Genomic DNA, 115,343 nt, shown 5'->3' with positions numbered 1-115,343 from the left:
TCAGACCGGTGTTGTCACCGATATTGCCGGAGGAGTCAGCCAAAAAGCAGCAGAAGAAACCGGACTTAAAGAGGGAACACCTGTCATTATCGGGACCGGTGATTCAACGGCAGAATCTGTGGCCTCCGGTTTGCTAGAAGAAGATATCCTTTTTGTCCAGGTTGGTTCAACCCTCTTCTATATATTTTCAACGAATCACAAGATTCCCTCTTGTGATTTGGATAATTTCCCGGGAAGTGAGATTTTTACCGTCCCCGGTGTCTATGCAGTAATGGGAGGGACGAATGCAGCAGGCTCCCTAACCGGATGGATTAGGGATGAATTTTATTTTCCTGAGAAAGACCGGGAAAAAGAAGGTGGCCAAAACGCCTTTGAGATCATGGCTGAAGAGGCAGCAGAGATCCCGGCTGGTAGTAAGGGGCTAGTCATCCTACCTTATATTCATGGAGAAAGAAGCCCTATCCATGATCCGAAAGCCAGAGGGGTGATTTTTGGCCTAAGAGGACAGCATGATCGGAAGTCAATTACTCGCGCTTCTTTAGAAGCCGTTGCTTATTCTATCGGTTCCCATTTAAGATTATTTAAAAAACATAATCTTATTCCAAAAAAATAATTTTAGCTGGAGGTGGTACAAAAAACAAAGTGTGGATGCAGATCATGGCTGATGTTCTTCAAAGTGAAATCTGTATTGCCGAAGATTGGCAAACCGCTAGCTTTGGAGACGCATGTATGGCAGCAGTAGGAAGTGGTGAGCTGGCTGACTTTAAAGAATTGGCAGACGCTTTACTTCATGGAAGTACCATTCGTCCCAATCCGGATAATTTTGAGATCTATCAAAATTATTTGGATATCTATGAGGAGTTGTATCGCCGAAATAAGGATCTAATGCACGCATTATCCTAAAACATCTTTAAATCACTCACCGGAATAAAGCGGATGATGAAGATCTCATCAATTGAAAAAGGAGAAGCTATGAAAAACCGTAAATTTACTGTGTTAGCACTAGTCCTATCTTTTGCTTTCATCTTGGTTGCTTGTGGCAACAATAAACCTAGCGATACAAATTCATCTGAGGATCCCAATGTATCATCTCAAGCTTCGGAATCTCAGGAAGCATCAAATACTGAAGAAAAATATCCTGCTGGTTATACCCTTCGTGTTGGGATGAACTGCGGTGCCGCTCCTTTCAACTGGACTCAGGATGATGACTCTTATAATGGTTATCCCATTGATGGAACGAAGCAGTTTGTTGCTGGATACGATGTAGAGATGGCCCGCCGGATCTGTGATGCCAACGGTTGGAAATTACAGGTCATTAAAACGGATTGGGATGGTATGATTCCAGGAGTGGTTTCAGGAAAGCTTGATTGCTGTATCTCTACTCTCGGCGTAACCAAGGAACGTCTGCAATCAGTTGACTTTTCCCACTATTATTGGAATAACGGGTGCGTTATGGTCGTTCGCAAAGATAGCAAATACGTCAATGCCACCTCTCTTGAGGATTTCGATGGTGCGAAGGTAACCACTGAACTTGTTTCAATTTGGATGCCCCTGGTTGATCAGATTCCAAATGTTGATAAGCAACCAGGACTTTCCGATATGTCCCAGCTCCTTGTTGGTGTAAGTTCCGGTAAGCTGGATGCTATTATTACCGGTCTAACTGAGGCTCAGTCCGGATGTATGTCCAATCCTGACCTTACATATGTTACTTTTGAGGAAGGCAAAGGATTTGATGTTGAGCTGTCCGCTCTGTGTGCAGCAATTCCTATTCAAAAGGGAAATACCGAGTTGATTGAAAAATGCAATAAGGTCATCGATACCCTGTCTGATCAAGATAGGTTGGATATTATGACTAAAGCTTTGAACTCCCAGCCCTTGAGTGACGGATCTGATGCAGAAGCGATCCAAGCAAGTGAGACTGAAAGCTATAATGACGATCATTAATCATTATTAGTTACTACAGTTTTCATTTCATATCCCACATCCTTACAAGGAAATGCTTGATAAAATGTGGGAAACCCTCCAAAAGAAAGGACCTGGCCAAACCAGCCGGGTTCTTTCTTTTTTATTTTAATGGTTGAGAAGAATAGTCAATTTGGATATAGATTTTCAGCAGTGAACGTTCAAAAAAGTAAAAGGTATGATAAAACTTCTACCTTATATTATGAAATCGTCTCCTGTATACTACATAGCAAGGAGGAGGTTATTATGAAAAAAAGCAAATCTTTATGGTCAAAAGTTCCCAATACGGTTTGGGTTTTTGGTTCCATTGCGGTAGCTATCATCATTTGGTTAGTGGCTTCGCAGAAGTGGCCCATTGTTTTTGCCAGTCCGGAACAGGTCTGGGCGGCTTTTTTAGATAAGGGAGTACATAGCGGAATTCTTTGGGAGCACGTTTGGGCATCTCTATCTCGTGTCCTCAGCGGATTCTTTATCGCCTTTGTGCTGGCCATTCCTGTGGCCTTCTGTATGGCTTGGTATGAGCCCTTTCAGCATATTGTAGAGCCTTGGATCCAGTTTATTCGTAATATTCCGCCCCTTGCCTATGTTTTCCTGATCACGGCGGCTCTCGGAATTGGAAATGCCGGAAAAATTACCGTTATCGTGATTGCCTCTTTTTTAGTGCAGGTTGTTACGGTTTATCAAGGTGTGCGAAGCGTGGATGTTACGTTAATTAAGGCAGCCAGGGTGCTGGGTGCTAAACAGAGGGATATCTTCTTCAAGGTGACCATTCCGGCTTCCACCCCTTACATTCTGGTTGCTGCTCGCTTGGGTTTATCGACATCCTTAACCACTTTGATGGCTTCGGAAATCGTTGGCGGCGACCGTGGACTAGGAATGATGATTCAGAAGGCTAGTGGATATTACCAAATGGACGTTGTTCTTTTGGGGATTATCATTTTGGGCATCATCGGAATTGCCTTTGAAAAAATTGTCAAATTGCTGGAGAGGAGGTTCACAGGATGGCAGGAAACAGTCCAATAAAAGTAAAGATCGACCATGTAATCAAGAAATTCCAGGGAAGAAATGGCGAGATTACTGCCCTAAACGGGGTTGATCTTGACATTAAAGAGAATGAATTCGTTTGCGTTGTTGGCCCTTCGGGGTGCGGAAAGTCCACCTTGCTGAACATCATTGGCGGATTGGATAAACCGACCGAGGGAAAGGTGACGATTGACGGAGAGGAAGTGGATGGCCCTAGTCCTGAACACGGAATTGTCTTCCAGCAATATGCCTTGTTTCCCTGGCTCACCGTGGAGAAGAATATCCAGTTTGGCCTAAAATTGCAAGGGAAAACGCCGGAAGAACGGGAAGCCATTACCCAAAAGTATCTTAAAGTGGTGGGATTGGAGAAGTTTGCCAAATCCTATCCTAAGGAGTTATCCGGCGGGATGAAGCAGAGAGTGGCCATCGCTCGTGCCTATGCGGTCAATCCAAAGGTGTTGTTGATGGATGAGCCCTTTGGCGCTCTGGATGCCCAGACTCGCGTCCAGCTTCAGACCGAGCTTTTGAAGACCTGGGAGGAAGAACAGAAAACCTGCTTCTTCATTACCCATGATGTTGAAGAAGCGATCGTCCTTGCACAGCGCGTGATTATCATGTCGGCCCGTCCTTCTCGGGTCAAGGATATTGTAGAAATTGACATCCCCTATCCGAGAGACCAGGCGACAAAGATGAGTCCCCGCTTTTTGGAATTAAAGAATCGTATTTGGAGTCAGGTTTATGAAGAATACCTGGCCGTCAGAAAATAAAAATTGGCAGACTGTTACTGAGAAGAAAGAAAAGGAGAGAACAATGAAAAAAAGAATGTTATCCATGGTCCTGGCTCTCGCTATGATGCTGACTTTAGTGGCTTGTGGCGGAGATAAGGGCAAGACGGAGAGTTCATCCGGAGAGATGAGCTCAGCCAGTGAAAGCGTTCAGGCGGGAGAATCGTCATCAGAGAAAGAACCGGCAAAAGAACAAAAAACAGTTCGCGTGGCCTATATGCCGAATATGGGATCGGCTTCCTCTCTCTTCACCGCCATTGACCAGGGCTACTTTGATGAAGTGGGCCTGAAAGTGGAAGTGGCAGAATTTGAAGGCGGGCCGGCCGAAATCACGGCAATGGCTTCCGGCGATATTGATATTGCCCAAATCGGTCACGGTGCCCACGCCCTTTGCATTGAAGGACAGGCTTGCATCTTCCAGATGGATTCGACCAACAGCCTTGCTGATGAAGTGGTCGCCAACAAAGAAAAAGGAATCACCAAGGCAGAAGACCTGAAAGGAAAGACAGTTGCTGTTGCTTCCGGTACTTCCTCTGAAGTGATTCTGAAGCAGATCCTGGCCAAGGCCAATATGACCGAAGATGATATTAAAGTTGTGGAGATGGCGGTTGATGGGATGACAACAGCTCTGGTTGCCGGTCAGATTGATGCCGCAGCTACCTGGAGCCCCAATACGGTTACCCTGAAGAAGTCCTTGGGCGACAACTATGTTTCCCTGGGATCCAATGCCGACTTTGCCGATAAGGCAACCTTCCCCGCCAGCTTCATTACGACGAAGGAATATGCGGAAAAGAATAAGGATGTCCTGGTTCGTTTCTCTGCGGCAATCAACAAGGCACACGTGTATAGAGAAGCCAACATCGAAGAAGTTGCCAAGTCTCTGGCCAAGCACCTGGATGCTCCGGAAGAAACCATGGTCGCCAGCGTTGGCGAAGGTGACTGGGCAACCATCAATAAGATTTGTGGAGATATGGAAGCGGTCAAGAAAGTCTATGAGATCCAACAGAATGTCTTCATGGATAGCGGCAGAATCAAGGAGAAGGTGGATCCGAATTCCTACGTCCTCTTTGATGTGATGGAAGAAGGGTATAAAACTTTTAATGAAAATAAATAAAGGTTTTTGATCGATCGCCCTTGATGGGAAGAGAAGGGAAGAATCTATGCTTTTAGTTGTTGTGTTCATCTGTACAGTCATTGTACTTTTCACTTCAATCCTCCGGCATAGATCCTTCCCTCTTTCTTTTTCCTTCATGAACCTTGCCAACTTAGTTTTTCTTTCTGGCATTGTCATCTATATTGCGATCATGGGCGGCATCGCCGCACAGAAATCTGAACTTCTCTTTCTTAGCGCCGACATCCAGCGTTGGATTCATATCCAGCCCATTAATCTAAAGACCTTGGGCTATGTCGTTGCGATTGGTCGTATGCTCACCCCCTGGTTTCTCTTTCAAACGGCAGTGGCATTGAGCATGAAGCAATGGATTCGGAGAAATACACGAAAACTGATCATCGGGACGGGCTTGCCCACCTTCTTCTTTCTCTTGATCTATTTTCCGACTCTTTTTCGAAAACTGGTCAACCTCCATCCCATTTTTCTCACCCTTCTTGTGCGACTCTCCTTCTTTTGGATCATCGCCTTAGTTCTTGCTTCCTTGATGATCTTGTTTTTGGAATGGCATGAGATTTCCATTCCTATGTTTAAGAGAAACTTCTCAAGAATTGTCCTGGCCATCTTTTGTCAGACCCTGGTGTATATGATCTACGCCAGCAAGGATCCTGCCCAAATTTATAACCTCTTTATTTCGGAATATATTGACTTGGGCGTCAGCAATTATATCAGTCCTTCCCTGGAGGGAGACAGCTGGAACTGGCTGATCGGCATTGATGTCGTCTGCACCCTGATCGGTTGTTGGGGGATTTTCAGTTACGATGAGCTTCGGTACTCGGAAGATAAAGAAGATGAGATTTTACAAAAAAAATTCAACAGTGCGGAAATGGGCTTGTCTATTTTTGCCCACAGCATAAAAAATCAGGTGCTTTCTCTGCAGGTTTTGGAGAAACGAATGGACCGGGAACTCTCCAAAGAGGAGCCGAATTGGGACCGCCTGAAAGAATCCGAAGAACAGATTAAGAGCATCACTCTCGCCATGAAAAGCCGTATCGACGAGTATTATAAAAGTGTCAATACCCAGCAGATCGAACTTCGTCCCCATGATGTGGCGGAAATCATCCGCTTTGCCGAAGATCGTTTTTTGTTCAAGCACCCCGAAGGAAAAATCGATCTTGCCATCGACAGCGATCGGAAGATTTTAGCGGATCCCACCACTCTGGGAGAGGCCCTTGCCAATATCATGAACAACGGATATGAGGCAGCTAAGGAATTCAGGGAGGAACCATGCGTGAGCGTTCGGGTACATCCGGAACGTCTATGGATGGTGATTGTCATCAAGGACAATGGACCCGGCCTTTCCAAGGACCAGAGGAAGAAGGTCTTTCAGCCCTTCTATACGACAAAGAGCAAGAATGAAAGCTGGGGCATGGGCCTTTTTTTCACCAAGAAAGTGGTACGGCAGCACTTCGGCCATATCAAGGTGGAAAGTACCCCCGGAGAAGGAATATCTTTTTCCATTATGCTTCCTTCCTATGATCAAAGAGTGAGGTGATGAGAGTTGTCGGACAAGGATCGAATTCAGATAATGGTGGCAGAGGATATTGAGCTTCTGCGTGAGGATTTTTGCGAAACCATCAATATGGAAGAGGATATGGAGGTCGTGGGGTCCGCCGGACGCGGAGATGAGATCGTTGCCTTGGTCGACGGGGCAGATCCAAAGCCGGACGTGATTCTCATGGATGTGGAGATGGAGGAGTTGGACTCCGGCATCAAAGCCGCTCAGATTATTTCGGAAAACCATCCTTCTGTAAAAGTGGTTTTTATGACGGCCCATGAAACGGATGAAATGATTCAGGCGGGGATGTCGACCGGGGCAGTGGACTATGTGGTAAAGGGTTGTGAGAGTGAAGTTCTCCTCTCCCACATTCGCCGGGCCTACCGGGATGAGACCATCCTCCAAAGTCAGGTCCAGCGGTCGGTCATGCGAGAGTTCTCCCGCCTCCAAGACAGTGAGCGGTCCTTGCTTTTCTTTATTCATAACGTATCAAAGCTGACGAATGCGGAGAGGGAGATTATCCGCCTCCTTCTTCAAAAAAAGAAAGTGCGGGAGATTGCAGAGATTCGCGGGGTGGAAATCGTCACGGTGAAAACGCAAATATCCGGTTTGCTCTATAAGTTCGGCTGCCGGCGGACTAAAGAAATTGTGGCATTAATTCAAAAGATGAGACTAGAGCAGCTCTTTTTGGAAGAATAGCGGCATATAGATAGGAGATAAAGCATGGATAAAAGAATGTATCATATTGAAGGGGAAAAGCTTCATGAGGATGGGAAAATCCCGGTAAAAACCCTGGGCGACTCGGGTGAGGTCTTCTATGAGCTCGCTCTGGAAATGGTTCGGACCATTACCAAGAATAATCGTGAGAATAAACCAACCGTCCTCATCTGTCCGGTGGGGCCGGTCGGTCACTATCCGATTTTTGTTCGCCTGGTCAATGAGGGCGGGATTTCATTAAAGAATTGCTATTTCTTTAATATGGATGAATATTTGAATGATGATGGTTCATACATCGATAAGTCGGACCCTCTGTCCTTCCGGGGATTTATGGACCGGGAGGTCTACGGTCGGATTGATCCGGATCTTTTGATGCCGGAAGAGAACCGCTTCTTTCCCAACCCTGAGGATCCGGAGGCCCTCGATCGGAAAATGGAAGAATTGGGCGGGGCCGATTTATGTATCGGAGGTATCGGTATCAACGGTCATGTGGCTTTTAATGAGCCGGAAGAGGACCTGTCAGCGGAAGAATTCGTCCAGCTGCCGACGCGGGTTATCAACATCAGCCGGGAGACGCTAGTTGCTAATGCGATTGGGGATCTGAGCGGCGCGATCGATGCCATGCCCAAGAAAGCGGTAACCTTGGGGATGAAATCCATCTATGCGGCTCGAAGCATCCGGCTGGGGGTCTTCAGGGATTGGCATCGGTCGGTCCTGCGTCGAGCAATCTATGAGGAGCCCACCAGTGCTTATCCGGTCACCCTTCTCCAAAACCACAAAGATTGTCAGATTATCGCCAACTCCAATGCTTCACAAAAAGCCTTTTAGACGAACTTGGGGATCCCGATCATGAAGATTACCAATGTCAATGCCTATATTGATGGGGCCTTCCATTCTGCCACCCTTTGGGTCGAGGACGGAAGGTTTCAAAGAATTGTGACCTCCGGCGATAAGACCGTGGCCGCGGGGGATTCGGGTCAAGCCGTCCTGGATGGTCAGGGCTTGCGTCTGGTCCCCGGTTTTATTGATATTCACACCCATGGAGCAGTGGGCGTGGATGTGAATGCAGCGGATTCGGAGGGGCTGGATAGGATTTCTCACTTCTTCGCTTCCAAGGGGGTTACGGCCTGGAATGCCAGCATCGTAACCGATACGGAAGAAAACACCATCCGTTGTCTACGAGACGTTGCAAAAAAGACTAAGTCGGGAACGATGGGCGCCCGTTTGTTAGGCTCCCATTTGGAGGGACCTTTTATTTCTCAGGAGTATCGAGGATCCATGCCAGCACATCTCCTGATCGAAGGGGACGCTTCTCTGCTTGAGCGCTATATTGAAGCCTCGGATCATACGGTTACCTATATCACGGTTGCTCCTGAAGTTCCCGGTGTCCCGGACCTTATCCGCCGTTTCGGAAAGGACATTCCTTTTTCCCTGGGCCACTCCTCGGCGACCTATGAGACCAGCCGGGAGGCAATCGATGATGGGGCCGTATCCATGACTCACCTTTTTAATGCCATGCGGCTCTTTCACCAACATGAGCCGGCCATTATGGGGGCTGCCCTGGAAAGCGACTGTTTCTGTGAAATCATCTGCGACGGACGCCACCTGGTTCCCTCCACCATCCGGATGGTGGTGAAATGCAAGTCCTATGACCGCCTGGTGGCGATAACGGATAGCATGATGGCGACAGGGTTCCCGGACGGGCATTACCGGCTGGGCGTAAATGACATTGTCGTTGAGGACGGGGATGCCAAGCTGGCCTCAAATGGCGTCCGAGCAGGGAGCACGCTCACCTTGGATCGGGCCTTGAAAAACATGGTGTCTTTTACCCATGATCCCATCGAGAAGATCCTTCCCATTTTTTCAACCAATCCGGCACGTGTCCTCCGTCTAGACCACGAAATGGGTCAACTGTCGGAAGGGTATTTGGCCGATTGCCTCCTCATTGATGAGGATTTGAACGTGGTTTGGACCATGGTGGGAGGGAAGATCGTATACCGGAAAGCGGACCTAGCATAGAGAATGAGGAAAATATGTTGAAGAAATTATTGATTGTACATGGGGGAGGGCCGACAGCGGTTCTCAACGCTTCCCTATATGGTGCCATCCAGTATGCCAAATCCCAAGGGATTGACGAAATTCTAGGCGCAAGAAATGGATGTGCAGGCTTGATGAATCAGGATTTCATCCATCTTGAAGGTCTACCTGATGAAAAATTGAATCTCCTTCTCCACACTCCGGGTACTGCGCTTGGTAGCTCGAGATACCCTTTGGAGGAGTCAGATTATCAAAGGATTGTGGAGATTCTTGAGGAACAAGGGATAGGTTTTGTTCTCATGAATGGGGGAAACGGGACCATGGACACCTGCGGAAAACTCCATAAGATGTGCCTGTCCATGGGAAAGAAAATCAAGATTATGGGGATCCCGAAAACCATGGATAATGATATTGCCGTTACCGACCACAGCCCCGGATTCGGTTCTGCGGCCAGATACATGGCCCAGAGCGTCCAGGAACTTGCGGCGGATGTCAAAAGCCTTCCTATCCATGTGGTTGTCCTCGAGGCATCGGGAAGAAATGCCGGTTGGATCACGGCTTCCTCAGCTCTGGCAGAGGATCAAGGGATGGGACCGGATCTCATTTATCTCCCGGAACTTGCTTTTAATCAGGATCAATTTCTTCAAGATGTGTCAGATCAACTAAAAATAAAATCAGGAATAGTCGTGGTTGCAAGTGAAGGACTTCATGACCAAGAGGGCAATCCTATTGTCAAACCTATTTTCAAGACTGACCGAGCTACGTATTTTGGGGACGTTAGTTCTCACCTAGCTCATCTGATTATTAAAGAACTTGGCTATAAGGCGCGGGGTGAGAAACCGGGCTTATTGGGCAGAGCTTCTATCCTTATGCAAAGCTCGGTTGACCGGCGTGAAGCGGAGGATGTGGGCAGAATCGCCTGTCAGGCGGTGCTGGATGGGGAGACCGGAAAGATGGTTTCCATCCGTCGCCTTTCCACATCTCCCTACCAAGTGGAGTACGAACTTCTTGATATCGAAGAGGTTATGCTTTATGAACGAAAAATACCAAAAGAATTTATCAATGAAACAGGAAATGGGATGACAGAGGCTTTTAAGGAATGGTGTCGACCATTGATAGGGATTGATTTACCGGAGATGATCTCTTTCAATTAATTTATCTTCTGATAGAGATGATGGTTTCTTTGTTTATTTGTTTCTATTTGAAAAGAAAGAAGGAAAAGTATGTTAGTACCAATGAGGGTAATTCTGGAGGCTGCAGATCAGTTTTCTTATGGACAGCCGGCTTTCAATGTCAACTCCGTCGCTCAAATCAAGGCAGCCATCGAAGTTCATGAGCAATTTCGTTCACCGGCGATTTTACAGGGTGCTGATCTTGCCAATGGCTTTATGGGAGGTCGGGTTGACTTTGCCAATAGCAGCCTAGAGGATAAAAAGCGGGGAGCAAAGAATATTGTAAGAGGAGTTCAGCAGTATGGTGCAGACTCTGACATTCCTATTGCTGTTCATTTAGACCATGGAAAAAACTTTGATTCCGTTGTTGCGGCTATCGAAGGCGGTTACACAAGTGTCATGATCGATGGTAGCTCCCTACCCTTTGAGGAGAATGTGGAGCTTACTCGAGAAGTTGTTAAATATGCCCATGAGCGAGGAGTCACGGTTGAAGGGGAGTTAGGCATTTTGGCCGGAGTTGAAGATGATGTCGCTTCTGTCAGCTCAACATATACACACCCACTTGCTGCCATTGACTTCTTTAAAAAAACAAGGGTAGATGCTTTAGCCATTTCCTATGGAACCAAACATGGTGCCAATAAAGGTAAGGATACGGTTATCCGGAAGCAGATCCCTATAGCAATTAAAGAATGCATGGTGCATGAAGGCATTGAAGGCTTTTTAGTCAGTCACGGTTCTTCAACCGTTCCCCAGTATATCGTCAAGGAACTGCTGGACTTGGGTAGTCAGTTGAAAGACATGCACGGGATTGAGGTGGATCAGTTAGTGGAAGTCATTCAATTCGGTATCAATAAAATCAATGTGGATACGGATATTCGATTGGCGGTGACCAGAAATCTAAAGGAATTATTCCAAAAGAAGAAAGCCCTTCAAGCGAGTCAATCAATAGGCGAAATTTATCGAAGCCTGGAAGACAATAAGGAGGCTTTTGATCCACGTATTTTTGTTGGATCAATCATGGATGTTATCATGCACGGAGGCCCGGCAGAAGGAGATCTATTCGAGGTGATTTCGGCTATTGAGGCAGGTACTAAGGAAGCGGTCGGTCCATTGCTCATTGACTTTGGGACTCTGGGTAAAGCCCCCTTGGTCGAGAAAATCAGCTTGGATGAAATGGCGGAAAGATACCGGAAGCAAGGTATCTAGCTTATTTACGGATAGGAGGAAGCAATGAAACATTTTGAGTTTGAATATGGACACGGTACTTTAGGTGCAAATTTACCGGATAGTACGGATGTTTTTATTCCGGGTGAAACCGTCAAAGATCCTGATCACATTCCCGAGGATAAGCTGGAAGCCGCCTACAAAGAAAGCCTTGCTCATCCTATGGGCATGCCTAGGCTATCGGAACTTGCCCATAAAGGGTCCACCGTTGCCTTTGTTGTTCCTGACCGGGTCAAGGGGGGTGAGCAAGCCACCAGCCACCGGAAGCTTTCGATTAAATATATCTTAGAGGAACTCCATCAGGCGGGCGTGGAAGATAAGGACATTCTCTTTATCATTTCCAATGGCCTTCATCCGCGGTCGAAGATGGAGGATGCCCGGGCGATTTTTGGGGATGAACTTTTCCAACAATTCTGGCCCACCGGACAGATTATTAGCCATGACTCAGAAGATCATGAGCATATGGTTGATTTGGGTTGCACGAAGAGAGGAGACCCTGTATTCATCAACAAGTATGTATATGAAGCAGATATCCCCATCTTGATTGGCCACGTTCAGGGGAACCCCTATGGTGGTTATTCCGGCGGCTATAAACATAGTGCTACCGGCATTACGAACTGGAAGAGCATTGGAAGCCACCACGTTCCTTCGGTTATGCACCGTCCTGATTTCACCCCGGTAAATGGGGGAAGTCTGATGCGCCATAAATTCGATGAGATTTCCATGCATATGGAAGAGAAGATGGGTCACCCCTTCTTCTGCTGTGATGCTGTCCTGGACACCTACTCCCGCCAGATTGCCATCTACTCCGGCTACGCCAAGATCATGATGCCGGAAAGTTGGAAAATTGCTGACCAACGCACTTATGTCCATTGGGCAGATAAGAAATATGACGTTCTGGTATTTGGGATGCCTCAGAAATTCCATTATGGCGACGGCATGGGGACGAACCCTATCATGATGATGCAGGCTCTCTCCGCCCAGGTTCTTCGCTTTAAGCGGATCATGAGTGATCATTGTGTGATTATTTGCTCTTCAACCTGTAATGGCTACTTCCATGATGAACTATGGCCTTACATGAGAGACCTCTATGATCTTTTCCAGAAAGACTATATGAATGTTTTGCCGGATATGAACCGCTATGGAGAGTACTTTGCAACCAATGAAGAGTACATTCGCAAGTACCGCTTCACCAATGCCTTCCATCCATTCCACGGTTTTTCCATGATGTCATGTGGTCATATTGCCGAAATGAATACCTCAGCTATCTATATCGTAGGTGCTCAGGAACCGGGCTATGCTCGTGGCATGGGATTAAAAACTCGTGCGACCTTTGAAGAAGCTTTAGAAGATGCGAAAAAGAAATTCGTAGGCCAAGATCCTAATATTTTAGCCCTTCCCCTCACCTTTAAGAGGGCATCTGTCCACCTCTGTATGAAGGATCCGGCCCAGGATGAGATGGATGCGTATGGTCACAGGAATGGGGATAAGTAATGAAGCATATTTATCTGAACTTAAAACGCTTTGATGTAGAAACTGAATATGGGGGGGTTAACCACTTAGCCCCCCTCAATCAGTGGGCTGAAACGATTGTTCAGTCCGTTGAGGATGGTCTGGAAGAGTATAGAGGGAAGAATGTCGAGTTTGTTCAATTCTATCCGGAGCTCCATCTCTTACAAGCCATTCAGGCTCGTCAATCTGGCTCGCTCCTTCAAGTTGGCTCCCAGGGGGTTTTCAGAGAGGATGTAGAAAAAGGAAAAAACTTTGGGGCATTTACCACAAATCTTCCTGCTGCAGTTGTGGCTGATATTGGATGTTCTCATGTTTTGATCGGACATTGCGAAGAAAGAAAAGATTTACGAGGGATCCTGAAAACAGCCGGGGCTGAGGATGAAGAGGCCATCTCTAAAATACTGAATAAGGAAATTTTAGCGGCCCAAAATCGTGGCCTTAATGTTGTCTACTGCATTGGGGAGGATATTGAGGAGCAAGCCAGATGGGAAGAAGTTCTTGGCAATCAGATTCGAGTTGGGTTAGAAGGTGTAGATACTTCAAAGGTTGTCATCGCTTATGAGCCTATTTGGAGCATTGGACCCGGTAGGGAGCCGGCCGGGAAAGAGTATATTACTAAAATCGCCAGATTTATAAAGAAGGAATTTGGGGATATTGATGTGGTGTATGGTGGAGGCCTTAAAGCCGATAATGCAGCCATGCTCGCGTCTATTGAAGAGATTTCTGGAGGCCTCATTGCTTTGACACGTTTTCAAGGCGATATTGGATTTTACCCGGAGGAATATTTGGAGATCATCCGGTTATATTTGCAAGGGTGATACTCATGATGGGTGGTAATGATGCTTAAGATTACAGTTGAGAATGCAATTCAATATAAAGATAAATTTGATTCCTTGCTTGATGAAGCAAATCATCATCTGGCTGATCTGTTTCAATCAACGGATTCCTATACAGATAGTAAAGGTTGGGTTAATCTGAATGAACATGCGAGCCAAGAAAAACTTGACCGTATAATATCGAAAGCACAGGAAATTCGTGAACAAGCAGATGCTTTTGTTCTTATAGGAGTTGGCGGATCAAATAATGCAGCGCGCTCGGTCATTGAATCAATTGGGGATAAAAGTGGCACTCAGATCATCTATGCCGGGGATACCCTTCATCCTCAAAAAATTCAGGAAACAATAAATAAGCTTGAGGATAAGAGTTTTTATATTGACTGCATTGCAAAAAACTTTGAAACCTTGGAGCCGGGATCCGGCTTCAGGGTTTTGAGAAAACTTTGTGAACGTACCTATGGAGATGAATATGCTCGTCGTGTAATTACAACCGGTACTGTAGATAGTTTATTGCATAAAATAAGCCGCCAAGAAGGATTTGATTTTTTTGATTTTCCGCTCAATGTGGGTGGACGGTTTACAGCGATGACAAACGTCGGTTTATTACCCATGGCAGTAGCAAATGTAGATATCAAAGCATTGGTTAAGGGTGCGGAGGAAATGAAAAGATCCCTAATCGAGTCTCCTCCGTCCGAGAATCCGGCTTTAATTTATTCTATTCATAGAAACATATTCTACGGATTGAATAGAAAATTAGAAATCCTGTCCTCATTTGACTACCGATTTAATTTCTTCTTCAAGTGGTGGCGTCAATTATTTGCTGAGAGCGAAGGTAAGGACGGGAAGGGGATCTTCCCTGTCACCGGTGAATTTAGCGAGGAACTCCATTCAATTGGTCAATTTTTACAAGACGGGGAACCCATTATATTTGAGACTTTCCTGGAAGTGATCAATAAGAATGAGTCATATAAGGTTCCTAAAGATCATATTCATGACCAGTTCGATTACCTTGATGGAAAAGACTTTTCCGAAATCAATCGAATGGCTTACGAAGCGACAGTTGAAGCACATAAGCTTAGCATGCCTGTTATGAACATCCAAATCGATAGCTTAGATGCCTATCATTTTGGCCAACTTTTTTATTTCTTTCAAGTGGCCTGCTATGTTTCTTGCAAGCTAATGGGAGTAAATCCTTTTAATCAGCCCGGTGTTGAGTCCTATAAGAAGGAGATGTTCCGTAAACTTGGGAAATTATAAGTCCTATAAGAATTAGGGGCATAAAGAACATAAACACTTAGTATTGGAGAAGTAATGCCTAGAAAATATCAAATTGATACTGCTGAAAATATTGCTTTTCTGGAAAAAATAAGAGAAGATCTCCTATACTTTGGACAAAATTTCCCTTCGCCGGATGGTACAGCCTATTTTCTGAAAGATGATGGGCAGCCGGATATCTCTAAGCCAAGAAAGACCTTTGAGACGGCCAGGATGTGCCATGTCTATGCCATTGCCCAAAAACTCTATGGAGAACATTGGGGCAAATTAACTGAGCAGTCAAAAGCCGGATTGATGAAGACGCTTTATGATCGTGAGTTCGGTGGTTGGTTTGATGAATATCATTCAAATGGTCAAACCGAATCAATAAAGTCAAGTTATACTCATGCCTTTGTTATCCTGGCTGCTGGTGACCTGTTGATGATTGATGATCCGGATAGCAGAAGCTTCTTGGATAAATCATTGCAATGTTTTAGTGATTTCTTTTGGATAGAAAGTGATCAGAAGGCTTGTGATGCATGGGATCGAGATTTTACTGAGCGATCTACCTATCGAGGACTTAATGCGAATATGCATACTGTAGAGGCTCTTCTAAATGTGGCTGATGCAACCGGAGAAGCATCCTACAGGGATAAAGCGGGATTAATCATTCGATTTGTAGTTGACCAGGCGAAAGCAACCAATTGGAGGATTCCCGAACACTATACCGAGAACTGGGTAGTGGATTTTGACTATAATAAATTAAAGCCAAATGATCCATTTAAGCCATATGGAGTTACTCCGGGCCATGGATTTGAATGGTCTCGACTTATCTTACAGTGGGCATCATCTGAGTATCATAGAGAAAGTTGTGATTTTGCCTATTATTTAGAGGTCTGTCAATCTCTTTTTAAGCGTGCCCTAGAAGATTCTTGGTTTGTTGATGGTGCTCCTGGGTTCCTATATACGACCGATTGGGAAGGGAAGCCGCTAGTGCGTGAGCGCCGGCATTGGGTGCTTGCGGAAGCAATCAACACGTCTGCAGTCCTTTATAGAGTGACGAAATCTAAGGAATATTCGACCTATTATTCTTGGTTTATGCAATATTTGGATGATAAAGTCCTTGATCATGAAAATGGGTCTTGGTTCCATCGGCTTAATTCGATGAATCAACCATTATTCTCAGGAAAACCGGACCTATATCATGCATTTCAAGCCACTTTGCTTCCCTACTGCGATGTCAGGTATTCGCTTTGTAAGGCTGTGGTAGAAAAGAAATTTGTTGGTTTGTATAATGAAGCAAGGAAATAGTCCTGCATTGCCAACCTCAAGTTGACAATGGCGAACGCAGATGATATTCTTTTCCTATAAAAGCCTGTGCAGAAGCAAGGCTTTTGCACAGAAGTGTTGAGTTTCTAGGATATATTTTTCAAGTGTACTAAGAAGGTACCCATTTCTCAGATGAGAAAGGTGTACCTTTTTTTATTGCCAGATGATGTTGAAGAAGGGAAGAGGTGGAGTTTTGGATCTGAGAGGATTTTTTTCAAAATACCCAAAAGTGGCCTTGGCTTTTTCCGGAGGAGTGGACTCGGCTTATCTATTAAGTGAAGCTGTGGACCATGCCAAGGAAGTACGAGCCTATTATGTGAAAACTATTTTTCAACCGGATTTTGAATTGGAGGATGCCCAAAGGCTGGCCGGAGACCTCAAGGCGGACCTTAAGGTTATTTCGCTCGATCTTACAGGAGAAGAAGAAATATTATCGAATCCTTCTAATCGCTGCTATTATTGTAAGAAAAAAATTTTTTCGACGATTCAAAAGGAAGCGGCATTGGATGGGTTTTCTGTTTTGCTCGATGGAACCAATGCTTCAGACCGGGTAGACGATCGGCCAGGAATGAAGGTCTTAAATGAGCTCCATGTTCTCTCTCCCCTTCGCCTTTGTGGCTTAACAAAGGAGGACATTCGTCATCGTTCAAAAGAAAAAGGACTATTTACCTGGAACAAGCCGGCATATGCCTGTTTAGCCACAAGAATTTCTCCCGGACAGAGAATTCAGGCGGAAGATTTAAGACAAACGGAAATAGCAGAAGACTATTTATTTCAACTGGGCTTCTCTGACTTTCGGGTGAGAAATTTGGATGGCAAGGCAAAATTAGAGCTGAGGGAAGAGGACCTCCCCAGACTACTTGCTCATCGGGAAGACATTATAGAGGAGCTTGAAAAAAGCTATCAGGCGGTCTATCTGGATTTGGAGGTACGAAAATGAAGGAGAACATACGTCAGATTTTAGAAGGAGTAAAGGAGGGAACTTGTTCGGTGGATGAGGCCCTTCTTCAAATCAAGGAGGCTCCTTTTAAGGATATCGGTTATGCCAAGCTTGATCTTCATCGAAAGATTCGTCAGGGAGCAGCGGAAGTGATCTATGGCGAGGGAAAGACGCCAGAGCGAGTAGTCGGGATTCTTAAGGCCATGTCAGAGGCCGGGGAGGACCGCATCCTCATTACTCGCCTAAACCAGGAATCGGCGGAAGAAATTGGTCGCTTGGTCCCGATTACCTATCATAAGGAAGCCCGGGTAGGGATAATGGGGCAGTTTCCCGAGCCGGATGGCTTAGGAAAAATTGTGATTGCCACCGGAGGAACCAGTGACATCCCCGTTGCAGAAGAAGCGGCCATAACCGCTTCGATTCTTGGGAATGAGGTCGTTCGTTTGTATGACGTGGGCGTGGCCGGCCTTCATCGACTTTTGGATCATTTGGATGACCTCATGGATGCTTCCGTCATCATTGCGATTGCAGGCATGGAAGGGGCTTTGGCCAGCGTCATCGGCGGTCTGGTGGACTGCCCGGTTATTGCAGTTCCAACAAGCGTGGGTTACGGGACATCATTGGGCGGAGTGACGGCTCTCCTTTCCATGTTAAATTCCTGTGCCAGCGGAGTTTCTGTTGTGAATATTGACAATGGGTTTGGAGCGGCTTATTTAGCCAATCGAATTAACCACATGGAGGAGAAAGCATGAAAACACTATATTTTGAATGCAAAATGGGTGCTGCAGGAGATATGTTAGCAGCCTCCCTCTATGAGCTTTTGGATGATGAAAAAAGAGAAAAATTCCACGAATCGATGGTGACCTTGGAAAGTCTAGGCATCAAAACGTCGATACAATCTTCCATAAAGTGTGGAATTACGGGATCATCTTTTGAGGTTCTTATTCATGGTCATAAGGAAGAAGGTCAGGATTGGGATGGTCACCATCATCACCACGACCACAAAGACGAGCATCAACATGATCACCATCACGATCAAGCGCACCACCACCATATGTCCATGGGAACTTTAACAGAAATGATTCAGGCCATCCCCCTGGCAGAGACGATCAAAAGCGATGCGGTCTCGATTTACCAAATCATTGCTCAAGCAGAAAGCCAGGTCCATGGATTACCGGTATCGGAGGTCCACTTTCATGAAGTGGGTCAGCTGGATGCCCTGGCGGATATTCTTGCCGTCTGTGTCTTGATTGACTTGATCCGGCCGGATCAAATCCTGGCCTCACCAATTCATGTTGGAAGCGGTCATGTCCACTGCGCCCACGGCATTCTCCCTGTTCCAGCCCCAGCGACAGCTCTAATCCTGGAGGACATACCGATTTACAGTAAAGAACTGGAAGGCGAATTATGTACGCCCACAGGAGCAGCGTTACTCAAGCATTTTGTTTCCCGCTTTACGCCCATGCCGACCATGTCCATCGAGAAGATTGGCTACGGTATGGGGACAAAGGATTTCGAAGTCGCTAACTGTCTTCGCACTTTTATAGGGGAAACGAAAGAAGAGTTACCGGATGATACTGTTTTTGAACTCCGGTGCAATCTGGATGACATGACCGGAGAAGACCTAGCCTTTGCTAAGGAAGAGCTGTTGAAGGCGGGGGCTTTGGATGTATACACTATCGCTATTGGGATGAAAAAATCCAGACCTGGAGTACTTTTGTCTGTCTTATGTCGGGAAGATCAAAGACAAGAAATGGCAGAGTTGATATTCCGGCATACGACAAGCTTGGGTATCCGGGAGCATAAAGAAAGTCGATACCTATTAAGAAGAGAGGTTGAAAAATACGGAAGCTCAATGGGGCCGGTCTCTGTAAAAAAATCATTAGGATACGGATGCCAAAAAGAAAAGTATGAGTATGAGGACATTGCTCGTCTGGCTCGCAAAGAGAAAGAGCCTTTAGAGAAAATTCGCAGGATCCTGGACCAGGAAAGAAAAATGAATTCTTACAAGAATGAGGAGGAAATATGAAAAAAATTCTAGCCATCTTTTTAGCATTTGTCTGTGTTTTATCTTTAGCAGCTTGCGGGAATAAAGAGCCAATGGAAGAAAAGAAAAATGAGGACTCATCTTCTCCTGAGATTCATCAAGAGAGTACTGAAAAGAATGAAGAAGCGCGCGTCATTGTTGATGGCAGTGGGAGAAAAGTCGAGCTGCCTGAAAAAATTGATGGCGCCGTGTGCGTTGGTGTGGGTGCACTCCGTTATGCTTCGTACGTTGGAGCAGCCGATCGAATGGTTGGTGTGGAGGACTATGAGAAAGAACAATCTCTTTCTCGACTTTATAATTTTGTAAATTATGATTCTTTTAAAGATCTTCCGGCGATCGGAACAAATGGAGAGCCATTTGTCGAAGAGATTATTAAGGCTAAGCCACAAGTGATTATTTTAAGTGCATTTGCGAAGCAGGATCCGGATGATCTGGCAAAAAAGACCAATATCCCTGTGGTCCAAGTGCCCGGTTCCGATACAACCTTAGATGAAAAAGCCTATGAGACCATTCGTATTTTAGGCCAGGTTTTTGCCCAGGAAAAGCGTGCTGATGAATTAACTGAGTATTTGAAGGGAATCCAGAAGGATTTAGACCAAAGAACAGGGGCTATTCCGGAAGAGAAAAAACCCTCTTGTTATGTTGGCGGAGTCTCATTTAAGGGACAGCATGGATTTGAAGGGACAGAGGCGAAGTATGGCCCATTTGAACTCATCCATGCCAAAAACCTAGCCAACCAAAGCAAGGAAGAAGGTGCTTTTAATATCGATGTAGAGCAGGTTTTGACCTGGGATCCCGATTTCATTTTCTTGGATTTCAATGGCAAGGACCTGATTACAAAGAATTATGAGAGCCAACCGGACTTTTATCAAGCTTTCACTGCGGTCAAGGAGGGAAGAATTTTCTCACAGATATCCTTTAGATCCTATGCCTCCAACTTAGAAACCGCTTTAGCGGATGCTTATTTTGGAGGAAAAATGATGTTCCCGGAGGAATTCAAAGATATTGATGTCGAAGAAAAGACCGGAGAAATTTTCACCCAATTATTGGGCTCCAATCCCTATCCTAACCTGAAAGAGGCGGGTTATGAGTTTAGACCGATCCAATTGGGAAAATAGAGCGGAAGGAAATGAATACAGAAAAATCCAATGGAAAAGCCTAGCTTTTCTCCTTTTTCTGATTATTTTGCTTCTGGTTTCCATCCTCCTTTCTCTTCGGATCGGATCTTATGACACACCAATGATTGAACTGGTAAAAGGGTTATTTGGGCAAGCAGAAGATCCCAATATTAACTTGATTATCTCAAATAACCGCCTTCCTCGGTTAGCAGCGGCAATAATCACCGGAGCCGGACTGGGCTTAGCCGGTTGTGTTCTACAGGTCATTCTCAACAACCCTCTAGCATCCGCTTCCACCCTTGGTGTGACACAGGGGGCCACCTTTGGAGCAGCTCTGGCAATCATCTTCTTTAATCTCACCAGCCCTCTCTCCATCTACTCCTTTTCCTTTCTGGGGTCTGTATTCGTTGCTATAGCCATCCTTATTCTCTCCCGGATACGCAAGCTATCTGCGGAAGCTACGGTTTTAGCCGGTGTCGCCATAAGTTCGATGTTAACGGGGGGAACGACCCTACTCCAGTATTTTGCCGATGAGGTTCAACTGGGCAACCTCATCTTCTGGACTTTTGGGGATCTGGGAAATGTCGCTTGGAAAGATTTGGGCGTTATGGCCTTGATGGTTGTCCTCCTCCTCATTTTCTGCTGGTTTAGCCGGTGGGATTATAACGTGCTTCAGCAGGGTGAAGAAATAGCGATTAGTTTAGGGGTTAATGTTCAGAAGACAAGAGTGATCAATATGGTCTTTTGCTGTTTGACTTGCTCCATCTTGGTATCGCGCGTGGGCTTGATCAACTTCATTGGTTTAGTTGCTCCTCATATCGTTCGATTAGTGGTAGGAAACAACCATATCTACCTCGTTCCCGGATCGCTTCTAGCGGGCGCCGGTCTTTTAGTCCTGAGCGATCTTGCAGCCCGGTCAATCCTTATGCCGATCATTCTCCCCATTGGTGCGATCACTTCCTTCTTAGGGGGACCGCTCTTTCTCTATATCTTGTTCCGTGAAGGGAGGAAGCATGGTTAAGGTGGAAGGACTCACTTTTCATTATGCAAGAAAAGAAAATATTCTAGAAGATATTCACTTTACGCTTGGTCGGGGGAGTTTTTTAGCCATCCTGGGCAACAATGGGGTAGGGAAATCTACCCTTCTTAAATGCCTAAATGGGATCCTTAAGCCCACTCAAGGTCAGTTTCATATCGAAGGTCGCAGTGTTTACTCCTTAACCTATCGAGAACGAGCCCGGCTCATGGCCTTTGTCTCACAAAATTTACCGGAGACAAAAATGACGGTTCATGATGTGGTTATGATGGGACGCCGGCCTTATATGAAATGGCATTTTACAGATCAGGACCACGAAATTATCCATCAGTCTCTCCGACGGCTTCAAATAGAGAATCTAAAAGGGCGATATCTCAACCAGTTATCCGGAGGAGAACGGCAGAAGGTCATGCTTGCCCGAGCCCTGGCCCAAGAACCTCAGGTCCTTCTCTTGGACGAGCCAACCTCCAGCTTGGATATTCGAAACCAGTATGAAGTATTGAGCCTGGTCCAGAATTTCTGTAAAACGGATGGCCTGACAGCGATCATGGTCATTCATGACATTAACTTGGCTCTTCGCTTCTGTGATCACTTTCTTCTCCTACAAGAAGGAAGAGTTTATGATTTTGGAGACCATCATATTATTACAAGTAAGGTTTTAGGGGATATCTATGGGATTCAGGCCAGCCTGAATGAAGTGGGAGGGAAGCGTTTTGTTTTAGTCGAATCCTCCCCCTCCTCGCCAAGAGCTTGATGCTCTGTAAAGAAAGGAAGGAATTCATTGAAAGACAATAATCAACTTTGGGAATCTTGTGTACATTTCCACGGACATGCTTGCGGAGGCCTTATGATCGGCTATAAGGCGAGCCTATACGCATTGGATTATTTTGGTCTGGAGTTAGGTCCGGAAGAGACTTCACTTCGTCAAGACGAGGAACTGGTATGTATTGCAGAAAATGATGCCTGTGGTTGCGATGCGATTCAATCCATTCTTTCCTGCACAATAGGGAAAGGGAACTTCCTTTTTCATCTTTGCGGAAAACAGGCATTCTCCTTTTACCGTCGATCGACCGGGCAATCCGTTCGCTTGGTCCTCAAGCCAGGTTTATCCAAGACGACCAGGGACAAGTCTTTAGAATATTTTGGGAAACTGACTCCTCAAGAAATGTTTGATGCCGGAGAAACCCGGATTTTACTTCCGGAACGAGCAAAACTCTTTTCTTCGAAAGCTTGCTCTTCTTGTGGAGAAATGACAGGGGAAGCTTGGATGAGAATAAGAGATGGAGAACAAGTATGCTCAGATTGTTTTTCAGAGTATGACCGCTTTCATGTTTAAGACCAGGCAAGAATTGCATACCGGATAGGCAGAATTAATCTCTCTTTCCAGAAAGATAAAGACAATCCGCTGAGAAGGTCTTAAATTGTAGATGATGAGAAATTCAGCTACAATACACTTATGAAAACCTTCAAAAGGAGTAGGATATGTCAGAAAAAACGTTGGAAATTGTAGTGATTGATTCGCAAGGCGGGGGGATGGGCCGATTACTCGTTCAATCCATTAAAAAGATGAACCTGGATGTTCCTTTTGAGTTAATCGCTGTGGGCACAAATAGTATAGCAACCAGTGCCATGCTTAAAGCGGGAGCCGATCATGGAACGACCGGTGAAAATTCTGTTGTTGTCTGTGCAAAAAGAGCTGACGTGATCATCGCACCGATGGCCATATTACTCGTGGACTCCTTGTATGGAGAAATTACAGAGAAAATGGTCGCCGCTGTGGGACGGTCCAATGCAAAAAAGATTTTTATCCCATTCACCCATAATCAGGACGTGATTGTTGGAGTCAAAGATTATACGATGACGACTTTAATTGACCTGGCTTTACAGGAGATTGAAAGGGGAAAAGATTTTTTACTGGAATCGAAAAATGATCAGAACCGATGGAAATAAGGGGATCAGTCAATGAAAAAAACACAATCCTTAGAACGAGCATTTTCGATTTTGGATTTATTTGTCAGCGAGCAGGTTTCAGAGCTCAGCATGACAGAAATCGCCTCTCTCGCCCAGTTAAACAAAAGCACCGCTTTTGGCCTCATGGCTACCCTAAGGGAATTGGGCGTTTTAAAACAGAACCCGGATAATCAAAAATATTCCTTAGGATATAAGCTCCTTACCTATTCAAATTTTATTAATATTCAAGATGAGATGATGCGAATCATCCACCCCCAATTAGTGGACTTATCCAGGAAATATAAGGAAACCACCCACTTAGGGACCTTGATGGGAAATCAATTTATCTATATTGATAAAGTTGCTGCGCTGGATTCCATTAGTATTAATACGGCGGTCGGGGTTCATGGTTTGCTCCACTGCACAGCGATGGGGAAGTGCCTTCTTGCCTTTTGTCCGGAGCTCGCATTGGAGGATGCTTTTTCAAAACCATTGAAAAAGATGACTGCGAATACAATAACGACAAGGGAAGAACTTGAAAAAGAAATTGAAGCGATTAGACAGGAAGGTGTTTCCTATGATAGAGAGGAAACAACAGATGGACTTTTTTGTGTCTCTGTCCCTATTTTTTCCGGAGACAACAGGGCAAATTATGCCATATCCGCCGCAGGAATTACAGAACACATTAAAAGATCTTTCTCAGAGGGACTGATCGAGGACATGAAGGATCTTTCCAAAAGTGCTTCGAAGCAGATTTATTCATATGAAATATAATTCTTATAGAAATATATCATTCATCAAATCTTTCCAATTAAATAGTCTCTAACTAATGTGTAATGGGCTCCATGCAAATAGTGGTGGTTGGGCGTTTTTCTGCCAACCACCACTCCTCCTTTCCCCAATCCAACCCCCTCCCCGTGTCCTACCGAAAAAGCGGGGTATATATGATCAGATGAAGATAAGGCAGGACCGGGAAGGAGGGGACATGGACCAGGATTTTTCAAAATGGCTACTATCGCAGATTAAGGACCCGGTCCTGGTCGACCGAATGAAGGCCCGGATGGAGGAGAAGGAAATTCTCGAGGTATCCGGGGTCGCCGGATCGGACATCCGAGCATCCGGAATGAAGGAGGGGGCCCGTCTCCAAGAGCGGGAGTCTCGGATGAGGCAAATCCGCCGGGGTCATGAATACCAGCCGGATGGTTTTTGGCTCAACCGCCTGTATAGCGGGCCGCCAATGGATGAGGCCCGGGCCCGGTGGATTTTTCAGGAGATGGGTCCGGAGCCGGATCTCTGGATCCAGGGCAAGCGGTTAGAGGAAGAGGAGAGGGAGGTCCGGATGGCCAGGGAGGGTGGCGAGGCCATGAGGACCTGGGCCGAGGGCCTCTATGAGCACCTGGCCAACTTTGCCAATGGCCTGGCTTTCACCTGGTCACCTCGATTTGCCGGCCAGTCCGGAGAGGAAGAAGCCCGCTTTCAAGGGGTCTTCCTTTCCTCTGCCCTCCTACGTCGGCTGGCCACCTATGCCCGGGACCGGGTGGAGGCCCACTTTTCGCCTGACCGAGAGGAGGACGATTCTTTGTCCCTCCCCAAGGACCTCCGGAGCCTCCAGGGGGCTTTTGGACACCAGGGGCTGGAGGACCTGGTCCTCTTGGCGGATGCCCTGGTCGAGGAGATTCCTCCGGCCGGGCCCCGGGAATACCTGGCCATGGGCTATACGGAAACGGGGATCCGGAAGACCTGGTGGGACCCGGAGGGGAAGATCCAGGCCCAGGGGAACTATAGCCCCCTCCAAATTCGTCGCTTTGACCATGAGCCCCTGAAAAAGACCTTCGTCTGGACAGCCCCGCCTCTGGCGGAGCGGATCCTGGCCCTCTATGACCGGGTCTGCGACGTCCTCCGGGAGGCCCTGGAAGACGATAGCATCCGCTGGCGGTCCCTGGCCATGAAGACCTACCTTTATAGCTCGGTCACGGGCAAGAAGGTAGACAATCCCAACAACTACACCCTCCTCTCCAACATCTTCCGCCTGTCTGAGGACCGGGTCCGGGCCCTGATCCCCGGCCTCCCGGCCCTGGCCATCGGGGAAGATCTGCAGAATCTGGAGAGGCGTCTGCCTTTGACTGTCCGAAAGGCTGTCCTGGCCACCATCGAGACCTACCAAATCCCTCCCTTATCCGGGGAGGAGATGGCCGGGATGATCCACCTCTCCCGCTACGGGGTCAAGATGGCGGAAGTCTGGGGCCAAGAGGGGGCGGACCCCCTGGTCCGGAAGCGGGAGATCATCAACAAGCTGAGCCCGGAGGATGCCTTCACCCTCCTCCAGCGCTGGTCGACCGACGACCTCGACCTGGAAAGCCTCCGCTTGATCCTCATGGCGGTCAAGCGGGAAGGGGAGGGGAAGGAGCCCAGCCCTGCCCAGGCCAGGAAGAGGGCCCGGCTCATGGACCCCTCCTGGGAGGGGACCTATCTTGAGATGGTCCGGACTCTGTCCCAAGCCGGCCTGCTCAGCACCAAAAAAGAGGGCCCACCTCGCTCCACGGACCTCCAGACCCTCTATGACCGCCTCATGGAGGACCCGGGCCTGGCTCAGGGGCTAGGACCGGAGGAAGAGGAGATCCGGGCCGGCCTGGTCCGCCAAGGGGCCTGGGCCGACCTCCTGATGGCCATCCTGGCCGGCTTCCGGACGCCCAAGGCCAGGACCCTCACCCTCAATCGGTCGGCCATCCGAGCTTCCCGGGAGAAACTGGCCGATACGGTGGACTTCCTGGGCCGCTTCCTCGATGAGGAGGATCAGGATGCTGAAGGCCCGCCGGAAGGGGAGGAAGTTTCGGAGGCGGAAGAGGCGGAGGAAGCCCCTCCCACCCCCAAAGAAGCCTTCGGCCGTCCCCTGGATACCTGGGCGGAAGCCCTCCTGGAAGCTTTGGTGGAGAATGAGGACTTTGCCCTCCCCATGGACCGGGCCCAGGCCCTGGTGGGGGGACCGGATGAGCCCCTGGCTCCGGTCCTCGGTACCATCAACGATGCATTCTATGACGATATTGGAGCCCAGCTGGTCGAAGTCGATGGGGACCGGGTGGTCATGGACCCCTATGACGGCGAATGGCTCCGGTCCCTGAGAAAGGAAGATGCCCATGAGTAGCAGACGCCCCATACGAAAAAGAGAAGCCCAGCAGATCATCCAGGCCCTGGAAGGGGGGATTGTCCCCCGGATGGGCCTCCGCCACCTCCTGGTGGGTCGTCAGGCCCAGGTCCGGGAAGTGGCGGACCGGCTGAGCCGGGTGGAGGAGGGGGGAAGTGACCTCATGATCTGGGTGGGGGATTTCGGGTCCGGCAAGTCCTTCATGCTGGGGGCCATCCAGCAGCTGGCCCTCCAGAAGAATTTCGTGGCCTCGACCGTGGACCTCTCGCCCTCCCGCCGCTTCCAGGCCAGCGACGGCAAGGGCCTTGCCCTCTATCAGGAAGTCATCCGGCGGATCCAGTCCAGGACCTCGGGGGAGGGGAATGCTCTGGCCCATATCCTGGATGCCTGGATGGCGGGTCTGGGGGAGGACGTCGAGGTCGTCCGGGAAAAGATCTTTGCCACCGTCGAGGACTTCCAGACGGGGGGCCTCCGCTATGAGCTGGGCCAGGCCCTAGTGGCCTATGCCTCCGGGATGATGGAGGGGAACCGGGACCGGAAGCTCCAGGCCCTCCGCTGGCTGGGAGGGCAGATCCCCACCAAGACCGAGGCCAAGCAGGTCCTGGGAATCAGCCAGATCATCCGGGACGACAACTGGACTCTCTTTCTCCAAAACCTGGCCGAGCTCTTCCAGGTCATGGGTTTTGCTGGCTTTGTGGTGAATTTCGACGAGCTGGTCAACCTTTACAAGCTCCCTCGGACCCAGTCCCGGGACCAGAACTATGAGCGCATCCTCAACCTCTACAACGACCTCAAGTCGGGGGCGGTCCCCGGCCTCTATGTCAATTTGGCGGCCACCCGGAAGACCGTTTTCGATGAGCGCCGGGGAATGGCTTCCTATGGGGCGCTCAAGAGCCGGATCGGGACGGAGGACCCCGGCCTTCGGGACTTGGTGGACACCTCATCCACCCTCCAGATCCTCCACCCCCTGACTCCGGAGGAGATTTTCACCCTCCTGGAAAAGCTCCAGGATGTATTCCTGACCCTCTATCCGGAGGGGCGGGCCCTGTCGGATGGGGACATTGCCTGCTATATGCAGGCCCAGCTCAACCGACCGGGGGCGGATGAGTTCCTGACCCCTCGGGCCGTGATCAAGGACTTCCTCCTCCTTCTCCAGCTGGCCCGCCAGAACCCGGAGGTCTCAGCGGGGGACATCCTGGCCAAGCAGTTCGGCCGGATGGGCCGGGTGGTCCGAGATCAGGACGACCATGATGATGACGTCATTGAACTCCTTTGACCGCCTGGACCCGGCCATCCGCCACTATATCTATGACCAGGGCTGGCAGGCCCTCCGTCCCATCCAGGAGACCGCCATCCGGATGGTCATGGAGACCGACCAGAACCTGGTCCTGGCTTCCCCCACCGCTTCCGGCAAGACCGAGGCGGCTTACCTCCCCGCCATCTCCACCATGGACTGGGGGGAGGGGTCGGTCCGGATCCTGACCCTTTCCCCCTTGATCGCCCTCATCAACGACCAGTTCAAGCGGATCCAAGACCTCTGCCGTTACCTGGACATCCCGGTGGTGGCTTGGCATGGGGAGGCCTCATCGGCCAAAAAGAAGAAGATCATGGAAAAGCCTGCCGGGATCGTCATCATGACCCCCGAATCCCTGGAGGCCATGCTGGACCTCCACCCCGAGCGGGCCGACCGGCTTTTCTTCGGCCTGGAGTGGGTCCTGGTGGATGAGGTCCATAGCTTTTTGGGCACGGCCCGGGGTGTCCAGGTCCGCTCCCTCCTGGCCCGGCTCATGAGGCGGATCTCGGCCCGGCCCCGCTTCATCGGAATGTCGGCCACCCTGGCCCGGGACAACATTGGCGAGGTCAAGGCCTTCTTCCCCTCGGATGTCCCCACCCGGATCCTCATGGACAGCCGGCAAAGGGAAATTGAGGCAGACCTCTTTTTGTACCGCGAGGAGGAAGACCTTGTCGACGGGACGGGTGGGGGTTTCCATGAGGATGCCGGAAATCGACTCCTGGACGGGGTCTTCGACGGCCTGAAACAAGAGAACCTCCTCATCTTCCCTAATTCCCGGAAGAAGGTGGAGGAGACGGCCGACGGGCTCAAGCGACGGGCCCGGAGGGAGGGGATGGATGTGGCCATTTTCGCCCACCATTCTTCGGTGGAGAGGGCCCTCCGGGAGGAGGTGGAAGCCTTCGTTAAGCACCCCAACCGGCCCTTTGCCATCTGCGCCACCTCCACCCTGGAGCTGGGGATCGACATCGGGTCCGTGGATGCCGTGGTCCAGGTGGAAGCGCCCCCCTCAGCCATCTCCCTCTCCCAACGCTTAGGCCGGTCGGGCCGGGGGGAGGTCTTCGACCCCATCTCGGGCAAAATGAAGCCCCAGCCTGCCCGCCTCCACTTTTTCGCCAGCCGGGATGAGGCCTTCCTTCAGGGGGTGGCGGCTCTGGACATGGTCCGGGCCGGCGACCTGGACGGGATCGCCCCCCTGGCCAAGCCCTATGACGTCCTGGCCCACCAGGTCCTGGCCCTCATTTTAGAAGGGTCCGGAATGGCCCTCTCCGAGATTTTTGCCCTGCCCGACCGGATCCCGGCCCTCTCCTTCGCCAGCCGGGCCGACTTGGAGGACCTCCTGGATTTCTTCCTGGACAAGGACTACATCGAAATCCTCCCGGGCCAAGAGGAAGAGGCCATCATTGGCTTGGCCGGGGAAAAAATAGTCGGCAGCCGTGACTTCTACGCCCTCTTTCAGGCGGAAAATGACTACGAAGTGGTCCATGGCAAGGACCGAGTCGGTCGCCTCCCCCTCTCGCCGGACCTCCAAGTCGGCTCCCGTTTCCTCCTGACCGCCCGAGTCTGGGAGGTGACCGAGATCCTGGACCGGACCCGGAAGATCCTGGTCAAGCCCGCATCCCAAGGCAAGGGCCCCACCTTCGGCGGCCAGGGGATGGAAGTTTCCGGCCACCTCCGCCGGCGGATGGTCCAGATCCTCCGCAATCCCCCCGAGGACATCCTGTCTCGGCCCGATTTTCATGAGGCCTTCAGTCGCATGGCCGAAAAATACCCCGACCCCACCTACATCCAAGCCCACGAGACCGGAGAAGGCGGGGTCAAGCTGGCCCTCTTTATTGGAACCGCCATGGAAAGGACCCTCTATCTCCAGCTCCTGGCCAGGGTTCCGGACAGCCCCAACGGCATCCTTTGGAATGCCGGCCAGGGGACTATGGAGGGCCCCGCCCTGGGCCAAGCCTTGTCCCTCCTCCGCCGGGACCTCATGGACCGGGGGACCCTGGACCGGACCGGAGTCCGGGACCTACTGCAGCGAAATGAGCCCCTCCGCAACCGCCTCCTCACCGGCATCAAGTACGCATTCCTCCTCCCCGTCCGCCTCCAGGTCGACTTTATCCTGGACAACCTCTGCGAGGATGGCCTGGAAGACCTCCTTGTGGACTTCTGGGGGGAGGGTGGCCCTGGGAGCTGTTGATGAGGAGGGTTGGCTAGGGCAGCCTCGCCCTGGCTGGGGATCGATTTCGCCGTCAGCCAGGGTCGCCACCCTTGACGGCAGGACAAAATTCGCTTTTCTGGCTTCGCCGACGGCGACGAACTCAACAATTCCTTGTTCCTTCCGTCGGCTTTTTTATTTTAGCGAATTTTATCCTTATGCCCTCAAGGGCAAGCCGCCTTCGGCGGTGGCTCCTGCCTCCGGCTCTGAACTCATCAATTTGTTTAGCTCCAGGGATGCTTTGACCCTGATAATTGCTAGATCCGGGTAATTATCAGGGCTCTCAACCCCTGATAATCTCGAGTACAAGCGATTTATCAGGGTGTTTTTTAGCCCTGCTTTTCTTGGGATTCTTCATATTGACAGGGTTTTTACCCTGATAATCTTATAATCTGGTCATTTAACAGGGCTATTTTGGCCCTGATTTTATTGAGATTCTGCGAATTGTCAGGGTTCTGGATCCCTGATATTCTCATGATTTTCTTAATTGTCAGGGTTTCAGCCCCTGACTTTTTTTCGGTCCGCCAAATAGTCAGGGGTCGCCACCTTTGATAGCAGGACAAAAAGACAAGAGAGCGGGAGCTTTGTCAATGGACATACGCCGGGCGGAGCCCGGGCAGCCATTGACAAAGCGACACGGATGACCCTAAGGGAAGGGGAAGTTGGACACAACTTCCCCTGCTCCCGGCGAGGGCAGGTTTGGGCGGAGCCCAAAAGGGTGCCCCATTACCCCTCCAAATGTCGATAATGGCGGGATGAGGGGTATCCTCATGCCCCTCCAAATGGCGAAAATGTCGGGAAGGAGGGGTATCCCCATGCCCCTCCAAATGACGAAAACAGCGGGAAGGAGGGGTATCCCTATACCCCTCCAAATGGCGAAAACGTGGGGAAGGAGGGGTATCCCCATACCCCTCCAAATGGCGAGAACGGCAGGAAGGAGGGGAAACCTCATACTCCTCCGAATGACGAAAACGGCGGGTGGGAGGGGAATCCCGGCCATCTGGTCCCGGGCTCTTGTTTTTTTTGCCCCCCTTTGCTACACTAGTTTCATCTTTAATGGAAGGCCAGCGATGAGCGTTCTTACAAAACGGGAGCGGGCCAGGGTGATGCCTTTATCCATCATGAGGCTTCGGCAAAGAAAGGTGGTACCGCGAATGCGCCCTTTCAGTGTCGGAGCATTTTTTATGAAGGGACAGGCTCATGGCCCGGCTGAACCCAAGCCGGCCTATGGCAGCCGTCGCATGATCGGAGGATTCTATGGTGATGAAGTATGAGATGGAACATGAGAATATCGTCGATGAATTGAAGGAGAGGGGATATTTTGACAATACGACGGATGAGGCGGGCCTTCGGGAATATTTGTCCCAGCCGGGGAGGAAGTTCTACATCGGCTTTGATGCGACGGCGGATTCCCTGACCATCGGCCATTTCATCCAGATTATGGTCATGATGCGGATGCAGGCTCATGGGATGGTGCCGATTGCCTTGCTTGGGGGTGGGACGACCATGATCGGGGACCCCTCCGGGCGGTCGGATATGCGGACCCTCATGACCAAGGAAACCATCCAGCATAATGCGGACCGGTTTGCGGAGCAGATGGGACGTTTCCTGGATTTTGAGGACGGCAAGGGCTACATCCGAAACAATAAGGACTGGCTCCTCCAGCTCAACTACCTGGAATTTATGCGGGATGTGGGGGTTCATTTCAACGTCGGTGAGATGGTCAAAAAGGATGCCTACAAGAACCGCCTGGCGGAGGGGGGTCTGACCTTCTTCGAGTTTTCCTACATGCTCCTCCAGTCCTATGACTTCCTGGTCCTCTTCCGGGAGGAAGGCTGCCGGCTCCAGCTGGGCGGATCGGACCAGTGGGCCAACATCATCGGCGGGGCCGACCTCATCCGTAAGGCGGAGAACGAGCAGGCTTTCGGCTTGACCTTCAAGCTCCTGACCACGGCGGACGGGGTCAAGATGGGCAAGTCCATGAAGGGGGCTGTATGGCTGGATGAGGAGAAGACCTCGGCCTACGACCTCTTCCAATACATGCGCAATGTCGACGACCGGGATGTGGAGAAGTTCCTCCTCCAGCTGACCTTCCTCCCCACGGCCAAGTGCAAGGAGCTGGGGGCCTACCGGGATGAGCGGATCAACCAGTCCAAGGAAACCCTGGCCTATGAGGTGACCAAGCTGGTCCATGGTCAGGAAGCGGCCGACCGGGCCCTGGAAACCTCCCACTCCCTCTTTTCCTCCGGCATGGACCATGAGGATATGCCCAGCCAGGAGATTGAGGTGGAAGGGGAGAGCCTGGGCCTTCTGAATCTCCTGACCCAGGCCGGATTGACCAAGTCCAACGGGGAAGCCCGCCGCCTGGTCCAGCAGGGAGGGATCACCATCGACGATGAGAAGGTGACCGATCCCGGGGTGGAGATTGCCAAGGCCCGTCTCCAGGAAGGAATCACCGTAAAAAAGGGAAAGAAAGTTTACCTCCGGGTGGTTGCCCGCTAGTCGAGGGATTCATCGGCCGGCGGTTTCCGGCCCCTCGCTCTATATATAAGGAAGAAAATGGAGATTAGGATGGCAGACGCCGCACAAGATCGAAAGCTCAACATACAAGCAATGGCCATGAACTTCCTCTTTTTCATGGCCTATTGTGCCGTGATCATGTTCGCGGCCCTCTACATGTCCTCCAAGGGCTTCGCCCCCCTGACCATCGGGATTATGTTGGGCCTGGGCAACCTGTCCGCGGCCTTTCTTCAGGACCTCCTGGCCCGGTGGGCGGACCGGCCCGATGGCCCGGCTCTCAAGAGTTTAGCCCTGGGACAGATTGCCCTATCGGCCATCACCATGGCCCCCCTTCTGGTTGCCAACCTGCCCAAGGCCTATATCTTTTTTGCCTTTCTGGTCCAAGCCGTCAACCTCATCTCCGTTCAAACCGTTCTTAATACCATGACCATGACCTATGAGGAAATGGGCCACCGCCTTCACTTCTCCATCATTCGGGGGGTGGGGTCCATCGGCTTTGCCATCACCTCCCTCCTCTTGGGCTTTTATGTCAAGACGGCCCCCATCGACCACCTCCTCTGGGTGGAGGTCTTCGCCCTCCTGGCTACCGGCCTCATCATCCTCACCCTCCCGGCCATCCCCAAGAGGAGAGGAAGGAAGACCCTGCCGGGTTCGGAGGGGGGCTCATCGGAGGAGTCCCCCTCCCTCCTCCACCAATATCCCGTTTTTCTGGGTATCCTGGTGGGTTTCTCCCTGATCTTCATCGGCCACACCATGATCAATAATTACATGGCCTTCGTCATCGACCGGGTCCATGGGGACCCCGGACACCTGGGCATTGCCATGATGCTCTCCGCCCTGTCCGAGATGCCGGCTATGATCTTCTATTCCAGGATTCGGGAGAAGAGGGGGGACGCCTTCTGGATCAAGACGGCCGCCCTGGCCTTCACCATCAAGCACTTTATCCTGGCCCTGGCCACCTCCATGGCCATGGTCTACTTCTCCCAGGCCATCCAATTCTTTTCCTTTGGCCTATTCACCCCGGCCTTGGCCTATTTCGCTGCCGGGACCGTCACGGTTCGGGAGAAGACCCGGGCCCAGGGGATCGGGATCGCCGTCCAGTCTATCGGCGGGGCCATGGGGGCCCTCTTTGGTGGGGCGACCATCCAGTTCCTGGGGGTCTCATCCACCCTCTATCTCATGACGGCCCTTTCTGTCCTGGGAACTGCCATTGTTCTCCGGGCTTTCCAAAAGGCAAAAGGGGTCCGGACCTGAAAGCCAGTGAATAGGCGAGATTCTTCGCCATGAGGCCCGGTTTTTTGCCGGGCTTTTTTCTTGTCTTTTTTTTGTAACTTTCTCTTGACCTTTTTGTAACTTTTCTGCTATCATAGTTCGCAGAGAACATGCAAAGGGGTCAATTTCTGTGACCTCCGGAAAACATGAGGAGTGAAAATGGATAAAAAGAAGCTGGGATCCTTAGTCGGATTGGTGGGAACATGCGGGATTTTGACCGTGGCCGGGCTAGGCTATTTTGGTCAGGATCAAACCAATGACGCTCGCGCCAACTACGCCCTGGAATCCTCTTTTATTCGTCAGGTCGATGGTCAGCAAGATCTTCAGGAAAAAGATCAAGCGATGACCCTTCTCGACCAAGCCCCGGTCACCGTAGAGGTGAAGAAGGCGGGCGAGACCAAGAAAATCGAAGCGGCGGAAGAAGCCGTGAAAGTCGCAAAAAAAGTCGATAAAGACAAGGAAGTCAAAGAAGAAGCTCTTCCCCAAGCGGAGTCGGTTTCGATGGAGACCAAGGCTGAGGAAGCCCCGGCTCCTGTAGAAAAGAAGGTTGATCCTTCGGCTAATGACAAGAAGGCCGCTGAAGAAGCCGCCAAGAAGGAAGCCGAGAAGAAGGCTGCCGAAGAAAAAGCGGCCCAGGAAGCGGCCGAGAAGAAAGCCGCCGAAGAGTCCGCCAAGAAGGAAGCCGAGAAGAAGGCTGCCCAGGAAAAAGCGGCAAAGGAAGCAGCGGAGAAGAAAGCTGCCGAAGAGGCCGCCAAGAAGGAAGCGGAAAAGAAGGCTGCCGAAGAAAAAGCGGCAAAGGAAGCGGCGGAGAAGAAAGCCGCCGAAGAAGCGGCCAAGAAGGAAGATGAAGAAAAGGCTGCTGAAGAAAAGGCCGCCAAAGAAGCGGCTGAAAAGAAGGCTGCCGAAGAAAAAGCCGCCAAAGAAGCCGCTGAAAAGAAGGCTGCCGAAGAAAAAGCGGCTAAAGAAGCTGCCCAGAAAGAAAACCAGGCTCCACGCCTGTATTCCTTACGGAATCTGACTTTCCACGGTGTCATCCGCTGGAATGGCTATAAATTTACTTACTACTCCCAACGGGTCCTGCCCGGTCGTGGTCTCCGGATCCCCGGACGTCACGTCAACGCTGACGGTTTTGTTGCGGATAAGGATGGCTACATCGTACTCGCCAACTCCGCCCCCAAGGGCACCGTCATCCCCACCCCCTTCGGTTACTGGGGCAAGGTCTATGACCGGGGAACCACCGGCAACCACTTTGATGTCTACACTCGGTAAGAGATAAATTGAAAATGGTCTGGTCCATTGGGCCGGACCATTTTTTTATCGAAGAATCCCACCACTAGCCTTTGCGTAGGTGTGGTAAACTATTAGTATCATTCAGTTTTTTACATTTTATTTCAAGGAGGAGATCATGAAAGGAAGAGGAGGCTGGGGGAGAATCGTCTGCTTTATGTTGGTTTTCGCCATCATCGCAGGATTGGCTCCCATAAGCCTGGCAGAGAAGATTCCTGATCCGGAAGGTGTCGAGTATGATGCAAATGGATACCTCACCGTGGACAATCAAGGCTCTTTAGAGAAGAAGATAAAAGAAGCCAAGGACCTTGGTGTTGAAGTGACTTTACGTGAAGTTAAGGAAGCTCCGGTCCATGTGAGAGATGCTGAAGCGAATGGCTTGATGAACAAGCTAGCGGACCACAATACGGAAGAAATTGCTAAGCTGGATAAGGCCATTGAGGAGCAGATAAAGCATAATGCGGCCTATGAGGGAGCACTGAAAGACTCTATTACAGATGCTGGGTGACCATTGGGATTATGAAGCGGTAAAAAAGTTCATTCTCACCAAAGAAGAGCAGGAAATGAATGAGACCGTCCAGCTTGCCAAGATGGTGGAAAAAATGACAACGGCCTCTGTGATCACCGCAAGTCCCGAAACGAAGTATATTGAGGAAAAAAGTCAGATCACGGAGAAGGATTGGTTTGCCGCCGGTGACCATCTCTATTATGAAAAATTGTTCAAGGATGGGAAAACCGGTAATTGGGTGGATGTCGATATCACTTTCGAGTCTTTTAAGGACCCCAATGGGAATCCAAAAGAGAAGATTCAGTGGTATAACTATACGATTTATGGATTTTTGAAGGATAAGCCTTGGTTTTGCTATCGACTTAACGATGCAAGGCTCCGGGTAGATTTTAAGGATCATGCGACTGGGGATCCGGTTGAAGTTCGTCCGATTATTGCCGTTGTTGATATTGATGGTACTCAGGGAGTGGGCTTGGATAACCCCGGCAATTACCGTGTTTTATATGGGAAGAATATCTCGCCTGATGAGAAAAATCCAAAAATCTATCGATCCAACAATGAAGAGGATCCAAAGCAGGGGATTTACAAAGAACATTGGGTTCTCTTTACTAGTGAACCGACAGCCAGCTTCACCTATACCTTCTATCACCAAACCACAAAGTATGCCGATGTCATCCAAGGCATCGGAGGGGATGCGGTAAAGTATACGCCCCCGGAAAATGAGCTCCAAAAAGAGAAGGTGGAGATCACCCTGAAGAACCAGCCCATTTACCACAAGGTGACTTATGAATTTGTGGGGGATAGTCCTAACAGCGTGAAAGCCCCTGTTGATGAGACAAAGTATTTGCTCAACCAAGGGCTCAAGCCCCTCTATCCCGAGAGTCCAGTGAAGGATTCTCGGGGGACCTGGACCTTCAAGGGTTGGTTTGAGGACAAGGAACTCACCAAACCCCTCTTTGCGGAAAAGTCTTCAGAGGAGCCGGCCAATACCACAAGAATGGCCCTCTTTGCTAGAGCTACCAATGATCCGGCCAAACCGGGTCATCCGGTAAATCTGGATGAGAAGATTTACGGCAGCTGGGAGCTGTCGCCCAATAGACCTCCGGCGCCCTCTATTCCGGATACGCCTGAGGTCCCGGAAGATCCGGCGCCCCCGGTAGAGCCCGGACAGGTAGAAGAGACGAAAGAAGAACCGACCAAGCCCGCCGAAAAACCGAAAGAGGGCAAGAAGGAAGTCGAAAAGAAGCCGGAGAAGAAGCCCCTATCACCCAACACGGGAGACCGGACGGACCTGGTGGTCTGGGCTCTTATCCTCATTGGAACAATGGCTGGACTGGTCTATGTCCAGGTGAAAAGAAGAAAGGAAACCCGGTAATAGGGAGGACGGGTCGGTGGGCTCGGAGGGTATCCTTCGAGCCACCGGCAGAGGAAAACGGCAAACACTTAAGAAAGTAAGTGGAGCAAAAGGAGGCAAAATGAGTTCGCAAAAATGTCGTCGATTTGTATCGTGGCTATTTATTGTCGCAATGGTCTTAGGCTTGGTCTTTCCGGGTCAGCAGCCTGTCCTTGCTGAAGGAACGGAAGAGGAAGTTACCTTTCCTGTCGAATATACTTTTGTTTATACCAATGATAAGGGAAAACAGGTAAAGACAACGGTTAGTTTTCCATCTTCAGATGCGGAAGTAGGTTTGAACGGAGCCATTCCGAAATCAGGAAGCAGTATCACCAAAAACTATTTTATTGGCTGGTCCGATAACAAGGATTATATTGAGGATGGTCAGGGTCATCTCTTTTTTAACAGGGATACTGTTTCTGACTTGATTCATGCCGGGATAAAGCCCGGATCTGAATTGTATGAGATGAGGGCAAATGCTCTCAACTTATTGACCGGCTATAAATCGGATTTAAATAAAATTGCCATCAATGACCAGGTTTCCGGGTCGGACTTTGTGAGCCCGAGTAACCCGGAGAAGGTCTATGATGAGGGGAAGAAGGCTTATCAGGATAAAACGGTGGCGGATTACCTTCCCGGTGTGAATTACAAAATCAACCGTTTAGATGCTGTTTTTTCCATGAATCCTTTTTTACAAGCAGCAATTTATAAAAACGCTTGGGTTGGAGCCTTTGATAACAAATCAGAATGGGGGGAGATGAATAAGGTGGACGGAAAAATCTCCGTCGTTGACCTCCACGTCTCCTTTGATAAAAGGTTGGAACTCCCGGATGAGTTTGATATTGCCTTTACCAGCTATTCTTTTTATCCCATCAAGATCTATTCGGCAAGAGATTCGGAAGGGAACCTATTAGGTTTCCAGGATGACTACATCGACGTTGGTGCAGATCCTGCAAATCTCTATGAAAAAGTCCAAGACAATAATCCGACTACGACCTTCCGAACCAAGTCTTATATGGTAGATGGTGACGGTAATAAGGTTCGGGTATATGACTATGTCATCCGTACCCGCATGAGAAATGGCCATACCTCCAGTCAGGCCAAGAAAATCGTCCCGGCAACCATGGAACAAATTCAATCCGATATGGTTCTTTCTTTAGCCGGCGGAAGCTTCACGGTAAAGAATGAGGTTGCCAAGGAAATTGCCCAGGGTGGAGAGCCCATTAAAATCTCCGGCTCCATTACGGCTCAACAGCCTTTATTTGAGACGGACTATAAAAACACTGGGGTAAGTGCGTACAAGATCCCCATTACCGAGTCAGAAGTGGAAGAGCTTGATTTCAAGGAAAAAACGCCTGATCCTCAGCCTCAACCCCAACCCCAACCCCAACCCCAACCCAAGCCTGAAGAAAAGCCGGAAATCGAACGGATCGGCGGCAAGGACCGGGACGATACCAGCCGGAAGATCGCTGACCGCTTCTTCGGTCACTCCAAGTTTGTCATCGTGGCTCGCAATGATGACTACCCGGATGCCTTGACTGCCTCTCTCTTGGCGAGAATCCTGGATTGCCCCATCCTCCTCAACAATCCCAAGTATTTGGAGAAGGAGACTAAGGAGGAAATCATCCGCCTGGGCGCCAAGGACATCATCCTGGTCGGTCAGGAAAATGCCCTTTCCAAAGAGGTGAAGATGGAATTGGATAAACTGGACCAGGACAAGGCCGAACGGATTGGCGGCAAGGACCGGTATGAGACCTCTGCCCTCCTGGCAAAGCGGGTTGCCGGCCTGGTTGGCAGCGTTGATCAGGCCATCATGGCATCCGGAGAAGACTTCCCCGATGCCCTGGCCTCTGCGCCCCTGTCCGGAAAGAAAGTGGCCCCCATCCTCTTGACCCGGAAGGAATCCTTGCCCAAGAGTGTGGATGACATGATCAAGGCACTCAAGATCAAGACCGTGGACATTGCCGGCGGAAATAAGGCCGTCGCCGCTTCCCTTGCAAAGGTCCTGCCCAAACTGACCAAGCGCTATGACGGCGATAACCGCTACGATACCGCCGCCCTCATCGCCAATGACGTGCGGACCAGCCCCCGTCAGGTCTACCTGGCTTCCGGAGAGGTCTTTCCGGATGCCCTGACCATCGGGCCTGTCGCTGCTAAGACCGAGGATCCTATCCTTCTTTCCAGAAAGTCCTTCCTGCCTAAGGAAATTCAGGACTACATGAAGAAGCATAAGTTATCCAAGGTCTACATCATCGGTGGAACAGACCGCTTGGAAGTTTCTCTGGAAAAAGACATTCTGGACATTTTAAAGTAAGAGCAAGCATAGAAAAGGCTGTGTCGAACGAGCGAATCGTTCGACACAGCCTTTTTGTTGTGGCTAGGGAGGGGGTGGTAGCCCAGAAGCTTCCTGACGGCCGCCTTGTTCGGCCGATTTCGTCATTTGGGGCGGTATGGGAATACCGCTCCTTCCTCATGTTTTCGCCATTTGGAGGGGTATGGGAATACCGCCCCTTCCCCATGTTTTCGCCATTTGGAGGGGTATGGGAATACCGCTCCTTCCCCATGTTTTCGCCATTTGGAGGGGTATGGGAATACCGCTCCTTCCTCATGTTTTCGCCATTTGGAGGGGTATGAGGATACTGCCCTTTCCGGCGATTTGGCCGTTTGAGGGGGTATGGCGGCCCTGCCGGACCCCACCTGGCTCTTTGAGAGGAAGGAATGGGGTCCAAAAAAATCCGGATTTTGGGGGAAGGGTTGGCCCCTCTTTTCTCCTCATGCTATAATTTAGCTATGTTTACGGGCCATACAGGCATTGACCACGAGATCCTCGGACCCGGTGTCCGACGAAAGGAAGGAGATCACCATGTGCAAGAACCATAAGGGGGAGCCCTTTTATATCACTGCCCCCATTTACTATCCCTCAGCCAACCTCCACCTGGGGAATACTTATACCTCCATCATCTGCGATGCGGTCCGCCGGTATGCGGATGAGCTGGGCTATGACACCTACTATGTGACCGGATCGGATGAGCACGGGGAAAAGTTGGAGCGGGCTGCGGCGGCCAAGGGCAAGAAGCCCCTGGAATACATCGACCCCATCGTCGATTCCATCAAAGATTTGTGGAAGCTCCTGGATGTGGAGCCGGATAACTTCGTCCGTTCCTCATCAAAACAGCACGAAAAGGACGTCCAGGCCCTCTTCCAGAAGCTCTATGACAAGGGGGATATTTATAAGGGCGAATACAAGGGCTACTACTGCACCCCCTGTGAAGAGTTTTGGACTGAGGCCCAGCTGGAGGATGGGAATTGTCCCTCCTGCGGACGGCCTGTGGAATACCGGGAAGAGGCCTCCTACTTCTTCCGCCTGTCCAAGTACCAGGACAAGCTCCTGAAATATTATGAGGACCATCCCAACTTCATCATGCCGGAGAACCGGAAGAAGGAGATGATCGGGTCCTTCTTCAAAGACGGCCTGGATGACCTCTCCGTCACCCGCCAGCGGCTCAAGTGGGGGGTTCCCGTCCCCTTCGACCCCGACCACGTCATCTACGTCTGGATCGACGCCCTCATCTGCTACCTGACCGGGGTGGGGATTGGCGACAAGCCGGAAGATTTCGACCGCTATTGGCCTGCCCGGGTCCACTTCATCGGCCGGGATATCGCCCGCTTCCATACCATCATCTGGCCGGCCGTCCTCATGGCCCTGGACCTCCCCCTGCCGGACCAGGTCTTCGCCCATGGCTGGATCCTCTTTGATGAGGACAAGATGTCCAAGTCCAAGGGAAATGTCATTTATCCGGAACCCCTGGTCGAACTCTATGGCCGGGATCCCCTGAAATACTTCGTTCTCCGGGAGTTCAACTTCGGGTCAGACGGGAACTTCTCTACGAAGAAGTTCATTGAGCGGACTAACTCCGACTTAGCCAACGACCTGGGTAACCTCCTCTCCCGGACCCTGGCCATGGTGGACAAATACCGGGACGGCATCGTACCTGAACCGGCCCAGGCCAGCGAATTTGATGAGGACCTGAAGAAGATCCAAGCGGAGACCCTGGGCCTGGTCCAGAAACACATGGAGCATTTCGACTTCCAGAAGACCTTCGAGGCCATCTGGACCCTGGTCCGTCGGTCCAACAAGTATATCGACGAGACCCAGCCTTGGATCCTGGCCAAGGAAGAGGGCTCCCCCATTTTGGACACGGTCCTCTACCGCCTGGTCGATGCCCTTCGGACCATCGCCAACCTCCTGGCGCCCTTCACGCCGGAGACGTCCAAGGAGATGCTCCGCCAGCTGGCCGTTGAAAAAGAAGACTACCTCCTCGCCTCCGAAGTTGGCCGCTATCCCGCCGGGACCAAGGTCCAGCGGGGCCAAGCTCTCTTCCCCCGGATGGATGTCGAGGAAGAGATGGGGAAGATCTATGCCAAGAACAACGCCCTCATGGCCCAGCGCCAGGGGATTTCTTTGGAGGAGCTTTTAGCCCGGCAGAATGAGGCGAAACAGACCCCCCATCAGGAGAAGGAAAAAGAAGAAGCCAAGGAGGAAGCCGTGGACTATATGACTTTCGATGACTTTGAAAAAGTGGAGATGAAGGTGGGCCAGGTAGTCAAGTGCGAGGTCCATCCTGACGCCGATAAGCTTTTGATTGAGACGGTGGACTTCGGGGAGGAGACCCGGACCGTGGTTTCCGGCATCCGTGAATGGATGAGCCCGGAGGAGATGGAGGGGAAGAAGTTCGTCTTCGTGACCAACCTCCCGCCCCGGAAGATCCGCGGGATTGAATCCCAGGCCATGATCCTGACCGCTGAGGCGGAGGAAGCCGGCGTGGTTTGTCCCCTGACCCCGGTGAAAGATGTGCCGAACGGAAGTTTGATCGGATGAGCTTCCTGGTTGATGCCCACTGCCATCTCAATGAAGAGGACTATGCGGACGCAGGGGAAGGCCTAATTCAGGCCTTCCCCTCTTTTGGGCTCTTGGGGGCCGTGGTTCCGGGCTGGGACCTGGCCTCATCGGAGAAGGCCCTGGACCTGGCCCACCGCCACGACCGGATTTTCGCCTGCTGCGGGACCCACCCCCACGACAGCGACTCCTACAGCCCGGAGGTGGAATCCCGCTACCGGGCCATGGCGGAGGATCCCAAAGTGGTGGCCATGGGGGAGTTCGGCCTGGACTACCACTACATGACCCGGCCCAAGGCGGTCCAGCAGGCGGTCTTCGAGGCCCAGCTCCAGCTGGCTTCGGACCTGGGATTGCCGGCGGTCGTCCACTGCCGGGAGGCGGCGGAGGATGCCTTGGCCATCGTCCGGAACTTCCCGGATCTCAAGATCCTCATGCATTCCTTTACGGATGGTCCGGAGGCCTTTGCCCCCTTCCGGGACCTGGGCTGCTATGTGTCCTATGGGGGGATCCTGACCTTTAAGAATGGGGAGGAGGTTCGGGCCCAGGCCAGGATCTCGGATCCGGACCGGATCCTCATGGAGACGGATGGCCCCTACCTATCCCCGGTTCCCCGCCGGGGGAAGCTGACCAAGCCCTGGTGGGCCTGGTACACCCTCCAGGTCCTGGCCCGGACGTTGGACCGGGACCCCTGTGACCTGGCTGACCGGGTCCTGGCCAACACCTTGGATTTTTACGACCTGGAAGGGGCCATAGCTCCCTTGAAAGAGGCCACCCAGCCGGTGGACCCCTGTTTGGAATTGGACTTTTGATATGGATAAGACATGGGATAAGTGGATGGTCAGCGAGGTCATCGTCGTGGAGGGGAAGGACGACGTGGCCCAGGTCAAGGCGGCCGTGGACTGCGAGTGCATCATCACCCACGGGTCGGGCTTCGGCCAGGACCTCCTGGACCTCCTGGAGGTGGTCCAGGAGAGGCGGGGGATTATCGTCCTTACGGACCCGGACTATGCGGGCAAGAAGATCCGGTCCCGGATCCGGGAGAGGATCCCCAATGCGAAAATGGCCTACATCCCCCGGGAGATGGCCCTTCGCGGGGACGATATCGGGGTGGAGAATGCGCCCCCGGAGGCCATCCGACAGGCCCTGATCCAGGCTCATGCGGGCCTGACCCAAAGGCGGCGGGAGTTCACCATGGAGGACCTGGTCCGCCACGGTCTGGAGGGGAGGGCCGGGGCCAAGGACCGGCGGATCCTCCTGGGCCAGGCCCTGGGGATCGGTTATGGGAATGGGAAACAGATTTTAGCCCGCCTCAATGAGTATGACATCCAAAGGGAGGAGTTTGAATCGTGCATGGAGGACATTCATGACCAAAGAGGGGAGACTCTACCAACCGAAGATCATTAAAGAGGTCATGGACCAGGCCGGCCTCCACTTCACCAAGTCCCTGGGCCAGAACTTTCTGATCGACGGAAACATCGTTCGCCAGATCGCCCATGCGGCCCGGCTGGGGGAGGAGGACCGGGTTCTGGAAATCGGCCCGGGGATCGGGACCTTGACCGAGGAGCTCCTCCTCCATGCGGGGAAGGTCTTGTCTGTGGAGATCGACCGGACCTTTATCGACGTCCTCCAAGACCGTTTTGGGGACCGGGACAATTTCCTCCTCATGGAGGGAGACGCCCTCAAGCTGGACCTGGCCCCGGTCCTGGCCCAGGCGGCCCCGGGCCGGTCCTGGAAGCTGGTGGCCAACCTTCCCTACTATATTACGGCTCCCCTCCTGGAACGCTTCCTCCGGACCGACCTCCCCATCGAGAGCCTGACCGTCATGGTCCAAAAGGAGGTGGCGGACCGGATCATGGCTCGGCCATCGACCCCGGACTATGGGTCCCTGACCCTGTTTGTGGCCCTCTATGCGGATCCCATCCGGGCTTTCGAAGTGCCCCGGACCGCATTCATGCCGGCCCCCAAGGTGGACTCCACGGTCTTGGTCCTTAAGCGGCGGCCGGCCGGAGGGGGAGAGCTTTCCCCTGAAGACCGGGACCGGGTCAACGGGATCATCCGCCTGGCCTTCCAGCAGCGACGGAAGATGGTCATCAAGGCCATTCAGCGGGGGACAGGCATGGACCGGAGACAGGTGGAAGAGGCCTTCGAGGCCCGGGGCCTGTCGACAAAAGCCCGGGCGGAAAACCTCCAGCTGGAAGATTTTCAGCATATTCTGCAAAGTCTTGGGTATATAAAAACCACAAGCAAGATGTAAAAATTGAGAGAAGGAGATCAATGATGGCACAAGTTACGGTTTTCACCTCACCCACCTGCACCTACTGCAAGGCAGCAAAGAAGTATTTGAAGGACAATGAGATTCCTTTTGATGAAAGAGACATCTCTGTGGACAAAGAAGCCCGCAAGGAACTCCTGGCCAAGGGATACACCGGCGTCCCCATCATCCGCGTAGACGGGGAAGACATTGTCGGCTTCGACCAACAGAAACTCAACGAGCTGCTGGGCCTGTAAGAAGATCACTAAGAGAAGGGCGGTATCCGGTCGGATACCGCCTCTTTTGTTTTGGGGGTGTGGGGGGTGTGGTATAATGAGCCATAGTTGTGAGCCTCATGGCCCGGACCATAATCGCTCTGCTCTCCGTGGGCATGAGCCGACCACTGATGAAGTAAGGGAAATGTATGAAGAAGACCGCAAAACAAGCACCACCCGTATTCGATGACCAAAGGAGATCGACTTTTCGGGCCATCTCCTCGACTTTAATCGTGATCCTGACCACCCTGCCCTTTATGTGGATCTGGTTTCAATTTGTTTCCGAGAACAATATCACCGGCCACCTCCTGGGTAAGGGGAACCTCTTCATGGCGATTGGAATTTATGCCATCCTTATTATCGCTTTCTTCCATTTCTTCGGGGCCTTCCGGATTGGGACCAACCGGGCCTCCGAAGTTTTTGCCTCGCAAATCCTAGGGGTATTCCTCGTCAACCTGACCGAGATCCTCATCTCCATGGCCATCACCGGCCAGGTCCGCTTTTGGGACAACTTCCTGGCCCTCTATTTTATGCTGACCATTTTCCAGGTCATCCTCCTCCTCATCTATACCAAGCTGGCTGTCACCTATTATGTCGACAAATTCCCGCCCATGGAGGTCTTGGAAATCTATGGCAGCTATGTCAACCACCTGGCGGAAAAGATCAACGACCGCTCCTACCTCTACCGGGTTAAGAGCCGGATGTCCGCCGACTCCTCCATGAGCCAGATCGAAAGCGTCATCCCTGGCTATGATGCGGTCCTCATCAACGACGTGGAGTCGGAGAAGAAGAACGACATCATCAAGTTCTGCTACGGCATCGACAAGCGGGTATACTTCACCCCCAAAATCTCAGACATCCTCACCCGGTCCGCCTCTGTCCTCAACCTCTTCGACACCCCCATTTATGTCTTGACCAACGGGAGGCGCTGGGTCATCCAGTCCGCCATCAAGCGGGCCTTTGACTTCCTCCTCTCCCTCTTTGCCCTGGTGATCCTGAGCCCCCTCCTTCTTTTCGTGGCCATCGCCATCAAAGTCAACGACGGCGGCCCCGTCTTTTATAAGCAGAAGCGGGCCACTCTGGGCGGAAAGACCTTCGAGATCCTCAAGTTCCGGTCCATGATTGTGGATGCGGAAAAGGACGGTAAATCCCGCCCGGCTAAGGACGGCGATGACCGCATCACCAAGGTCGGCCGCTGGATCCGCCCCACCCGGATGGACGAACTGCCCCAGCTCATCAATATCCTGAAAGGCGACATGTCCTTGGTCGGCCCCCGGCCCGAGCGTCTGGAACACGTGGAAAAATACTCCGAAGAAATCCCTGAATTCATCTTCCGGAATAAGGTCCGCGGAGGCCTGACCGGCTACGCCCAGGTCTATGGCAAATACAACACCACCCCCCTGGACAAACTCAAACTGGACCTCATGTACATCCAATCCTGGTCCCTCCTCCTGGACTTCCAGCTCATCGTGGAAACCGTGAAAGTCATCTTCAAACCCGAATCCACCGAGGGCTTCAGCGAAGAGGATAGCCAAAAGATCCACGACCTGACCGGGAAGTAGGGGACGCCGGGTCCGGGGGGCTCATGAAGGCCCCCTTTGGAGGCCTCGCAGAGGCCCGGTAGCCGTGGGAAGCCCCCTTTTTGGCAGAATCAGGGGAAAAGAGGGCTCCCATCAAACTTGACCCCATCTCCCTAGGACGATATAATTAATCCCAGTAAAATCCAGCTTATTTTCTTGGAGACGTATCGAAGTGGTCATAACGGGGCTGACTCGAAATCAGTTTGGCGGTCTCCGCCACGTGGGTTCGAATCCCACCGTCTCCGTGCAAAGAAAAAGCCCAATCCCTGAATCCGGGGATTGGGCTTTTTTATATTCTGGTTGAAGAGAAGGAATCCCCTTATTCCAAGGGCTCCCGAATGACCTCATATTCTCGTCCGGCCAGCAGATCGCTCAGAAGGGAGGAGACCATCTCCTCCATGATCCGCTTGTCGCCTGAGGTGTAGAAGGTATAGGAGGGGGCGGATTCCCGGGGCTCCTTGGGCGAGAGGGCGGAGAGGGAGCGGGCCAGGTCATCCACCATGCCCGTGGCCGGGTCGATGAGGCGGATGTCTTTGCCGACATGGGCCTGGATTTCCCGGCGGACAAGGGGAAAGTGGGTGCAGCCCAGGATGACGATGGGGGGGACCATGCCCTGCCAGGGGGCCAGGTCTTTTTCCACGGCGGCCCGGTAGAGGTCGTGGTTGAAGCTACCTTCTTCGATGACCGGGACGATGGAGGGGCAGGGGAGGCCCAGGACGTGGAGGAGGCGGTCCCTTTCGAAGAGGGCCTTCTGGAAGGAACCGGATTCCACGGTGTTGATGGTCCCGATGACTCCGATGTCGGGGGTCTCATGGTCCAGGGTCCAGGGGTGGTCGGATTCTTGGTAGGCCTTGAGGGCTTCCCGGGCACCGGCTTCGATGGTTCCGATGACGGGGATGTGGTGGCGGTCCCGGAATTCATAGGGCATCCAGGATGACATGGTATTGCAGGCCAGGACCAGGGCATCCAGGTGGAATTGGGCCAAGAAGTCCACCATGCGGTGGCCTAGGGCCTTCATCTCGGGAACCGGCCGGCCGCCATAGGGGGCGTGGCCGCTGTCGCCAAAGTAAAAGTAGTGGTTATCCGGGAAGGCCTCCAGGAGGCTTTTCATGACGGTCAGGCCGCCGACCCCGGAATCCACCACGCCAATTTTATAGTTATTTAAATGAGACATATGTCCTCCTTGCTTGATATCTTACTTTACCACATGAGAGGGTGGCCGTCTTTTCTCAGGGGAAAAAAATGAAATGCTTTTGTACAAAATAAAAACATAGGCTTTGTTATAATGGAAGCATGAAGAAATCTTCCTCTTACGGTGGCCCGCCACCCTGTTTGCTTTGGAAGAGAGGAAAAGACGCACGCATGATATGAAAGGAGTTCATATGGAAATGCGCAAAACTTATGCAAGGATGATGGCCTTGGTTCTGGCCTTTGCCTTGGTCTTAACCGGTATCGGGATGCCCAAGGTCCATGCGGAAGAGCCGGCCAAGCCGGAAGAAGATGGATTTACCCTTGTTCTTGAAGTGAAGGACGATAAGGTCAAGGTCACCGCCACCGTCACCGGCGAACTTGACGCGGGTGTGAAAAACATGAACCTAAAAGAGGGCGACAGATCTTTCTCCCTGACTCGTAAAGAGGGAGAGAAGGTTCTTTCCGGAGAATTCGATTTAGGAAAGTTCAGGGGCATCTTCTCCGGCACCGAGGACCAGAAGGTTACCCTCGAATCGGGCGATGTCAAGTTAAACGGCAAGGTGAAGAAGGATGAAGCGGAGGCAGTCAATAAAGCAGTCGCGGAAGCCGATAAGAAGTCTGCAGGGGATATTTACAAGAACCTGGTGGATGAAATTGAAAAGGACAAGAAGGACGCCAAGTATAAGGATGCCAAGGCTAAGTACACAAAGACCTCATGGGATGCCTTTACTGCAGCCCAGACGGTCTCAAAGGAAGCCGAGACCGATTTAGCCAAGGCTCAAGCCGCCGCCAAGGCTTATAAAGATGCTAAAGACGGCCTGGTCAATGTTGAGAAACTCAACAAGGCGATGGATGACTTCAAGAAAGCCAAAAAATATAAGGACAAGTACTATACCGAAGATTCCTTAAAGGCTTATAAGGCCCTGGCCGATAAGATGGATGACTACAAGAAGCTCCTCGAGAACGGGACCAAGGAAGAAGTGAAGGCGGCTACCGAAGCCCTCAACGGCCTCAAGCTCGTCTTAATGGACGTTGAATTTATCGACTTCATCTCCCGCGTTTCCGGTGAGGACCGGATTGCCACTTCCGTTGAAATCTCAAAGAAATATTATGAGAAAGGAAAGGTGGACGCTGTTGTGGTCGCCCGCTATGATGAATTCCCCGATGCCTTAGCCGCATCTTCTCTGGCCAAGACCTACAATGGTCCCATCCTCCTGACCAAGTCCAACCAGCTGGATGAAGAGGTCTTCAAGGAAATCAAGCGCCTGGCTCCCGAGCGTGTGTTTGTCGTTGGTGGGGATAAGGCAGTAAGTAACGGTGTGGTTGCCCAGCTCCGCAAAGCTTCTGTATTCGGTGTTGACCGGATCGCCGGGGAGACCCGGTATGAGACCTCTGCTGCGGTTGCCCGCCAGGTGGTCAAGAAGCAGGGATATACCATGAAGGCCGTCATTGCTACCGGTGAAAATTGGCCGGATGCCCTGACCGCCTCCACCTTGGCTGTGGCCAAGAATAGCCCTGTTCTCTTAGTTCGTTCAGACCGTGTGGATTCCGCAGTCAAAGAAGCGATCAAAGATCTCAAGATTACCGGAGTTTACATCATTGGTGGAACCGGTGCCATTTCCAAATCAGTGGAAAAGGCCCTGCCTACAGTGATTGAACGTCTGGAAGGGGAAGACCGCTATGGTACGGCAAAAGCCGTTGCCGAATATGCCTTCCCGGAAAGTGACCATGCCTTCCTGGCTTCCGGCGAATCTTTTGCCGATGCCATGACCATTGGGCCTGTAGCAGGTAGCCAAGAGTCCCCCATCCTTCTGTCCACCGTTAAGCTCCACAAGACAACGGAGAAGGTCCTGAAGAATGGGGCCATTGACCACTTCACCATCATCGGCGGGACCGTCCGGATCGCCACGATGGATTTGGAAGCCGAAGAGAACATCCGCGATGCGAGAAGCAAGGCCGGTCTTTCCATTACGAAGAGATACGATGGAAAAGTTCCGACACTGAAGGAAGCGCTGGAAGGTGCTGAGAATAGAAGCAAATAAGGAAATTTTTTCCGGAACACGACGTTAAGCAAAAAGGCCGTGGGTGCAAAAATGCACCCGCGGCTTTTTTTTCCTTTTTCCCTCCTAATGCCAAGACCTGCGCTTTCTGTTATACTAAAAGCAGTTGGCAAGAATAGACCTAAGCCGGTAGACGGCGGTGAATCTATAGAAATTGAGGGACTATGAAAGCTATTGTTTTTGATATGGACGGAACCCTGTTAGATTCCATGCCGGGATGGAATGCGGTGAACGCCCAGCTAATTGAGGAGTTTGATATTCCCATGGCCGAGGTGGATTATGATGTGATCATCACCCAGGGCTTTGAGGACTTGGTCCGGATGCTCAAGGAAAACTTCGACTTCGAGACCGATGTCAATGTCCTTTATAAAAGGGCCAACAGCATTATGTCCAGGTGGTACAAGGAGCACTCGGTCACCCGGGAGGGGGTCCTGGAAACCCTGAACTGCTTTAAGGAAGCGGGCATCCCCATGGGGGTGGCGACGGCCACCAGCTATGAGCTGGCGGTTCCTGCCCTGGAAAAGGCAGGGATCCTGGAGTATTTCGACTTGGTCTACTCCTCGTCCACGGACGGACTGCCCAAGAACGACAAGCGCTATTGGGAGGCGGTGGCCAAGGCTATGGGCCAGGCCCCGGAGGATATGGCCCTCTTTGACGATGCCCTCTATGCCCTGATTACGGCTAAGGCCGCCGGCTATACGGTGGTGGCCCTGGAAGATGAGGCTTATGGACAAGATATTGACCAGATGAAGCGGCGGGCAGATGATTACCTGGTCGGCTTCGAGCATTTTAACCCCAGTGAATGGTTGAAAAAAGAAGATACAAGGAGGGTCCAATGAAAGAATTTGTCGGGGGATCCTGTTATGTGGCCAATGAAGTCATTGACACGGTGATTGCCCAGGCGGCCGCCAAGGTCGAAGGGGTCAGCCAGGTCCGTGGCTATGATGCGAAAAACGGCCGTTTGAAGTCCCATTATGACAAACTGATCCAAACGGAAAGTAAGGACGGCCACTTGATTACGGCCCTGACCCTGTCTGTCAGCCGGGATGCGGTCATCAAAGATGTGGTCTACCAGGCCCAGGTCGCCATCAAGGAAGAGGTCGAGTCCATGTTCGGCCTGGTTTGTGACCGGGTAGATGTGGTCGTCATCTGATGCAGAACACAAAAGATCTCTTAACGGAGCCGATTCCGCAGACCCTCCTGCGGTTTTCGGCTCCCTTTGTCTTGACGGCTTTCGCCCAGATGGCCTATGGCCTGGTGGATATGATGTGGATCGGTCGAATCAATGCCGAGGCTGTGGCGGCAGTGGGCCTGGTCGGCCTCCTGATCTGGTTCGGGGACGCCCTCTCCTTGATCGGGAAAAACGGAATGGGCGTCCTGGTAGCCCGCTACTTCGGCCAGGCCCGGTCCAGAGGGAAGGAGGGACAGGCCCTCCGGGAGGGTCTCCTCCGCCGCCTGAGTCAGGGCTTCCAGCTCTCCCTCCTGGTAGCCCTGGTCTATTGCCTCCTGGGCCAGGCCTTGTTGGCCCCCTTCGCCGGCCTCTACCGGCTGGGAGAGACGGTCTACATTTACCTCATCCAATATGCCCGGGTGGTCTTCATCGGCATGATTTTCAAGCTCATGTCGGTTTCCTATTCCCAGTCCTATTTCAGCCTGGGCAATTCCATGGTCCCCTTTTCCATCAACCTGGTGGGCCTGGTCCTCAACATGGTCCTGGACCCCCTTCTGATCTTCGGGGCCGGTCCCATCCCGGCCATGGGGGTCCTGGGCGCCGGCCTGGCCACCTCCCTTTCCCAGGCCCTGGTCCTCATCCTCCTCATCGCCTACTCCCGCCGGAGGGACCCCATCGACCCCCTGGGCCTGGTGGGACGGGCCTCCCTCATGGTTCGCCCGGATTGGGGCCTCTACCGGGAGATGGTCCGGATCGGCTTCCCCATGGCCCTCATGTCCCTCATCCTCTGCATCATCTCCATGATCACCAACCAAATCCTCTCCGGCTTCGGGGCTATTGCCGTGGCCGTGGGGGCCCTGGGTACCCAGATCGAGTCCATCTGCTGGATGACCACCGAGGGCCTGGGGTCAGCCCTGACCTCCATGGTGGCCCAAAATATCGGTGCGGGCCAGAGGAAGCGGGTCCGGGACACGGTCCTGGTCGGCTGCGGGATTTCCCTGGCCATCGGCTGCTTCGCCTCCTTCCTCTTTATTTTATTTGGCCAAAACATCTTCTCCATCTTCATGCGGGAGAGGGAGGCCATCCTCATGGGGGGAACCTACCTCCTCATCTTCGCCATCCAGGAGCCTTTCATGGGCCTGGAGTCGGCGACTTCAGCCATCTACGCCGCCCTGGGGGATACGGTCTTTCCTTCTGTGGCCTCCCTGGTCACCAACGTTGCCCGGGTTCCCCTGGCCCTTCTCCTCATCCCCCTGATCGGGGCACCGGGGGTCTGGCTGGCCATGTCCCTGATGGGCGTCCTCCGGTCGTCCCTCATGGGCCTGGGCCTGTGGAAAAAGATGAGGGCTTATCTCAAGACAGGACATCTCAAGGGTCGGACCCTGTAAAGGGGTTCGACTTCGGAATCATAAGGACAGAAAAGAAAGGATATTTACCATGAGAAAATTTAAGGCGGAATCGCAGAAGCTCCTGGATATGATGATCCATTCTATCTACACCAATAAAGACGTCTTCCTTCGGGAGTTGATTTCCAACGCTTCGGATGCTTTGGATAAGCGGTATATTTTGGACCTGGAAGAGAAGCCCTCGGACTTCGACCGGTCAAGCTACAAGATTGAACTCATCCCTAATGAGGAGGACCGGACCCTGACCGTTCGGGACTACGGGATTGGGATGACGGAAGAAGAGATGGACAAGAACCTGGGGACTATCGCCCATTCGGGAACCCAGGAATTCAAGCAGTCCGAATCCAAGGAGGATGTGGCCTCCATCATCGGCCAGTTTGGGGTCGGCTTCTATGCCTCCTTCATGGTGGCGGAAAAGGTGGAGGTGGTGTCTAAGTCCTTGAAAGACGGGAGCTCCCACCGCTGGGTCAGTGAGGGGGCGGACGGCTATAAGATTGAAGAGGCCGACCGGGAGGAGGTGGGCACTGACGTCATCCTCCACCTCCGCAAGGATAAGGAGGATGAGGACTATTCCCGCTACCTGAGCGAATACACCCTCCGGTCCCTGGTCGAGAAGTATTCCAACTACATCCGCTACTCTATCGAGATGGAGGTCAGCCGGCAAAAGCGGGTTCCCCTCCGGGAGGATGCGACGGAAGAGGAAAAGAAAGCCTGGGAGGACAATCCGGAATATGAGGAGACCCGGGAAACCCTCACCCTCAATTCCAAGACCCCCATCTGGAAGCAGCCCAAAAAAGACCTGAAGGATGAGGACTATATCAATTTTTACCAGCAGGAGGGCCTGGGCTTCGGCAAGCCCCTCCGCTGGATCCACCTGGTGGCCGACGGGACCCTGTCCTACCGGGCCATCCTCTACATCCCCTCCCAGGTCCCCTGGGACTTCTACACCCGGGAATTCAAGAAGGGGCTCAGCCTCTATTCCGCCGGGGTCAAGATTATGGACCATGCGGACTCCCTCCTCCCGGACTATCTTTCCTTTGTCCAGGGGGTGGTATCCAGCGAGGACTTCAAACTCAACCTTTCCCGGGAGACCCTCCAGGAAGACCGGCAGATGATGGCCATGGCCCGGAGGATTGAAAAGCGGGTCCTGGATGAGCTCAAGAAGATGATGGAGGAGGATGAGGAGGCCTACAAGACCTTCTTCGCCCTCTTCGGAACCACCCTCAAGGCGGGCATTTACCAGTCCTATGGGGCGAAAAAAGATGACCTGGCCCCCCTCCTCCTCTTCGATACTTCCCTGGGCCAGGGCCGGTCCTTGGACCAAATTATCGGCGAGGAGGGGGAAGAAGATGAGGCAGAAGAAAAAGAAAAGGCCAAAATCCTCTATGCCACCGGAGAATCCCTGGAGGGGATCCGCCAGCTGCCCACGGTCCAGGCCCTCATGGAAAAGGAAGAGGAAGTGGTCTTCCTGACGGACACCATCGATGAATTCACCATCAAGGCGATGGTGGACTACAAGGGCCATGCCTTCCAGTCCGTCCTTTCCGACGACTTTGCCTTGGAGGGGGAGGAGAAGGAAGACCTCAGCCCGGAAGCCGAGGAGCTCTTCTCGGCCATGAAGGAGCTCTTGGATGGGGAAGTGGTGGATGTGAAAGCAAGCCAGGGACTGACCCACGATGCAGCCATCCTGACGGCCCAGGGGGATATCTCCATCGAGATGGAAAAGACCCTGGCCGGCCAGCCGGGCGACATGCCGAAAGTCCAGGCCCAGAAGGTCCTCCAAGTCAACCCCGACCACCCCGTTGTCAAGAAGCTCCTGGCCTTCCGGGACCAGGGGAAGGAAGATGACTTCCAGGCCTATACCCAGCTCCTCTATGACCAGGCCCGGATCATTGCCGGACTGGGCGTGGCGGATCCGGTGACCTTCACCCGCCGGATTCAGGAGCTCATGTAGGGGTTCCAAACTGTTCGTTCAGCCCTTTCTTTGAACCAAAAAGGAGTAAAAAATGAAAAAATTTATTGTTGATCCCTCATTCTGGGCCCTCTTTCCGGAGGCTAAGATCGGTGTCCTCCTCATCAAAGACATGGAAGGCGGGGAGGAGTCACCGGAGGCTCTTCAGTCCCTCCTGGCCGAGTCCAATGAGAAGGCCAAGTCCTATTTGACGGCCGGCGTCTTCAGCGAGAACCCGGTCATCGCTGTCTACCGAGAGGCCTTCAAAAAGTTCAAGACCAAGAAGGGGGCCCGGTCCTCCATCGAAGCCCTCCTCAAGCGGGCCTCCAAGGACAACCCCGTCCCCTCCATCAACCCCCTGGTCGATATTTACAATGCGGCCAGCCTCCGCTTTGCCCTCCCCTTTGGGGCAGAGGATATGGATACCTTTGAAGGCGACCTCCGCCTGACCATCACGGAGGGCGATGATGCCTTCTATCCCATCGGAGATGGGGAAAACCAGCCCACCCTGCCGGGCGAACTCTGCTATAAGGATGATGCCGGGGCCGTCTGCCGCTGCTTCAATTGGAGGGACGGTCAGCGGACCATGATTACCGAAGGCACAAAGAATGCCTTCCTGATCAGCGAGTTGGTGGACCCCTCCCGGGAAGACGCCTTGGAAGAAGCCCTCCAATTTGTGGAAGACCAGGTAGGGGCCTACCTGTCCGGAAAGGTGGAGAAGGTCATTTTGGATAAGGAGAACCCCAGCTTGGTCCTGGAGGACTAGGGAAGGGGTCAGCCCTGGCTGTGGCTCATACTTACCTCAAGCCAGGGTCGCCACCCTTGATGGCAGGGCAAAATTCGCCTTTCTGTCCTTGCCGACGGCGACGAACTCAAGAACTTCCCTTCCCTCTCCGTCGGCTATTTTATTCTAGCGAATTTTGTCCTTATGCCCTCAAGGGCAAGCCGCCTGCGGTGGTGGCTCCTGCCTCCGGCTCTGAACTCATCCATTTGCTCGGCTCCAAGGGGCCCTCGGCCCTGACAATCTTGGGATTAAGAATTTATCAGGGTTTCAGACCCTGATATTTTTTCAATTCGCCAAATTGTCAGGGGCTTTTTTTGCCCTGACATTCTTGAGATTTTTCCAATTGACGGGGCTTCTCCCCCTGACATACTTGAGATTAGCCCATTTGACAGGGATTTTTCGACCCTGATTTCCTTACAATTGGGCGAATTGTCAGGGTGCTCAACCCTGACAATCTTAGAATTCAGAAATTTATCAGGGTTTTGGATCCTGTTTTTTGAGATTCGGCAAATTAGTGGGACCGCCAGCTTTGCAATCTCAGCAAATGCAGGATTTCAAACCAAAATGCAGGATTTCAAACCAAGGGAGCGGGAGTTTTGTCAATGGAGATACGCCGGGCGAAGCCCGGGCAGCCATTGACAAAGCGACACGGAAGACCCTTGGGCATGGGGAAGTTGGACACAACTTCCCCTGCTCCCGGCGAGGGCGGGTTTGGGTGGAGCCCAAAAACAAGCCAAAAAGAGACGGTGTCCAGCAAACTTTCCGCTTGACACCGCCTTTTTTTGTAGCCGTCACCTCATGCGAGGCTCCGGCCATTAGTATTCATTAAGCTTTTGAACCAGGACGTCGGGGTCGATCCCGTGGGTCATGGCGCCTTGTTCGATGGACTCCATCATGGAGGCCGGGCAGCCGATGCAACCCAAGCCGACCATCATGAGGAGCTCGATGGTCCGGGGTTTGCGTTGAATCACTTCGGAAATCAGCATATCCTTTGTGATGACGAATTCCTTTTTCTTATTTTCGTTGCTTCCTTGTTCTGTATGGAGATCCTGGTCTTGCAGGCTTTCTTTGTTCAACATATTTCCTCCTTGCTTTCTATCCCTGGATTTTATCACCAATGTAGGTTTATGATACCCAAAATGGGCAAAAGTATCTTTGATTGAGATCAATAAAAGAAGGGAGGGCTTATTGTAAAATCTCATACAGGTGTATACTATGAGAGTAAATTGAATGGTCAGAAGGAGGCAATATGACATTGAAGAAGCAAAAAGTATTCGAAGTGATCTCCGACCGGGAGAGGGAGTTACTGGAAGACTATTCCCGGGACTATATGGAATTTCTTTCCACGGCTAAGACCGAGCGGATGGCTGTGGACATCATCGTCAGAGAGGCGGAGGAAGCCGGTTTCCGTGAGCTCACTGAGGCCATGGAGGAAGGGATTGAGCCGGGGGATAAGATCTACCGGGTCAACAAAAACAAGATGGTGGTCCTCTTTGTCGTGGGTCAGGACCTGACCCTGGGCATGGACATCGTGGGCTCCCACATCGATGTGCCCCGCCTGGACCTCAAGCCCATTCCCCTGGCGGAAGATGGGCAGGCCAACATGGCCTACCTGAAAACCCACTACTACGGCGGGGTCAAGAAGTACCACTGGACCAACCTCCCCCTGGCCCTCCATGGTGTGGTTTTCACCAAGGATGGGAAAAAGGTAGACCTCCACATCGGTGAGAAAGTAGATGACCCGGTCTTTTACATCAACGACCTCCTCATCCACCTCTCCCGGAAGCAGCTGGAGAAGAAGGCTGACACCGTCATCGAAGGTGAGCAGCTCCAGGTGGTTATCGGGTCGGACTCCTCCGGCCAGGACGACAAGGTGGATGAGCCCATCAAGGTCAACATCCTGGCCTATTTGAAAAAGGAATATGGGATTGAAGAAGACGACTTCCAGTGCGCGGAAATCGAGGTCGTTCCTGCCGGTCCGGCCCGGGAAGTGGGATTCGACCGGTCCCTTATCGCCGGCCATGGCCACGATGACCGGATCTGCTCCTATGCCAACCTCCGGGGCCTCCTGGACCGGAAAGAAGGAGTGCCTGACCGGACCAAGGTCGCCCTCTTCGTGGATAAGGAAGAAATCGGGTCGGTCGGATCCACCGGCATGACCTCCAACTTCTTTGAATATGCGGTTGCTGACATCCTCTCCACCATGAAGGACAGTTACTCGGAGCTGGATCTCAAGCGGGCCATGGGCCGGTCCCGGGTTCTTTCTGCCGACGTCACCGCTGCCTATGATCCCCAATTCCCCGAGGTCTTCGACTACTCCAATTCCTCCCTTTTGGGCTGCGGGATTACCATCTCCAAGTACACCGGATCCGGCGGAAAAGGCGGGTCCAACGATGCCAATGCCGAATACCTGGCGGAGATCCGCAAGATCTTTGACGAAGATGGCGTCATCTGGCAGACCGGGGAACTTGGCAAGGTGGATGCCGGCGGCGGCGGGACCATCGCCTACATCCTGGCTAAATACAACATGGATGTAGTCGACTGCGGAACCGGTATGCTCTCCATGCATGCCCCCATCGAACTCGCCTCCAAAGCCGATGCCTATGAGACTTACCGGGCCTACCGGGCCTTCTTCAACGCCTAGTTGGACCGACTCGTAGGAACAATTTGAAACGATAGGAAGAGCCTGCCCGGGGAAATTTGATTTTCCCGGGCAGGCTCTTTTTGGTCAGGAATAGGCTTGCGACGGGGTCTTTCGATGTGCTATAATATTTTATCATGTTCCTTTATATTGGGATAAGTCTAGTCTTTTTTTCATACGAAGCCATATCGCTTAGCGAAGTGCGGAAAGTTGGTGTGCCTTGATCGAGAATAAAACGATGAATTCCATCAAAAAAGAAGTGGAAGAGGCCTTGGGGAGAAATGTTGTCGTCAAGGCGGATAAGGGTCGCAAGCGGATTGTGACCAAAGAGGGAGTCCTGGAAGGGGCTTTTGAAGATGTGTTTACGGTTCGGGTAACGAATAATTTCGATGTGGAATCGACGGTGTCCTATACCTACACCGATGTCTTGACCGGAACCGTGAAAATGACGATCTATTAGATCAGAAGTCCAGGGAAGGTGACCACCTTCCCTATTTTTTTGGGAAAAAGGATGGGAGTTGGCCATGGAAGTGGAAATGCGGGCGAATGCAAAGATTAATTTGGCGCTGGATGTTCTGGATGACCGGGAGGACGGGTTCCATGAGGTGGATATGATCCTCCAGGAGATTGACCTGGGGGACAATCTGACCATTGAAGAGGGACGGGGGGGCTTCGTTCTTACCTGTGATGACCCTGACCTGGCCCTGGACCGGAACAACCTGATTTTCAAGGCCTGGGAGGCCATGAAGGACCGGGTGGAGGAGAACGCCGTGGTCATTGAGCTGGAAAAGCGGATCCCCATCCAGGCCGGCCTGGGGGGCGGGTCTTCGGATGCTGCGGCCACCCTCAAGGGGCTGAATAAGCTCTGGGACCTGGACCTCAGCGATGAGGAGCTGGAAGAGATCGGGGCCGGCCTGGGTTCGGATGTCCCCTTCTTTATCCGGGGCGGGACCCAGCGGGGTCAGGGGAGGGGAGAAATCCTGACCCCCTTGAGGAATTGGTATGGCCACCGGGTCCTCCTGGTCAATCCCGGAGAGGGCCTGTCCACGGCCTTTGTCTATGGTCAGGTGGGAAATTATGGGAAGATTCGGGTGGCGGAGCTGGCTCATGCTATCGATAGCAATACGGCCCAGCTGACGGACCTCATGCAAAACCAGCTGGAAACGGTTACTTTGTCCCTCCAGCCCAAGCTCCGGCAAATCAAAAAAGAGCTCAAGGATTTGGGAGCCCAGGCGGCCATGGTGTCGGGGTCCGGCCCTACGGTTTTTGGAATTTTTGATGACCCGGGGAGCCTGGAAAAAGCCCGGCGGATCATGGAGTCGGCCTACCCCTTTGTTTTTTCGGCCACCACCCTGTAAATTTTGTGGATAAAATGGTGGAAAAAAGGCAACATATGGGGGATAAAGCCGATTCCTGACCTTGAAAGCACAAGCTTCCTCATGTATAATCAATCTATAGATAGGAGTGATTTTCTCCTCTGATAATGATTTTTTCATCCGAATTTTCGGATTTACGATATTAAGGACCCCAGTATGGCCAAAAAAACAATTCCCAACAATTCATTCGACCGTCGGGCAAAGAGAGTTGAGCGGAGGAGACTCCGCCGTAAGCGCAACCAACGCCGGAACATTTTGGCTCTTGCGTTAGCTGCTGGTCTTATCTTCTTTTCCGGACGGTTTATTATTTCCCACCTGTCCAACAATTCTTCGGCCCAGTCCTCCCTTCCGGAGTCCCAAATCACCATTGTTCAGGGTGCGGACGACCCGGCGGCTAAGGAAGAGAAGGGGACCGGCAAGGACCGGGAGATCAAGTACATGACCTCCAAGGAAGCCCAGTCCAAGCGCCTCCTTCCCCGGACGGAGAAGAAACAGGCGGATAGCTACCAGAGCCAACTTGACACCTTCCTGGTCACCAACCAGGACGTGATTTTGTATAACCGGGATTCCATCAAATCCACAGAAGTCGCTGCCCTGCCCAAGAACACCGTGGTAGAGACCTATGGCCACCAGGACGGCTGGACCAAGGTGACCTCTGTGGGACGGGAAGGCTACATCCGGGATGAGTATTTGGATGTCATCTCCGATGCCTCCCAGTTTGTGGTCGTCGATGGCCATCTGATTGTCAATGCCTCCTACGGCATATCCACCGATTACGAAACCGTCTTCCATGAGGATGCGGCGGCGGCCCTCCGGGTCATGACCGAAGCTATGGAGAGGGACGGGGTTAAGGTGGAAGTGGCCACGACCTATCGGTCGGCTGCTGATGAGGCCAAGGAATTGGTCCTGGAAGGCAACCCGGATCATGCGCCCCAACCCGGACATGCCGTCTTCCAGACGGGCCTGGGCGTCAAGTTCTATGTCGAGGGGACAGACCCCCGAATGGACAATGCCTTTGAAAAAACTGCAGCCTTCAAGTGGCTCAAGGACCATGCTCATGAATATGGCTTCGTCCTCCGCTATCCCCAAGGCTCGGAGACCATCACCGGCTACCGTGCCGACCCGACCATCTTCGTCTACGTCGGCATTGAAGATGCCTCCATTATTTCCAACGAAGGCCTCACCCTCGAGGTTTTCTATGGTGTCCAATAGGATGCCGGGAAAGTAAATCATTAACGTCATCATAGGTGTCGGGCAACCGACACCTATCGATTTGTTAGGACAAGGTAAACACATTTTTTCTTCGGGCGGCCTTACCGACTCGTGAGGCGGTCAATGCTTACAAAGCTAGAAAGGGCAATGATGAAGGTATTGGTAACAGGAGGCCTGGGCTATATCGGCTCCCACACTTGCGTGGAACTCCTCCACAATGACCACGACCTGGTGGTCGTCGACAACCTCTATAACGCCAAGGAAGAAGTCAAAGGAAAGATCGAAAAGCTGGGCCAAAGGACCATTGAATTTTATAAGGTGGACTGTCAGGACGAGGAGGCCATGGACCGGATTTTCCGGGACCATGACTTCGACTGCGTCATGCACTTTGCCGGCCTGAAGGCCGTTGGGGAATCGGTCAAGAAGCCCCTGGCCTACTATGAGGTCAACCTCAACGCCAGTTTGGTGGTCCTTAAGATGATGGAAAAATATGGGGTCAAGACCATGATCTTCTCTTCGTCGGCTACCGTCTATTCGCCCAAGAATGAGAGCCCCATGGTCGAAGGGATGCCGGAAGAGGCCACCAACCCCTATGGACAGACCAAGCGGATGATCGAGCAGATGATCCGGGACCTCTGCGTGGCCGACCCGGACTTCACCGGGATCCTCCTCCGCTATTTCAACCCCATCGGGGCCCACGAATCCGGCCTGATCGGGGAATCCCCGGTGGGGATCCCCAACAACCTCATGCCCTACATCTGCCAGGTGGCGGACGGCCGTCTGGACTACCTCCACGTCTTCGGGGACGACTACGATACGGTGGACGGAACCGGGGTCCGGGACTACATCCATGTGGTGGACCTGGCCCGGGGCCATGTTGCCGCCCTGGAAAACACGGTGGGAAAGAAGGGCGTCCTGACCTACAATCTGGGAACCGGCAAGGGAACCTCCGTTCTGGAGCTGGTCCATGCCTTCGAGAAGGCCAACGGCCTCAAGATCTCCTATGAGATCGAGGGCCGCCGGGCGGGCGATGTGGCCACGACCTATGCCGACTCCTCCAAGGCCCAAAGGGAACTGGACTGGAAGCCGGTCCACTCCATCGAAGAAGCTTGCAAGTCCTCCTGGGAATTCCAGAAGCAGTCCCGGGACTAAAAAAAGAAGCCCCCTCCGAGGGAGGGGGCTGGAGAGGCCGGCCGGGTTTTCCCGGTCGGCCTCTTTTTTTGTCGAGACTCATTTTTCAGGGAAGCGGGCTTCCAGGCGCTCGATGGCCCGGAGGGCCAGGTGTTGGGCTTCCGGGATCCGGAGGGCGATAACGACGACCAGGTAAGTCAGGATGGCGACCAGGAGGGCCAGGAAGAAGCGGAGGTTATCCGAGGCCAGGGGGAGGAAGTAGTAGACCGACCAGGAGGCCAGGCCCATGACCAGGGTTGCCAGGAGGATCTTGGCCAGGGACTTCCCCATCCGGCTCAGGCCCAGGGGACCGATCTTCTTTCGGAGGAGGGTCATGAGGAGGAGGGAACCCGCGATGGCCCCGATGGTGGTGGAGGCGGCCAGACCGCTCAGGCCGAAGAAGTAGGAGAGGACGAAGTTGAGGACGATGTCCACGCCCACTTGGATGGCCCCGGCAATCAGGGGGGTCCGGGTGTCTTTAAGGGAGTAGAAGGCCCGGGTGTAGACCTGGGAGAAAAGGATGAAGAGGAGGGAGGGAGCATACCAGAAAAGGATGGTGGAAACCATGGCCGTGGACTCCGGGGTGAAGGCCCCCCGCTCAAAGAAGATCCGGGTGATGGGAGTGGCGAAGAGCATGAGGCCGACCACCGAGGGGATGACCAGGAGGGCGCCGGAGGAGACGGCCCGCTGGGTCAGTCGCTTGAAACGGGGACGCATGGACCGGTTCTGGCCCAGACGGGACATCCGGGGGTAGGAGGCGGTGACGATGGAGACCACCACGATCCCCTGGACGAAGTCAATGAGCTTGGCGGCGTAGTCCATGGCGGAGACCCCGCCTTCGGAGACGATGGCTGAGGCAATGGACTTGTCGATGATGACCGAGAGGTCGTTGACCAGGATGGAGAAGATGGCCGGGAGGGCGATCAGAAGGGCTTCACGAATGAAGGGGTCCTTGGGGTTAAGGACCCAGGCGTGGCGGTAGCCGGTCTTCCGCATGGCCCGGGGGAAGAAAATATATTGGAGGCCCTTGGCAGCCACAGCACCCACGGCCAGGAGAACCATGGACTCCTGCTTGGCCGCGACGAAGGCAAAGGCCACCAGGATGATGTTCATGAGGATCCCGGTGGTGGCCGGGGTGGCAAAGTTGTCATAGATGTTCAGGTAGGAGATGGGGGCGGCATTGATGGCAGAGAAGAGGATGCCGACCACGACAATCCGGAGGAAGTCGGCCGTCTTGGCGATGTTTTCCGGGGAGAAGCCGGGGGCAATGATCCGGGCCAGGGGGTCAGCAAAAATCCAGGTCAGGAGGATGACCAGGCCGGCCAGGAGGACCAGGGTATTGGTCAGGTTGGCGGTGAAGTGGTCGGCGGCCTTCCGGTCCTTCTTGGACAGGACGTTGTTATACATGGGGATGAAGGTGGTTTGGGTAGAGACAAAGAGGTAGGAAAAGAGGATGGCGGTCAAGGAGTTGGTGATGACGTAAATATCCTTGATGATGGAGGTCCCGAAGACCGCGCCAAAAAAGACCTCCCGGAAGAGGCCGGTGAATTTGGAGATGATGGTGATGACCATCAATTGAAATGCTATGGAACCCATAAATCCTCCTTTTCTGATTCATTGAGTGTATCACAAGTTGAAGGCTTTCGGAACAAGTCTTGCCCGGTCGGTTATAATAGAAAGTGGGTTTTCCTTTTTTCATGAAAGGAGGGCCACCTTGGATTTTTTAAATGAGGAAGCGAGTCACTATGCATATTGAAAATAAAGAACAAATGAAGGCGTGGACCCTGGCCTTCCTGGAGGGCCTGGAGCCGGGCGCCGTGGTGGCCCTTGACGGGGACCTGGGGGCCGGGAAGACCCAGATGGTCCGGTGGATTGCCCGGGCCCTGGGAGTGGAGGGTCGGATCACCTCCCCCACCTTTGACCTCATCCATGCCTACGAGACCGACCGGGGCCCCCTTTACCATATGGACCTTTACCGGTTGGAGGAAGCTGAGGAAATCGAGGACCTCAACTATGAGGAGGCCTTTTATTCGGACCATGGGCTGACTTTTGTGGAATGGCCCGACCGGGCCGGGGACTATCTTCCCCCCCATACCATCTGGGTTTCCATTATCAAGGGGGAGGGAGAAGAAAGGGAGGTGGACATCCGATGAGACTGCTTGCCATTGATACGACGACCTCATCGACCGGGGCCGCCATCTACACCTGGAATCCGGACTCTCCCCGGGGATCCCGGGAGGGAACCTTTGAGGCGGTGACCATCCTGGAAGAAGACCAACGCCAGGCCGAGGCCCTCATCCCGATTCTCGATGATATGGTTAAGGAGGCAGGACTGGCCCCCAAAGACATCGACGCCTTTGCTTGCGCCAAGGGACCGGGCTCCTTTACCGGCCTCCGGATCGGAGTGACCATGGCCAAGACCATGGCCCAGTTTTCCGGCAAGCCCGTGGTGGGGATCTCCTCCCTGGCCGCCTTGGCCATGGAGGCTGAGGGGGCCGAGGACTTCCTCCGGGTTCCCGTCATCGATGCCCGGGCCAACCGGATTTTTGCCGCCGCTTATTCCACCCCAATGGAAGAGGGCTTCGTTTCGGAAGCCCTCCTCCCGGAAGCCCTCTACTACCAGGAGGACTTCCTGGATAAACTGACTAGGCTGGTGGAGGAGGGGGCCTATTCCGGCGTGGTCTTCACCGGCAAGGGGATGGCCGCCCACCCCTATTTGGTGGACCAAGCCAACTTCCCCACAGTTGTTTATCAGGGGGAGGGTCGCCTGTCCCCCATCCGGGCCTTAGCCCGGCTGGCGGCTGCCCGCCTGGATTTGGGTCAGTCGGATTCCATCCTGGACCTGGCCCCCAACTACCTCCGCAAGTCCCAGGCGGAATTGGACCGGAGTCGGCATGATAACCGGGGATAGGGCCATACCGGGTCCCATCCTGGTCCAAACCCGGATCCGGCCCATGGTCCGGGAGGACCTGGACCGGGTCCTGGCCATTGAAAGACAGTCCTTTCCCTACCCCTGGAACCGGGCCTTTTTTGAAGAGGAACTGGTGGAAAACGGCCGGACCACCTGCCTGGTGTCTGTTTATCAGGGAAAGGTGGTGGGCTATTACACCGCCTGGCATGTGGCCGGGGAATCCTCCCTCAACAAGATCGGGGTGGACCCGGACTTCCGCGGCCAGGGGATCGGTAGCCGTCTGGTGGAGGACTTTTTGGCCTCTTCTTTCGGAAGGGGGTCGGAGGACTGCTTCCTGGAAGTGGCGGTCAACAACGGCCCGGCCCTGGCTCTTTATGAGAAATTCGGCTTTGAGAAGGTGGGCGTCCGCCGGAACTACTATGCCCAGACCGGCATGGATGCTTATGTGATGCGAAAAAAGAGGAAGGAGGAGGCATGATTTCACTGGCTATCGAATCGTCTTGCGATGAGACTTCGGTGGCCATCCTGGAGGATGGCCGTAAGGTTCTCTGTAACTTGATCTCTACACAAATCGCCACCCATGCCCTCTACGGAGGAGTGGTTCCGGAAATCGCCTCCCGGAAGCACCTGGAGGCGGTCAACCGGATCCTGGCCATGGCTTTTGAAGAAACGGGCCTGACCCCTAAAAACATCGACCTGGTCTCCGTCACCCGGGGGCCCGGCCTGATCGGGGCCCTCCTCGTGGGCATTTCCGCCGCCAAGGCCATGTCCTTTGTTTTGGATGTCCCCATTGTGGGCGTCAACCACATGGAAGGCCACATCTGTGCCAACTATTTGGCCCACCCCGACCTGGAGCCTCCCTTCATTGCCCTGGTGGTCTCCGGAGGCCACACCTACCTCTGTCGGGTGGATGGGTATACGAATTATGAGGTCCTGGGATCCACCCGGGATGACGCCGCCGGGGAGAGTTTTGACAAGGTCTCCCGGGTCCTGGGCATGGGCTATCCCGGCGGGCCTAAGGTCCAGAAGCTGGCCATGGAGGGCCGGCCGGGTGCAGTCGACTTCCCCCGGGCCATGATGAAGAAGGAGGACGGTTATGACTTCTCCTTCTCCGGCCTCAAGACGGCAGTGATCAACTACTGCCACCACCAGGACCAGAAGGGCCTCCCCATCAACAAGGCCGACGTGGCCAGGGGCTTCCAGGATGCGGTCATCGACGTTTTGACCCAAAAGTCCATCCATCTTTTGGAGGACACCGGTCTGAAGACCCTTTGCCTATCCGGCGGTGTGGCGGCCAACGGTCCCCTCCGGGAGAGCCTGGAGAGGGCCTGCCAAAGCATGGGGGTGGATTTCTATGTGCCCCCCTTGGACCTTTGTACAGACAATGCGGCCATGATCGGATCGGCCGGTTACTACCACTATATCAACCGAGGCCCTTCGGACCCGGCCTTCACCGCCGACCCTAACCTGGGCCTCTAGTAAGGAGACAATATGAATCGAAACTTCATCATGGACCTCCACACCCACTCCCTGGCTTCCGTCCACGCCTACTCCACCATCACGGAAAACGCCCGGGTCGCCAAGGAAGCGGGCCTGGAGATCATGGGGATCAGCGACCATGCCTACGGAATGCCCAACACCACCAACCGGGACTACTGGCTCAATATTGACGCCCTCCCCGACTACCTGGAAGGCGTCCGTCTCCTGAAGGGGGTGGAGCTCAATATCAAGAACCACCAGGGGGACCTCATCGAACCCGACCTCTTGGACCGGGTGGACTATTCCATCGCCAGCCTTCATGGCCATATTTTCGATATGGATTCCGGCAGCCGGACGGATTTTACCGATGCCTACATCCACTGTCTGGAAAAGCACCCTGAGGTGAAGATTCTGGGTCATGTGGATGATGGCCAGTACCCCTCGGATTATGTGGCTTTGGTTGATGCGGTCAAGGACATGGGCCGGGCCCTGGAGATCAACAACTCCTCCCTGGGCCCCGGAAGCTACCGGGTCAATTCCCAGGAAAACATCCGGTTCATCCTGGAGACCTGCCTGGACAAGGAGGTCCCGGTCATCCTCAACACCGATGCCCACGTCGCCCCGGCTGTGGGGGACTTCTCCGCCATCCGGCCCATCCTGGAAGACCTGGATTTCCCGGATGATCTCATTATCAACACCTCATGGAAGAAGTTGGAAGAACTCTTAGGACGGAGCCTGTAACTTGCTATGGACCTACAAGGACTAAACGACCAACAAAAACAAGCGGTTCTTTCTGAAGCCCCTTCCCTCCTGGTCTTGGCCGGGGCGGGGTCGGGGAAGACCCGGGTCCTGACCCAGCGGATTGCCTATTTGATCCAGGAAAAGGGGGTGGCCCCCTGGCAGGTCCTGGCCTTTACCTTTACCAACAAGGCGGCAGGAGAGATGAAGGACCGGGTGGCCCGGGCCCTGGGCCGGCCGGTGGATTCCCTTTGGATTGGGACCTTCCACTCCATCTGTTCCCGCCTTCTTCGCCGGGAGATCGTCCACCTGGGCTATGCCTCCAACTTCACCATCTACGACGCCGGGGACCAGGCCTCCCTGGTCAAGCAGATTCTCAAGCAAGGCCACATGGAGGACCAGGGGATGAGCCCCCGGGCCATCCTCTCCGCCATCTCTCTCTTGAAAAACCGGGGGATTCCTGTGGAGGAGGCCCTGGACCGGGCGGAGAACCCGGTGGACCTCCTGGTGGCCCGGGTCTACCGGGCCTATGAGGGGGCCAAGAAAAAAACAATGCCCTGGACTTCGACGACCTGATTTTATTCATGCTGACCCTCATGACCAAGTATCCGGAAGTCCGGGACCGCTACCGGGACCAATTCCGCTATGTCTTCGTGGATGAATACCAGGATACCAACCACGCCCAATACGACCTCATCCGGTCCTTTGTCGGTCCGGATAGCCGGGTCTTCCTGGTGGGGGATGCCGACCAGTCCATTTATGGCTGGCGGGGGGCGGACATTTCCAACATCCTTCACTTCGACCGGGACTTCCGGTCCCCCAAGACCCTTCTTTTGGAACAGAACTACCGGTCGACCAAGCGGATCCTGGAGGCCGCCAATGCCCTGATCCGCCACAATGAGGAAAGAAAAGAGAAGAATCTTTGGACGGAAAACGGGGAGGGGGCCCCCATCCAATACCGGCTCTTCCAGTCGGAGGCCGAGGAGGCGGTGGGCCTGGTGGAAAAAATCCGGGGGGAGTCCAATGTGACCCCCTACAAGGGCCAGGCCATCCTCTACCGGACCAACGCCCAGTCCCGGCCCCTGGAAGAGGCCCTGATCCGGGAGGGAATCCCCTACCGGGTGGTGGGTGGACTCAAGTTCTACGACTGGGCGGAAATCAAGGACCTGGTCGCCTACATGACCCTCATCATCAACCCGACGGACGATGTGGCCTTCCGCCGGATCATCAACCAGCCCAAGCGGGGCCTGGGGGAGAAGAGCCTGGATAGCCTCCAAAAACTGGCTGCGGAGAACGGTCTCTCCCTCATGGACACCCTTTTAGACGGAGACCTTTTTGCCGGCCTGACTCCGGCCATCCAAAAGAAGTTCCGTCCCTTCCTGGACCTCTTCTGCTCTCTGGCCGGCCAGGTCCATGGGCCCATGACGGATTTCTTCCAAGCCGTCTACCGGGAGTCGGGCTATGAGGCCATGCTGGAGAAGTCACAAGCGGTGGAGGACCGGTCCCGGATGGACAACATCGCCGCCTTCTACGATGCCATCGTCCAGTACCAGGATGAGGAGGCGGAAGGGACCATCGTGGACTACCTCCAAAACCTGGCCCTCATGTCCGACCTGGACAAGACCGAGGAAGGGAAGTCGGGGGTCACCCTCATGACCATGCATTCAGCCAAGGGCCTGGAATTTCCCATCGTCTATGTGGCGGGTTTAGAGGACGGCCTGGCCCCCTCTGAGCGGGCCATGGAGGAGGGGCATTTGGAGGAGGAACGCCGGCTCATGTATGTAGCCATCACCCGGGCGGAGAAGAAGCTCTACCTGTCCGGGGCCCAAGTCCGTCGGGTCTTCGGATCCCCCATGCCCAAGCGGCCTTCCCGTTTCATCGATGAGCTGGAGGGCCACCTGGAGAAGGTCGGGGAGGATCTTGATGAGCCTGCTTCCTATGGTGGAAGCTTTGCCTCCTCACCGGGAAGGCGGAAACCCGTGAGCAGCAGCGAGAGCTTCGGGGATGCCCGGATCCGGGGGGCTTACGACCGTCAGAGGGAGCGGATCCGGGAATTGGTCCGCCAGAAGCAAAAGAGGTTGGATGAGACCCTCCACACCCCCTACCGGGTGGGGGATAAGGTCCGCCACCGGAAGTTCGGCCTGGGGACGGTGGTTTCCGTCGTGGCCAGGGAGGACGGGGACGAGCTGACCGTGACCTTCGATAAAAAGGGAATCAAGCGGCTCAATGCCGCCCTGGCCCCCCTGACCAAGGAATCCTAAGGCGGAGCTGAGATGAGATGGGAGGATAACATGGACCCCGTAAAGCGGATGAAGGACTTGGTGGAAACCCTGAATCGTTGGAATGTGGAATACTATACCCTGGACAACCCCTCGGTCTCCGACGAGGAGTGGGACCGGGCCTACCGGGAGCTCCTGGACCTGGAGAAGGAAACGGGACAGGTCCTGGCCGACTCACCCAGCCAGCGGGTGGGTGGGGAGGTCCTGGAGGAGTTTGAAAAGCACACCCACCTGGGTCCTCTCTATTCCTTAAACAAGGTACGGTCTCGTGAAGAGGTGGAGGCCTGGGTGGACCGCTGCCAAAGGCAGATTTCGTCCTATAACCTGGCCCACCCGGAAGATCCTCTCCCGGACCTGGCCTTTGTCTGCGAGTTTAAGTTTGATGGACTGACCATCAACCTGACCTATGACGAAGGCAAGCTGGTCATGGCGGCCACCCGGGGCAACGGACGGGTGGGGGAGGAGGTCCTGGCCCAGATCCGGACCATTCAAACCGTCCCCCTATCCATCCCCTACCAAGGGAAGATTGAAGTCCAGGGGGAGGGGGTCATGCCCCTTTCGGCCTTAGAAAAATACAATGAGCGGGCCGAAGTTCCCTTGAAGAACGCCCGGAACGGGGCGGCCGGGGCCATTCGGAACCTGGATCCGGCGGTGACCCGGTCCCGGATGCTGGCGGTTTATGCCTATAACGTGGGTTATGATGAGGAGGATCTCTTCGACAGCCAGGAGGCCATCTTCAGCTTTCTCCGGGAGAATGGCTTCCAGGTCCACCCCTTCTCCCGCTTCTGCCGGACGATTGATGAGGTGGAGGGGGCGATCGATGAGGTGGAGGAGCTACGCCACAGCTTGGACGTCTTGACCGATGGGGTGGTCATCAAGATCAACGACCTCCGGACCCGGGAGGTCCTGGGCTTCACGGCCAAGTTTCCCCGCTGGGCCATGGCCTATAAGTTTGAGGCCGAGGAGGTCACCACCATCCTCCGGTCGGTGGAATGGAATGTGGGCCGGACGGGGAAGGTCACTCCGATCGCCCTCCTGGACCCTGTGGAGATCGGCGGGGCCACCGTCTCCCGGGCCACCCTCAACAACTACGATGACATCGTCCGCAAGGGGGTGACCCTGGGGGCCCGGGTCCTCATTCGCCGGTCTAACGAGGTGATCCCGGAAATCCTGGGGGCCATGCCGGATGAGGGTCTGGTCACCCGGCCTATCGACAAGCCCACCCACTGCCCGGCCTGCGGGACCGACCTGGTCTATGACAAGGTCCATATCTACTGCCCCAACTCCCTTTCCTGCAAGCCCCAGCTGGTCCGCCGGCTCAACCACTTTTGCTCCCGGGAGGCTATGGATATCGAGGGCCTATCCGTCAAAACCCTGGACAAGCTGGTGGACCGGGAGGTGGACCAGATGGCCGACCTCTACCGACTGACCAGGGAGGACCTCCTGGAATTGGAGGGCTTCGGGGAGAAGAAGGCCCAAAATCTCTTGGATGCCATCCAAGGATCCAAGCATCCCGCCCTCTCCGCCTTTATCAACGCCCTGGGGATTCCGGGGGTCGGCGTGACGGCTTCCCGGGACCTGGCCGACCACTTCGGCAGCCTGGATGAGCTCCGCCGGGCGGGCCATGAGGAACTGGCCCAGGTGGAGGATATCGGCCCCATCACCGCTCAAAATATGGTGGACTTTTTCCGGGATCCCCACATCAAGCAGGCCCTGGATGACCTCCTAGCCCAGGGGATTGAAGTCCAGGCTTCCGCGGCCCAAGGAAGGGCGGAGGATGAGGAGGGCTCTCTTCCCTTCGAGGGGATGACCCTGGTGGTCACCGGGACCATGGAAGGCCTGACCCGAAAAGACATGGAGGAAAGGATCCGGGCCCTGGGGGGGAAAGCCACAGGGTCGGTTTCCCAAAAGACCGACCTGGTCCTGGCCGGAGAGTCGGCCGGGTCCAAGAGGCAGAAGGCCCTGGACAATGGGGTCAAGGTCCTGGAGGGGGAAGAATTGGACCAAATCCTGGACCAATATTTTCGCTAAGTAGAAAGAAGGCAGACCATGCAGAAAATTGCCCTATCCACAGGAAATAAAGATAAGATCAGGGAGCTGACCCGCCTGGTCGATCCAGCCCGCTTTGAGCTTTTCTCCAAGGACGACCTGGGCCTGGCCGACTTTGATGTGGAGGAGACGGGGGAGACCCTCCGGGAAAATGCCGACCTTAAGGTGGAGGGCCTGGTTCAGGCACTCAAGGAGGTCGGGAAGGATCCCGATGACTACTGGATCCTCGCTGATGACACCGGCCTCTTTGTCGATGCCCTGGACGGGGCCCCCGGGGTCTACTCAGCCCGCTACGCCGGGGACCACGTCACCTATGACGACAATGTGGACAAGCTCCTCCATGCCATGGAGGGGGTGGAGGAAACTTGCCGGGGGGCCCATTTCTCCACCGTCATCGCCTTCTGGGCCCACGGGACCATCCATGAATATGAGGGCCGGCTGGAGGGCCATATCCTGACCGCCCGCCAAGGCAAGGGGGGCTTCGGCTATGACCCCATCTTCTTTGTCGATGAGCTGGGTAAGTCCCTGGCCGAGCTCAGCCCCGAGGAGAAGAACAAGATTTCCCACCGGGGCAGGGCCTACCGGGCTTTCTTGGAGGACCTCCATGCCTGATAAGATCTTGGTCTGCTCCGACACCCATGGGCATATCGACACCATCGCTGCGGAAATTATGACAACCCCGGGCCTGACCCGGATCATCCACCTGGGCGACCACGCCCGGGATGCCGAGGAACTAGAGGCCATCGTCGGCCGGACCATCCTCAAGGTCAAGGGGAACAACGACTTTATTTCTTATCATATCCCCTACGACGGTGTCCTTCCTCTTTCCGGGGGTCATAAGGCCTACCTCACCCATGGACACCTCTTTGGTGTCTATTATGGCCTGGACAAACTCGCGGCTTATGCCAAATCCCTGGATTGCGACCTGGTCCTCTTCGGCCACACTCATGCCTTCGACGACCAGGTTGTGGACGGGATCCGCCTGATCAACCCCGGATCCTGTGCCTGGCCCCGGGGCGGGGATGGACAGAAGTCCTATATTATCCTGACCCTGGATGACGATGGTCAGATAGATGTGGACCGGGTGATTTTGTAGGGGGAAGCGTGGTGGCAAGAGATATTCCGTCCAATAGTGTTGGTTTTGACGAAAACGGGAAACCACCACTCGTAATTTCATCTTAGAATAGTGTTGATTTGGAGAAATTTGGAAATCAACACTATTTTTTTGTGGTCAATAATAGTGTTGGTTTGAGAAAATCGCAAAACCACCACTATTGGGGGCGGAAAAATATAGTGGTGATTCCCCGAAAACAGCAAAACCACCACGAATGAGGCAGAAAAAACGTAGTGGTGGTTCGCTAGTAATAGCAAACCACCACTACGGAAGCAGGAGTCTTCTTTACATTATTGATGTTGACTGGCTTATGGAGGTCGGTGGGGTGGTCGTCAAGCCCTTGTCATGGGCGGCTGACGAAAAATGATAGAGGGCTTGATATTCTGATTTTTTTATCCTATAATACAAAGACGAGCTCGTTCTCGTGAAAATCTGAGTGCCATTAGCGCAGTGGAAGCGCGCCACTCTCCGGAAGTGGAGGTCCGGGGTTCGAATCCCTGATGGCACGTTATATTTGGAAGCTTGCCTTCTTTCGAAAGGCTTTTGTCATTTCGCAAAGAAGGCATCACTTCTATTTGTGGTGGATGTGGCCTAGTTGGTCTAGGGCGCCAGATTGTGGCTCTGGAGGTCGCGGGTTCGACTCCCGTCATCCACCCTTTTTTTATGCGGGAATGGCGGAATTGGCAGACGCGCTAGACTTAGGATCTAGTGCCTTCGGGCGTGGGGGTTCAAATCCCTTTTCCCGCATCCTTAAAATTTTATCCCCGGTGGGCTCTGAGCCTGCCGGGGATTTTTTTGTCTTGGGACGTTTGTGGGCCGAATGTCCCCAAAAGCCGGACACAGGCGGGATTTTAAAAATTTATAGTAGAGGTGGATGGTTGCCACCCCGAAAATTGCATAGAAATAAAGGAGAAGATTATGCAGAAAAAAATACGATTTAATCCGGCCCGACAGGCTGTGGTCCTGCTTGTGGTCCTGGCCATGGTAACGGGACTCCTGGTCTTGCCCGTAAGAAGGGCTTGGGCGGGGCCCTTGGATGAGCCGGCAGCGAAGAGGCCAGCAAAAACGATTTATATGGTAAGAACCAACAACACTTTCTTTAAAACCATGGGTTATTCTTTCACGGGCTTGAGCTTTACACGCAAGCCGGGTAGCTATGGCTTCCACGATTATGCCGCCTGGAACGCATTTTATATGAAGTGGTATCCGACGGAGCAAATGGGCATCTTTTCGGCCAAAGGGGATGAGGAATGGGTGGAAAATCTGCGAAAGAATTCCTATTTAGACCGAATCATCTTTTGCCTGGAGCCCAATGAGATCATTAAAGATGAAGAGCCGATTCATGCCTATCGCGACCGAACAAAGGAGGGACTAGAGGCCATAGAAAAGGCCTATTATGCCAACAAGGAGGCCCTGGATTTTGCCGGCCAGGTGGATGCCTATATGGAAAAGTATCTCCCCGATGACGGTTTATCGGGATCTCTTCGCCAGTATGCAATTTGGACCAACATGGGCCAGGTAGCGGAGAAGGAGAGACTCAAGCTCGCCTCAAAGCCTGATGAGCCTTTGGATAGCCTGGTCAAGGACTATGACCTACCCGAGGAGACCTATGATGATGGAAGTATCGGCTACATTCCTGATGGCAACAAGAAGATCTATTCCATGACCACGGAAGCCCACCTCATGGGCCTCCGGTCCAAGAACCACCCGGTCCTTTCCTTCGACGCATTAGGGGACGGGGTCTATGAATTGAAGAATGCCAAGGGATTTGCCGTTCCGGGTACGTATACACTTTTGCCGGAAGGGGCAGGGGCCAGCATGGATGAGGAATTTTCCAAGCCTTTGGACCGGGATAATCCCATGGTCAACACGGGCGACTACCCCCTCCGAATCCGCTTGGAAAAAGGCAAGGAGATCAAGGACATCCCTGTTAAAATTATCCGACCAAACTATGCCATGGACCAGGAGTGGGTAGTCTACGGCAGCCCCAGGGGGACCATCGAGGAAAGTGACCAGCTTCTGGGCAAGCCCATCACCGCCATCGTCAACCAGGAGGAGACGGTGACCCTGTCTCCGGTGGAAGCTAGCGGGAAAACATCGGAGGAAGACCCCAAGACCTCGGAGGAAGACCCCAAGACCTCGGAGGAAGACCCCAAGACCTCGGAGGAAGACCCCAAGACCTCCGAAGAAGACCCCAAGGCCTCTGAGGATAATCCTAAGGATTCCGAAGATAATCCTAAGACCTCAGATAATCAGGAGAAACCGGAAGATCCGCCCAAAGAGGACAAGCCCGGCACCACCGGCAAGCCCGGTGAAACAACAAAGCCCGACGATGTCGACAAGAATAAGGACCAGAACTCGGGCCAGTCCGGTAGGGACAACAAGACGGGTCAAGAGGATAAGAAGACGCCGGATAAAAAGCCCTTGCCGGAAGGGGGATCGCCCGGAGATTGGATGAACCAACCGGGAGGGACCTTCTCGCCCTTGGATGCGGATGGGAAGCTCAAGGATGACTGGTGGACCTATGCTAAGTATTACGACCCGGATTCCAAGGACAACCTGTGGAAGGCGGGGAGTAGCCGGTATGCTACCGGGTCCGAGGGATCCCGCAAGGCGTCCAAAAAGAGCCCGGATACGGGGGAGGGGGTAGCTATCCTGCCTTTGGCCTTCGGCAGCGGTCTGTCGGGATTGGGAATTTTTTGCCTGACCCGGCGGAAGAAAGAGAAATGATAACCTGTAAAACATAGGCAAAAGGCCTGCTTGGATGGACCGAGCAGGCCTTTTTGTGGTCATTAAGGGCTAAGTTTTATATAATAGGAATAAGTGATATAAGCAAGGGAGGAGCCTATGGACGGACAGGAAAGATCGGACACAAGAAAACCCGAAGAAATTGTTGAATGTTTGGAAGAGCAATTCGGCCGGATGGACCAGGTCCGTCTCCTTGTTCGAGCGGGGCGGTGGATCAATCCGGCGGCAACGGCGGATAAGGACTCGCCCTACTCTTGGTGGTTGGGTAGCCGGGACCTGGATTTTTGGAGGGACTTTTCCTTTGAAAATCTCCTGGACCAGCCCCTGATCCAATCCTCCCTCCTCTCCTTCGATCCCCCCCGCTTCCGCCTCCTTTTGCCCAACCGGATGCGGCTGGATTTCCTGGTGGACCGACCGGAGGCAGTGGTCAAGAGGATGGAGGCGGATAGCCTGACGGAGGTCCGGGTGGACAAGGATGACCGGGTCATAGAAGATCGGGTGACTTCGGATATCAGCCACCGAACCAAGTCGCCGGACATGGAGGAGTTGAAGTTGCACCCGGGGAACTTCTTCCGGGAGATGTCTGATATGGCCTTTTATTTACAGGGGAAAGAACTTATCCCGGCCCAACAGGCCCTCGATCGGGGGAGAAAGATCCTCCTTCGCCTGGCGGAGACGGCGGTCGCCCGGTCCAACGGTTATTCCATCAACCTGGGGGAAGATTTGAGAAATGTGGGTGCCTACATGGACCCCAACCAATATGAAAGCCTCCAGAGAACCTATTCCAATACGGACATGGACAATCTCTGGGATGCCCTTTTTCAGTCCTGCATCCTCTTCCGGAAGGTGGGCCTGGCCATTGACCAGGGAACCTCCTTTAACTACCCCCGGAAGCTGGATGTGGAGATGATGAAGATGTTCCGACAAATATGGAAGGAAATGTTATGACAAACGCGATGACAGCGGGGAAGGAAGACCGAATCCCCAAAAAAGGAAGGGGTCCGGAGAAAAAAAGGTGGACCCGGATTCTCCCTATTTTACTTGCCCTGAGCCTGGTTTTCTCCGGCCTCTTTAGCCCCCGAGCCCTGGCCGGTCCGGAGGAGGAGACAGCAGAATCCCTGAAAAAACTCATCACCTACTACGACCAGGTCCCGGTTCTCATGATCGGTCTGGCCGATGATAACCAGATCATCATGGGAAAGGGACTGGACCAACCCCGGGCCATCGCCTCGATCTCCAAGCTCATGACCTACTATGTGGCCATGGAGGCTGTCCAGGCCGGGGAGATTTCTCTCCAGGCCCCCATTACCGTGTCCGCCAAGGCGGCAGCCCTGAATGCACCGGGCTCCTCCAACTATGGTCTGAAAGAGAAGATGACCATGCCCCTGGAAAAGCTCCTCTTCGGCATGATGACCGTATCGGGGAATGACGCCGCCTGTGCCATTGCTGAGGGGGTGGCCGGGAGCGAAGGGGCCTTTGTGGAGAGGATGAACAAGGCCGCCCAGGACCTGGGCTACAAGACCATGCACTTTGTCAATGCCTCGGGTCTAACCGAGGAGAACAAGACCTATAACCAGTCCTCCGCCCGCGAGCTTTATTCCTTCATCCTCGACCTGATGAAAAAGTATCCCCAGATCCTGGACTATAGTCAACCTACCCTGGTGGATGAGCCGGAGAGGGATTTCAAGAAGGAAACCACCCTTAAGGAGTTCATGTCCGGGATTCCCGGAATGAAGGGGATCAAGACCGGAACCTCGGTAGAGGCCGGTTCCTGCTTCGCCGGACTCTTCCAGGTGACCTCCGCTAAGATGGACCAGACCTATGACATCATCACCATCGTCCTGGGTGCCCCCATCAACGACGCTCGCTGGCGGACGACCAAGGAATTGGTGGACATCGCCCAGGGTTCCTTCGCCCCCCACACGGTGGTGGACGGGTCCCAGCCCATCGAGCGCCTGGACATGCCGGATGCCCAGGAGGGATCCGTCATCCTCTATCCGGCCAAGACCTACCATATTTTCACCTATGCCAACGCCAACTTTGATGTTTCCTACACCATTGACCGGACCAAGAAGGCGCCAACCGCCGAGGAAGAAGTCTTTGGAACCATCCACGTCTCTCGGGACGGCAAACTCCTGGAAGAGATCCCCATCGTCTCCCACACCGCCACCCGGTCAGCCGGTCCATGGACTAAGTTTTCCAGAGGAGTGGAGGCCTTCTTCACCTTCCTCTTCAGCCTGGTTTCCTAACTGATTCAGGGAGGTTCCATGATTCGTCAGCCATCCCGAAAACTCGTCCTTTTCCTCCTCATTGGCCTCCTTCTCTTTACCGCCTGCAGAAAGGCCAATGACCCGGTTACCGGTCAGACTGTACTGTCGGGGGATGAGGACCGGCCCTCCGGAGAAGTTCCCCTCCCCTCATCTTCTCCCCTCTTTCCCAAGCCTGATGGCGGGGAAGAAGAGGATCCCGGGGAATCTCTCCCGGGGGAAAAAGAAGGGGAGAACTTTCGCCGGGAGTTCCTGGTCTGTCTGGATCCCGGCCACTCGGCTCATGCCTCCACAAAAGGAGAGCCCATTGGCCCGGGGTCCAAGGAGATGAAGAGGATGGCCAGCCTGGGTTCTGCCGGCATTCGGTCCGGAGTGGGGGAGTATGAGGTCAATTTGGACGTCGCCCTCCTCCTTCGGGATGAGCTGGAGAAGCGGGGCTACCGGGTCCTCATGACCCGAGAAAGCCAGGATGTCCTGGTCGGAAATGTGGAGCGTGCTCAAATGGCCAATGAGGCCGGAGCGGATGCCTTCCTCCGCCTCCACTGCGACGGGTCGGACAATCCTAGGGCCAAGGGGGCCATGGCGGTGACCATCTCGCCGGATAACCCCTACCATCCGGAAAATTACCGGGCCTCCCAACAACTGGGCCAGGCCCTGGTCCGGGAATACACCCGGGCGACCGGACTGGTGGCCAGGAAATCCTGGACCACGGACACCATGACCGGGCTCAATTGGGCAGAAAGTCCGGCCGTCCTTTTTGAGATGGGCTTTTTGTCCAATCCCGAGGAAGACCTCTTGTTGCAGGATCACGAATTTCGAGAAAAAATGGTTCAAAGCCTGGCCAACGGCCTGGATGCCTATTTTGGAGAAGGGACGGATGCCCGAAAAGAAAAGGAGGATAAGGATGAATAAGCTGGATCAGGAGAAGACAAAGACCGGAAAAGGGGCCTTGATCTTTTTCAATGTTCTCTTCCTTTTGTTGATTTGCCTGGCCTTCTTCGGCCTCTATAAAATTTTCAACCAAGCTTCTGTTCCCAAGCTGAACCCGGTGGATAAGGCCGACATGGGCATTGATCACTTCGGCTCCTATGCTTATGCTAATGGGCAGGATCCCCTGGCCCAGGAAAGGGAAGAGGAGCCGAGAGAAAGTAACCGGCTCCAGGGCTTTACTGTGGAGAATGAGGTTCGGACCAAGAAATATATGGAGAAGATCATCGGCCAATTCGATACTGAGGAAGAAGAGTGGGAGGAAGAAATCCTCCCGGATTCCGATGACCGATTGATCACGACCGAGGACGTCGATGGGGCGGTGGACCGCTTCGAGGGCTTCATCCCCGCTTCCTCCAATGTCCCTCAAATGATCATCAACGAGATCCTCGCCCGCCATGGCTACTGGTTTAAGAACAAGGAAATCCGGGATTATTTCCTGGATAAAGATTGGTATCAGGGGCGGGATGACTATGAGGAAGACATGGACAAGGTCATGGCCCGGTTGAGCGACTTGGAAAAGAAGAACATTGACTTCATCGTCAAGAACTACCGGTAGAAGGAGGTCCCTATGTATTGTCCCAACTGTGGCAAAGAGAATCCTGACCATGCTTTATTTTGCGCCTCATGTGGCGAGGACCTCCGCAACTTGACCGATTTCACGGAAGAAATGGTCTGGGAAGAAGGGCCTTTTGACCGGGCTGATGAGCCCGTTTGGACCGGGGATTTTTCTCCGGAACCCAAATCCGCTGTAGAGAAAAAGCGGTCCATTCTCGGTATTTCTCTGGTTTTAGAGGGGGTGGTCCTAGCCATTCTTCTGGTCATCCTCTTCCTCAACCTGGGTCAAAACCGCTCCCCCCGCCTGGCGGCGGAAAAGACCTTTGTCGCCTTGACCAACGGAAATTTGGAGGAAGCCCTCCGCCATATGGATGTCAAGGATAGTCCCTTTACCCGGACGGAGAATCTCCGGAAGGCTTGGCATAGCTGGGGCTTCGACCAGGTGACCTCCTACCGTATAGCGGGTGCCAAGGAAGAGGGGGCCGGCGTGAAGGCGGATCAGGTGGACATCCCCATTTCCTATACCGCCAAGGACCTGGAGGGGGACCATGAGGTCACCCTGTCTATGGTCAAGGATCCCTCAACCTTTTTCCTGGATAACCCCTGGAAGGTCTCCTCTGACCTCTTTGTTGTGGAGGACCTGGAGGTCATCGTTCCGGAAGGCGTTTCTGTCCGTCTGGACGGGGAAGAGCCGCCTCATGAAGGAGCCCGGAAGGAGGGGGATAATATTTCCTACCTGATCCCTCAGGCCTTCACCGGGGTTCATAGCCTGGAAATTGCTAAGGATAACCGGTCCATCCAAGCCAATTATTATGTGGACCGGGACAACAAGACCATCCTCATGGGCTGGGATTCCGGCGACGACAGTTCGGATGGCGAGACCATCTTGGAGACCATCCGGGAAAACACCGAGAAAATCGCCAAAACCTTCATTGAACAAGGCTCTTTCTCCTCCATTCGGTCTCTTTTTGCGGAGGATCAGGTCGATGAGGTCAAGAAAAGTTACGAAGAAGCCTTTGCCAATTATGAGATGCTGCCTTTCATCCAATCCTTTGAAGTCCGGTCCATGGAGGCCCACCTGGACAAGGAAGAGAAGGCGGTCTATCTTTCCATGGACTATCGGGTTCATTATTACACCATCCCCGAAGAGAATAAGCTGGACATCCGAGAGACCCGGGGACAAAGGGACCTGGTCATCCATTATGAGGAAGAAAATGGGGTCATCAAACAGGCTAACCTGGGCCTGGCTGTTCCCCTGGAATATGTTCGCTGAACTCCTCATTGTGCGAGGTAAGAGGGAAAAATATTTGCTCATTGCTATAAAGGCCGCAGGCCAGAAAGAAGGTGGATATGCTGTGTAAGAATTGCGGGGCAGAGCTCCGCGAAAATGCCAAGTTTTGCATCCGTTGTGGACATCCGGTGGAAGCAGCTCCAATAAAAGTCGACCCGGTTGAGCCGGCCTCGGTCGACCCCACTCCGTCCACGAAGTCGCCGGAAGACAAGGCGGCCATCGACCAGACAGCGGAGAAATTGAAGGAGGAGTTTGAGGAGGCTCCCTCGGCCTTTGCCCCCAAAGAGACCCCTGATCCCTTCAAGGAGGAGCCCCATCAGGAGGCCCCCCATCGGGAGGACCATAGCCAGTTTGGCTCCCGTCAAGAAGGTCCCCGCCAGGATAGGCCTCGTCAAGAAGCGGTCTTTTGCTCCAAGTGTGGGGCCCGGAATCCTGCCGGCGCCGCCAATTGTGGTCGCTGCGGCCAGCCCCTGTCCGCTGCCGGCGCATTTAACCAGTTCAGCCAATCCATCCTGGGCCAGCAGATCCGGCTCCTGGTTACCAAGACCCTGTCCCACCCCTATGAGCTTTGTCAGGAGTTCAGGAAGATGGAATACCGCCGGTCCAACCTCTTCATCCTTTTAATCAAGGATGTCCTCCTGGCTCTTTTCACAGCCATCAACATGGCCATGGCCAGTTCCACCCTCAACCCCATGTTTGGGAATGCCATGAGAATCCTGGGCGTGGACCCGGTCGGCATCTTCTTCAAGTTCCTCATCTTCATGATCCTCTTTGATGCGGCAACCATCTTCGCCTACTTCTTCGCCGCCAAGATCTTTGGCTCCCCGATTTCCCTCTATGAATGGACCGGAGTCGTGGCCTCTGTCGCTTTCTGGGGCGTTCTGGGCGCCGCTGTCCCCTTCCTCCTCAACATCGTCCGCCTGGGGGTCCTGGGCTCCATTTTCTCGGGCTTTGCCATGTTGGTCAGTTCCTTCACCATCCTTAAGGCCTACATGACCATGACCGACCTGGAGGAATCCCGTCAGATTTACTCCCTGGTGGTGGCCACCCTCTTTATCGGCATCTTTGTCGCCCTCGTGGCCATGATCTTCGCCTTTATGGTCGCCTCATCGGCCATGGGGGGCTTACAGGACATGTATAATCCCTGGAGCTACTAGACCTCGGTCAAGGGTAAACAAAAAAGGTGGGAGCGGTTTTCCGCTTCCACCTTTTTTTATGGGCGAGATAGGATTCTTTTTTGTGCCCTTTGGCTGAGCCAGGAGAGGGCGAAAATAAGGGCTGAGGAGAGGAGGAAGGCTAGATAGCCGCTCCCCGTCCAGCTAGTGAAGAAAGTCACCAGGTCGGGTCCCACCATCATCTGCCAGGCATAGAGCTCCAGGGTCAGGCCGCCCACCCAGGCCAGGGGGGCCGGGACTTTGGACCGGAAGGCCAGGTCAAGCAGGAGGACCAGGCCCAGGGTGTGGGGGATGGCCAGGATGTAGAAAACATCCTTGATGGGGAAATCGGGTTTTGCAAAGGAACCCCAGGTCCAGGTGAGCCAGAGGCCGGGAAGGAGAAGGCCCAGGCCCATGAGGACCTGTTTCTTTTTGTCCCAGCTTCCTTCAAAAGTCGCCAGGAAGCCCCCGATAAAAATCAGGGGGAGGCGACAGAGAAGGATGTTGACCCGGAGGTCTCCGAAGAGGCGGTTCAGGACCACCATGACCAAAGACCAGGTGGCCATGGCCATGAGGAGGGCGGGATATTTCCCCCGCTTCCGGATCAACCCGATATAAAGGGGAAGGATCAGGTAGACCAGGAGAAGGGCAGGCAGGAACCAGAGAAAGGATCCGCCACCCCGGTCGACGAAGTCGAGGCCAACCAGGGCCCGGAGAAAGCGTCCGGAATCCAGCTTGTCCATCAGGAGGGCCAGGAGGCAGAAGAAAAAGAAAGGGAGATAAATCCGGGCCCATTTACGGCGAACATAGGCAGGGTAGGGGTTGGTCTTGGAAAAGTAGGCCATATAGCCCGCCATGAAGAAGAAAATATCGACGCCGATATAGGCCGTCAGGAGGAGGTAGCGGATCAGCTCATCCGGAAAGCCTCCTCCCCTGGGCCAGGGGAGGAGGTGGTAGGCCAAGACGGCCAGGCCGGCCAGGGCCATGAGGGCGGGCTTTGTCTTTTTCAGGGTCATGGGTCACACCACAGGGATAGAGCCTATTTGGCCAGGGACTTGATGTCCAATTCCTGGACAGCTTCGTCACCCACCATCTTCTGGAAATTTTCCTTCACCTTTTCATAGGTCTTTTCGAAGGTCATGGCCATCAGGGCATAGTCCTTGGTGTAGAGGACCTTAGCCACCTCAGGCTGGACGCAGATCCACTTCTGGGCATCCACCTTGTCGGCCATCTCTTTGGCCAGGTCTTCCGCCTTTCCTTCTTTGGACCGGACCAGAACCAGGGAGTGGGCTGCGGATGAGGTTGATCCTTCAGAGCCCGCTGCCTCAATCCCATCCCGCCAGGGAATGAAGGAGTAATCCTCAAAGTTCTTGGCATCAAAATCGAGGACATCCGCCGGAGGGAGTTCCGCCCCCTCGACGATCTTGCCGATCAGGTCGGCCAGCTTTTCACCATTCTGGGGCTTTGGGGAAGGAGCTTCTGATGATGCGGACTCTGATGAGGAAGCCTCGGATGATGTTCCCGGCTTTTCCGGAGTGGGGCCATTGGTCTGGGGCTGGCAAGCCACGAGAGAGAAGGATAGCAAGAGACAAGCGGTTGGTAAGAGTAGTTTTTTCATAGGAACCTCCAATGTTTTTTTTGTTCTATGCAAGAATACCCGAAACTTTTGTAGCCTTTGTGCTCGCTTTTTGGGGGAATTGCGTATTTTGATGAATAAAAAAGAGCCGCAAGTCGCAGCTCTTCAAACGCAGCATTGAGGATTTGAACCCCAGGCCTTCCCCTTAGGAGGGGGACGCTCTATCCATCTGAGCTAATGCTGCCCAAATATTGTTTTCGCGAAGCGAGCTGGCCCTTGGCTGGAGCCCTGCCCGCAAACGTCGATCTCCTCACCGAAATCAGGGAGAACTCGTGTTTATAATTATAGCATAAGAAGAAGTTGAGGAAAAGAAGGGGCCTGGAGTATTGTGGAAAGGAGAAGGCCCCCGAGACCTGGACGAAATATCCCGGTTTCGGGGGCGGCTTTTAGGCTATGCCTTAAATTCTTAGAAGCAGAAGTTGCCTTCCTTAAAAATAGCGACTTCTTGGCCGTCTTTGGTGGTGCCGATGATGGAGAGGTCCTTGGTGCCGACCATGAAGTCAACATGGACGGCGGAGTCGTTGCCGCCTTGGGCTCGGACTTGGTCGGAGGTCAGGTCGGCACCGCCTTCGAGGCAGGTGGGGTAGCATGCGCCGAGGGCGAAGTGGCAGGAGGCATTCTCATCGAATAGGGTGTTGTAGAAGAGGATGCCGGATTCGGAGATGGGGGAGGCGTAGGGGACCAGGGCGATCTCGCCGAGCCGGCGGGAGCCTTCATCCTCATCGAGGAGGTTCTTGAGGACTTCTTGTCCTTGTTCGGCCTGGAAGTCGGTCACTGCGCCGTCTTTGAAGGTAAAGGAGAAATGGTTGATGACCTGGCCATGGTAGACCAGGGGCTTGGAGGCGACGAGGATTCCGTCCACCTTGTCCGCATGGGGGAGGGAGAAGATTTCCTCAGTGGGGATGTTGGGGACGAACTCATTGCCCTTGTCATCCAGGGATGAGGCGGCCATCCAGATGTGGCCCTGGGGGAGGTGGACCGTGAGGTCGGTTCCGTTTTCGGACCGGTAGTGGACTTTGTCAAACTGGTAGTCGTTGAGGATTTTTGCCCGGGCGGAGAGGCGGGCGATATGGTCCTTCCAGGCCTGGACGGGGTCGGCGTCCTCCATCCGGGACATCTTGAGGATGGCCTCCATGAGGAGGGCATAGGCCTCATCGTCGGATTGGGCCTTAGGGAAGACCTTCCGGGCCCACTTGACGTTGGGGTAGGCAGCCACGCACCAGGCCACTTCGTCATTCATGGTGTAGTGGTCCAGGGGCTTCATCTTCTTGTTGAAGGCCCGGGAGGCGGCGGCCAGTCTTTCCGGATCCGTTTGGGCAAAGGCGTCGGGATCGCTGGAGGCAACGGAGATCATGTTGGCTCCCCGCTTGTAGTAGTATTCATCCTTGTCGTAAAGGAAGTCGGGAACAGTCTTCAGGACCTCCATGGGGGCATGGTCATAGGTCATCTTGGTGATTTCCTGGTCCCGCCAATCGACAACAACCTCGCTGGCCTCTCTTTCATAGGCAAAGCGGGCAAGGAGGCGGACAAAGTCCGCAGCTTGGACAGGGGCGGTGATAACAACGGGTTCCCCTTTTTGTACATTGACACCGACCTCCACCACAAGGCGGGCGTAGTCGATCAAACGCTGGTCAACAGGATGTTGGTCCATAACAACCTCTTTTCTATTTTGAGCAATGGTATAATGGAAAAAAGAGACAGGCCGGGCACAAGGGATAGACCCTTGGCCAATCAGCCGGCGATCAGCACTTCCCAAAGAAGTGACACAGTCTATTGTACCAAAGAAAGGATGAGCCATGGCGAAAGCATTGAAGCGGGACCAGGTCCCCATTGAAGAGACTTGGAATTTGAAAGATATTTTCCCCACGGAAGAGGAATATGAGGCGACCCTGAAAAAGACCCTGGATCGGGCCAAGACCTTCCGGGAAGACTACCGGGGAAAAATCAAAGCGGCCGGAGATGTGGTGGAAGCCCTCAAGGCCTATGAGGCCCTCCTCATGGACCTGGATGATTTAAGCAATTATGTTTCCCTCCATGAGGAGGCGGATACCCGGAACCCGCTCCATATGGCCCGGTCCCAGCGCTTTACCGACCTCATGGCGGGCCTGGAACAGGACTTGTCTTTCCTGGAGCCGGACCTGGCGGCCTTGTCCAAGGAAGTCCTGGAGGAGGCGGGGACAAAGGATCCTTCCTATGCCAACTATCTGGATAAGATGGTCCGGAAGAAGGACCACCTCTTGTCCGACAAGGAAGAGGGCATTTTAGCGGCCATGGGCCCTGTTTTGGATGCCCCCTACCAGGTGTATGCGGACATCAAGCAGGGAGACGTCCGATTCCCGGCCTTTGAAGCGGACGGCGAAGAGGTCCACATGACCTACAATGCCTTTGAGAATTCTTTTGAAACTTCGGCCAATACAGCCCTCCGTCGGAAGGCTTCCCAGGTGTTTTACGACCAGCTGGACAAGTACAAGTCGGGGACGGCATCGGCCTACCTGACCCAGGTTCGGCGAGATAAAATTGAAGCCTCTCTCCGGGGTTATAACTCGGTCTTCGACTACCTTTTGGATCTTCAGGATGTGGACCGTGACCTTTACAACCGCCAGATTGACGTCATCATGCGGGACCTGGCCCCGGTCATGCAGAAGTATGCCCGCTATCTCAAGGACCTCTATGGCCTGGAGGAAATGACCTCCTTCGATCTCAAGGCTCCACCCACATCCGGGGAATCGGAAGAGATTTCCTTCCAGGAGGCCGGGGAGTATATCAAGGACGGTCTCTCTCTCCTGGGCCCCGACTATGTGGCCATGCTGGACCGGGCCTTCAAGGACCGCTGGATTGACTATGCGGAAAATGAAGGGAAGTCCACGGGGGCTTTCTGTGCCTCCTCCTACAATGTCCACCCCTATATTTTGACCTCATTCAACCGCCAGATCAACGAGGTCATCACCCTCTCCCATGAGCTGGGCCACGCGGGTCAGGACATTCTCACCAACAAGAACCAGAACATCCTCAACACCTACCTGTCCATGTACTTCGTGGAAGCTCCTTCGACGGCCAATGAGATCATCATGGGCAACTATCTCCTGAAGAAGGCCGGAGAGGACAAGGAAGTGAAGAAAGAGATCATGGGCCAGATCATATCCCAGACCTACTACCATAACTTTGTCACCCACCTCCTGGAGGCCGCATACCAGCGGGAGGTCTACCGGATCATCGATGAGGGCGGGGCCTTTGATGCCGACCGCTTATCCGAGATCTACCGGAAGGTCCTGACCGACTTCTGGGGGCCGGAGGTCAAGATCATGGACGGCTCCTGCCTGACCTGGATGCGTCAGCCCCACTACTACATGGGCCTCTATTCCTACACCTATTCCGCTGGCCTCACCATCGGGACCGAGGTGGCCCGGCGGATTATGGAGGAAGGGGATCCGGCCGTCCAAGACTGGCTGGAGGTCCTCCGCCAGGGTGGGTCCAAGAAGCCGGTTGAACTGGCTCAGATGGCCGGGGTCGATATCCGGACTGAAGACCCCCTCAAGGATACCATCCGCTATATTGGAGAATTGGTCGACGGCTTGGTGGAGGCCTGAGCTTCACCGGAATAAAGAAAAAGGCTGTGTCGGAAGATTTCCGGCACAGCCTTTTTTGTGGGTGAAAGAAGTTATTTTTCGGCGACGTTGATGTTTTTCTTGGCCAACCGCCGGGTCTTAAAGTCGGAGAGAAGGTCATAGATGGTGGAGAAGATGGGGAGGAAGAGGAGCATGCCAAAGATCCCCATGGTGGACCCGCCGATGATAACAGCCAGGAGAACCCAGATAGCAGGGAGGCCAACGGATTGGCCCACGATCCGAGGGTAGATGATGTTTCCATCAAATTGCTGAAGGACGAAGATATAAACCATGAAGCCTAGACCCTGGGTCAGGGAGATAGAAGAGATAGTTAGCGTCCCGATGAGACCGGCGAGGACAGCACCCACCATGGGAATGAGGGCACCGAAGGCGATGAGAACCGAGACGGCCAGTGCCAGGGGAAGGCCCAGAATTTTCATGCCGACGAAGCACATGAAACCCAGGGTTAGGGCTTCACGGAACTGGCCGGTGAAGAAGTTATAGAAGTTGTCATAGGCCGTATAAAAGATGTACATGAACTTGTCGACAATGCTCTCCGGAAGGCTGGCATAGAGGAGTTGTTTGGCTTGAGTGCCCAGAGTTTCCTTGGCGGCCAGCATGTAAATAGAGAAGACCAGGACCAGGAAGGCATTGAGGAGGCCGGAGAAGACGGCGTTGATGGTGGGGAGAACCGACTGGATAAAGGAGCCGAAGGAGGCATTCCCCTGGGGGCTGATATAGTGCCAGAGATAGGAGGGGAGGGAGATGGATTGGAGGTTATCCAAAGCATCAATTAGGGGCTTCTGTACCGGGCCCATCCACTTAGCCTTTTGGAGGAAGGCGGAGAGCTTGTCCAGGAAATCCGGAATCGCCAGGATGATGGTCCGGAGGGAATTAAAAAGTTGAGGGAGGATCAAGGAGAAGATCAGGACAAGAATGGCAACGATGAGGATGAAAGAAAGGAGGATAGCCAGGGCCCTCTTGCCGCCGCGACCGATGGGGAGCTTATCCAGGATCTTGTTTTCAATAACGGACATAAATATGTTGACCAGGAAGGAAACCATGATGGCCATCATAAAGGGAGAAATCATGCCCAGGAGGTAACCAAAGCCTTTCAAAATGGCGTTAAAGTTGGAAAGAAGCATGAAAATGAGGATGGAACAGGTGATAATGAACAGGATCAGTTTAATCTGTTGCTTTTCTTCTTTTGTAAACCGCATGGGCCACCTCCGCTCTAGTCGTTCTTCCCTGGTATTTTATCATAGGCGGGGCTTCTTTGGTATAATTGAAAGAGTGCAAACAAGGAGGTTGCTATGGATCCAATTCTTGTCATTATGGCGGCGGGCATGGGGTCCCGCTATGGGGGCCTAAAGCAGGTTGACCCAGTGGGACCGGATGGGGAGGTCATCATGGATTACTCCCTCTACGACGCCTACCGGGCGGGCTTCCGCCGGGCCATCTTCATCATCCGCAAGGAGCATGAGGAGGTTTTCCGGGAAAAGCTGACCGGTCACCTGCCCCGGGATATGGAGGTGGATTTCGCCTTCCAGGACCTCCGGGATATGCCGGGTGGGGAGGTCCCTGAGGGGAGGGAGAAGCCCTGGGGAACGGCCCAGGCAGTCTATGCGGCCCGGGAACTGGTGGATGGCCCCTTTGCTGTCATCAATGCGGATGATTATTATGGGGACCTGGCCTTTTCTCTGATTTATGATTTCCTGGTAGAGGATCCGGGAGAGGGCATCCCCACCCACGCCATGGTGGCCTACCGGCTCAACAAGACCTTGACCGCCAACGGGTCGGTTTCCCGGGGGGTCTGCCAGGTGGAGGGAGGTTATCTGGTCCGGGTCGTGGAACACACTCGGATCTTCCAGGAAGGGGAGGACGGGAAGTCCTTGGTCACCGGTGAAGGCGGAGAGGACCGGGAGGTCCTCCTTCCCGGAGACAGCCCTGTGTCCATGAACTTTTGGGGCTTCCGACCTTCGTTTATGGAAGCCATCCAAGAAGAGCTTCGTTCTTTTATTCAGAATGAGCTTCCCGAAAACCCCTTGAAAGCCGAATGCTACCTGCCTTCGGTCATCAGCCGCCAGCTGGAGGAGGGGGAGGCCCGGGTCCGGGTCCTGACCACCGACCAGGCCTGGATGGGGGTAACCTACCAGGAGGACAAGGCCCGGGTTCAGGAGGGCTTCCGGAAAAAATGGGAAGAGGGGACCTACCCTTCCCCGCTTTGGATTGACTAAAGAGGGTAAAAAGAGAGACAACTGATAAGAATAAGACGAGACCGGATTGAAGGAAAATAGGAGGATCGAATGAAAATTTTAGTCATTAACTGCGGGTCATCTTCACTGAAATACCAGCTTTTCGACATGGACAAGGAAGAGGTCCTGGCCAAGGGCCTGGTGGAAAGAATTGCCATCGATGGTTCTCGGATTGAGCAGGAAACGGCCAAGGGAGAATTTGAGCTGGAGACAGCCATTCCCGACCATAAGAAGGCAGTCGAGCTGGTCTTCGAGGCCTTGACTTCTCCGGACCACGGGGTCATCAAGGACCTCCAGGAAATTGATGCCGTCGGCCACCGGGTGGTCCATGGCGGAGAAAAAGTCACCAAGTCCACCATCATTGACCAGGATGTCCTGGAAGCCATTCAAGAAGTGGTTCCCTTCTCCCCCCTCCACAATCCTGCCAACCTCCAAGGGATCCAGGCCTGCTCGTCCCTCCTGGAAGGTAAGCCCCAGGTCGCCGTCTTCGACACTGCCTTCCACCAGACCATGCCCCAGGAAAACTTTGTTTACCCCATCCCTCTCTCTTATTACAAAGAACAGGGCATCCGCCGCTACGGTTTCCACGGGACCTCCCACAACTTCATCACCAACCGTGCGGCCGAACTCCTGGGCAAGCCGGTAGAGGAAGTCAACCTCATCTCCTGCCACTTGGGCAACGGGTCCTCCATCACCGCCGTCAAAAACGGCAAGTCCATCATGACCTCCATGGGCCTGACTCCCTTAGCCGGCCTCCCCATGGGGACTCGGTCCGGCGACCTGGACCCCTCCATCATCATTTATATGATCAAGCAGCTGGGCATGAGCCCCGATGAGGTGGACAAGGTCCTCAACAAAGAATCCGGCGTCCTGGGCATATCCGGCCTCTCCTCCGACTTCAGAGACCTGGAGAAGGGGGCTGAATCAGGTGATGAGAACTGCCAGCTAGCCCTGAAGATTTTCCACTCCCGCTGCCGGGAGACCATCGGTGCATATGCCACCATGATGGGTGGCCGGATCGACGCCATCACCTTTACCGGCGGGATCGGTGAGAACGGATCCAAGGACCGGGAAGTCATCTGCGACGGTTTGGAGATCATCGGCGTCAAGCTGGATAAAGAAATCAATAACCAACGCAAGCCCAAGGAGAAGGTCATTTCCGCCGAGGATTCCGCCATCAAAGTCATGGTCATCCCCACCGACGAAGAACTCATGATCGCCCGGGATACCAAGCGTCTGGTTCAAGGCAAGTAAGCGGAAGGGCTCAGGAAGACATCGATAAAGAAAAAGGCTGTGTCAGAACAGTTTGTTTGTTCTGGCACAGCCTTTTTAATTTCTTTTATCTTCGCTTCCCAGGGCGGCCTACCCTGGCTGGGGCCCAATTTTGTGATTTACCAGGGTGGCCCTACCCTGGCTAGGACCCAATTTTGTGATTTACCAGGGTAGCCGCCCCCATCCTAACTCCGGATCCGGATTTGCTGGCCTTGTCCTGTGATTTCCGTCAAGAAAGTTTTGGTCTGGTCCTGGTAGTGTTCCTTGAAGAATTGAGTGATGTCCATTTTTTCCCGGAAGTGCATGGGAATGAACATCTGGGGCTTGAGCCTTTGGATCATAGCCATGGGGCCCAGGAAGGCATTGCCCTCCAGGCGGGGGTCCAGGGGGGCGAAGAGGATATCCACGGGGAAGTTTTCCAGGTCATCCAGGACCTCCATGAAGTCGCTGACTTCCCGGTCCTGGTCTTCCACGGTCCAATCCGGCCACTTCCAGGCGTTGAGGTCTCCGGCGTGGAAGAAGGAGATCCCGCCCACTTCAAAGAGGACGGAGATTCCCTGGTCGGTGGATCCGAAGGCGGTCCATTGGATGCCCTGGAAGCTTTCGCTGTCCCCCGGCTCAAGGCGGAGGGTCCGGTCAGGATTGTAGATGATCTTTTTTCGGCGGGTCTCTTCCTGGGTCCGGGAGAGCTGGATGAATTTGCCGTCAGAGGGGGATTCTTCCACGTCCGTGGAGAGAACATAGGTCGCCTCATGGGCCCCCTCCATGGTGAAGATTCGGGGAGTGTAGTGGTCGCTGTGGGCATGGGTGACAATGAAGGTGGTGGGCTTATCCTTAGGGAGGGCGAGAGGCCCTTGGACGTAATCCACAACCAGGAAGCGGTCGGGGAAGTCCAGGGAAAAGCCGGAATTATAAAGATAGGTCAAGGTAATTACCGTCGACATATGGCCTCCTTTTGTTTTTCATTTTCTCCCATTATATACCCCTTCCCTTCCGTAAGGGGTCAAGTCGGGGAAGAATGCAATCTTTTGTCAATCCTGGGTATACAATAAAAAGATATCGAGCCAACGAAGGAAGGACAATGAGGATGAAAAGAACAAGACAGGAAAAAATAGACCGGATTGTCGACCGGATCAAGTCTGATAAAAAACCGGGCCAAGGCCAAGTGGGCATCGAGATGGAGCATTTCATTGTCGACCGGGCAAGCGGACGGCGGATTTTTTATGAGGGTCAGCCCGGGGTTCTGGAAATCCTGGAGGAACTGGCCCAAATGCCCGGCCTGGAACCCGTCCGGATCAACGGCCATATTGCCGGGGTCCGGAATGAGGAGATGGCCGTGTCCATTGAGCCTGGGGCCCAGTTCGAGGTCTCACTGACCCAATCCCCTGACCTCAAGGTCCTGGAAGACCGGGCCCGGCGGGCCTATGAGGTCCTCCTACCCGTCCTGGAAAAATACGGCTACGGAATGATGGCTCTGGGGGTTGACCCGGACAACCGTGCCCTGGAGGTCCCCATCATTGCCAAGGAACGCTACCGGATCATGAACGATTGGCTGGGGGCTCATGGTCCCCATTCCCGGAAGATGATGCGGCTTTCCTGCGCCCTCCAGGTCTCCATCGACTACTTCGGGCCGGAGGACTTCCGGAAGAAATATCGGGTCCTGACGGCCCTGGTCCCCATCCTCTACACACTGACGGACTCCGTTTCCCGGATAGGCGGAGAGAAGCGAGACAAGTTCAACGCCCGCCAGGAGATTTGGCGGGGGACCGATCCTGACCGAACGGGCTTGGTGCCGACCGCTTTTGATGAGGACTTTTCTTATGCTTCCTATGCCGACTGGCTTCTCGACCGGGTCATCCTCTTCCGGGTGGAAGGGGGACAGGAGGTGGAAACGGGGGATCTGACCCTGTCCCAGGCTATGGACCGGGCAGACCCCGAGGAGGAGTGGGCCGGACTGATCGACCAGGCTCTGGGGATTGTCTTTCCGGACATCCGGGTCAAGGGCTTCCTGGAGGTCCGTCCCATGGATGCCCTCCCCCTGGATCTTTCCCTCGCGGTGACTGCCCTGGTCAAGGGGCTCTTCTATGACCCCCAAAACCTGGACCGCCTGGACCGGAAGTTCAAGACGGTTTCCATCGATTTGGTGGAGCGGGGGATGGACTCCGGGCGGGATAACGGGATTCACGGCTACTACCTCTCCGACTACTTTGCCAACTGGGGGATCAAGCTCCTGGACCTGGCTCATGAAGGGCTTCCCGAGGAAGAGAGGGCCTATTTAGCCCCCCTTCGGGAACTCTGGTCCCATCTGGAAACACCCCGGACCTACTATGAGAAAGTGGAAGGAGAGGAGGGATGGGACGGGCTCCGGGAGATCCTCCTTGCCAAGACCAAAGATTGACCGGTGAGACGTCGACAAAAACGGACAGGGCTCATCGAAAAAGAGAGGAGTTCTATGTTTATTAACGAATTTACCAAAGACTATATCCGGATGGTCATGGGCCAGCCCCGATACTATGAGCAGGACTACCGGGGGATCATGGAGCGGTCGGAGAACAAGCGGCGGCTGATCCCCGGGGACCCCATCCCCATGACCTATCAGGGATTTTATTTTGAAGAGGAAGATGAGGCCTTTTTCCGGTCTATCCTCCATACCATGGCTTCCATTGGCCATAAGGTGACGGCCAAGTTCCTGGAAGATCCCGACTACCGGGCCTCTTTTCACTTTTCCAAGGCCCTGGAGGACCTGATTTTGATCGACCCGGGCTACACCACTCCGGTTCCCGTAGGGCGATATGATATATTTTATAATGGTGATGGAGATTTTCAGTTTTGCGAACTCAACACCGACGGGTCCTCAGCCATGAATGAGGACCGGGTCCTGGGCAAGCTCCTCCTCAAATCCAAGGCCATGGAAGCCATGGCCGGGGACTGGGAGATCGCCCGCTACTCCCTCTTCCGCCCGTTGGTGGAAGCCCTAACCGGGGAGTACAAGAGGCTAAAAGGCAAGCTGCCCCAGACGGTGGCCATCGTCGACTTTGAGGACAAGATGACGGAAAAGGAGTTCCGCCACTTCCATGAGGTCTTCGAGAAGGAAGGCTTTGATTGCACCCTGACTGACCCCCGGACCATGGAATACCGGGAGGGCGTCCTTTATGGGACGGACCCCTATACGGGGAGGGAAGCCGCCATCGACCTGGTCTACCGCCGGATGGTGACCTCGGACTTCCTGGACCGAATCGACCAATGCCAGGACTTTCTCCAGGCCTATAAGGACCAGGCCTTTATTTCCATGGGGTCCTTCCGGTCCCAGATTATGCATGCGAAGACCATTTTCAAGGTCCTCCATGACCCGGGAACTTTGGAAATGCTCAGTCCCATGGAAAGGGACTTCGTCAAGGCCCACGTTCCCCTGACCAAGGAAATCCTGACCCAAGAGGACAAGGACCGGGTCAAAGCAGAAAAAGATGATTGGATCCTTAAGCCCTACAACTCCTACGCCTCCCAGGGGATCCTCCTGGGGCGGGAGCACAGCCGGGAGGAATGGGCTAAGATCGTGGATGATCTGGCTTTTGATGAGTACATCTACCAGGAATACATCGATGTCGATCCCACCCCCTTTCTTTATATGGAAGACTATGAATTTAAGCTAGGCGATTTTGGCCATGTCATCGGCCTCTTTATGTATATGGAAGAATTTGCCGGCGTTTATGCTCGGATTGGGCAATCGGGAATTATTTCCGGGGCCAGGGACTATTTTTCAGCCCCTGCCTTCCGGATTAAGCGGAAGATCGGTGGGGCAAAGTAGGAGCAAAGAAGGAAAGGAAGGTAAGGAAGGATGTCCATGGATTACGAACAGCATGAAAGAGGACAAGAAGGCCCCTTGGCCGACCAGCTGACCACTTTGGTCCAATCCCTCCAGGAGGGGGAGGAGAACTGGGTCTTCCTGGGAAAGGTGGAGCAGGCTCTTGGGGAGGCCTATCCTGAACTCTCCTCCATCCGGGACCGGGACCTCTTTGCCCTCTTCCAGGGCTTCAGCGACCACTTTGACTGCCGGACGAGTGAGGAAGCCGGCCTTCCACCCCTCTACTTTGTCCGCCCTCGGCCGACCGGTCCTTCTCCCCTGTCGGAAAAAGACTTGGAGGAGATCAAAGGGAAATATCCAAAGCCCCAGGATGCTCTGACGGACTGGGCCTTCATTAACTTCCGCAAGTACGATGAATTGGCCGACCTGGCCCTGCCGGAAAAGTGGTATTACGGGGACACCCCGCCCAAAAACGATAAGGTCCCCCTCCTCAAGAACTACCTGAATTACACTTTCAAGCGGCTCCTTCGTGAGGGGAAGATTTCCATCACCCCGGATTCCACTCCGCCCCAGGAGACCTATGCCGCCTTCAACACCGGCCTGGTTGACCGGAAATACGACGACATCTATGCCATCTTCAAGCAGAACACCATGTTCAAGGGATCTGCCTTCTGGTATCTCCTGGATTTTGTAGTGGCCGGGGAAGATACGGGCAAGACCCTGGTTCGGGTTTTCAACCCCCTGCCTTGTCGGGCGGACTATTTTGAAAACAAGGTCGAGAATATGCTCTATGATTCCTCCACGGGCGATCTTTCCTGCGACTACACCCATATTATCGTCGAGCGGACCCGCCGATTCCCCATGGAGTTCTTGGAAGATAATCTAACCCGGGACATGATGGAGATTGACGGGATGACCCTCCAGGAGGTCTACCAGACCACCGACCGCTACCGGTCCAAAATCTTCTTCCAGAAGTTGGGCCAGAAGATTGAGGACAACCAGCGGGTTTTCAACCGGCTCAAAAACCGCTTCGAAGATGCCGTGGAGCTGGCTCTCAAGCGGGTCCAGTGGAACTACAAGACCGCCATCCCCATGTACAACCCCCGGTCCAACAAAGGATCCCTTCTCCTCCCCCTCTGTCTGGTGGATGAAAACCGGGTTGACCTGGCCCTGGTGGTGGTCCGCCATCCCTCAGGCTCCTACCAGGGAGAAACCATCCTTCCCCTCTTCCTGGCCTACAGCAACTCCCGCCTGGTCTCCCGCCCCGACAGTGACTGGCTCAATACGGATTCCATCAACATCCTCTCCTATGAAGGCGATGAGAATGAGGATGATGAGGATTGACCTTGGAAGAACTTCTGTAGAATCGATGAAGTCCTGAAAAGGGGCTGTGTTCAAAGATTGGCATGCTTCGAACACAGCCTCTTTTTTTGCGTGTTTGGTGGAATCCGGTTCTTTGCCAGGATGGCGTGCCCTGGCTCATGGCGGAATTGGGTTCTGGCCGGGGAAACTCATGGTTCCGCCATGACCCAAGGCCGTCTAACCCGGAGAGCCCTCATGACTCCGCCTCCTTCCAAGGCCGTCTAACCCTGATAATTTGGAAAATCAAGAGAATGACAGGGTCCGGAGCCCTGACAATTCGTGGCTTCTCAAAATAATCAGGGTGAAAAAAGGCCCTGTTAAAAGGTCAAATCGCAAGCTTATCAGGGGTAAAACCCTGTCAAATTAGAGAATTTCAAGAATATCAGGGCAAAAAAAGACCCTGTTAATTTGGCAGATAGCGAAAATGTCAGGGTCTGAAACCCTGATAAATGCTTAAATCCCAAGAATATCAGGGCTTGGAGTCCTGATAGCTGCAAAATCCCCAAAAAATCATGGCCGAAGAGACTCCGAAGAGCCCCTTGGCCGGCCCCTTCCCCAGATCACCCGAAAAAAATGGACCCCGCTCTCGCGGGGTCCATTTTTTGGGACGACGTGATTACTTCCGGTCCAGGGATTTTTTCATCTGTTGGATGACCAGAGCTTGCTGGGCCTTGGCCTCGGCGGCAACCATTTGGTCGATGGCGTCTCTGGCTTCGGCATCGACCTCATTGCCTTCGCTATCGGCCACCTTCCTCAGGACCAGGACGGTCCGGGCCGGGGAATAGATCCGGATCCCCTGGTCAAAGTCGGCCATATCCATGGTCTGGGTTTGGTAGATATAGTCCTCATCGATCCGGCCGAAGCCGCCGAACTCCTTCCGGTCGGAGGAGAAGACCACTTGGTAGCTCCCTTCCCGGTTGATGGGGAGGACGAAGTTTTCCACAGAATCGGTGGGGTGGAAGTTGTAGAGGAAGATGTAGGCGTTGTTTCGGTAGGCGACGATCTTCCGGTGCTCATCCGTCCAGAGGAGTTGGATGTTTTTGGGACCCATGATCCCGGTTTTTTTAGCGAACCGGATCATGGCCCGGTCAAACTCCATGAGATAGGAGTATTTGAGGAGGTCGTCGTCCGCTAGGTGCCACTGGCGGCGGGCGTAGTGGTAGGACCAGCCGTTTTCCAGGCGGGGGAAGTCGATCCACTCGGGATGACCGAACTCATTGCCGATGAAATTCAGATAGCCGTCAGCTCCGGCGGTCAGGGTGATGAAGCGGATCATCTTGTGGAGGGCGATGGCCCGGTCGATGATGTAGTTATCGTCATCCTTGCTCATGTGCCAGTAGGCTTCCTGATCAGCCAGCCAGAAGAAGAGGGTCTTGTCGCCCACCAGGGCCTGGTCGTGGCTTTCCGCGTAGTTAATCCGCTTTTCCATGGGTCGGTGGGTGGTGACTTCATAGTAGATTTCATTGACCGACCAGTCGTGGTCGTCCTTTTTCATGTTCCTGATCCAAAGGTCAGGTACCCCCATGGAGAGGCGGTAGTCGAAGCCGATCCCGCAGTGGTCGGGAGGGAGGCAGAGGCCAGGCATGCCGGACATATCTTCCGCCACCAGGAGGGCGTTGGGGAAGAGGGAGTGGACCAGTTCGCAGGCCAGGGTCAGGTAGGTGACCGCATCGGTGTTGGTGTTGAGGGAGAAGTACTTGCTGTAGTCGGTGAAGTCGGTCCCCATCCCATGGTCCCAATAGAGCATGGAGGTGATTCCGTCAAAGCGGAAGCCGTCAAAATGGAATTCCTCCAGCCAGAACTTGAGGTTGGAGAGGAGGAAGTGGACGACACTCGTCTTTCCGTAGTTGAAGCACATGGAGTCCCAGGTCTCATGGAAACCGCGGGGACCGGGGACGAAGAACTGCTCCTGGGTCCCATCGAAGAAGGAAAGGCCCTCCGCCTCATTCTTGACCGCATGGGAGTGGACCAGGTCCATGAGGACCCCCATCCCCATGGAGTGGGCCTTATCAATCAAATACTTGAGGTCTTCCGGGGTCCCGAACCAGGAGGAGACAGCAAAGAAGTTGGAGACATGGTAGCCGAAGGACCCATAGTAGGGGTGCTGCATGATGGCCATGAGCTGGATGACATTGTAGCCGGACTTCTTGATCCTGGGCAGGGTCAGGTCGGCAAATTCGCGGAAGGAAGAGACCTTGCCTTCCTCCTGGGCGATTCCGATGTGGGCCTCATAGATGAAGGGGGGAACATGGCGAGAAAGCTTGAAATTGGGCGTCTTCCACTCATAGTCCTCTTCCGGCTCCCAGATTTGGCCCAGCCAGTCAATCGACCCGTCCTCCCGGACCTCTTGGATGACCCGGCGGATATAGAGGGGGATTTTATAGTGGTCCTGGTTTTGGTATTGGAGGAGGACCTTGATCCGTTGCCCATGCTTCAAGGCGTCCTTCCCGTCCAGGCGGATCTCCCAGTTCCCGTTGCCGATGGCTTGGAGGGGGTGGGTGTAGGGCTGCCAGTTGTTAAAATCTCCGACCAGGAAAAGGTGGGCGGCAGCCGGGGCCCATTCCCGGTAGACCCAGCCGCCTTCCGTTCGGTGGAAGCCGTAGTAATGGTGGCCATTGGCGAATTCGGAGAGGGAAGGGGCTCCTTCCAGAATTGCCTCTTTTTTGGCCAGGTAATTTCTCTCCCGTAGGGCCAGGTCTTCCTTGTAATTGGTCAGCCAGGGGTCAAGGTCCAGGGCACGGGCGACAGCTGCTTGGATGGGATCTTTATTCATGTGAACCTCCTAGTATCCCGGCTCATCCGGGCTTGCAACGTGGATCACGGATCAGGATTCGTTGGGGTGAAATCGTTCTCATTTAAGTATAACATTATTATGACGACTTGGGGAACATTATGATAAGATTTAATAAGAAGTTCGGAAGGAATGACCTTCCATTTCCTGAATGAGGAGGTAGTAATGAAGGGAAGCGAAGATCGTTACCGGCAGGAAGTGCCGAAGAGATATAAAAAACCGAGCCCCCAGAAGCCGGGACCGGATGGGTCCACCCTCTTAACGGTGGTCATCATCGTGTCCCTCCTTCTTCTGATTATCTGGTTTGTCACCAATCAGTTTATCCGGGTTATGGGCGGGTCTTCTTATGATAACCAGCCGGCCATTGAGTCTTCCGAAGAGGAAGGAGCTTCCACATCGGCCTCCCGGGAAGAGGTCAGCCGGAGCGAGACTATCGACACGTCAGACTATGATATGCAGGGAGAAGGAAAGTCGTCGGACCAGGCGGAGGAAAAGCCCGCCCCCCTGACTGAGGGACCGGCGGACTATGCCGAGCCTAAGACCTGGGTGGGGAAGACCTTCCCCGTCAACGCCCGGTCCAATGTCCGGTCGGGACCGGGCACAGGATCCGGCATTATCAATACGGCCAACCCGGGCAACACCATTACCGTCCGGGAAGCCAAGATGGAGGCGGATTCCGTTTGGTGCTACGGCCAGATCAAACGGGACAATGGGGAGACTTTTGAAGGTTGGATCTACGGCTGGTCCCTGGATGCCAAACCGGTTGAAGAATAAGGGGAGACCGCCGGCCCGTCCGGCGGTTTTTTCGATGAGGAGGGGATATGGAATTATTTCGACTAGCATGCGGACTGCCCAAGATCCGCCTGGGGAGGATGGACCGAAACCGCCAGGCCATGGAAGAGATGGCCCGGGCCATGGCCAAGGAGGAAGTGGATTTGGCCCTCTTTCCGGAAGGAAGCCTGACCGGCCATTCGATCGGAGACCTCTCGGGCCAGGAGTTTTTCTGCCAGCGGGCCTGGGAGGAGGCGGAGACCCTGGCCGACCGGACCCGGGACTTGGACCTGGCCCTGGTTTTTGCCCTCCCCCTGATTTCCGGGGCCGGGACTTATTGGGCGACAGTCCTGGCCTACCAAGGGGACCTGGACGTTTTGGGAAAGAGGGGGCCTGAGCCTCCGGAGGAATCCCCCTTCTTTTTAGAGGAGACCGGCTATACCTTCAAGTCCCTATCTTTGGCCCCACTTTCCGATGACCAGGTCACCCGACTCTCTCCGGGCCGGATCTTGGAAGTGACCGACCTTCTTCTCCTGTCCCAGGCACGGCCTTTCCTTCCGGGAAAGGCCAAGGACCGGAGGAAGGCCCTAGAGGTTCTGACAGGAGACGGCCTAGCCTTGGCCATGGTCTCGGCCTGCCCCGGCGAATCCACCACGGACGGGGTCTTTTCCACCCAAGCCCTCATCGCAGAGAATGGCCACATCCTCGCAGAGAAGAAGGAAGGGGAGGGAGAGGGCTTCATCTTTGCCGACCTGGACCCCTTCCTTATGAAGAAGACCCGGGAGAGGTTCCGGTCCCGCCTCCTCATGAGCCGGGTCCAGCCGGATCCGGAGGAGGAAATGGACCTCCCCTTCCATCGATCAACAAGGCGGATTTATCCCAAAACTCCTTTCCTGCCGGAGGATGAGGAGGGTCTGGAAGAGACCTTGACCATCCAGGCCCTGGGCCTGGCCCAGAGGATGTCAGCCATTGGGGCGGAGGATGTCTGGATCGGGATTTCGGGAGGTCTGGATTCCACTTTGGCCCTCCTGGTCGCCCTCCGGACCTTCGACCGCCTGGGCCTGGACCGGAAGGGGATCCATGCAGTTTCCATGCCGGCCTTCGGGTCCTCGGAGAAAACCAAGGAGAATGCCCGAAAGCTTGCTCGGTCTTTAGACCTGGACTTTCAAGAAATTGACCTGGAGGAGGTCCTCCGGGTCCACTTTCGGGACATCGGCCTGGAGGAGGGGGACCGGTCTCTGGCCTTTGAAAATGCCCAGGCCCGGGAGAGGACCCAAATCCTCTTCGACCTGGCCAACCTCCATGGTGGCCTGGTTCTGGGGACGGGGGACCTGTCCGAGATCGCCCTGGGCTGGGCCACCTACAACGGGGACCATATGTCCTCCTATGGGGTCAACGCCTCTGTTCCTAAGACCTTGGCTCGGGCCCTGGTCCGGTATGAGGCGGATGGTTTCCGGGAAAAGGGCAGGGAGAAATTAGCCCGGATTCTCCTGGATGTGGTAGAGACCCCGGTTTCTCCGGAACTTCTTCCTCCAAAAGACGGGGAGATCGCCCAGAAAACCGAGGAAATCATCGGCCCCTATGAACTCCACGACTTCTTCCTCTATTACTTCGCCCTTTACGGGGCCGGTCCCCGGCGGATTTTGGACTATGCCGACCGGGCCTTCGAGGAATACAGTCGGAAAGAAATCCTGGCCTGCCTCCGGATCTTCTATGACCGCTTTTTCAAGAACCAGTTCAAGCGGTCGGCCATGCCGGATGGTCCCCAGGCCAGCCCGATTTCCCTATCCCCAAGAGGGGGATGGGCCATGGCCTCGGACCTGGATGGGCGGGCCTATCTGGATGAGGTCGATGCCCTCATCGAAGGTGAAAAATAGACGGAGATGGGGTATAGATAAAGAAATCGATTTTTCATAGCAAATGAAGAAATATGATACTATCAAGTAGAAATGAGAAAAGCATGCGAGGAATCTTTATTTCTTTGGAGGGATCCGACGGGTCGGGGAAGTCGACCCTGGTCCGGGGCCTGAAGGAAAAAGTCGAAGAGGCCGGACTGGAAGTGGACTTCACCCGGGAACCTGGCGGAACTCCCATCAGTGAAGCAATCCGGGACATCCTTTTGGACAACCGGAATACGGAGATGGACCCCCGTTGCGAAGCCCTCCTGTATGCCGCAGCCCGGGCCCAGCATACGGCCCAGCGAATCCGGCCCAACCTGGACCGGGGCCGGCACGTCTTTACCGAACGCTTCGTCCTCTCCTCCCTGGCCTACCAGGGCTATGCCCGGAATTTGGGGATCCCTGAGGTGGATGCCATCAACGACTTTGCCACCGGGGGCCTCCGACCGGATTTGATTTTATACATGGATGCGGACCCCATCGCCCTCCTGAAAAGGAAGGAAAACCAGGGGGAAACGGACCGGCTGGAAAAGTCGGGCATGGACTTTTTCCGGAGGATTCGGGAGGGGTATGAAAAGGCAATCGAAGCCAGCGACCGGGTCTATCGGGTGGATGCCCTGGCCCCTCCGGAGGAAATTCTGGAGGCCTGCTGGCAAGCAATTATAGAAAGAATCGAGGCATGATCATGAAGCTATTAATTTGCATTGTCCAAGACGGGGATGCCGCCAGCCTGATGGAAGAGTTGGTGGAACACTCCTTCCGGGTCACCAAGCTCTCCTCGACCGGAGGTTTCCTGAAAAGCGGAAACACCACCCTCTTTTTAGGGGTGGAGGACCAGGAAGTCGATGACGCCCTGGCCATCATCAATAAGAATTGCTCCAGACGGACCGCTGTCACCCCCATCATGAACCCCCAACTGGATCCGGGTATGTACCCCTCCATTCCTGTGGAGGTTGAGGTGGGTGGAGCGACCATCTTCCAACTTGACATTGACACCATGTACCGGCTCTAGAAAGGGCGGGCATGGCAAAGCGTGAAGAAAGCAAAGCCCCCGGCCTTTTTGATGGCTATGAGGGGAATCTTGAGGAGGAAAGAAGGATCCTGTCCCGATCCGGCCTCCTTTTTGACCGGGACCACCTGGTCCATGCCTTCCTTTTAGAAGGGAGCCGGGACCGGGTCCAAAGCGTATCCCGGGCTCTGGTCCTCCGCATTCTAGCGGACTTCGGCGGGGTGGAGAGAGGGAGGATCCTTTCGGGATCCGCAGCCGACCTCCTTTTTGAAGGGGAGGAGAGGGTCTCCATCGACCGGGTCCGTCAACTCACCGCCCTCATGTATCAAAAACCCATCCAAGGGGACTATAAGGTCATTGTGATCGACCGGGCGGATACCATGCAGGGACCGGCCCAAAATGCCCTCTTAAAGTCCCTGGAGGAACCCCCCGGCCATGTCGTTTGGATCCTGGGGGCCAGCCAGCGGTCCAAGCTCCTGTTGACCGTTCAATCCCGGCTCCGGATGGTTGCCCTGGGCAAGGACCACCCTCCTGTGGATGACCCCCTGGCCCTGGACCTTCTTGGGGATCTGCTAGCGGGGAAGGTGGAGGGGGTCTTCCTCTCCAAGGCCCTCCTGGAAAATTGGCAGGAGGATTATTCCGGTCTTTTGGAGGCCTGGATTTATTACTTAAATGGGGTCATGGCCTACCAGTCAGGCGACAGGGAAGTGGACCTTCCCCTGTCCTGCCGGGCGGATTTTTTCGACCTGGCCCAAAATACGACCCTGGACCGGGCCAGCCGGGCCCTTCTCTCCGTGGAGAAGACCCGGCAGGGCCTGGAAAAAAATTGGAATCCAAAACTTGCCCTTGAGGACCTTTGCCTGACCCTGGCAGGGAAACAGGGCGTTTCTATATAGAGGAGGAAAGCATGCAAGAAGTCATCGGTGTCCGGTTCAAGGCCACCGGGAGGTTGGAATACTACCGACCCGGAGGTGAAGTTTTTCGTTTGGATGAGGGCGCCATCTGCCCATCCGACCACGGCCTGGAATTCGGTCAGGTTGCTCTTTCGAATATCCGCCTGCCGGAGGACCTCCTTCCGGACCAGATTCCCAACCTGGTCCGCAAGGCCACGGAAGAAGACCTGAAAACCCACGAGGAGAACCTCGCCCGCGCCAAAGAAGCGGTCGAGTTTTGCAAAATAAAGATTGCTGAAGAGAGGCTGGAAATGAACCTGGTCGGGGCCGAATTCACCTTTGACCGGTCCAAGCTCATCTTCTATTTTACGGCCGACCACCGGGTGGACTTTCGGAAGTTAGTCCGCGAGTTGGCCCAGAATTTCCATACCCGGATTGAACTCCGCCAGATCGGGGTTCGGGACCAGGCCAAGCTTTTGGGCGGGATCGGTCCTTGTGGTCAGGAGTTCTGCTGCCACCGTTTCATGCGGGATTTCGACCCTGTATCGATCAAGATGGCCAAGACCCAAGGCCTTTCCCTCAATCCCACCAAGATTTCCGGCATCTGTGGCCGGCTCATGTGCTGCCTGAATTACGAACAGGAAGTCTACCAGGCCAACACCAAAAAGGTGCCCCCTAAAGGGACCCTGGTTCTGACTGAGGATGGCCAGGGCCATGTCGTGGACCGGGATGTCCTCCAGACCCGGGTCCGGGTCCATGTCTACAAGGATGACGGGACGGAGGATGAGAAGTACTACAGCGTGGATGCCATTGAAATCCTCCAAAAGCGGAAAAAAGGTCATTCCAAGCCCGAACTCTGGGAGGATATGGAGGACCACGACTTCGTAACGGAGGGGGAGAAGAAGGCCCTCCGTGAAGAAGAGGAAGCGGACAAGAGGGAAGAAGAGGAAGACATTTCCCGGACCTGCGCTTGCCCCTGCCGGGTCCAAGAAGAAGATCGGAAAGTCGCCTCCTCTGAAGAGCCTGAGCTCGAGGAAATGCAGATCCCTGAAGAAGAGGAAGCGACAGAAGCCCAGTCGACCCCCGACGTCAAGAAAGAAGATCGCCTCGTAGCAGATAAGGGCCAAGAGACCCTCCCCTTCCAGGAACCCTATGCTGTCAAAGGCCGGGTTAAGCCGAAAAAGAGAAGGATGGGGCGGAGACGGCGGAGAAAATAGAACGAAATTTATAGTCTCACAACAGTTGGCGGCAGGCTCATTTGGGCCTGCTGCCTCTCTTTTTATCTTGACAATCATCCACTTTCTGGTATGATGAATTTGTAACAAGGCATGAAGGTTTCAGCTAGAAAACCTTACATAAAAGAGGAGGAAAATTATGGCTTATAAAATTTTGGACACCTGTATCGCTTGCGGGACCTGCATGGATGAGTGCCCCACGGGCGCAATTTCTGAAGGCGACATTTACGAAATCAATCCTGATGTCTGCATCGATTGCGGTGCCTGTGCCGGCGTTTGCCCGACAGACTCCATCATTCCGGATGAAGACTAATCGGTAAGTCATAGGGCTCCCCTTTCGGGGGAGCCTTTTTTTATTATGGTGAAGGAGGAGACCATGCCCGCTAATGACGGCATACTCATTGTTGTACCCACCCCCATCGGCAACCGGGAGGACATCACCCTCCGAGCCCTCCGGGTTCTCCGGGAGGCCGACCTCATCGCCTGCGAGGACACTCGCCACTCCGGCCTCCTTATGGACTACTTTGAGGTCCATGCGCCCTTGATTTCCTATGAAAAATTCAATGAAGAGGCCCGGTCCCGGGACATCCTGGATCGGGTGGCCGAGGGGAAGAAGGTCTGCTTGGTCTCCGATGCGGGTATGCCCGGGATCTCGGATCCCGGTGCCATCCTCATCCGCCATGCTATTGCCCGGGGGCTTCCCTTCACCGTCCTGCCCGGCCCCTCTGCCGCCGACACCTGTTTTGTGGCTTCCGGCCTGGGGGAGGGGACCTACGCTTTTTTGGGCTTCCTCCCCCGAAAGGGGAAGGAACGCCGGGAGGCCCTGGAAAAACTTGACCGGATGGAGATGGCGGCGGTGATCTATGAGGCCCCCCACCGGATCCGCAAGACCCTGGAGGAGTTCGGTCAGCGCTGGCCGGAGAGGCGGATGGCCCTCCTCCGGGAATGGACCAAGACCTACGAAGAGCGGCAATCCTTCCTGGGGAAGGAGGCCGGGGACCTTGAAGTGGTGGAGAAGGGGGAATTCGTCCTGGTCCTGGAAGGGGCCGAACCGAATGAGGAGAGCCCGGGGATGGACCAGGTGGTGGACCGCCTCAGGACCCTGATTGACCAGGGGAGGTCGACCAAGGATGCGGTTAAGGAAGTGGCGGAATGGTCGGGCTTGCCCAAGAATGACCTCTACCAGGAAGCTCTAAATATTACAAAAAAGAAATAACTAATCCCAAAAACCTCCAAAAGCCGGTAAAAGGCTTGAAAGCCTTCTGTGACCTATGTATTATTAACGAGTCATATATCAGTAACAAAAAGGTTACAAGAAAAATTTGGAGGACCAATGAGAGATTACTCTTTAAGAAGACAAATCCTTCTTTTCTCGGTTATTTTTGCCCTGTCCATTCTTTTTGGGACATGGGCCTATGCCAACCGGCCAAAGGATATTCACGTTAATTTGGACGGCGAAGAGATGGAAATTCGGACAGAAGAAGACACACTCAGACAAGCCCTTATTGAAGCAGGATATAGCAATTTAGACCAAGCCCGTTCTTCTATCGACTTGGATGCCACCCTGGAAGACGGGATGGATGCCACGGTGGAAACAAAAAAGACCATCCGCTTCCGGGATGGCAAGGAAAGTGAGACTTACACCAGCTACGCCGGAACGGTGGGGGAATTTCTGGAAGAAGTGGATGCGGACTTTGACCAGGACGATGAGATCCAACCCGCCCGGATGGCCAAGTTGGAAGATGGGATGAAGGTCTCCCTGGACCACATTGACCACCGAGTGGAAGAGGAGACGGAAGAGATTCCTTTTGAAGTGGAGAGTCGGAAGTCCGACAAGCTCTACCAAGGAAAGACCAAGGTTGACCAGGAAGGAAAGCCGGGTCAATTGACCATCACCAGCGAAAGAGTTTATAAGAATGGGGACCTGGTGGAGGAGACCCAGCTCAGCAAAGAGGTCACCAGGCAGCCGGTCACCAAGATCGTTCTTGAAGGGACCAAAAAAGCCCCGGCGGCTGTGGCCAATTCTTCATCGACCTACACCTTGGGCCAGTTTATGCATAAAGGCGTGATCAACTGGGGAGGCTACCGCTTTACTTATTATTCCCAGTCTGTCCTTCCCGGTTCCGGACTCCGGATTCCCGGACGTCATGTCAACGGGGCAGGCTATGTCTGCGACGGGGACGGCTTCATTGTCCTGGCCGGTTCCGCCCCTAAGGGCACAGTCTATCCTACCCCCTTCGGCGGGGCCGGAAAGATCTACGACCGAGGGACCGTGGGCAACCACCTGGATGTCTACATCCGATAATTCAATAACGATCATAGAGGAAGATCCTGTCAGATTGGCCCGCCAAGCTGACAGGATTCTTTGATTTGAGGTAGAATAGGTTAACTCCCGGATGGGGTCCCTCTGTGGATAGGGTCGGCCCGAAAAGGGAAGAAAAGCCAGTGAATGGAGGAAAGGATGAAATACTTTGGAACGGATGGTTTCCGCGGGGAAGCCAATAAGGATCTTACTGCAGCCCACGCCTACCGGATCGGGCGCTTCCTGGGTGATTATTATAAAAAGAATTTTGAAGGGGATGAGGCCAACCCCCGCCCCCGGATCGTCATCGGGAAGGATACCCGGCGGTCTTCTTATATGCTGGAGATGGCCCTGGCCGCAGGGATCACGTCTTCAGGATCGGATGCCTACCTTCTCCATGTGACGACCACCCCCAGTGTGTCCTACTGCGTTCAGGCGGACGACTTCGCCTGCGGGATCATGATCTCCGCCAGCCACAACCCCTTTTATGACAATGGGATCAAGCTCATTGGAGAAGAAGGAGCCAAGATGGAGGAGGATATCCTTAGGAAGATTGAGGAATACATCGACCGGGAAGAGGATGACCTCCCTCTGGCCAAACAGGGAGAAATCGGAGAGGTCCGGGACTATGTCGTCGGACGGAACCGCTATACGGGCTACCTGATTTCGACAGCCCGCCGGTCCTTTAAGCGGGTCAAAATCGGCCTGGACTGTGCCAACGGCGCTTCTTTCATGATTGCCAAGAATGTCTTCGATGCCCTGGGGGCGGAAACCTACGTCATTAACAATAAGCCCAACGGGGTCAACATCAACCGGGATGCCGGCTCCACCCACATCCACCAGTTGGTGGAATTCGTCAAAAAAGAAGGATTGGACGTGGGCTTCGCCTTCGACGGAGACGCCGACCGCTGCATTGCTGTGGACAACAAGGGAGAAGTGGTGGATGGGGATGCCATCCTCTACATCGCCGGCAACTACCTTAAGGACCGGGGCCAGCTCCAAAAGAACATGGTGGTTACCACGGTGATGTCCAACTTCGGCTTGTATAAAGCCCTGGAGGCCTCCGGCATCGACTACATCCAGACCCAGGTAGGGGACAAGTTTGTGGCCAAGGAGCTCATGGACCACGGCTACTCCATCGGTGGTGAACAGTCGGGCCACATCATCTTCTCCAAGTATGCGACGACCGGGGACGGGGTCCTGACGGCCATCCGTTTAACGGAGATCATGGTGGAGGAGAAGACCGACCTGGCCAGCCTCCACGCCTCTTTAAAGGTCTATCCCCAGGTCCTGGAAAATGTCCGGGTCAAGGACAAGAAGACGGTTCTCCACAATGAGGCGGTTCTGACCACCATCGACCGGGTCAATGACCGCCTGGGCAAGGAAGGAAGAACCCTGGTCCGACCTTCCGGAACGGAACCTGTCCTCCGGGTCATGGCCGAGCATCTGGATCCGGACGTCTGCCAAAAGGCTGTTGATGATATTGTGGAGGCCATCGGCCAGGCAGGGCTCCTGGCATGACCTTCCCACAAGCTGCCGGGGAGATCATCGGCCGTCTGGAAGAGGCCGGATATGAGGCTTGGGTGGTGGGGGGCGCCGTTCGGGACGCCTACCTGGCCGGGGCTGCCCAAAGACCTGAGGGTACAGGAGGGGCCTTCCGCCGGATCAAGTCCCTCCTCCATAAGGAGGAAGGGGAGCCGGTCTGGGGTGAGGGGGTCGACCTCCACGACATCGACTTTGCCACAGACGCCCGGCCCGAGGAAATCGAGGCCGTCTTCTCCGACTGCAAGACGGTGGATGTGGGCAAGTCCTTCGGTACCATTAAGGTGGTCTGGAGGGACATCCCCTATGAGATCACGACCTACCGGTCGGAGGAGGGCTACCGGGACGGCCGCCATCCGGACCGGGTGACCTATTCCGACAAGATTGAAGAGGACCTCCTCCGCCGGGACTTTACCATGAATGCCATGGCCTGCCATCCCGAGAGAGGGCTCCTGGACCCCTTTGACGGAAGGGGAGACCTCAAGAAAGGCCTCCTTCGGGCGGTGGGAAACCCCAAGGACCGGATCGAGGAAGACGGACTCCGGATGCTCCGGGCTGTCCGTTTTGCTGCTCGCCTGGGCCTGGTCCTGGAACCCCACCTCCAGGAGGCCATCCAAAGCCATAAGGAGGACTTGACCCGCCTCTCCATGGAGAGGTGCCTGGAGGAGATGACCCGGATGCTGACGGACAAGTCGGCGGGCAGGGCCATCCAGGCCATGGAAAGTCTGGGCCTTCTCCCGGTCCTCATTCCCGAAATCGACTCAGCCCTTGCCAGGCAGCGCTACGACTTTCTTCCCCCGGAAGAGGATTACCGTTGGGCCTGCCTCCTTTCCTCCCTTTCTCCTCAGCAAGGGGAGAGCCGGTCTCGGCGGGCAAAGAAAATCTTAAGGCGGTTCAAATCCTCCAATGACCTTCAAGACCGGGTAGCTATCCTTCTTCGGGAAGACATTGAACTCCCGAAAGACCAGTCTCAGGCCCAGACCTTCGTGGGCGAACTGGGGGACATGGCCATGCCCTACCTCCTTTTCCGGAAGTCGGGCCCCGATGCCTTCCTGGCCCGGAAAAAATCCGAAATCGGTCGGAGGCGGGGTCAGGGGACCAAGCTGGAAAAATATAGGGATGAAATTATCCAATCCATGGACTTGGTCCGGACGGTTCAACGCAACCGCCTTCCCACCCGGGTAAGCGACCTGGCAATTGGGGGGCGGGACTTGATGGATATGGGTTATAATCAAGGGAGACAGATCGGGGTTACCCTGGACCGGATCCTGGCCCTGGTCATTGAAGGAAAAGTGGAAAATACCCGGGAGGCCCTCATGGCCTGGGCAGAGGAAAGCCTGGCATCTTCCGAGGAGGAAGAGCCTATTTCATAGGGAAAACCGGATAAGCAAGGAGAATGAATGAAAACCCTAATCATCGCCGATTCATCAGCCGATATGAATAATAAGATCCGGGAGGCCGGTTCGATCGTCAGCGTGCCTCTATCGATCGATGTCAATGGGAACCACTATGTGGACGATGAATCCATCGACCTGGTCGCCCTCCGGGCGGATATCCGGGCTTCGGAAGAGGCCGCCAAGACGGCCGGCGTTCCTCCTCGCTTCTTTATCGACCGGGGTCAGGAGGGGGACCGGATCTTTATCGTCACCCTTTCCAGCAAGCTGTCGGGAACTCATTCCAACGCCCTCCTTGCCGCTGAAGAGCTAAGGCAGGAGGGGAAGGAGGTCCATGTCTTCGATTCCCTTTCCGCTGCTTCCGGAGTGACGGCGGTGGCTTGCAAGATCCGGGAATGCCTGGACCGGGGGATGGTCAGTGACGAGATCGTAAAGACTGTCCAGGCCCATATCGAAGGCCAGCGGACCTGGTTTGTTTTGGACGATCTCTCCACCGTAACCAAATCAGGACGGATGCCCCGGATGGCCGGGCGACTGGCCAAGGGACTTTCCATCAAGCTCATCTGCCGGGGGGACCAGGGAAAAATCGCTGTCGACTCCATTAAACGGGGGATGAAATCCGCCTTGGAGGGACTCTGCCAGAAGATAGAAAACGACCCTGTGGATTGGTCTGACCGGACCCTCTACGTCTCCCATGTGGAGGCTGAGGAAAGGGCCCTCTTCATCAAAGACCGGCTCAAGAACCTCCCGGTCAAGGACATCCAAATCCTCCCCGCCAACGGATTGGTGACGGTTTATGCCAATGAAGGGGGAGTGGTCCTGGCCTATTAAGATCCCTACCATCTTTTTTATAGCGAAAACCCCGGCCTTGCCGGGGTTTTTCTTAGGGATAAAAATTTTGAGAAAAAATTCTTATTGACTCTTGCATTCTTGAACAATTATGGTATAGTAATAATGGTAAAAAGTGTTAGTCATAGGTAACAAAATCCCGGAGACCGGTATATCACTTGATTAAAGGGAAAAATGTTAACTTTGATGGGCAAGAATAAACTTCTTGTAGAAAGGAAATCAAAATGTTGAAATTTTTCTTAGGTCATGGCAGTGATAAGCGGAACAATAAAGAAACTAGCAAGCACTCCAATTTGGGCTATATCGCCAATCGCGATTTTAGAGAACCGGTCCGCATGATGATCGATTTTGGTGGCGTTATTGTTATTTCTCCTCTGCACGCTGTGAATCAATAATTGGGAAAAATTCTTTTCGACAGGCGCAGATTCGTATTTTCCTTGGCATGGACCTCCATGCCAATTTTTTATACAAAGCTTTTGGTTAGTAACTATTAACAAAAGGAAAAGGGTGTGTTAATATATGCTTACGAAGGGACATATGTGAAAAATTGAAAGTAGAGCGGAGGAAAAAATGAATTTATCCATGGCAGATGTAGGTAAAGCCTACGTCGTAGACAGCATTCGGGGGAGGGACAAGGTACAGCGCCAGCTGGCCAATATGGGCCTGATTCCTGGTGCCAAGGTTCAGGTTCTTTCTTCTCTGCAACAAAACTTCATTATCCTTTTAAATCAGACTCGACTGGGCGTTTCCAGGGAGCTCTTGGATAAGGTCCAAGTCCACCCCCAGGAGTCTGTTCAGGAGGAAACAGAAATTCAACAAGGAGGACTTATTCGTGAAAACTTTACTTGACTTAAAACCGGGGGACCGGGCCGAGGTGGTCCGTGTCCATGGACGCGGCCCTTTAAAGAGACGCTTCCAAGATATGGGATTGATCAAAGGGACGCCTTTTGATGTGGTTAAGGTTGCCCCTCTGGGTGATCCTGTTGAAATTGTGATTAAAGGCTATAACCTGAGCATCCGCAAGGAAGACGGAAAGGATATCGAGATCAAGAATCTCTAAGTCGGGCGGAAGCCCTTTCTTTTTCCTATGGAGTTAGCATATACTAACGAAGCCGCTCAAGAAGAGGGGAAGAGATCGGATACATAGAAAGAGTGTAAAAATGAAGAAGACCATTGCCTTGGTGGGCAATCCGAATTCCGGAAAAACCACCCTATTCAACCTCCTCACCGGGGCCTCTGCCCATGTGGGAAACTGGCCTGGCGTTACCGTGGAAAAAAAAGTGGGCCAAATCAAGAAAAACAAAGACCTGAGCCTGGTCGACCTTCCGGGTATTTACTCCCTCTCCCCCTATACGATGGAAGAGGTCATCGCCCGGAAGTACCTCCTGGATGCCAGACCGGACTGCATCATCAACATTGTTGATGCATCCAACCTGGAAAGAAACCTCTACCTGACCAGCCAGGTTATGGATATGGGGATCCCAGTAGTTCTGGCCTGCAATATGATGGACCTGATTGAGAAGTCCGGCGACCACCTGGATACCAAGGGACTTTCCGACCGCTTGGGCCTTCCCGTGGTGGAAATCTCCGCTTTAAAGGAGGAGGGGATCCCTGAACTGGTCAACGCAGTAAACGCCAGCCTCCTGACCGGGAAAGCACCCAGCCCCATGACTTTCAGTCCGGAAATTGAAGAGACCATCGAAAAGGTCCATAGCGGCCTATCCAGCCTCACGATTGAGCCAGAAGCCAAGAAGAAGCTTGACGCTATCAGCGACCGCTGGCTATCGGTCAAGGCCCTGGAGTTGGATGAAGAAACGCTGAAGGACGTCCAAATCCCCAAAGCCATGGAAGATGAGATCCTGGCTTTCGAGGAGAAGATGGACGACGACAGCCAGTCCATCATTTCTGCTGCCCGCTATAGCGAGATTGCTAAGATTCTGGACGGGGTCTATAAAGAAAAGAATCCCGGAAAGAAGTCCCTAACAGACCGGATTGATCAGATTGTGACCAACCGGATTTTGGCCCTGCCTATCTTTGCCCTGGTCATCTTCCTGGTCTACTATCTCTCCATCTCCACTGTTGGCACCTTCGGAACCGACTGGGTCAACGACGTCTTCGTCGCTGAATGGCTCCAGGGAGGGACCCAAACATTCTTGGAAAATATAGGCGTTTCCGCCTGGCTGATCGGAATGATCGTTGACGGCGTGATCGCCGGCGTGGGTGCTGTTTTGGGCTTTATCCCCCAGATGGCGGTCCTCTTCCTCTGCCTGGCCTTCTTGGAACAAACCGGCTACATGGCCCGGATTGCCTTTATCCTGGACCGGATATTCCGGAGATTCGGCTTGTCCGGCAAGTCCTTCATCCCCATGCTGATCGGGACAGGTTGTTCCGTCCCCGCCATCATGGGCTCCCGGACCATCGAAAATGATAAAGACCGCTACATGACAGCCATCACGACCTCCTTTATGCCTTGCGGAGCCAAGCTCCCTGTCATCGCCTTCTTCGGCGGCGCCCTCTTCGGCGGTGCTTGGTGGTTTGGCCCGATCTTCTACTTCATCGGGATTGGCTCTGTTATTGTTTCCGGAATTATCTTAAAGAAAACTAAGCGCTTTGCCGGCGACCCCTCTCCCTTTGTTATGGAGTTGCCGGAATACCGTCTGCCCAGCCTGTCCGGCATCCTCCGGTCGGTTTGGGAACGCTGCGCCGCTTTCGTGAAAAAGGCGGGGACCATCATCCTCCTCTCCTCCATTGTCATCACAACCCTCCTCCATGTGGGCTTTACCCCCGAGGGCTTAGGATGGGTGGATGAAGCCGTTGATGAGTCCATCCTAGCTGCCATCGGCCGGTCCTTCGCTTGGATCTTCAAGCCCCTGGGCTTTGACACCTGGGAGTCGGCTGTTGGTACCGTTTCCGGTCTGGTAGCAAAAGAAAACCTCATGTCCATCGTCGGTATCATCTTCGGTGTCTCGGGCGATGCCCTTGACCTGATCGAAGCGGGAGACTGGCAGGCCCTTGCCCCCATCACCTCCCACTATACGGCCCTTTCCGGCTTCTCCTTCCTCCTCTTCAACCTCTACTGCGCCCCCTGCTTTGCCGCTATCGGGGCTATGAACCGGGAGCTGCCGGGCCGGAAGTGGACCCTCATGGGCTTGGGTTATCAAACCGTCTTTGCCTATTCCCTGTCCCTGATCTTCTACCAGGGTGCCCTCTTCTTTACAGGAGGCGGGGTCACCATTTGGACTATTGTCGCCCTGGCTGTCCTCCTCTTTGGCCTCTATCTCCTTTTCCGGCCCGACCCCTCCAAGAAACTTTTAGAGGGCAAGCCCGCCTATGGAGAGAGCCGGTAACTGAACACCCGTAACCCTGTTTGATGAATCATGGTTGGCAAGCAAGCCGACCTTTAGAAAGGAGGAAGGATGCCGGATCTTCTTATTCTTGCCGCAGTAGCCCTCCTAGTGGTTTTCCTGGTTCGTAAACTCGTGAAGGACCACAAACAAGGGGGATGTGCCTCCTGCCCCCACTGCTCGACTTGTATGAAGTCGAAGAAATAAACCAAAGAAGAAAAAGCTCCCGCCTAGATAAGGTGGGAGCTTTTTTCTTTTCCTGGCCAGCGGAAAGTCGAAATGGGAAGAACCGTAAAAGAAGACCCTATGCCCATCAAAGAGCCTGAAAAATTCATTGCCCCTCCTATCCTTGAACAGGTATCATTAGTCCAAACAACAAACCGATCGGATAACCAGAAAGGAAGTAATGATGAAAGGTTTTTTGTCTTTTTTAGGTCAGGCAACCATCCTCCTTTTAGGGCTTTTCCTGATGACCCGGATATTCCCGGACTCCTATGGAGAGATTATCGAAAGCTATGCTTTTTTTATACTTCCTGAATTTGCTTGTATCATGTATTTTGCGGATAAGAAAGCAAGTCTTCATGAGATCTTGCCTATATTAGGCATAGCCCTTTTTTTTAACGCTGTTCTGCTCCTTCTCCTTTTTGCTGCTGTCCCTTCTTCTTATGAACCAACGCTTGGAAACATTGTTGTTTTTCTTTCTCTTTTTCTTTTTCCCGCTCTGGTGTATCCTCTTTACTTTATATGGAAAAGCAAAAAAAATCAGATGTAATTTATCGGCCGGATAGGACAGGATGGGCGATTAAGCCGGCTAGACTGTGGTATAATAACTGAATAGTGTGCCTATTATTGAGTAGTGAATTAGTAAAGCGAGGATGAAGAAAACATGACTGCAAAATTGGTATCCAACGAAAACGGCAAGGCGGTTTATACCCTTGAAATCTCCCATGAGGATCTTGAACCCTTTATGAATGAGGCCTATAAAAAGCTCAGAGGCCGTTTCCAAATTCCCGGCTTCCGGAAGGGGAAGGCCCCCCGGAAGATCATCGAAGCCAACTATGGCAAGGGCGTCTTCTTTGAAGAAGGCCTGAACGACATGCTCCCCCAGGAGATCGATAAGGCCACCAAGGAATTGGGCCTGGAGCCCGTTGGTCAGCCCGATATCGACCTTAAGGAGATGGAAGAGGGCAAGCCTATCATTCTTGAAGTGACCACGGACCTCCTACCCCATCCCGAGCTGGGCGACCTCTCCACCATCCAGGTGGTCAAGCGCCCCGTGGAGGTGAAAGAGGAACAGGTCGATGAGATGATCAAAGTTGAACAGGAAAAGAATGCCGTTCTTGAACCTGTTGAAGGGCGTCCTGTCCAGGAGGGAGACACCGTCAACATCGACTATGAAGGTTCAGTGGACGGAGTTCCTTTTGAAGGTGGGAAAGACGAAGGACATGACCTGGAAATCGGGTCCGGCTCCTTCATCCCCGGCTTTGAGGACCAAATCATCGGCCACGAAAAGGGCCAGGAATTTGATGTCAATGTCACCTTCCCCGAGGAATACCACGCAGAAGACCTGGCCGGCAAAGAGGCGGTCTTCCACGTCGTCTTGAACGATATTCATAAAAAGCAGGTTCCCGAATTGGATGATGACTTTGCCCAGGACGTGTCCGAATATGACACCTTGGATGAATATAAGGCTTCCATCCGGAAGGACCTGGAGAAGCGGGCGGAAGATTCTGCGAAAGCTGACCAGGAGAACCAGGCTGTTCAGGGCCTGATCGACATTTCTAAGTTTGACCTGCCCGATTCCATGGTGGATGAGCAGGTGGAGATTGAAGTTCGGAACATGGCCAACCAAGTCGGTCAGATGGGAATTACCCTGGACCAATACCTCCAGTACACCGGGATGGATTTGGACGGATTCCGGGCCCAGCAGCGGCCCATGGCCACCCTTCGCCTGTCCGGTGACCTCTGCCTCCAGGCCCTGGTTGACCAACTCCAGCCGGAGGTGAGTGAAGAGGAACTGAACGAAGAGCTCAAGAAGATCGGCGAGGCCTATGGCGCAAAAGACACGGATGATTTCATCAAAAAGGTCAAAGAGCTGGGCAATGAGAAGCTGGTTGAAGAAGACGTCAAGAAGAGAAAGGCCATTGAACACCTCATGGAACAGGTCCAGTATGTGGATGAGAAGGACGTGAAAAAAGAGGAAGAAGAAAAGGCTGATTCGGGACAGAATGAGACAAAAAAGGACGAAAGTGAGACAGAATCCCAGGAATAAGGGACACTGGTGAGACATATAAGGAGGTATAATGCCATTAATTCCAACAGTGATTGAGCAAACCAATCGTGGAGAGCGGGCCTATGATATCTACTCCCGCCTTTTGGAAGAGCGGATTATTTTCGTGACCGGCCCCATTGAAACCAATATGGCCAATTTGATTGTGGCCCAGCTTCTTTACCTGGAGTCCAAGGACCCCTCCAAGGATATCCAGCTCTACATCAACTCCCCCGGGGGAGAGGTGACAGCGGGCCTGGCCATTTACGACACCATGAACTACATCAAGTCGGATGTCTCCACCATCTGTGTGGGTATGGCCGCCTCCATGGGAGCCGTTCTTC

Annotated in this window: 102 protein-coding genes, 5 tRNA genes and 1 pseudogene (2 of these 108 cut by a window edge); 98 read left to right on the top strand and 10 right to left on the bottom strand. The window is 53.8% G+C overall.

Going from position 1 to position 115,343, the window contains the following annotated elements:
* The 41 genes from HGKM_RS00750 to HGKM_RS00545 all read left to right on the top strand — a co-directional run.
* Window positions 1-613, top strand: partial view of an FGGY-family carbohydrate kinase gene (locus HGKM_RS00750; RefSeq protein ID WP_280985659.1) — the 3' portion only. Its footprint begins 623 nt before the window's first position; 613 of the gene's 1,236 nt are visible here — the last part of the coding sequence; its start codon lies beyond the left edge, outside the window; the stop codon is at window positions 611-613.
* Between the two features lie 44 nt (window positions 614-657).
* The gene (locus tag HGKM_RS09135) at window positions 658-903 is read left to right on the top strand and encodes a hypothetical protein (RefSeq protein WP_280985658.1); all 246 of its coding nucleotides are present in this window, start codon (window positions 658-660) and stop codon (window positions 901-903) included.
* Window positions 904-972: 69 nt separating this feature from the next.
* Window positions 973-1,944 (top strand): transporter substrate-binding domain-containing protein, encoded by a 972-nt coding sequence (locus HGKM_RS00745; protein WP_019133395.1) that lies wholly within the window; start codon window positions 973-975, stop codon window positions 1,942-1,944.
* A 264-nt stretch (window positions 1,945-2,208) separates the two neighbouring features.
* A complete protein-coding gene (locus tag HGKM_RS00740; RefSeq protein WP_019133394.1) occupies window positions 2,209-2,985 on the top strand; it encodes an ABC transporter permease in 777 nt (258 codons plus the stop codon).
* Window positions 2,964-3,752 (top strand): ABC transporter ATP-binding protein, encoded by a 789-nt coding sequence (locus HGKM_RS00735; protein ID WP_019133393.1) that lies wholly within the window; start codon window positions 2,964-2,966, stop codon window positions 3,750-3,752. Before HGKM_RS00740 ends, HGKM_RS00735 begins: the two co-directional genes overlap by 22 nt.
* A 43-nt stretch (window positions 3,753-3,795) precedes the next feature.
* Entirely contained in the window at window positions 3,796-4,884 is a 1,089-nt protein-coding gene (locus HGKM_RS00730) for an ABC transporter substrate-binding protein (protein WP_019133392.1), read from the top strand.
* 46 nt (window positions 4,885-4,930) lie between these two features.
* Window positions 4,931-6,433, top strand: a complete 1,503-nt coding sequence (locus tag HGKM_RS00725; protein WP_019133391.1) for a sensor histidine kinase — start codon at window positions 4,931-4,933, stop codon at window positions 6,431-6,433.
* 6 nt (window positions 6,434-6,439) lie between these two features.
* Entirely contained in the window at window positions 6,440-7,135 is a 696-nt protein-coding gene (locus HGKM_RS00720) for a response regulator transcription factor (protein WP_245550598.1), read from the top strand.
* Between the two features lie 24 nt (window positions 7,136-7,159).
* The gene (locus HGKM_RS00715) at window positions 7,160-7,981 is read left to right on the top strand and encodes a sugar phosphate isomerase family (protein WP_019133389.1); all 822 of its coding nucleotides are present in this window, start codon (window positions 7,160-7,162) and stop codon (window positions 7,979-7,981) included.
* A 21-nt stretch (window positions 7,982-8,002) separates the two neighbouring features.
* On the top strand, window positions 8,003-9,172 hold the full coding sequence (gene nagA, locus HGKM_RS00710) for an N-acetylglucosamine-6-phosphate deacetylase (protein ID WP_019133388.1): 1,170 nt from the start codon (window positions 8,003-8,005) through the stop codon (window positions 9,170-9,172).
* Between the two features lie 14 nt (window positions 9,173-9,186).
* Window positions 9,187-10,344: a diphosphate--fructose-6-phosphate 1-phosphotransferase gene (locus HGKM_RS00705; RefSeq protein WP_019133387.1), complete on the top strand. Its 1,158-nt coding sequence runs from the start codon at window positions 9,187-9,189 to the stop codon at window positions 10,342-10,344.
* A 69-nt stretch (window positions 10,345-10,413) separates the two neighbouring features.
* Window positions 10,414-11,568, top strand: a complete 1,155-nt coding sequence (locus HGKM_RS00700) for a class II fructose-bisphosphate aldolase (RefSeq protein WP_019133386.1) — start codon at window positions 10,414-10,416, stop codon at window positions 11,566-11,568.
* Between the two features lie 24 nt (window positions 11,569-11,592).
* Complete coding sequence (locus HGKM_RS00695; protein WP_019133385.1) at window positions 11,593-13,080, top strand: lactate racemase domain-containing protein; 1,488 nt, start codon at window positions 11,593-11,595, stop codon at window positions 13,078-13,080.
* Entirely contained in the window at window positions 13,080-13,916 is an 837-nt protein-coding gene (locus HGKM_RS00690) for a triose-phosphate isomerase family protein (RefSeq protein ID WP_019133384.1), read from the top strand. The genes HGKM_RS00695 and HGKM_RS00690 overlap by 1 nt, the downstream gene beginning before the upstream one ends.
* Window positions 13,917-13,937: 21 nt before the next feature.
* Entirely contained in the window at window positions 13,938-15,191 is a 1,254-nt protein-coding gene (locus tag HGKM_RS00685) for a glucose-6-phosphate isomerase (RefSeq protein WP_034579161.1), read from the top strand.
* A gap of 54 nt (window positions 15,192-15,245) precedes the next feature.
* Window positions 15,246-16,499, top strand: coding sequence for an AGE family epimerase/isomerase (locus HGKM_RS00680; RefSeq protein WP_019133382.1), 1,254 nt, complete (start codon window positions 15,246-15,248; stop codon window positions 16,497-16,499).
* Between the two features lie 211 nt (window positions 16,500-16,710).
* On the top strand, window positions 16,711-17,457 hold the full coding sequence (gene larE / locus HGKM_RS00675; protein WP_034579158.1) for an ATP-dependent sacrificial sulfur transferase LarE: 747 nt from the start codon (window positions 16,711-16,713) through the stop codon (window positions 17,455-17,457).
* Window positions 17,454-18,209: a nickel pincer cofactor biosynthesis protein LarB gene (larB, locus tag HGKM_RS00670; RefSeq protein ID WP_019133380.1), complete on the top strand. Its 756-nt coding sequence runs from the start codon at window positions 17,454-17,456 to the stop codon at window positions 18,207-18,209. Before larE ends, larB begins: the two co-directional genes overlap by 4 nt.
* Window positions 18,206-19,486, top strand: a complete 1,281-nt coding sequence (gene larC, locus HGKM_RS00665; protein WP_019133379.1) for a nickel pincer cofactor biosynthesis protein LarC — start codon at window positions 18,206-18,208, stop codon at window positions 19,484-19,486. The genes larB and larC overlap by 4 nt, the downstream gene beginning before the upstream one ends.
* Window positions 19,483-20,622 carry an ABC transporter substrate-binding protein gene (locus HGKM_RS00660; RefSeq protein ID WP_019133378.1) on the top strand — a complete coding sequence of 380 codons (1,140 nt, stop codon included), beginning with the start codon at window positions 19,483-19,485 and terminating at the stop codon, window positions 20,620-20,622. Before larC ends, HGKM_RS00660 begins: the two co-directional genes overlap by 4 nt.
* Window positions 20,591-21,643: a FecCD family ABC transporter permease gene (locus HGKM_RS00655; protein ID WP_019133377.1), complete on the top strand. Its 1,053-nt coding sequence runs from the start codon at window positions 20,591-20,593 to the stop codon at window positions 21,641-21,643. The genes HGKM_RS00660 and HGKM_RS00655 overlap by 32 nt, the downstream gene beginning before the upstream one ends.
* Window positions 21,636-22,412, top strand: a complete 777-nt coding sequence (locus HGKM_RS00650; RefSeq protein ID WP_019133376.1) for an ABC transporter ATP-binding protein — start codon at window positions 21,636-21,638, stop codon at window positions 22,410-22,412. The genes HGKM_RS00655 and HGKM_RS00650 overlap by 8 nt, the downstream gene beginning before the upstream one ends.
* A 27-nt stretch (window positions 22,413-22,439) precedes the next feature.
* Window positions 22,440-22,994 (top strand): FmdE family protein, encoded by a 555-nt coding sequence (locus HGKM_RS00645; RefSeq protein WP_034578845.1) that lies wholly within the window; start codon window positions 22,440-22,442, stop codon window positions 22,992-22,994.
* 146 nt (window positions 22,995-23,140) lie between these two features.
* Complete coding sequence (locus HGKM_RS00640; protein ID WP_019133374.1) at window positions 23,141-23,608, top strand: DUF3842 family protein; 468 nt, start codon at window positions 23,141-23,143, stop codon at window positions 23,606-23,608.
* 12 nt (window positions 23,609-23,620) lie between these two features.
* Complete coding sequence (locus HGKM_RS00635; RefSeq protein ID WP_019133373.1) at window positions 23,621-24,382, top strand: IclR family transcriptional regulator; 762 nt, start codon at window positions 23,621-23,623, stop codon at window positions 24,380-24,382.
* A 211-nt stretch (window positions 24,383-24,593) separates the two neighbouring features.
* Window positions 24,594-26,750 carry a tellurite resistance TerB C-terminal domain-containing protein gene (locus HGKM_RS09130; RefSeq protein WP_019133372.1) on the top strand — a complete coding sequence of 719 codons (2,157 nt, stop codon included), beginning with the start codon at window positions 24,594-24,596 and terminating at the stop codon, window positions 26,748-26,750.
* Complete coding sequence (locus HGKM_RS00625; protein WP_019133371.1) at window positions 26,743-28,026, top strand: BREX system ATP-binding domain-containing protein; 1,284 nt, start codon at window positions 26,743-26,745, stop codon at window positions 28,024-28,026. The genes HGKM_RS09130 and HGKM_RS00625 overlap by 8 nt, the downstream gene beginning before the upstream one ends.
* Window positions 28,001-30,232 (top strand): DEAD/DEAH box helicase, encoded by a 2,232-nt coding sequence (locus tag HGKM_RS00620; protein WP_019133370.1) that lies wholly within the window; start codon window positions 28,001-28,003, stop codon window positions 30,230-30,232. Before HGKM_RS00625 ends, HGKM_RS00620 begins: the two co-directional genes overlap by 26 nt.
* Before the next feature lie 1,275 nt (window positions 30,233-31,507).
* Window positions 31,508-32,752, top strand: a complete 1,245-nt coding sequence (gene tyrS, locus HGKM_RS00610; RefSeq protein WP_019133367.1) for a tyrosine--tRNA ligase — start codon at window positions 31,508-31,510, stop codon at window positions 32,750-32,752.
* Window positions 32,753-32,821: 69 nt separating this feature from the next.
* Window positions 32,822-34,024, top strand: a complete 1,203-nt coding sequence (locus HGKM_RS00605) for an MFS transporter (RefSeq protein ID WP_172634674.1) — start codon at window positions 32,822-32,824, stop codon at window positions 34,022-34,024.
* Between the two features lie 177 nt (window positions 34,025-34,201).
* The gene (locus HGKM_RS08670; protein ID WP_019133365.1) at window positions 34,202-35,311 is read left to right on the top strand and encodes a hypothetical protein; all 1,110 of its coding nucleotides are present in this window, start codon (window positions 34,202-34,204) and stop codon (window positions 35,309-35,311) included.
* Between the two features lie 136 nt (window positions 35,312-35,447).
* The gene (locus HGKM_RS00595; RefSeq protein WP_019133364.1) at window positions 35,448-35,837 is read left to right on the top strand and encodes a hypothetical protein; all 390 of its coding nucleotides are present in this window, start codon (window positions 35,448-35,450) and stop codon (window positions 35,835-35,837) included.
* 55 nt (window positions 35,838-35,892) lie between these two features.
* On the top strand, window positions 35,893-37,212 hold the full coding sequence (locus tag HGKM_RS00590) for a hypothetical protein (protein WP_154645890.1): 1,320 nt from the start codon (window positions 35,893-35,895) through the stop codon (window positions 37,210-37,212).
* A 100-nt stretch (window positions 37,213-37,312) separates the two neighbouring features.
* Window positions 37,313-39,544 carry a cell wall-binding repeat-containing protein gene (locus HGKM_RS08120; protein WP_081585063.1) on the top strand — a complete coding sequence of 744 codons (2,232 nt, stop codon included), beginning with the start codon at window positions 37,313-37,315 and terminating at the stop codon, window positions 39,542-39,544.
* A gap of 549 nt (window positions 39,545-40,093) precedes the next feature.
* On the top strand, window positions 40,094-42,109 hold the full coding sequence (metG, locus tag HGKM_RS00575) for a methionine--tRNA ligase (protein WP_019133360.1): 2,016 nt from the start codon (window positions 40,094-40,096) through the stop codon (window positions 42,107-42,109).
* Window positions 42,106-42,936, top strand: coding sequence for a TatD family hydrolase (locus HGKM_RS00570; RefSeq protein ID WP_019133359.1), 831 nt, complete (start codon window positions 42,106-42,108; stop codon window positions 42,934-42,936). The genes metG and HGKM_RS00570 overlap by 4 nt, the downstream gene beginning before the upstream one ends.
* 1 nt (window position 42,937) lies before the next feature.
* Window positions 42,938-43,531, top strand: a complete 594-nt coding sequence (gene rnmV, locus HGKM_RS00565; RefSeq protein ID WP_019133358.1) for a ribonuclease M5 — start codon at window positions 42,938-42,940, stop codon at window positions 43,529-43,531.
* A complete protein-coding gene (gene rsmA / locus HGKM_RS00560; protein ID WP_019133357.1) occupies window positions 43,491-44,381 on the top strand; it encodes a 16S rRNA (adenine(1518)-N(6)/adenine(1519)-N(6))-dimethyltransferase RsmA in 891 nt (296 codons plus the stop codon). The genes rnmV and rsmA overlap by 41 nt, the downstream gene beginning before the upstream one ends.
* A 23-nt stretch (window positions 44,382-44,404) precedes the next feature.
* Window positions 44,405-44,635 carry a glutaredoxin family protein gene (locus HGKM_RS00555; RefSeq protein ID WP_034579145.1) on the top strand — a complete coding sequence of 77 codons (231 nt, stop codon included), beginning with the start codon at window positions 44,405-44,407 and terminating at the stop codon, window positions 44,633-44,635.
* 167 nt (window positions 44,636-44,802) lie between these two features.
* On the top strand, window positions 44,803-46,215 hold the full coding sequence (locus tag HGKM_RS00550; protein ID WP_034578840.1) for a sugar transferase: 1,413 nt from the start codon (window positions 44,803-44,805) through the stop codon (window positions 46,213-46,215).
* A gap of 176 nt (window positions 46,216-46,391) precedes the next feature.
* Window positions 46,392-46,478: transfer RNA gene (locus HGKM_RS00545), tRNA-Ser, on the top strand.
* A gap of 74 nt (window positions 46,479-46,552) precedes the next feature.
* On the opposite strand, the gene murI is transcribed toward HGKM_RS00545, so the two are convergent.
* On the bottom strand, window positions 46,553-47,407 hold the full coding sequence (gene murI / locus HGKM_RS00540; RefSeq protein WP_019133354.1) for a glutamate racemase: 855 nt from the start codon (window positions 47,405-47,407) through the stop codon (window positions 46,553-46,555).
* A 208-nt stretch (window positions 47,408-47,615) separates the two neighbouring features.
* On the opposite strand from murI, the gene HGKM_RS08115 reads away from it, so the two are divergent.
* The 6 genes from HGKM_RS08115 (at window position 47,616) to HGKM_RS00510 (ending at window position 54,778) form a co-directional block, all read left to right on the top strand.
* On the top strand, window positions 47,616-49,466 hold the full coding sequence (locus HGKM_RS08115) for a cell wall-binding repeat-containing protein (RefSeq protein WP_019133353.1): 1,851 nt from the start codon (window positions 47,616-47,618) through the stop codon (window positions 49,464-49,466).
* A gap of 182 nt (window positions 49,467-49,648) precedes the next feature.
* Window positions 49,649-50,323, top strand: coding sequence for an HAD family hydrolase (locus tag HGKM_RS00530; RefSeq protein ID WP_019133352.1), 675 nt, complete (start codon window positions 49,649-49,651; stop codon window positions 50,321-50,323).
* Entirely contained in the window at window positions 50,320-50,637 is a 318-nt protein-coding gene (locus tag HGKM_RS00525; protein ID WP_019133351.1) for an Asp23/Gls24 family envelope stress response protein, read from the top strand. Before HGKM_RS00530 ends, HGKM_RS00525 begins: the two co-directional genes overlap by 4 nt.
* Window positions 50,637-52,043: an MATE family efflux transporter gene (locus tag HGKM_RS00520; protein ID WP_019133350.1), complete on the top strand. Its 1,407-nt coding sequence runs from the start codon at window positions 50,637-50,639 to the stop codon at window positions 52,041-52,043. Before HGKM_RS00525 ends, HGKM_RS00520 begins: the two co-directional genes overlap by 1 nt.
* 49 nt (window positions 52,044-52,092) lie before the next feature.
* Window positions 52,093-54,015 (top strand): molecular chaperone HtpG, encoded by a 1,923-nt coding sequence (htpG, locus tag HGKM_RS00515; RefSeq protein ID WP_019133349.1) that lies wholly within the window; start codon window positions 52,093-52,095, stop codon window positions 54,013-54,015.
* 52 nt (window positions 54,016-54,067) lie between these two features.
* Complete coding sequence (locus HGKM_RS00510) at window positions 54,068-54,778, top strand: B3/B4 domain-containing protein (protein WP_019133348.1); 711 nt, start codon at window positions 54,068-54,070, stop codon at window positions 54,776-54,778.
* 833 nt (window positions 54,779-55,611) lie between these two features.
* Here HGKM_RS00510 and HGKM_RS09180 read toward each other — a convergent pair.
* Window positions 55,612-55,875 (bottom strand): DUF1858 domain-containing protein, encoded by a 264-nt coding sequence (locus HGKM_RS09180; protein WP_019133347.1) that lies wholly within the window; start codon window positions 55,873-55,875, stop codon window positions 55,612-55,614.
* A gap of 170 nt (window positions 55,876-56,045) precedes the next feature.
* On the opposite strand from HGKM_RS09180, the gene HGKM_RS00500 reads away from it, so the two are divergent.
* From HGKM_RS00500 to galE, 5 genes are all read left to right on the top strand, one after another.
* Window positions 56,046-57,440: an aminopeptidase gene (locus tag HGKM_RS00500; protein ID WP_019133346.1), complete on the top strand. Its 1,395-nt coding sequence runs from the start codon at window positions 56,046-56,048 to the stop codon at window positions 57,438-57,440.
* A 235-nt stretch (window positions 57,441-57,675) separates the two neighbouring features.
* On the top strand, window positions 57,676-57,897 hold the full coding sequence (locus tag HGKM_RS00495; protein ID WP_019133345.1) for a Veg family protein: 222 nt from the start codon (window positions 57,676-57,678) through the stop codon (window positions 57,895-57,897).
* A 64-nt stretch (window positions 57,898-57,961) separates the two neighbouring features.
* The gene (ispE, locus tag HGKM_RS00490) at window positions 57,962-58,795 is read left to right on the top strand and encodes a 4-(cytidine 5'-diphospho)-2-C-methyl-D-erythritol kinase (protein ID WP_034579135.1); all 834 of its coding nucleotides are present in this window, start codon (window positions 57,962-57,964) and stop codon (window positions 58,793-58,795) included.
* Window positions 58,796-58,969: 174 nt separating this feature from the next.
* On the top strand, window positions 58,970-60,025 hold the full coding sequence (locus tag HGKM_RS00485) for a D-alanyl-D-alanine carboxypeptidase family protein (RefSeq protein WP_034578837.1): 1,056 nt from the start codon (window positions 58,970-58,972) through the stop codon (window positions 60,023-60,025).
* A 150-nt stretch (window positions 60,026-60,175) separates the two neighbouring features.
* The gene (gene galE, locus HGKM_RS00480) at window positions 60,176-61,177 is read left to right on the top strand and encodes a UDP-glucose 4-epimerase GalE (protein ID WP_034579133.1); all 1,002 of its coding nucleotides are present in this window, start codon (window positions 60,176-60,178) and stop codon (window positions 61,175-61,177) included.
* Between the two features lie 78 nt (window positions 61,178-61,255).
* On the opposite strand, the gene murJ is transcribed toward galE, so the two are convergent.
* The gene (murJ, locus tag HGKM_RS00475) at window positions 61,256-62,791 is read right to left on the bottom strand and encodes a murein biosynthesis integral membrane protein MurJ (RefSeq protein WP_019133341.1); all 1,536 of its coding nucleotides are present in this window, start codon (window positions 62,789-62,791) and stop codon (window positions 61,256-61,258) included.
* A gap of 149 nt (window positions 62,792-62,940) precedes the next feature.
* On the opposite strand from murJ, the gene tsaE reads away from it, so the two are divergent.
* The 20 genes and pseudogenes from tsaE (at window position 62,941) to HGKM_RS00380 (ending at window position 80,773) form a co-directional block, all read left to right on the top strand.
* Window positions 62,941-63,348: a tRNA (adenosine(37)-N6)-threonylcarbamoyltransferase complex ATPase subunit type 1 TsaE gene (gene tsaE, locus HGKM_RS00470; RefSeq protein ID WP_019133340.1), complete on the top strand. Its 408-nt coding sequence runs from the start codon at window positions 62,941-62,943 to the stop codon at window positions 63,346-63,348.
* Window positions 63,345-64,106: a tRNA (adenosine(37)-N6)-threonylcarbamoyltransferase complex dimerization subunit type 1 TsaB gene (gene tsaB / locus HGKM_RS00465; RefSeq protein ID WP_019133339.1), complete on the top strand. Its 762-nt coding sequence runs from the start codon at window positions 63,345-63,347 to the stop codon at window positions 64,104-64,106. Before tsaE ends, tsaB begins: the two co-directional genes overlap by 4 nt.
* Window positions 64,090-64,584: a ribosomal protein S18-alanine N-acetyltransferase gene (gene rimI, locus HGKM_RS00460; RefSeq protein WP_019133338.1), complete on the top strand. Its 495-nt coding sequence runs from the start codon at window positions 64,090-64,092 to the stop codon at window positions 64,582-64,584. Before tsaB ends, rimI begins: the two co-directional genes overlap by 17 nt.
* Window positions 64,581-65,585 carry a tRNA (adenosine(37)-N6)-threonylcarbamoyltransferase complex transferase subunit TsaD gene (gene tsaD / locus HGKM_RS00455; RefSeq protein ID WP_019133337.1) on the top strand — a complete coding sequence of 335 codons (1,005 nt, stop codon included), beginning with the start codon at window positions 64,581-64,583 and terminating at the stop codon, window positions 65,583-65,585. The genes rimI and tsaD overlap by 4 nt, the downstream gene beginning before the upstream one ends.
* 12 nt (window positions 65,586-65,597) lie before the next feature.
* On the top strand, window positions 65,598-66,326 hold the full coding sequence (locus HGKM_RS00450; RefSeq protein ID WP_019133336.1) for a PHP domain-containing protein: 729 nt from the start codon (window positions 65,598-65,600) through the stop codon (window positions 66,324-66,326).
* Window positions 66,327-66,332: 6 nt separating this feature from the next.
* Window positions 66,333-68,086: pseudogene (locus HGKM_RS09210) on the top strand (ATP-dependent helicase); the annotation flags it as partial.
* Window positions 68,063-68,584 (top strand): 3'-5' exonuclease, encoded by a 522-nt coding sequence (locus tag HGKM_RS09205; RefSeq protein WP_425357646.1) that lies wholly within the window; start codon window positions 68,063-68,065, stop codon window positions 68,582-68,584. The pseudogene HGKM_RS09210 and the gene HGKM_RS09205, both read left to right, overlap by 24 nt.
* A gap of 30 nt (window positions 68,585-68,614) precedes the next feature.
* Window positions 68,615-70,633, top strand: coding sequence for an NAD-dependent DNA ligase LigA (ligA, locus tag HGKM_RS00440; RefSeq protein WP_034578835.1), 2,019 nt, complete (start codon window positions 68,615-68,617; stop codon window positions 70,631-70,633).
* Between the two features lie 18 nt (window positions 70,634-70,651).
* Entirely contained in the window at window positions 70,652-71,263 is a 612-nt protein-coding gene (gene rdgB, locus HGKM_RS00435; RefSeq protein WP_019133333.1) for an RdgB/HAM1 family non-canonical purine NTP pyrophosphatase, read from the top strand.
* Entirely contained in the window at window positions 71,256-71,747 is a 492-nt protein-coding gene (locus HGKM_RS00430; protein ID WP_019133332.1) for a metallophosphoesterase family protein, read from the top strand. The genes rdgB and HGKM_RS00430 overlap by 8 nt, the downstream gene beginning before the upstream one ends.
* A 454-nt stretch (window positions 71,748-72,201) precedes the next feature.
* Window positions 72,202-72,273, top strand: a tRNA-Arg gene (locus tag HGKM_RS00425).
* Window positions 72,274-72,345: 72 nt separating this feature from the next.
* Window positions 72,346-72,420: transfer RNA gene (locus HGKM_RS00420), tRNA-His, on the top strand.
* Between the two features lie 10 nt (window positions 72,421-72,430).
* Window positions 72,431-72,512, top strand: a tRNA-Leu gene (locus HGKM_RS00415).
* Between the two features lie 171 nt (window positions 72,513-72,683).
* Window positions 72,684-74,495 carry a hypothetical protein gene (locus HGKM_RS00410; protein WP_019133331.1) on the top strand — a complete coding sequence of 604 codons (1,812 nt, stop codon included), beginning with the start codon at window positions 72,684-72,686 and terminating at the stop codon, window positions 74,493-74,495.
* A 117-nt stretch (window positions 74,496-74,612) separates the two neighbouring features.
* The gene (locus HGKM_RS00405; protein WP_019133330.1) at window positions 74,613-75,461 is read left to right on the top strand and encodes an aminoglycoside 6-adenylyltransferase; all 849 of its coding nucleotides are present in this window, start codon (window positions 74,613-74,615) and stop codon (window positions 75,459-75,461) included.
* Window positions 75,458-76,762: a D-alanyl-D-alanine carboxypeptidase family protein gene (locus HGKM_RS00400; protein ID WP_019133329.1), complete on the top strand. Its 1,305-nt coding sequence runs from the start codon at window positions 75,458-75,460 to the stop codon at window positions 76,760-76,762. The genes HGKM_RS00405 and HGKM_RS00400 overlap by 4 nt, the downstream gene beginning before the upstream one ends.
* 18 nt (window positions 76,763-76,780) lie before the next feature.
* Window positions 76,781-77,692 carry an N-acetylmuramoyl-L-alanine amidase family protein gene (locus HGKM_RS00395; protein WP_019133328.1) on the top strand — a complete coding sequence of 304 codons (912 nt, stop codon included), beginning with the start codon at window positions 76,781-76,783 and terminating at the stop codon, window positions 77,690-77,692.
* Entirely contained in the window at window positions 77,685-78,326 is a 642-nt protein-coding gene (locus HGKM_RS00390; protein ID WP_019133327.1) for a YARHG domain-containing protein, read from the top strand. The genes HGKM_RS00395 and HGKM_RS00390 overlap by 8 nt, the downstream gene beginning before the upstream one ends.
* 12 nt (window positions 78,327-78,338) lie before the next feature.
* Window positions 78,339-79,598 carry a zinc-ribbon domain-containing protein gene (locus HGKM_RS00385; RefSeq protein ID WP_019133326.1) on the top strand — a complete coding sequence of 420 codons (1,260 nt, stop codon included), beginning with the start codon at window positions 78,339-78,341 and terminating at the stop codon, window positions 79,596-79,598.
* Between the two features lie 77 nt (window positions 79,599-79,675).
* Window positions 79,676-80,773: a zinc-ribbon domain-containing protein gene (locus HGKM_RS00380; RefSeq protein ID WP_019133325.1), complete on the top strand. Its 1,098-nt coding sequence runs from the start codon at window positions 79,676-79,678 to the stop codon at window positions 80,771-80,773.
* 56 nt (window positions 80,774-80,829) lie between these two features.
* On the opposite strand, the gene HGKM_RS00375 is transcribed toward HGKM_RS00380, so the two are convergent.
* From HGKM_RS00375 to HGKM_RS00360, 4 genes are all read right to left on the bottom strand, one after another.
* On the bottom strand, window positions 80,830-81,786 hold the full coding sequence (locus HGKM_RS00375) for an acyltransferase family protein (RefSeq protein ID WP_019133324.1): 957 nt from the start codon (window positions 81,784-81,786) through the stop codon (window positions 80,830-80,832).
* A gap of 23 nt (window positions 81,787-81,809) precedes the next feature.
* The gene (locus tag HGKM_RS00370; protein ID WP_019133323.1) at window positions 81,810-82,388 is read right to left on the bottom strand and encodes a hypothetical protein; all 579 of its coding nucleotides are present in this window, start codon (window positions 82,386-82,388) and stop codon (window positions 81,810-81,812) included.
* A 128-nt stretch (window positions 82,389-82,516) separates the two neighbouring features.
* Window positions 82,517-82,590: transfer RNA gene (locus HGKM_RS00365), tRNA-Arg, on the bottom strand.
* Between the two features lie 222 nt (window positions 82,591-82,812).
* Window positions 82,813-84,057 (bottom strand): aminopeptidase, encoded by a 1,245-nt coding sequence (locus HGKM_RS00360; RefSeq protein ID WP_019133322.1) that lies wholly within the window; start codon window positions 84,055-84,057, stop codon window positions 82,813-82,815.
* 145 nt (window positions 84,058-84,202) lie between these two features.
* Here HGKM_RS00360 and pepF point away from each other — a divergent pair, with 145 nt between their 5' ends.
* Window positions 84,203-85,993, top strand: coding sequence for an oligoendopeptidase F (gene pepF / locus HGKM_RS00355; protein WP_019133321.1), 1,791 nt, complete (start codon window positions 84,203-84,205; stop codon window positions 85,991-85,993).
* Between the two features lie 71 nt (window positions 85,994-86,064).
* On the opposite strand, the gene HGKM_RS00350 is transcribed toward pepF, so the two are convergent.
* Entirely contained in the window at window positions 86,065-87,231 is a 1,167-nt protein-coding gene (locus HGKM_RS00350; RefSeq protein ID WP_019133320.1) for an AI-2E family transporter, read from the bottom strand.
* Window positions 87,232-87,324: 93 nt separating this feature from the next.
* Here HGKM_RS00350 and HGKM_RS00345 point away from each other — a divergent pair, with 93 nt between their 5' ends.
* Both HGKM_RS00345 and HGKM_RS00340 read left to right on the top strand, forming a co-directional pair.
* Complete coding sequence (locus tag HGKM_RS00345) at window positions 87,325-88,248, top strand: nucleotidyltransferase family protein (RefSeq protein WP_019133319.1); 924 nt, start codon at window positions 87,325-87,327, stop codon at window positions 88,246-88,248.
* Window positions 88,249-88,317: 69 nt separating this feature from the next.
* Window positions 88,318-89,520 (top strand): acetate kinase, encoded by a 1,203-nt coding sequence (locus HGKM_RS00340; protein ID WP_019133318.1) that lies wholly within the window; start codon window positions 88,318-88,320, stop codon window positions 89,518-89,520.
* Between the two features lie 203 nt (window positions 89,521-89,723).
* On the opposite strand, the gene HGKM_RS00335 is transcribed toward HGKM_RS00340, so the two are convergent.
* On the bottom strand, window positions 89,724-90,482 hold the full coding sequence (locus HGKM_RS00335; RefSeq protein ID WP_019133317.1) for an MBL fold metallo-hydrolase: 759 nt from the start codon (window positions 90,480-90,482) through the stop codon (window positions 89,724-89,726).
* Between the two features lie 143 nt (window positions 90,483-90,625).
* Between HGKM_RS00335 and HGKM_RS00330 the strand changes: the two genes are divergently transcribed.
* The 3 genes from HGKM_RS00330 to HGKM_RS00320 are packed head-to-tail and all read left to right on the top strand — an operon-like array spanning window position 90,626 to window position 94,684.
* The gene (locus HGKM_RS00330; RefSeq protein WP_172634673.1) at window positions 90,626-91,936 is read left to right on the top strand and encodes a glutamate-cysteine ligase family protein; all 1,311 of its coding nucleotides are present in this window, start codon (window positions 90,626-90,628) and stop codon (window positions 91,934-91,936) included.
* 54 nt (window positions 91,937-91,990) lie between these two features.
* The gene (locus HGKM_RS00325; RefSeq protein ID WP_019133315.1) at window positions 91,991-93,343 is read left to right on the top strand and encodes a glutathionylspermidine synthase family protein; all 1,353 of its coding nucleotides are present in this window, start codon (window positions 91,991-91,993) and stop codon (window positions 93,341-93,343) included.
* Window positions 93,344-93,379: 36 nt separating this feature from the next.
* Window positions 93,380-94,684 (top strand): DUF3825 domain-containing protein, encoded by a 1,305-nt coding sequence (locus HGKM_RS00320; protein WP_172634672.1) that lies wholly within the window; start codon window positions 93,380-93,382, stop codon window positions 94,682-94,684.
* A gap of 634 nt (window positions 94,685-95,318) precedes the next feature.
* Here HGKM_RS00320 and HGKM_RS00315 read toward each other — a convergent pair.
* Window positions 95,319-97,475 carry an alpha-amylase family glycosyl hydrolase gene (locus HGKM_RS00315; protein WP_019133313.1) on the bottom strand — a complete coding sequence of 719 codons (2,157 nt, stop codon included), beginning with the start codon at window positions 97,473-97,475 and terminating at the stop codon, window positions 95,319-95,321.
* A gap of 183 nt (window positions 97,476-97,658) precedes the next feature.
* On the opposite strand from HGKM_RS00315, the gene HGKM_RS00310 reads away from it, so the two are divergent.
* The 20 genes from HGKM_RS00310 to clpP form a co-directional block, all read left to right on the top strand.
* Complete coding sequence (locus tag HGKM_RS00310) at window positions 97,659-98,267, top strand: SH3 domain-containing protein (RefSeq protein WP_019133312.1); 609 nt, start codon at window positions 97,659-97,661, stop codon at window positions 98,265-98,267.
* A gap of 47 nt (window positions 98,268-98,314) precedes the next feature.
* Complete coding sequence (gene nadE / locus HGKM_RS09125) at window positions 98,315-100,141, top strand: NAD(+) synthase (protein WP_019133311.1); 1,827 nt, start codon at window positions 98,315-98,317, stop codon at window positions 100,139-100,141.
* Between the two features lie 83 nt (window positions 100,142-100,224).
* Window positions 100,225-100,845, top strand: a complete 621-nt coding sequence (gene tmk, locus HGKM_RS00300; RefSeq protein ID WP_019133310.1) for a dTMP kinase — start codon at window positions 100,225-100,227, stop codon at window positions 100,843-100,845.
* Window positions 100,846-100,847: 2 nt separating this feature from the next.
* Entirely contained in the window at window positions 100,848-101,174 is a 327-nt protein-coding gene (locus HGKM_RS00295) for a cyclic-di-AMP receptor (protein WP_034579119.1), read from the top strand.
* A gap of 11 nt (window positions 101,175-101,185) precedes the next feature.
* Window positions 101,186-102,067 (top strand): hypothetical protein, encoded by an 882-nt coding sequence (locus HGKM_RS00290; protein ID WP_019133308.1) that lies wholly within the window; start codon window positions 101,186-101,188, stop codon window positions 102,065-102,067.
* An 11-nt stretch (window positions 102,068-102,078) separates the two neighbouring features.
* Window positions 102,079-103,281 (top strand): PSP1 domain-containing protein, encoded by a 1,203-nt coding sequence (locus HGKM_RS00285; RefSeq protein ID WP_019133307.1) that lies wholly within the window; start codon window positions 102,079-102,081, stop codon window positions 103,279-103,281.
* A 157-nt stretch (window positions 103,282-103,438) separates the two neighbouring features.
* Entirely contained in the window at window positions 103,439-103,612 is a 174-nt protein-coding gene (locus HGKM_RS08410) for a DUF362 domain-containing protein (protein ID WP_019133306.1), read from the top strand.
* Between the two features lie 63 nt (window positions 103,613-103,675).
* Window positions 103,676-104,515 carry a 16S rRNA (cytidine(1402)-2'-O)-methyltransferase gene (gene rsmI, locus HGKM_RS00280; protein ID WP_019133305.1) on the top strand — a complete coding sequence of 280 codons (840 nt, stop codon included), beginning with the start codon at window positions 103,676-103,678 and terminating at the stop codon, window positions 104,513-104,515.
* Between the two features lie 117 nt (window positions 104,516-104,632).
* Complete coding sequence (locus HGKM_RS00275) at window positions 104,633-105,604, top strand: resuscitation-promoting factor (protein ID WP_019133304.1); 972 nt, start codon at window positions 104,633-104,635, stop codon at window positions 105,602-105,604.
* Between the two features lie 156 nt (window positions 105,605-105,760).
* Window positions 105,761-107,122, top strand: coding sequence for a phosphoglucosamine mutase (glmM, locus tag HGKM_RS00270; RefSeq protein ID WP_034579116.1), 1,362 nt, complete (start codon window positions 105,761-105,763; stop codon window positions 107,120-107,122).
* A complete protein-coding gene (locus tag HGKM_RS08105; protein WP_019133302.1) occupies window positions 107,119-108,516 on the top strand; it encodes a CCA tRNA nucleotidyltransferase in 1,398 nt (465 codons plus the stop codon). Before glmM ends, HGKM_RS08105 begins: the two co-directional genes overlap by 4 nt.
* Window positions 108,517-108,543: 27 nt before the next feature.
* Window positions 108,544-109,368, top strand: a complete 825-nt coding sequence (locus HGKM_RS00260) for a DegV family protein (RefSeq protein ID WP_019133301.1) — start codon at window positions 108,544-108,546, stop codon at window positions 109,366-109,368.
* A gap of 242 nt (window positions 109,369-109,610) precedes the next feature.
* Window positions 109,611-109,781 carry a hypothetical protein gene (locus HGKM_RS08665; protein WP_019133300.1) on the top strand — a complete coding sequence of 57 codons (171 nt, stop codon included), beginning with the start codon at window positions 109,611-109,613 and terminating at the stop codon, window positions 109,779-109,781.
* A 175-nt stretch (window positions 109,782-109,956) separates the two neighbouring features.
* Window positions 109,957-110,235: a FeoA family protein gene (locus HGKM_RS00255; RefSeq protein ID WP_019133299.1), complete on the top strand. Its 279-nt coding sequence runs from the start codon at window positions 109,957-109,959 to the stop codon at window positions 110,233-110,235.
* The gene (locus tag HGKM_RS00250; RefSeq protein WP_019133298.1) at window positions 110,219-110,446 is read left to right on the top strand and encodes a FeoA family protein; all 228 of its coding nucleotides are present in this window, start codon (window positions 110,219-110,221) and stop codon (window positions 110,444-110,446) included. The genes HGKM_RS00255 and HGKM_RS00250 overlap by 17 nt, the downstream gene beginning before the upstream one ends.
* 100 nt (window positions 110,447-110,546) lie before the next feature.
* Window positions 110,547-112,733: a ferrous iron transport protein B gene (gene feoB / locus HGKM_RS00245; RefSeq protein WP_019133297.1), complete on the top strand. Its 2,187-nt coding sequence runs from the start codon at window positions 110,547-110,549 to the stop codon at window positions 112,731-112,733.
* 69 nt (window positions 112,734-112,802) lie between these two features.
* Window positions 112,803-112,937 (top strand): FeoB-associated Cys-rich membrane protein, encoded by a 135-nt coding sequence (locus tag HGKM_RS08405; protein ID WP_019133296.1) that lies wholly within the window; start codon window positions 112,803-112,805, stop codon window positions 112,935-112,937.
* 202 nt (window positions 112,938-113,139) lie between these two features.
* The gene (locus tag HGKM_RS00240) at window positions 113,140-113,502 is read left to right on the top strand and encodes a hypothetical protein (protein ID WP_019133294.1); all 363 of its coding nucleotides are present in this window, start codon (window positions 113,140-113,142) and stop codon (window positions 113,500-113,502) included.
* Between the two features lie 114 nt (window positions 113,503-113,616).
* Window positions 113,617-115,002: a trigger factor gene (gene tig / locus HGKM_RS00235; RefSeq protein ID WP_019133293.1), complete on the top strand. Its 1,386-nt coding sequence runs from the start codon at window positions 113,617-113,619 to the stop codon at window positions 115,000-115,002.
* Window positions 115,003-115,033: 31 nt separating this feature from the next.
* Window positions 115,034-115,343 carry the 5' portion of an ATP-dependent Clp endopeptidase proteolytic subunit ClpP gene (gene clpP, locus HGKM_RS00230; protein ID WP_034578832.1) on the top strand. The gene runs 272 nt beyond the window's last position, so only the first 310 of its 582 coding nucleotides appear in the window; it begins with the start codon at window positions 115,034-115,036; the stop codon falls past the right edge of the window.

Origin of the sequence: Kallipyga massiliensis ph2, assembly GCF_000311985.1 — a bacterium.
GTDB lineage: Bacteria > Bacillota > Clostridia > Tissierellales > Peptoniphilaceae > Kallipyga > Kallipyga massiliensis.
Note: the sequence above shows the minus strand (reverse complement) of the source record. Positions and strands in the feature narration are given on the sequence as shown.

What these genes read in the sequence shown, in the direction of transcription:
- HGKM_RS09135 (WP_280985658.1), top strand. Translation starts at nt 658, where the DNA reads ATGGCTGATGTTCTTCAAAGTGAAATCTGTATTGCCGAAGATTGGCAA.
- HGKM_RS00745 (WP_019133395.1), top strand. Translation starts at nt 973, where the DNA reads ATGAAAAACCGTAAATTTACTGTGTTAGCACTAGTCCTATCTTTTGCT.
- HGKM_RS00740 (WP_019133394.1), top strand. Translation starts at nt 2,209, where the DNA reads ATGAAAAAAAGCAAATCTTTATGGTCAAAAGTTCCCAATACGGTTTGG.
- HGKM_RS00735 (WP_019133393.1), top strand. Translation starts at nt 2,964, where the DNA reads ATGGCAGGAAACAGTCCAATAAAAGTAAAGATCGACCATGTAATCAAG.
- HGKM_RS00730 (WP_019133392.1), top strand. Translation starts at nt 3,796, where the DNA reads ATGAAAAAAAGAATGTTATCCATGGTCCTGGCTCTCGCTATGATGCTG.
- HGKM_RS00725 (WP_019133391.1), top strand. Translation starts at nt 4,931, where the DNA reads ATGCTTTTAGTTGTTGTGTTCATCTGTACAGTCATTGTACTTTTCACT.
- HGKM_RS00715 (WP_019133389.1), top strand. Translation starts at nt 7,160, where the DNA reads ATGGATAAAAGAATGTATCATATTGAAGGGGAAAAGCTTCATGAGGAT.
- nagA (WP_019133388.1), top strand. Translation starts at nt 8,003, where the DNA reads ATGAAGATTACCAATGTCAATGCCTATATTGATGGGGCCTTCCATTCT.
- HGKM_RS00705 (WP_019133387.1), top strand. Translation starts at nt 9,187, where the DNA reads ATGTTGAAGAAATTATTGATTGTACATGGGGGAGGGCCGACAGCGGTT.
- HGKM_RS00700 (WP_019133386.1), top strand. Translation starts at nt 10,414, where the DNA reads ATGTTAGTACCAATGAGGGTAATTCTGGAGGCTGCAGATCAGTTTTCT.
- HGKM_RS00695 (WP_019133385.1), top strand. Translation starts at nt 11,593, where the DNA reads ATGAAACATTTTGAGTTTGAATATGGACACGGTACTTTAGGTGCAAAT.
- HGKM_RS00690 (WP_019133384.1), top strand. Translation starts at nt 13,080, where the DNA reads ATGAAGCATATTTATCTGAACTTAAAACGCTTTGATGTAGAAACTGAA.
- HGKM_RS00685 (WP_034579161.1), top strand. Translation starts at nt 13,938, where the DNA reads ATGCTTAAGATTACAGTTGAGAATGCAATTCAATATAAAGATAAATTT.
- HGKM_RS00680 (WP_019133382.1), top strand. Translation starts at nt 15,246, where the DNA reads ATGCCTAGAAAATATCAAATTGATACTGCTGAAAATATTGCTTTTCTG.
- larB (WP_019133380.1), top strand. Translation starts at nt 17,454, where the DNA reads ATGAAGGAGAACATACGTCAGATTTTAGAAGGAGTAAAGGAGGGAACT.
- larC (WP_019133379.1), top strand. Translation starts at nt 18,206, where the DNA reads ATGAAAACACTATATTTTGAATGCAAAATGGGTGCTGCAGGAGATATG.
- HGKM_RS00660 (WP_019133378.1), top strand. Translation starts at nt 19,483, where the DNA reads ATGAAAAAAATTCTAGCCATCTTTTTAGCATTTGTCTGTGTTTTATCT.
- HGKM_RS00655 (WP_019133377.1), top strand. Translation starts at nt 20,591, where the DNA reads ATGAGTTTAGACCGATCCAATTGGGAAAATAGAGCGGAAGGAAATGAA.
- HGKM_RS00650 (WP_019133376.1), top strand. Translation starts at nt 21,636, where the DNA reads ATGGTTAAGGTGGAAGGACTCACTTTTCATTATGCAAGAAAAGAAAAT.
- HGKM_RS00640 (WP_019133374.1), top strand. Translation starts at nt 23,141, where the DNA reads ATGTCAGAAAAAACGTTGGAAATTGTAGTGATTGATTCGCAAGGCGGG.
- HGKM_RS00635 (WP_019133373.1), top strand. Translation starts at nt 23,621, where the DNA reads ATGAAAAAAACACAATCCTTAGAACGAGCATTTTCGATTTTGGATTTA.
- HGKM_RS09130 (WP_019133372.1), top strand. Translation starts at nt 24,594, where the DNA reads ATGGACCAGGATTTTTCAAAATGGCTACTATCGCAGATTAAGGACCCG.
- HGKM_RS00625 (WP_019133371.1), top strand. Translation starts at nt 26,743, where the DNA reads ATGAGTAGCAGACGCCCCATACGAAAAAGAGAAGCCCAGCAGATCATC.
- HGKM_RS00620 (WP_019133370.1), top strand. Translation starts at nt 28,001, where the DNA reads ATGATGACGTCATTGAACTCCTTTGACCGCCTGGACCCGGCCATCCGC.
- tyrS (WP_019133367.1), top strand. Translation starts at nt 31,508, where the DNA reads ATGGTGATGAAGTATGAGATGGAACATGAGAATATCGTCGATGAATTG.
- HGKM_RS00605 (WP_172634674.1), top strand. Translation starts at nt 32,822, where the DNA reads ATGGCAGACGCCGCACAAGATCGAAAGCTCAACATACAAGCAATGGCC.
- HGKM_RS08670 (WP_019133365.1), top strand. Translation starts at nt 34,202, where the DNA reads ATGGATAAAAAGAAGCTGGGATCCTTAGTCGGATTGGTGGGAACATGC.
- HGKM_RS00595 (WP_019133364.1), top strand. Translation starts at nt 35,448, where the DNA reads ATGAAAGGAAGAGGAGGCTGGGGGAGAATCGTCTGCTTTATGTTGGTT.
- HGKM_RS00590 (WP_154645890.1), top strand. Translation starts at nt 35,893, where the DNA reads ATGAATGAGACCGTCCAGCTTGCCAAGATGGTGGAAAAAATGACAACG.
- HGKM_RS08120 (WP_081585063.1), top strand. Translation starts at nt 37,313, where the DNA reads ATGAGTTCGCAAAAATGTCGTCGATTTGTATCGTGGCTATTTATTGTC.
- metG (WP_019133360.1), top strand. Translation starts at nt 40,094, where the DNA reads ATGTGCAAGAACCATAAGGGGGAGCCCTTTTATATCACTGCCCCCATT.
- HGKM_RS00570 (WP_019133359.1), top strand. Translation starts at nt 42,106, where the DNA reads ATGAGCTTCCTGGTTGATGCCCACTGCCATCTCAATGAAGAGGACTAT.
- rnmV (WP_019133358.1), top strand. Translation starts at nt 42,938, where the DNA reads ATGGATAAGACATGGGATAAGTGGATGGTCAGCGAGGTCATCGTCGTG.
- rsmA (WP_019133357.1), top strand. Translation starts at nt 43,491, where the DNA reads ATGACCAAAGAGGGGAGACTCTACCAACCGAAGATCATTAAAGAGGTC.
- HGKM_RS00555 (WP_034579145.1), top strand. Translation starts at nt 44,405, where the DNA reads ATGGCACAAGTTACGGTTTTCACCTCACCCACCTGCACCTACTGCAAG.
- HGKM_RS00550 (WP_034578840.1), top strand. Translation starts at nt 44,803, where the DNA reads ATGAAGAAGACCGCAAAACAAGCACCACCCGTATTCGATGACCAAAGG.
- murI (WP_019133354.1), bottom strand. Translation starts at nt 47,407, where the DNA reads ATGTCTCATTTAAATAACTATAAAATTGGCGTGGTGGATTCCGGGGTC.
- HGKM_RS08115 (WP_019133353.1), top strand. Translation starts at nt 47,616, where the DNA reads ATGGAAATGCGCAAAACTTATGCAAGGATGATGGCCTTGGTTCTGGCC.
- HGKM_RS00530 (WP_019133352.1), top strand. Translation starts at nt 49,649, where the DNA reads ATGAAAGCTATTGTTTTTGATATGGACGGAACCCTGTTAGATTCCATG.
- HGKM_RS00525 (WP_019133351.1), top strand. Translation starts at nt 50,320, where the DNA reads ATGAAAGAATTTGTCGGGGGATCCTGTTATGTGGCCAATGAAGTCATT.
- HGKM_RS00520 (WP_019133350.1), top strand. Translation starts at nt 50,637, where the DNA reads ATGCAGAACACAAAAGATCTCTTAACGGAGCCGATTCCGCAGACCCTC.
- htpG (WP_019133349.1), top strand. Translation starts at nt 52,093, where the DNA reads ATGAGAAAATTTAAGGCGGAATCGCAGAAGCTCCTGGATATGATGATC.
- HGKM_RS00510 (WP_019133348.1), top strand. Translation starts at nt 54,068, where the DNA reads ATGAAAAAATTTATTGTTGATCCCTCATTCTGGGCCCTCTTTCCGGAG.
- HGKM_RS09180 (WP_019133347.1), bottom strand. Translation starts at nt 55,875, where the DNA reads ATGTTGAACAAAGAAAGCCTGCAAGACCAGGATCTCCATACAGAACAA.
- HGKM_RS00500 (WP_019133346.1), top strand. Translation starts at nt 56,046, where the DNA reads ATGACATTGAAGAAGCAAAAAGTATTCGAAGTGATCTCCGACCGGGAG.
- HGKM_RS00495 (WP_019133345.1), top strand. Translation starts at nt 57,676, where the DNA reads ATGAATTCCATCAAAAAAGAAGTGGAAGAGGCCTTGGGGAGAAATGTT.
- ispE (WP_034579135.1), top strand. Translation starts at nt 57,962, where the DNA reads ATGGAAGTGGAAATGCGGGCGAATGCAAAGATTAATTTGGCGCTGGAT.
- HGKM_RS00485 (WP_034578837.1), top strand. Translation starts at nt 58,970, where the DNA reads ATGGCCAAAAAAACAATTCCCAACAATTCATTCGACCGTCGGGCAAAG.
- galE (WP_034579133.1), top strand. Translation starts at nt 60,176, where the DNA reads ATGAAGGTATTGGTAACAGGAGGCCTGGGCTATATCGGCTCCCACACT.
- murJ (WP_019133341.1), bottom strand. Translation starts at nt 62,791, where the DNA reads ATGGGTTCCATAGCATTTCAATTGATGGTCATCACCATCATCTCCAAA.
- tsaE (WP_019133340.1), top strand. Translation starts at nt 62,941, where the DNA reads ATGCATATTGAAAATAAAGAACAAATGAAGGCGTGGACCCTGGCCTTC.
- tsaB (WP_019133339.1), top strand. Translation starts at nt 63,345, where the DNA reads ATGAGACTGCTTGCCATTGATACGACGACCTCATCGACCGGGGCCGCC.
- rimI (WP_019133338.1), top strand. Translation starts at nt 64,090, where the DNA reads ATGATAACCGGGGATAGGGCCATACCGGGTCCCATCCTGGTCCAAACC.
- tsaD (WP_019133337.1), top strand. Translation starts at nt 64,581, where the DNA reads ATGATTTCACTGGCTATCGAATCGTCTTGCGATGAGACTTCGGTGGCC.
- HGKM_RS00450 (WP_019133336.1), top strand. Translation starts at nt 65,598, where the DNA reads ATGAATCGAAACTTCATCATGGACCTCCACACCCACTCCCTGGCTTCC.
- HGKM_RS09205 (WP_425357646.1), top strand. Translation starts at nt 68,063, where the DNA reads ATGGAGGAGGGGCATTTGGAGGAGGAACGCCGGCTCATGTATGTAGCC.
- ligA (WP_034578835.1), top strand. Translation starts at nt 68,615, where the DNA reads ATGGACCCCGTAAAGCGGATGAAGGACTTGGTGGAAACCCTGAATCGT.
- rdgB (WP_019133333.1), top strand. Translation starts at nt 70,652, where the DNA reads ATGCAGAAAATTGCCCTATCCACAGGAAATAAAGATAAGATCAGGGAG.
- HGKM_RS00430 (WP_019133332.1), top strand. Translation starts at nt 71,256, where the DNA reads ATGCCTGATAAGATCTTGGTCTGCTCCGACACCCATGGGCATATCGAC.
- HGKM_RS00410 (WP_019133331.1), top strand. Translation starts at nt 72,684, where the DNA reads ATGCAGAAAAAAATACGATTTAATCCGGCCCGACAGGCTGTGGTCCTG.
- HGKM_RS00405 (WP_019133330.1), top strand. Translation starts at nt 74,613, where the DNA reads ATGGACGGACAGGAAAGATCGGACACAAGAAAACCCGAAGAAATTGTT.
- HGKM_RS00400 (WP_019133329.1), top strand. Translation starts at nt 75,458, where the DNA reads ATGACAAACGCGATGACAGCGGGGAAGGAAGACCGAATCCCCAAAAAA.
- HGKM_RS00395 (WP_019133328.1), top strand. Translation starts at nt 76,781, where the DNA reads ATGATTCGTCAGCCATCCCGAAAACTCGTCCTTTTCCTCCTCATTGGC.
- HGKM_RS00390 (WP_019133327.1), top strand. Translation starts at nt 77,685, where the DNA reads ATGAATAAGCTGGATCAGGAGAAGACAAAGACCGGAAAAGGGGCCTTG.
- HGKM_RS00385 (WP_019133326.1), top strand. Translation starts at nt 78,339, where the DNA reads ATGTATTGTCCCAACTGTGGCAAAGAGAATCCTGACCATGCTTTATTT.
- HGKM_RS00380 (WP_019133325.1), top strand. Translation starts at nt 79,676, where the DNA reads ATGCTGTGTAAGAATTGCGGGGCAGAGCTCCGCGAAAATGCCAAGTTT.
- HGKM_RS00375 (WP_019133324.1), bottom strand. Translation starts at nt 81,786, where the DNA reads ATGACCCTGAAAAAGACAAAGCCCGCCCTCATGGCCCTGGCCGGCCTG.
- HGKM_RS00370 (WP_019133323.1), bottom strand. Translation starts at nt 82,388, where the DNA reads ATGAAAAAACTACTCTTACCAACCGCTTGTCTCTTGCTATCCTTCTCT.
- HGKM_RS00360 (WP_019133322.1), bottom strand. Translation starts at nt 84,057, where the DNA reads ATGGACCAACATCCTGTTGACCAGCGTTTGATCGACTACGCCCGCCTT.
- pepF (WP_019133321.1), top strand. Translation starts at nt 84,203, where the DNA reads ATGGCGAAAGCATTGAAGCGGGACCAGGTCCCCATTGAAGAGACTTGG.
- HGKM_RS00350 (WP_019133320.1), bottom strand. Translation starts at nt 87,231, where the DNA reads ATGCGGTTTACAAAAGAAGAAAAGCAACAGATTAAACTGATCCTGTTC.
- HGKM_RS00345 (WP_019133319.1), top strand. Translation starts at nt 87,325, where the DNA reads ATGGATCCAATTCTTGTCATTATGGCGGCGGGCATGGGGTCCCGCTAT.
- HGKM_RS00340 (WP_019133318.1), top strand. Translation starts at nt 88,318, where the DNA reads ATGAAAATTTTAGTCATTAACTGCGGGTCATCTTCACTGAAATACCAG.
- HGKM_RS00335 (WP_019133317.1), bottom strand. Translation starts at nt 90,482, where the DNA reads ATGTCGACGGTAATTACCTTGACCTATCTTTATAATTCCGGCTTTTCC.
- HGKM_RS00330 (WP_172634673.1), top strand. Translation starts at nt 90,626, where the DNA reads ATGAAAAGAACAAGACAGGAAAAAATAGACCGGATTGTCGACCGGATC.
- HGKM_RS00325 (WP_019133315.1), top strand. Translation starts at nt 91,991, where the DNA reads ATGTTTATTAACGAATTTACCAAAGACTATATCCGGATGGTCATGGGC.
- HGKM_RS00320 (WP_172634672.1), top strand. Translation starts at nt 93,380, where the DNA reads ATGGATTACGAACAGCATGAAAGAGGACAAGAAGGCCCCTTGGCCGAC.
- HGKM_RS00315 (WP_019133313.1), bottom strand. Translation starts at nt 97,475, where the DNA reads ATGAATAAAGATCCCATCCAAGCAGCTGTCGCCCGTGCCCTGGACCTT.
- HGKM_RS00310 (WP_019133312.1), top strand. Translation starts at nt 97,659, where the DNA reads ATGAAGGGAAGCGAAGATCGTTACCGGCAGGAAGTGCCGAAGAGATAT.
- nadE (WP_019133311.1), top strand. Translation starts at nt 98,315, where the DNA reads ATGGAATTATTTCGACTAGCATGCGGACTGCCCAAGATCCGCCTGGGG.
- tmk (WP_019133310.1), top strand. Translation starts at nt 100,225, where the DNA reads ATGCGAGGAATCTTTATTTCTTTGGAGGGATCCGACGGGTCGGGGAAG.
- HGKM_RS00295 (WP_034579119.1), top strand. Translation starts at nt 100,848, where the DNA reads ATGAAGCTATTAATTTGCATTGTCCAAGACGGGGATGCCGCCAGCCTG.
- HGKM_RS00290 (WP_019133308.1), top strand. Translation starts at nt 101,186, where the DNA reads ATGGCAAAGCGTGAAGAAAGCAAAGCCCCCGGCCTTTTTGATGGCTAT.
- HGKM_RS00285 (WP_019133307.1), top strand. Translation starts at nt 102,079, where the DNA reads ATGCAAGAAGTCATCGGTGTCCGGTTCAAGGCCACCGGGAGGTTGGAA.
- HGKM_RS08410 (WP_019133306.1), top strand. Translation starts at nt 103,439, where the DNA reads ATGGCTTATAAAATTTTGGACACCTGTATCGCTTGCGGGACCTGCATG.
- rsmI (WP_019133305.1), top strand. Translation starts at nt 103,676, where the DNA reads ATGCCCGCTAATGACGGCATACTCATTGTTGTACCCACCCCCATCGGC.
- HGKM_RS00275 (WP_019133304.1), top strand. Translation starts at nt 104,633, where the DNA reads ATGAGAGATTACTCTTTAAGAAGACAAATCCTTCTTTTCTCGGTTATT.
- glmM (WP_034579116.1), top strand. Translation starts at nt 105,761, where the DNA reads ATGAAATACTTTGGAACGGATGGTTTCCGCGGGGAAGCCAATAAGGAT.
- HGKM_RS08105 (WP_019133302.1), top strand. Translation starts at nt 107,119, where the DNA reads ATGACCTTCCCACAAGCTGCCGGGGAGATCATCGGCCGTCTGGAAGAG.
- HGKM_RS00260 (WP_019133301.1), top strand. Translation starts at nt 108,544, where the DNA reads ATGAAAACCCTAATCATCGCCGATTCATCAGCCGATATGAATAATAAG.
- HGKM_RS08665 (WP_019133300.1), top strand. Translation starts at nt 109,611, where the DNA reads ATGTTGAAATTTTTCTTAGGTCATGGCAGTGATAAGCGGAACAATAAA.
- HGKM_RS00255 (WP_019133299.1), top strand. Translation starts at nt 109,957, where the DNA reads ATGAATTTATCCATGGCAGATGTAGGTAAAGCCTACGTCGTAGACAGC.
- feoB (WP_019133297.1), top strand. Translation starts at nt 110,547, where the DNA reads ATGAAGAAGACCATTGCCTTGGTGGGCAATCCGAATTCCGGAAAAACC.
- HGKM_RS08405 (WP_019133296.1), top strand. Translation starts at nt 112,803, where the DNA reads ATGCCGGATCTTCTTATTCTTGCCGCAGTAGCCCTCCTAGTGGTTTTC.
- HGKM_RS00240 (WP_019133294.1), top strand. Translation starts at nt 113,140, where the DNA reads ATGAAAGGTTTTTTGTCTTTTTTAGGTCAGGCAACCATCCTCCTTTTA.
- tig (WP_019133293.1), top strand. Translation starts at nt 113,617, where the DNA reads ATGACTGCAAAATTGGTATCCAACGAAAACGGCAAGGCGGTTTATACC.